Origin of the sequence: Streptomyces sp. NRRL S-646 (assembly GCF_000720765.1) — a bacterium.
Lineage (GTDB): Bacteria > Actinomycetota > Actinomycetes > Streptomycetales > Streptomycetaceae > Streptomyces.
The window spans coordinates 168,740-284,082 of record NZ_JODC01000002.1 but is presented as its reverse complement, the minus strand read 5'-3'; the positions used below and the strand labels follow the sequence as shown (position 1 = coordinate 284,082).

87 protein-coding genes and 3 pseudogenes (2 of these 90 running past the window's edge) are annotated in these 115,343 nt (G+C 70.9%); 34 read left to right on the top strand and 56 right to left on the bottom strand.

Annotated features, from left to right (window positions below):
* Both IH68_RS0103835 and IH68_RS54995 read left to right on the top strand, forming a co-directional pair.
* Positions 1 to 1,800, top strand: the 3' portion of a protein-coding gene (locus IH68_RS0103835) for a serine/threonine-protein kinase (protein ID WP_030928254.1). Its footprint begins 39 nt before the window's first position; only the last 1,800 of its 1,839 coding nucleotides appear in the window; its start codon lies off the left edge, out of view; it ends in the stop codon at positions 1,798 to 1,800.
* A gap of 13 nt (positions 1,801 to 1,813) precedes the next feature.
* Positions 1,814 to 1,984, top strand: coding sequence for a hypothetical protein (locus IH68_RS54995; protein WP_030928253.1), 171 nt, complete (start codon positions 1,814 to 1,816; stop codon positions 1,982 to 1,984).
* Between the two features lie 21 nt (positions 1,985 to 2,005).
* Here the strand turns inward: IH68_RS54995 and IH68_RS0103825 are convergent, their stop codons facing one another.
* The 4 genes from IH68_RS0103825 to IH68_RS0103810 form a co-directional block, all read right to left on the bottom strand.
* Entirely contained in the window at positions 2,006 to 3,220 is a 1,215-nt protein-coding gene (locus IH68_RS0103825; RefSeq protein WP_030928252.1) for a sensor histidine kinase, read from the bottom strand.
* A 121-nt stretch (positions 3,221 to 3,341) separates the two neighbouring features.
* Positions 3,342 to 5,057, bottom strand: a complete 1,716-nt coding sequence (locus IH68_RS0103820; RefSeq protein ID WP_030928250.1) for a cation acetate symporter — start codon at positions 5,055 to 5,057, stop codon at positions 3,342 to 3,344.
* Positions 5,058 to 5,067: 10 nt separating this feature from the next.
* Positions 5,068 to 5,436 (bottom strand): hypothetical protein, encoded by a 369-nt coding sequence (locus IH68_RS0103815; protein ID WP_420718970.1) that lies wholly within the window; start codon positions 5,434 to 5,436, stop codon positions 5,068 to 5,070.
* The gene (locus IH68_RS0103810) at positions 5,433 to 6,185 is read right to left on the bottom strand and encodes a LytR/AlgR family response regulator transcription factor (RefSeq protein ID WP_030928244.1); all 753 of its coding nucleotides are present in this window, start codon (positions 6,183 to 6,185) and stop codon (positions 5,433 to 5,435) included. Before IH68_RS0103810 ends, IH68_RS0103815 begins: the two co-directional genes overlap by 4 nt.
* A gap of 78 nt (positions 6,186 to 6,263) precedes the next feature.
* Here IH68_RS0103810 and IH68_RS0103805 point away from each other — a divergent pair, with 78 nt between their 5' ends.
* From IH68_RS0103805 to IH68_RS0103780, 6 genes are all read left to right on the top strand, one after another.
* Positions 6,264 to 6,749 (top strand): Lrp/AsnC family transcriptional regulator, encoded by a 486-nt coding sequence (locus IH68_RS0103805; protein WP_030928241.1) that lies wholly within the window; start codon positions 6,264 to 6,266, stop codon positions 6,747 to 6,749.
* A gap of 154 nt (positions 6,750 to 6,903) precedes the next feature.
* Positions 6,904 to 7,716, top strand: a complete 813-nt coding sequence (gene ddaH, locus IH68_RS0103800) for a dimethylargininase (protein WP_030928238.1) — start codon at positions 6,904 to 6,906, stop codon at positions 7,714 to 7,716.
* Positions 7,713 to 8,933 (top strand): ornithine--oxo-acid transaminase, encoded by a 1,221-nt coding sequence (gene rocD / locus IH68_RS0103795; protein ID WP_030928236.1) that lies wholly within the window; start codon positions 7,713 to 7,715, stop codon positions 8,931 to 8,933. The genes ddaH and rocD overlap by 4 nt, the downstream gene beginning before the upstream one ends.
* 120 nt (positions 8,934 to 9,053) lie before the next feature.
* Positions 9,054 to 11,516 carry a SpoIIE family protein phosphatase gene (locus IH68_RS0103790; protein WP_030928235.1) on the top strand — a complete coding sequence of 821 codons (2,463 nt, stop codon included), beginning with the start codon at positions 9,054 to 9,056 and terminating at the stop codon, positions 11,514 to 11,516.
* Between the two features lie 69 nt (positions 11,517 to 11,585).
* A complete protein-coding gene (locus tag IH68_RS0103785; protein WP_030928234.1) occupies positions 11,586 to 12,815 on the top strand; it encodes a PP2C family protein-serine/threonine phosphatase in 1,230 nt (409 codons plus the stop codon).
* Between the two features lie 260 nt (positions 12,816 to 13,075).
* Positions 13,076 to 13,807, top strand: a complete 732-nt coding sequence (locus IH68_RS0103780) for a lysophospholipid acyltransferase family protein (protein WP_030928233.1) — start codon at positions 13,076 to 13,078, stop codon at positions 13,805 to 13,807.
* 68 nt (positions 13,808 to 13,875) lie between these two features.
* Here IH68_RS0103780 and IH68_RS0103775 read toward each other — a convergent pair whose 3' ends face one another.
* The 8 genes from IH68_RS0103775 to IH68_RS0103740 form a co-directional block, all read right to left on the bottom strand.
* On the bottom strand, positions 13,876 to 15,471 hold the full coding sequence (locus tag IH68_RS0103775) for an alpha/beta hydrolase (protein WP_107057395.1): 1,596 nt from the start codon (positions 15,469 to 15,471) through the stop codon (positions 13,876 to 13,878).
* A 139-nt stretch (positions 15,472 to 15,610) separates the two neighbouring features.
* Positions 15,611 to 16,378 carry an urease accessory protein UreD gene (locus IH68_RS0103770; RefSeq protein ID WP_030928231.1) on the bottom strand — a complete coding sequence of 256 codons (768 nt, stop codon included), beginning with the start codon at positions 16,376 to 16,378 and terminating at the stop codon, positions 15,611 to 15,613.
* Positions 16,366 to 17,043 (bottom strand): urease accessory protein UreG, encoded by a 678-nt coding sequence (gene ureG / locus IH68_RS0103765; protein WP_030928230.1) that lies wholly within the window; start codon positions 17,041 to 17,043, stop codon positions 16,366 to 16,368. The genes IH68_RS0103770 and ureG overlap by 13 nt, the downstream gene beginning before the upstream one ends.
* A 142-nt stretch (positions 17,044 to 17,185) precedes the next feature.
* The gene (locus IH68_RS0103760) at positions 17,186 to 17,860 is read right to left on the bottom strand and encodes an urease accessory protein UreF (protein WP_030928227.1); all 675 of its coding nucleotides are present in this window, start codon (positions 17,858 to 17,860) and stop codon (positions 17,186 to 17,188) included.
* On the bottom strand, positions 17,860 to 19,581 hold the full coding sequence (locus tag IH68_RS0103755; RefSeq protein ID WP_030928224.1) for an urease subunit alpha: 1,722 nt from the start codon (positions 19,579 to 19,581) through the stop codon (positions 17,860 to 17,862). Before IH68_RS0103755 ends, IH68_RS0103760 begins: the two co-directional genes overlap by 1 nt.
* On the bottom strand, positions 19,574 to 19,885 hold the full coding sequence (locus IH68_RS0103750; RefSeq protein ID WP_030928222.1) for an urease subunit beta: 312 nt from the start codon (positions 19,883 to 19,885) through the stop codon (positions 19,574 to 19,576). Before IH68_RS0103750 ends, IH68_RS0103755 begins: the two co-directional genes overlap by 8 nt.
* A gap of 10 nt (positions 19,886 to 19,895) precedes the next feature.
* On the bottom strand, positions 19,896 to 20,198 hold the full coding sequence (locus tag IH68_RS0103745) for an urease subunit gamma (protein ID WP_010355509.1): 303 nt from the start codon (positions 20,196 to 20,198) through the stop codon (positions 19,896 to 19,898).
* A gap of 87 nt (positions 20,199 to 20,285) precedes the next feature.
* On the bottom strand, positions 20,286 to 20,936 hold the full coding sequence (locus tag IH68_RS0103740) for a TetR/AcrR family transcriptional regulator (RefSeq protein WP_030928219.1): 651 nt from the start codon (positions 20,934 to 20,936) through the stop codon (positions 20,286 to 20,288).
* Between the two features lie 142 nt (positions 20,937 to 21,078).
* Here IH68_RS0103740 and IH68_RS0103735 point away from each other — a divergent pair, with 142 nt between their 5' ends.
* Entirely contained in the window at positions 21,079 to 22,092 is a 1,014-nt protein-coding gene (locus tag IH68_RS0103735) for an ABC transporter permease (RefSeq protein ID WP_030928217.1), read from the top strand.
* Positions 22,093 to 22,160: 68 nt separating this feature from the next.
* Here the strand turns inward: IH68_RS0103735 and IH68_RS0103730 are convergent, their stop codons facing one another.
* Positions 22,161 to 22,448: a type II toxin-antitoxin system Phd/YefM family antitoxin gene (locus IH68_RS0103730; RefSeq protein ID WP_030928215.1), complete on the bottom strand. Its 288-nt coding sequence runs from the start codon at positions 22,446 to 22,448 to the stop codon at positions 22,161 to 22,163.
* A gap of 795 nt (positions 22,449 to 23,243) precedes the next feature.
* Here IH68_RS0103730 and IH68_RS0103720 point away from each other — a divergent pair.
* Positions 23,244 to 24,824 (top strand): alpha/beta fold hydrolase, encoded by a 1,581-nt coding sequence (locus IH68_RS0103720; protein ID WP_234341201.1) that lies wholly within the window; start codon positions 23,244 to 23,246, stop codon positions 24,822 to 24,824.
* Here the strand turns inward: IH68_RS0103720 and IH68_RS0103715 are convergent.
* The 8 genes and pseudogenes from IH68_RS0103715 to IH68_RS0103680 form a co-directional block, all read right to left on the bottom strand.
* Positions 24,790 to 27,465 (bottom strand): non-ribosomal peptide synthetase, encoded by a 2,676-nt coding sequence (locus IH68_RS0103715; protein ID WP_234341194.1) that lies wholly within the window; start codon positions 27,463 to 27,465, stop codon positions 24,790 to 24,792. The genes IH68_RS0103720 and IH68_RS0103715 overlap by 35 nt on opposite strands.
* 51 nt (positions 27,466 to 27,516) lie before the next feature.
* Entirely contained in the window at positions 27,517 to 28,341 is an 825-nt protein-coding gene (locus tag IH68_RS0103710) for an SDR family oxidoreductase (RefSeq protein WP_030928208.1), read from the bottom strand.
* Between the two features lie 48 nt (positions 28,342 to 28,389).
* Positions 28,390 to 29,094: a thioesterase II family protein gene (locus IH68_RS0103705; protein ID WP_030928206.1), complete on the bottom strand. Its 705-nt coding sequence runs from the start codon at positions 29,092 to 29,094 to the stop codon at positions 28,390 to 28,392.
* Between the two features lie 51 nt (positions 29,095 to 29,145).
* A pseudogene (locus IH68_RS56975) lies at positions 29,146 to 29,295 on the bottom strand (MbtH family protein); the annotation flags it as partial.
* Between the two features lie 53 nt (positions 29,296 to 29,348).
* Positions 29,349 to 33,284 (bottom strand): non-ribosomal peptide synthetase, encoded by a 3,936-nt coding sequence (locus tag IH68_RS0103700; RefSeq protein WP_030928203.1) that lies wholly within the window; start codon positions 33,282 to 33,284, stop codon positions 29,349 to 29,351.
* A 162-nt stretch (positions 33,285 to 33,446) separates the two neighbouring features.
* Complete coding sequence (locus IH68_RS49585; RefSeq protein WP_037884511.1) at positions 33,447 to 39,734, bottom strand: non-ribosomal peptide synthetase; 6,288 nt, start codon at positions 39,732 to 39,734, stop codon at positions 33,447 to 33,449.
* Positions 39,735 to 39,739: 5 nt separating this feature from the next.
* Complete coding sequence (locus IH68_RS57775; protein ID WP_234341192.1) at positions 39,740 to 47,803, bottom strand: non-ribosomal peptide synthetase; 8,064 nt, start codon at positions 47,801 to 47,803, stop codon at positions 39,740 to 39,742.
* Positions 47,800 to 49,134, bottom strand: a complete 1,335-nt coding sequence (locus IH68_RS0103680) for a cysteate synthase (protein WP_030928194.1) — start codon at positions 49,132 to 49,134, stop codon at positions 47,800 to 47,802. Before IH68_RS0103680 ends, IH68_RS57775 begins: the two co-directional genes overlap by 4 nt.
* Positions 49,135 to 49,388: 254 nt before the next feature.
* Here IH68_RS0103680 and IH68_RS0103675 point away from each other — a divergent pair, with 254 nt between their 5' ends.
* Entirely contained in the window at positions 49,389 to 50,501 is a 1,113-nt protein-coding gene (locus IH68_RS0103675) for a thiamine pyrophosphate-dependent dehydrogenase E1 component subunit alpha (RefSeq protein ID WP_051833152.1), read from the top strand.
* Position 50,502: 1 nt separating this feature from the next.
* Positions 50,503 to 52,551, top strand: a complete 2,049-nt coding sequence (locus IH68_RS59380; protein WP_037884510.1) for a 2-oxo acid dehydrogenase subunit E2 — start codon at positions 50,503 to 50,505, stop codon at positions 52,549 to 52,551.
* 96 nt (positions 52,552 to 52,647) lie between these two features.
* Here the strand turns inward: IH68_RS59380 and IH68_RS57760 are convergent, their stop codons facing one another.
* Positions 52,648 to 53,040 carry an isocitrate lyase/phosphoenolpyruvate mutase family protein gene (locus IH68_RS57760; RefSeq protein ID WP_420718969.1) on the bottom strand — a complete coding sequence of 131 codons (393 nt, stop codon included), beginning with the start codon at positions 53,038 to 53,040 and terminating at the stop codon, positions 52,648 to 52,650.
* A gap of 1,171 nt (positions 53,041 to 54,211) precedes the next feature.
* Positions 54,212 to 54,475, bottom strand: coding sequence for a hypothetical protein (locus IH68_RS56250; RefSeq protein WP_159403637.1), 264 nt, complete (start codon positions 54,473 to 54,475; stop codon positions 54,212 to 54,214).
* Between the two features lie 1,109 nt (positions 54,476 to 55,584).
* On the opposite strand from IH68_RS56250, the gene IH68_RS49565 reads away from it, so the two are divergent.
* From IH68_RS49565 to IH68_RS0103655, 3 genes are all read left to right on the top strand, one after another.
* Positions 55,585 to 56,469, top strand: coding sequence for an MFS transporter (locus IH68_RS49565; RefSeq protein WP_234341180.1), 885 nt, complete (start codon positions 55,585 to 55,587; stop codon positions 56,467 to 56,469).
* A gap of 14 nt (positions 56,470 to 56,483) precedes the next feature.
* Positions 56,484 to 56,717, top strand: coding sequence for a hypothetical protein (locus IH68_RS57750; RefSeq protein ID WP_234341179.1), 234 nt, complete (start codon positions 56,484 to 56,486; stop codon positions 56,715 to 56,717).
* A gap of 185 nt (positions 56,718 to 56,902) precedes the next feature.
* On the top strand, positions 56,903 to 57,526 hold the full coding sequence (locus tag IH68_RS0103655) for a TetR/AcrR family transcriptional regulator (protein WP_030928186.1): 624 nt from the start codon (positions 56,903 to 56,905) through the stop codon (positions 57,524 to 57,526).
* 113 nt (positions 57,527 to 57,639) lie between these two features.
* On the opposite strand, the gene IH68_RS0103650 is transcribed toward IH68_RS0103655, so the two are convergent.
* Positions 57,640 to 58,989: a ferric reductase-like transmembrane domain-containing protein gene (locus IH68_RS0103650; RefSeq protein ID WP_030928184.1), complete on the bottom strand. Its 1,350-nt coding sequence runs from the start codon at positions 58,987 to 58,989 to the stop codon at positions 57,640 to 57,642.
* 195 nt (positions 58,990 to 59,184) lie between these two features.
* The gene (locus IH68_RS0103645; RefSeq protein WP_030928182.1) at positions 59,185 to 59,529 is read right to left on the bottom strand and encodes a DoxX family protein; all 345 of its coding nucleotides are present in this window, start codon (positions 59,527 to 59,529) and stop codon (positions 59,185 to 59,187) included.
* 263 nt (positions 59,530 to 59,792) lie between these two features.
* On the opposite strand from IH68_RS0103645, the gene IH68_RS0103640 reads away from it, so the two are divergent.
* Positions 59,793 to 60,668, top strand: a complete 876-nt coding sequence (locus IH68_RS0103640) for an alpha/beta hydrolase fold domain-containing protein (RefSeq protein ID WP_030928180.1) — start codon at positions 59,793 to 59,795, stop codon at positions 60,666 to 60,668.
* 62 nt (positions 60,669 to 60,730) lie between these two features.
* Here the strand turns inward: IH68_RS0103640 and IH68_RS0103635 are convergent, their stop codons facing one another.
* From IH68_RS0103635 to IH68_RS0103615, 5 genes are all read right to left on the bottom strand, one after another.
* Positions 60,731 to 61,273: a TetR/AcrR family transcriptional regulator C-terminal domain-containing protein gene (locus tag IH68_RS0103635; protein WP_199931834.1), complete on the bottom strand. Its 543-nt coding sequence runs from the start codon at positions 61,271 to 61,273 to the stop codon at positions 60,731 to 60,733.
* Between the two features lie 137 nt (positions 61,274 to 61,410).
* Positions 61,411 to 62,736: an amidohydrolase family protein gene (locus IH68_RS0103630; RefSeq protein ID WP_030928175.1), complete on the bottom strand. Its 1,326-nt coding sequence runs from the start codon at positions 62,734 to 62,736 to the stop codon at positions 61,411 to 61,413.
* Positions 62,733 to 64,313, bottom strand: a complete 1,581-nt coding sequence (locus tag IH68_RS0103625) for an FAD-dependent oxidoreductase (protein WP_030928172.1) — start codon at positions 64,311 to 64,313, stop codon at positions 62,733 to 62,735. Before IH68_RS0103625 ends, IH68_RS0103630 begins: the two co-directional genes overlap by 4 nt.
* Complete coding sequence (locus tag IH68_RS0103620) at positions 64,310 to 65,215, bottom strand: alpha/beta fold hydrolase (protein ID WP_030928168.1); 906 nt, start codon at positions 65,213 to 65,215, stop codon at positions 64,310 to 64,312. Before IH68_RS0103620 ends, IH68_RS0103625 begins: the two co-directional genes overlap by 4 nt.
* 19 nt (positions 65,216 to 65,234) lie before the next feature.
* Positions 65,235 to 66,068, bottom strand: coding sequence for an alpha/beta fold hydrolase (locus tag IH68_RS0103615; RefSeq protein ID WP_030928165.1), 834 nt, complete (start codon positions 66,066 to 66,068; stop codon positions 65,235 to 65,237).
* Between the two features lie 289 nt (positions 66,069 to 66,357).
* Between IH68_RS0103615 and IH68_RS0103610 the strand changes: the two genes are divergently transcribed.
* The 9 genes and pseudogenes from IH68_RS0103610 to IH68_RS0103565 all read left to right on the top strand — a co-directional run bounded on the left by IH68_RS0103610 (position 66,358) and on the right by IH68_RS0103565 (position 78,927).
* A complete protein-coding gene (locus tag IH68_RS0103610) occupies positions 66,358 to 67,653 on the top strand; it encodes a PucR family transcriptional regulator (RefSeq protein WP_037884541.1) in 1,296 nt (431 codons plus the stop codon).
* Positions 67,654 to 67,834: 181 nt separating this feature from the next.
* Positions 67,835 to 68,788 carry a fumarylacetoacetate hydrolase family protein gene (locus IH68_RS0103605; RefSeq protein ID WP_030928161.1) on the top strand — a complete coding sequence of 318 codons (954 nt, stop codon included), beginning with the start codon at positions 67,835 to 67,837 and terminating at the stop codon, positions 68,786 to 68,788.
* A gap of 11 nt (positions 68,789 to 68,799) precedes the next feature.
* Entirely contained in the window at positions 68,800 to 69,441 is a 642-nt protein-coding gene (locus tag IH68_RS0103600) for a VOC family protein (RefSeq protein WP_051833146.1), read from the top strand.
* A gap of 3 nt (positions 69,442 to 69,444) precedes the next feature.
* Positions 69,445 to 71,268, top strand: coding sequence for an FAD-dependent monooxygenase (locus IH68_RS0103595; RefSeq protein WP_051833144.1), 1,824 nt, complete (start codon positions 69,445 to 69,447; stop codon positions 71,266 to 71,268).
* A gap of 12 nt (positions 71,269 to 71,280) precedes the next feature.
* Positions 71,281 to 73,608, top strand: a pseudogene (locus tag IH68_RS49560) (transketolase-like TK C-terminal-containing protein).
* A 179-nt stretch (positions 73,609 to 73,787) separates the two neighbouring features.
* Positions 73,788 to 75,176 carry an alpha/beta hydrolase gene (locus IH68_RS0103580; RefSeq protein WP_051833142.1) on the top strand — a complete coding sequence of 463 codons (1,389 nt, stop codon included), beginning with the start codon at positions 73,788 to 73,790 and terminating at the stop codon, positions 75,174 to 75,176.
* A complete protein-coding gene (locus IH68_RS0103575; protein WP_030928152.1) occupies positions 75,173 to 76,930 on the top strand; it encodes an FAD-dependent oxidoreductase in 1,758 nt (585 codons plus the stop codon). Before IH68_RS0103580 ends, IH68_RS0103575 begins: the two co-directional genes overlap by 4 nt.
* A 6-nt stretch (positions 76,931 to 76,936) precedes the next feature.
* Positions 76,937 to 77,851, top strand: coding sequence for an intradiol ring-cleavage dioxygenase (locus IH68_RS0103570; protein ID WP_030928147.1), 915 nt, complete (start codon positions 76,937 to 76,939; stop codon positions 77,849 to 77,851).
* Positions 77,852 to 77,889: 38 nt separating this feature from the next.
* Positions 77,890 to 78,927 carry a maleylacetate reductase gene (locus IH68_RS0103565; RefSeq protein ID WP_051833189.1) on the top strand — a complete coding sequence of 346 codons (1,038 nt, stop codon included), beginning with the start codon at positions 77,890 to 77,892 and terminating at the stop codon, positions 78,925 to 78,927.
* A 6-nt stretch (positions 78,928 to 78,933) separates the two neighbouring features.
* Here the strand turns inward: IH68_RS0103565 and IH68_RS51645 are convergent, their stop codons facing one another.
* The gene (locus tag IH68_RS51645; RefSeq protein WP_051833140.1) at positions 78,934 to 79,839 is read right to left on the bottom strand and encodes a LysR family transcriptional regulator; all 906 of its coding nucleotides are present in this window, start codon (positions 79,837 to 79,839) and stop codon (positions 78,934 to 78,936) included.
* Between the two features lie 228 nt (positions 79,840 to 80,067).
* On the opposite strand from IH68_RS51645, the gene IH68_RS0103555 reads away from it, so the two are divergent.
* The 3 genes from IH68_RS0103555 to IH68_RS0103545 are packed head-to-tail and all read left to right on the top strand — an operon-like array spanning position 80,068 to position 83,434.
* On the top strand, positions 80,068 to 81,309 hold the full coding sequence (locus tag IH68_RS0103555; protein ID WP_051833138.1) for an acyl-CoA dehydrogenase family protein: 1,242 nt from the start codon (positions 80,068 to 80,070) through the stop codon (positions 81,307 to 81,309).
* The gene (locus IH68_RS0103550) at positions 81,306 to 81,878 is read left to right on the top strand and encodes a flavin reductase family protein (RefSeq protein WP_030928131.1); all 573 of its coding nucleotides are present in this window, start codon (positions 81,306 to 81,308) and stop codon (positions 81,876 to 81,878) included. The genes IH68_RS0103555 and IH68_RS0103550 overlap by 4 nt, the downstream gene beginning before the upstream one ends.
* Positions 81,879 to 81,904: 26 nt before the next feature.
* Complete coding sequence (locus tag IH68_RS0103545; protein ID WP_030928128.1) at positions 81,905 to 83,434, top strand: acyl-CoA synthetase; 1,530 nt, start codon at positions 81,905 to 81,907, stop codon at positions 83,432 to 83,434.
* A gap of 352 nt (positions 83,435 to 83,786) precedes the next feature.
* On the opposite strand, the gene IH68_RS52670 is transcribed toward IH68_RS0103545, so the two are convergent.
* Positions 83,787 to 84,044 (bottom strand): hypothetical protein, encoded by a 258-nt coding sequence (locus IH68_RS52670; RefSeq protein ID WP_234341174.1) that lies wholly within the window; start codon positions 84,042 to 84,044, stop codon positions 83,787 to 83,789.
* 52 nt (positions 84,045 to 84,096) lie between these two features.
* Here IH68_RS52670 and IH68_RS0103540 point away from each other — a divergent pair, with 52 nt between their 5' ends.
* Positions 84,097 to 84,951, top strand: a complete 855-nt coding sequence (locus IH68_RS0103540; protein WP_324607660.1) for a menaquinone biosynthesis protein — start codon at positions 84,097 to 84,099, stop codon at positions 84,949 to 84,951.
* Between the two features lie 365 nt (positions 84,952 to 85,316).
* Here the strand turns inward: IH68_RS0103540 and IH68_RS0103535 are convergent, their stop codons facing one another.
* From IH68_RS0103535 to IH68_RS0103510, 6 genes are read right to left on the bottom strand one after another with little or no spacing between them, the layout of a single operon-like run.
* Entirely contained in the window at positions 85,317 to 86,231 is a 915-nt protein-coding gene (locus IH68_RS0103535) for an alpha/beta hydrolase (RefSeq protein ID WP_030928122.1), read from the bottom strand.
* A gap of 21 nt (positions 86,232 to 86,252) precedes the next feature.
* Positions 86,253 to 87,281, bottom strand: coding sequence for a 4-hydroxy-2-oxovalerate aldolase (gene dmpG, locus IH68_RS0103530; RefSeq protein WP_030928119.1), 1,029 nt, complete (start codon positions 87,279 to 87,281; stop codon positions 86,253 to 86,255).
* Complete coding sequence (locus tag IH68_RS0103525) at positions 87,278 to 88,252, bottom strand: acetaldehyde dehydrogenase (acetylating) (RefSeq protein ID WP_030928117.1); 975 nt, start codon at positions 88,250 to 88,252, stop codon at positions 87,278 to 87,280. Before IH68_RS0103525 ends, dmpG begins: the two co-directional genes overlap by 4 nt.
* Positions 88,249 to 89,046: a 2-keto-4-pentenoate hydratase gene (locus IH68_RS0103520; protein ID WP_030928114.1), complete on the bottom strand. Its 798-nt coding sequence runs from the start codon at positions 89,044 to 89,046 to the stop codon at positions 88,249 to 88,251. Before IH68_RS0103520 ends, IH68_RS0103525 begins: the two co-directional genes overlap by 4 nt.
* Positions 89,047 to 89,051: 5 nt before the next feature.
* Positions 89,052 to 89,990: a 3-carboxyethylcatechol 2,3-dioxygenase gene (locus IH68_RS0103515; protein WP_030928111.1), complete on the bottom strand. Its 939-nt coding sequence runs from the start codon at positions 89,988 to 89,990 to the stop codon at positions 89,052 to 89,054.
* A gap of 12 nt (positions 89,991 to 90,002) precedes the next feature.
* Entirely contained in the window at positions 90,003 to 90,986 is a 984-nt protein-coding gene (locus IH68_RS0103510; protein WP_030928107.1) for a zinc-binding dehydrogenase, read from the bottom strand.
* Between the two features lie 254 nt (positions 90,987 to 91,240).
* On the opposite strand from IH68_RS0103510, the gene IH68_RS0103505 reads away from it, so the two are divergent.
* A complete protein-coding gene (locus tag IH68_RS0103505; protein WP_078912298.1) occupies positions 91,241 to 93,607 on the top strand; it encodes a SpoIIE family protein phosphatase in 2,367 nt (788 codons plus the stop codon).
* Positions 93,608 to 94,035: 428 nt separating this feature from the next.
* On the opposite strand, the gene IH68_RS59685 is transcribed toward IH68_RS0103505, so the two are convergent.
* The 8 genes from IH68_RS59685 to IH68_RS0103460 all read right to left on the bottom strand — a co-directional run bounded on the left by IH68_RS59685 (position 94,036) and on the right by IH68_RS0103460 (position 102,127).
* Positions 94,036 to 94,461 carry a hypothetical protein gene (locus IH68_RS59685; protein ID WP_159403636.1) on the bottom strand — a complete coding sequence of 142 codons (426 nt, stop codon included), beginning with the start codon at positions 94,459 to 94,461 and terminating at the stop codon, positions 94,036 to 94,038.
* A 149-nt stretch (positions 94,462 to 94,610) separates the two neighbouring features.
* On the bottom strand, positions 94,611 to 95,372 hold the full coding sequence (locus IH68_RS0103490; protein ID WP_159403635.1) for a GntR family transcriptional regulator: 762 nt from the start codon (positions 95,370 to 95,372) through the stop codon (positions 94,611 to 94,613).
* A gap of 112 nt (positions 95,373 to 95,484) precedes the next feature.
* Positions 95,485 to 95,889: a nuclear transport factor 2 family protein gene (locus IH68_RS0103485; RefSeq protein ID WP_030928097.1), complete on the bottom strand. Its 405-nt coding sequence runs from the start codon at positions 95,887 to 95,889 to the stop codon at positions 95,485 to 95,487.
* 67 nt (positions 95,890 to 95,956) lie between these two features.
* Positions 95,957 to 97,237: an amidohydrolase family protein gene (locus IH68_RS0103480; RefSeq protein WP_037884508.1), complete on the bottom strand. Its 1,281-nt coding sequence runs from the start codon at positions 97,235 to 97,237 to the stop codon at positions 95,957 to 95,959.
* Positions 97,234 to 98,166 (bottom strand): alpha/beta hydrolase, encoded by a 933-nt coding sequence (locus IH68_RS49555; RefSeq protein WP_051833135.1) that lies wholly within the window; start codon positions 98,164 to 98,166, stop codon positions 97,234 to 97,236. The genes IH68_RS0103480 and IH68_RS49555 overlap by 4 nt, the downstream gene beginning before the upstream one ends.
* A 2-nt stretch (positions 98,167 to 98,168) precedes the next feature.
* The gene (locus IH68_RS0103470) at positions 98,169 to 99,050 is read right to left on the bottom strand and encodes a fumarylacetoacetate hydrolase family protein (RefSeq protein ID WP_030928091.1); all 882 of its coding nucleotides are present in this window, start codon (positions 99,048 to 99,050) and stop codon (positions 98,169 to 98,171) included.
* Entirely contained in the window at positions 99,037 to 100,698 is a 1,662-nt protein-coding gene (locus IH68_RS0103465) for an MFS transporter (protein WP_063763496.1), read from the bottom strand. Before IH68_RS0103465 ends, IH68_RS0103470 begins: the two co-directional genes overlap by 14 nt.
* Before the next feature lie 148 nt (positions 100,699 to 100,846).
* Entirely contained in the window at positions 100,847 to 102,127 is a 1,281-nt protein-coding gene (locus tag IH68_RS0103460; RefSeq protein WP_078912296.1) for an FAD-dependent oxidoreductase, read from the bottom strand.
* Positions 102,128 to 102,543: 416 nt separating this feature from the next.
* Here IH68_RS0103460 and IH68_RS0103455 point away from each other — a divergent pair, with 416 nt between their 5' ends.
* Together IH68_RS0103455 and IH68_RS49550 are read left to right on the top strand one after the other, a co-directional pair.
* Entirely contained in the window at positions 102,544 to 103,470 is a 927-nt protein-coding gene (locus IH68_RS0103455) for a fumarylacetoacetate hydrolase family protein (protein WP_030928085.1), read from the top strand.
* A 116-nt stretch (positions 103,471 to 103,586) separates the two neighbouring features.
* Positions 103,587 to 104,509 (top strand): annotated as a pseudogene (locus IH68_RS49550) (transposase); the annotation flags it as partial.
* Between the two features lie 9 nt (positions 104,510 to 104,518).
* On the opposite strand, the gene IH68_RS0103445 reads toward IH68_RS49550, so the two are convergent.
* The 9 genes from IH68_RS0103445 to IH68_RS56240 all read right to left on the bottom strand — a co-directional run bounded on the left by IH68_RS0103445 (position 104,519) and on the right by IH68_RS56240 (position 113,006).
* Positions 104,519 to 105,019 (bottom strand): GNAT family N-acetyltransferase, encoded by a 501-nt coding sequence (locus IH68_RS0103445; protein ID WP_030928084.1) that lies wholly within the window; start codon positions 105,017 to 105,019, stop codon positions 104,519 to 104,521.
* Positions 105,020 to 105,026: 7 nt separating this feature from the next.
* The gene (locus IH68_RS0103440) at positions 105,027 to 106,604 is read right to left on the bottom strand and encodes an acyl-CoA synthetase (protein WP_030928082.1); all 1,578 of its coding nucleotides are present in this window, start codon (positions 106,602 to 106,604) and stop codon (positions 105,027 to 105,029) included.
* Positions 106,605 to 106,654: 50 nt separating this feature from the next.
* Positions 106,655 to 107,494 carry a 3-(cis-5,6-dihydroxycyclohexa-1,3-dien-1-yl)propanoate dehydrogenase gene (gene hcaB / locus IH68_RS0103435; RefSeq protein ID WP_030928080.1) on the bottom strand — a complete coding sequence of 280 codons (840 nt, stop codon included), beginning with the start codon at positions 107,492 to 107,494 and terminating at the stop codon, positions 106,655 to 106,657.
* Positions 107,495 to 107,497: 3 nt separating this feature from the next.
* The gene (locus tag IH68_RS0103430) at positions 107,498 to 108,364 is read right to left on the bottom strand and encodes an alpha/beta fold hydrolase (RefSeq protein WP_051833131.1); all 867 of its coding nucleotides are present in this window, start codon (positions 108,362 to 108,364) and stop codon (positions 107,498 to 107,500) included.
* Between the two features lie 24 nt (positions 108,365 to 108,388).
* Positions 108,389 to 108,952, bottom strand: a complete 564-nt coding sequence (locus IH68_RS0103425) for a 3-phenylpropionate/cinnamic acid dioxygenase subunit beta (RefSeq protein WP_030928074.1) — start codon at positions 108,950 to 108,952, stop codon at positions 108,389 to 108,391.
* A gap of 95 nt (positions 108,953 to 109,047) precedes the next feature.
* The gene (locus tag IH68_RS0103420) at positions 109,048 to 110,268 is read right to left on the bottom strand and encodes an NAD(P)/FAD-dependent oxidoreductase (protein ID WP_030928071.1); all 1,221 of its coding nucleotides are present in this window, start codon (positions 110,266 to 110,268) and stop codon (positions 109,048 to 109,050) included.
* The gene (locus tag IH68_RS0103415; protein WP_030928069.1) at positions 110,265 to 110,612 is read right to left on the bottom strand and encodes a bifunctional 3-phenylpropionate/cinnamic acid dioxygenase ferredoxin subunit; all 348 of its coding nucleotides are present in this window, start codon (positions 110,610 to 110,612) and stop codon (positions 110,265 to 110,267) included. Before IH68_RS0103415 ends, IH68_RS0103420 begins: the two co-directional genes overlap by 4 nt.
* Entirely contained in the window at positions 110,609 to 111,982 is a 1,374-nt protein-coding gene (locus IH68_RS0103410; RefSeq protein ID WP_030928066.1) for an aromatic ring-hydroxylating dioxygenase subunit alpha, read from the bottom strand. The genes IH68_RS0103415 and IH68_RS0103410 overlap by 4 nt, the downstream gene beginning before the upstream one ends.
* Before the next feature lie 148 nt (positions 111,983 to 112,130).
* Complete coding sequence (locus IH68_RS56240) at positions 112,131 to 113,006, bottom strand: hypothetical protein (protein WP_159403634.1); 876 nt, start codon at positions 113,004 to 113,006, stop codon at positions 112,131 to 112,133.
* 186 nt (positions 113,007 to 113,192) lie between these two features.
* On the opposite strand from IH68_RS56240, the gene IH68_RS0103400 reads away from it, so the two are divergent.
* A complete protein-coding gene (locus tag IH68_RS0103400) occupies positions 113,193 to 114,038 on the top strand; it encodes an IclR family transcriptional regulator (protein ID WP_030928063.1) in 846 nt (281 codons plus the stop codon).
* Between the two features lie 396 nt (positions 114,039 to 114,434).
* On the opposite strand, the gene IH68_RS0103395 is transcribed toward IH68_RS0103400, so the two are convergent.
* A complete protein-coding gene (locus IH68_RS0103395; RefSeq protein ID WP_030928060.1) occupies positions 114,435 to 115,055 on the bottom strand; it encodes a TetR/AcrR family transcriptional regulator in 621 nt (206 codons plus the stop codon).
* A gap of 169 nt (positions 115,056 to 115,224) precedes the next feature.
* On the opposite strand from IH68_RS0103395, the gene IH68_RS0103390 reads away from it, so the two are divergent.
* Positions 115,225 to 115,343, top strand: partial view of a TetR/AcrR family transcriptional regulator gene (locus tag IH68_RS0103390; RefSeq protein ID WP_078912295.1) — the beginning only. 511 nt of this gene lie beyond the right edge of the window; only the first 119 of its 630 coding nucleotides appear in the window; the start codon lies at positions 115,225 to 115,227; the stop codon falls past the right edge of the window.

Sequence of the window (115,343 nt, the reverse complement as noted above, 5' to 3'; positions counted from 1 at the left end):
ATCGCCGGCCGTTATCTGCTGCTGAACCGGCTCGGCAGCGGTGGCATGGGCCATGTGTGGCTCGCCCACGACCAGAGACTCGTCTGCGAGGTCGCGCTCAAGGAGATCGTGTTCCGGGACCCGGACCCGAGCGGCGACGAGCGGGAGGCCCGGGTCGCACGGGCACGCGCGGAGGCCCGGCACGCGGCGGGACTGCGCGGCCATCCGCATGTGGTGACGGTGCACGACGTGCTGGAGCACGAGGGGCTGCCCTGGATCGTCATGGAGTACGTGACGGGCGCCGTCGACCTCAAGGAGCTGGTCGAGACGCGCGGCCCCCTCGCGCCCGCTGAGTGCGCCCGCATCGGGCTCGCCGTGCTGGACGCGCTGACCGCCGGGCACGAGCGGGGCGTCATGCACCGGGACGTGAAACCGGCGAACATCCTGCTCGCGCCGGACCGCTCCGGGGCGCCGTACGGGCGCATCCTGCTCACCGACTACGGCATCTCGGTGCAGCCGGACGCCGGTGAGACCCGCTACACGCTGGCGTCCGTGCTGGTGGGCACGTCGGGCTATCTGGCGCCCGAGCGCGCCACGGGCGGGCCGCCGACCCCGGCCGCCGACCTGTTCTCGTTGGGCTGCACGCTCTACCACGGCGTCGAGGGCCACGGCCCCTTCGAGCGCGAGTCGCACCTCGCCGAGGTCACCGCGGTGGTCATGGAGGAGCCGCGCCCGGCCGTGCGCGCCGGTGCGCTGGGACCCGTACTGCAGGCGCTGCTGGTGAAGGATCCGGGGCGGCGGCCGTCCGCGACGGAGGCCGAGGCAGAGCTGTCGCGGATCGTCACGCCGCAGGCCGAGGCGTACGCCCGTACGCAGACAGACCTGGGTTCGCAGCCGCCCTCGGCCGGGGTGCCGGCCGCGCCCGCTCCTCCTCCGCCCGGGTTCGGGACGGACGGCTTCGGGCCCGTCGTCGCGTCCTTGTCCGGCCCCGCCCACCGTCGCCGCGAGCTCCCGCGGGCGCTGCGGGCGGTCCTCGCCGCCGCGCTCGGTCTGGTGCTGGCCCTGGGAGGGGTCTGGTACGCCATGGCGCACCAGAAGAGCGGCGGCGACGCGGCCTCGCCGTACGGTTCGGCCGTGGGGCTTTCCGCGCCGCTGGGGGACGGAGAGTGCGTGCTCGCCGACTGGCCGGGCGACCGTTTCCAGGGTGTGCCGCGGCTGACGCCGGATCCGTCCTGCCGGGACAAGGCTCCCGACGGGCAGGTGATGGCGTTCGTGGCGGCCGCGTCCGCGGACGAGGCGCGCAGGCTGGGGCCGGCCCGGTGCGAGGAGCGGACGCAGGAGATCCGGGAGCGGCTGGCGGACGTCCGCAGCGTCGCCGTCGTACCGACCGGGGCGGGGTTCGAGGCCGCGGGACGGCGCACCGCCTGTGTGGTGCTGGGCGCACACGGGCCGGTGTACGGGCCGCTCGGCGATCGGCGCAAGGCCGGCTCGGACTTCACCGACACGGCGAACATGCAGCGCCGTGACTGTCTGCAGACCCGCTCCGACCGGGACGCCCGGCTGGTGTCCTGCAGCGGGCCGCACGACGAGCAGGTGCTCGGTTTCACCCGGCTGGGCGGGGACGTCACGCTCACCGAGGCCCGTACGCAGTCGGATGCGGCCTGTGCGAAGGACGTGCCGCCGCGGGACTACGGCTTCGACCCCTCGGTCTACACCTCGGGCTCCTGGACCAGCCAGGGCGCCTGGAAATCGGGCACGCATTTCGTCGTCTGCACCGTCCGGAAGCAGAACGGGGGCACCATGGAGGGGGACGAATCCTGAGGAGGGTGTTGCGATGCCCGGTTCTACGGACGGTTCTACCAAGGCAATGGGTGCGATCACGGTCGGCGGCCTCGTCGTGGTGACCGCCTACACGGTGGCTCTCGGCTCCAACGGCTGGCTGTGGTTCGGCTGGGTCGTGCTGGGTCTGCTCACCCTCGGGATGGTCGCCTCCCGCAGCACATGAGACTTCCGCACCACACACCGCTCATTCCTCGCTCGGCCGCCCGGCCGAGTGCACCCCCGGCTGGTATTTCGGCAGCCGGGCGGTGATCTTCATGCCCGCTCCCTCGGCGGTCTCGATGACGAGCCCGTAGTCGTCGCCGTAGACCTGGCGCAGCCGGTCGTCGACGTTGGACAGGCCGATGCCGCCCGAGGGGCTGATCTCGCCGGCGAGGATGCGGCGCAGCAGGCCGGGGTCCATTCCGGCGCCGTCGTCCTCGATGACGACCAGGGCCTCGGCACCGGCGTCCTGCGCGGTGATGCTGATGTGGCTCTTGCCGACGGGCGCCGCCTTGCCCTCCAGACCGTGCTTGACGGCGTTCTCGACGAGCGGCTGCAGGCACAGGAAGGGCAGGGTCACCGGGAGGACCTCGGGGGCGATCTGCAGGGTGACGGAGAGGCGGTCGCCGAAGCGTGCCCGCACCAGCGCCAAGTAGTGGTCGATGGCGTGAAGTTCGTCGGCGAGGGTGGTGAAGTCGCCGTGCCTGCGGAACGAGTAGCGGGTGAAGTCGGCGAATTCCAGGAGGAGTTCGCGGGCGCGCTCGGGGTCGGTGCGGACGAAGCTCGCTATCACGGCGAGCGAGTTGAAGATGAAGTGCGGGGAGATCTGGGCCCTGAGCGCCTTGATCTCGGCCTCGATCAGACGGGTGCGGGACTGGTCGAGATCCGCCAGCTCCAGCTGGACGCTCACCCAACGGGCGACCTCCCCGGCGGCCCGGACGAGGACGGCGGACTCGCGGGGCGCGCAGGCCACCAGGGCGCCGTGCACCCGGTCGTCGACGGTGAGCGGGGCGACGACCGCCCAGCGCACCTGGCAGTCCGGGTCGGGGCACTTGAGGCGGAAGGCCTCGCCGCGGCCGGTCTCCAGCGGTCCGGCGAGGCGTTCCATGATCTCGCCGCGGTGGTGGCCGCCCACACCGTCCCAGACCAGGACCTCCTTCTGGTCCGTCAGGCACAGCGCGTCCGTGCCGAGGAGGGTGCGCAGCCGGCGGGCGGACTTGCGGGCGGTCTCCTCCGTCAGGCCGGCCCGCAGCGGGGGCGCGGCCAGGGAGGCGGTGTGCAGGGTCTGGAAGGTGGCGTGCTCGACGGGGGTGCCGAGATCGCCGAGGCTCTCGGGGCGGGCCGTGCGCCGGCCGAGCCAGAACCCGGCGGCCAGCAGCGGCAGGACGGCCACGCACAGCCCCGCGAGGAATCCGCTCATGCTCTCACCTCCGCCGACAGGAAAACCCGGTGCTCCACCGCGCCCGTGAAGGGGCGCGGGGCTGTATCCATTTGCGGCTCCGCCGCGGGGCGCGACAAGCCCCCACCGGCCCGCAGGTTGATCACCGTGCTCTCAGCGGAGCGCTCAGCTCCTCCGGCAGATGGAACCTCGCCAGGATCGCCTCCGTCCCCGTCGGCACCCGGCCCGGGGTGGCCAGGGACACCAGCACCATGGTGAGGAAGCCCAGCGGCACCGACCAGAGGGCGGGCCAGGCCAGTAAAGCGTGCAGCGGGCCCGTGCCCGGGAAGCCCGCCATCGTGGCGGCCACCGCCACGAACGCCGAACCGCCGCCGATCAGCATGCCTGCGGCCGCGCCCGGCGGGGTCAGCCTGCGCCACCAGATGCCGAGGACGAGCAGCGGGCAGAAGGACGACGCGGACACGGCGAAGGCCAGCCCGACGGCGTCGGCGACCGGAAGCCCGCCGACGATGACGCTGGCGGCGAGCGGTACGGCCATGGAGAGCATCGTGCCGAGCCGGAAGTGCCGTACGCCGCGCGTCGGCAGGACGTCCTGGGTCAGCACCCCGGCCACGGCCATGGTCAGTCCGGACGCCGTGGACAGGAACGCGGCGAAGGCGCCGCCCGCCACCAGCGCGCCCAGCAGGTCGCCGCCCACGCCGCCGATCAAGCGGTCGGGCAGCAGCAGGACCGTGGCGTCCGCGTCGCCGGTGAGGGTGAGTTCGGGGGTGTAGAGCCGGCCGAGGGCGCCGTACAGGGGCGGCAGCAGGTAGAAGGCGCCGATCAGGCCGAGCACGGCCACGGTGGTGCGGCGGGCGGCGACGCCGTGCGGACTGGTGTAGAAGCGGACGACGACGTGCGGCAGGCCCATGGTGCCGAGGAAGGTGGCGAGGATCAGCCCGTACGTGGCGTACAGCGGGCGTTCCTCGCGGCTCGCGGCCAGGGAGGTCGACATGCCGCCGTTGGTGCCGCGGTCGGCGGTCGGGACGGTGGTGCCCTTGGCGAAGGTCAGCCGGGTGCCCCGCTCGATGTGGTGGGTGCCGGCGGGGAGTTGGATCCGCCGGCCGTCGTGGGTGCGGCCGTCGACCGTGCCGGTCACGGTGACGGTCAGCGGCCGGTCCAGTTTCAGGTCGAGGCTGTCGTCGACGCGTACGACGCGCTGCTCACGGAAGGTCGCCGGCTCCTCGAAGGCATGGCGAGGCGCGCCGTCACCCTGCCAGGCCAAAACCAGGAACAGGGCGGGCACCAGCAGGGCGGTGAGCTTGAGCCAGTACTGGAAGGCCTGCACGAAGGTGATGCTGCGCATCCCGCCGGCAGCGACCGTGGCGACCACCACGACGGCCACGATCACCCCGCCGAGCGAGTCGGGCGCACCGGTCAGCACCGTCAACGTCAGCCCGGCACCCTGCAGTTGGGGCAGCAGATACAGCCAGCCGACACCGACAACGAACGCCCCGGCCAGCCGCCGTACCGCATACGAGGCCAGCCGGGCCTCGGCGAAGTCGGGCAGCGTATAGGCGCCGGAGCGGCGCAGCGGGGCGGCGACGAACAGCAGCAGGACCAGATAGCCGGCGGTGTAACCGACCGGGTACCACAGCATGTCGGGGCCCTGCACCAGGACCAGGCCCGCGATGCCCAGGAAGGAGGCGGCGGAGAGGTACTCGCCGCTGATGGCGGCCGCGTTGAGGCGGGGGCCGACGGTGCGGGAGGCGACGTAGAAGTCGGAGGTGGTACGGGAGATGCGCAGCCCGAAGGCGCCGACCAGGACGGTTGCCACGACGACGAGGGCGACGGCGGGGACGGCATAGCTGGAGTTCATTGCCGCACCGCTACCGATCTTCCACGAGGCGTACGAAGTCTCGTTCGTTCCGCTCGGCGCGCCGGACGTACCACAGGGCGAGCAGGACCATCGGGGCGTAGAGGCAGAAGCCGAGGATCACCCACTCCAGGCGGCGGGCGTGCGGTGTGGCGGCGAAGACCAGGGGCAGCGGGCCGATCAGCAGGCCGAGGAAGGCGAACACCGCGAGTGCGGCGCGGAGTTGGGTGCGCATGAGGGAGCGGACGTAGGTGTGGCCGAGGGTGGTCTGTTCGTCGATCTCGGTGCGCGGGCGGTAGTAGCCGGAGGCGCGGCGGGTGCGGCGGGGCGGGCCGGTGACGACGACGCGGCGCTCGGCGGGATCCTGGTGGGGCACGGTCACGGCCTCCTCATCAGCAGGTCCCGCAGTTCGCGTGCGTGGCGGCGGCTGACCTGCAGCTCCTCGGCGCCGACCAGGACGCTCACCGTGCCCGCGTCCAGGCGCAGTTCGCCGACGTGGCGCAGGGCGACCAGGTGGCGGCGGTGGATGCGGACGAAGCCGCGGGAGCGCCAGCGTTCCTCCAGGGTGGACAGCGGGATCCGTACGAGGTGGCTGCCCTTGTCGGTGTGCAGGCGGGCGTAGTCCCCCTGGGCCTCGACGTGGGTGATGTCGTCGACGGCGACGAAGCGGGTCACACCGCCGAGTTCGACCGGTATGTGGTCGGGGTCGGGCTCGTGCACGGGGATGCGTGGGGCGGCGGCACCGGTGAGTTCGGCGGCCCGGCGGATGGCCTCCGCGAGGCGTTCCTTGCGGACGGGCTTGAGGACGTAGTCGACGGCCTTGAGGTCGAAGGCCTGCACGGCGAAGTCCTCGTGGGCGGTGACGAACACGACAAGCGGCGGCTGGGCGAAGCCGGTCAGCAGCCGGGCCAGGTCGAGGCCGTCGAGGCCGGGCATGTGGATGTCGAGGAAGACGACGTCGATCGCCTCGGGACCGCCCGGACCGGACTGGAGCGCCCGGTTGATGCGGCGCAACGCCTCGGTCGCGTCGCCTGCGCCGTCCGCGCTGCCGATGCGGGGGTCCGCGTTCAGCAGATACAGCAGTTCCTCCAGCGAGGGGCGTTCGTCGTCGACGGCGAGGGCGCGCAGCATGAACCCGGAGTGTAGGTGGAATCCGTACGCGTGGACATGCGCCGTGGTGTGGACGTTCCTGCTGGATACAGTGCCGACATGAACAGCAGGCCGGCCCCCTTCGACGAGCTCGACCGGAAGATCATCACCGCGTTGATGGCGAACGCCAGGACGAGCTTCGCCGAGATCGGTGCGGCCGTCGGGCTGTCGTCCACGGCGGTCAAGCGGCGGGTGGACCGGCTGCGCGACACGGGCGTGATCACCGGGTTCACTGCCACGGTGCAGCCTGCGGCGCTGGGCTGGCGCACGGAGGCGTACGTCGAGGTGTACTGCGAGGGCGCGGCCCCGCCGCGGCGGCTCGCGGAGGTGGTCCGCAACCATCCGGAGATCACGGCGGCGATGACGGTGACGGGCGGCGCGGACGCGCTGCTGCACGTACGGGCGCGGGATGTGGACCACTTCGAGGAGGTCCTGGAGCGGATCCGCATCGAACCCTTCATCCGCAAGACGATCAGCGTGATGGTGCTGTCCCATCTGCTCCCGGAGAGCCCGGAGGCCGGCGCCACCCAACCTGCCCCCGAATAAACGTCCGAACGCGCAGCAGGACTGCGTAGAACCGGCGCAAGACGCAGCATTCCTGCGCGGACACGCAATTCTTGTTCCTTGTCGCCCGACTCCGTCACTTCCTACCTTGGTGTCAACCCACCCTCGACACCGCAGGAAGCGGAGGAACCCCTCTGTGTCCGATTCCCGTGTGCCGCGCCTACGGCGCTTCCTCGTCTGCGAACCCAGACATTTCGCCGTGCAGTACGCGATCAACCACTGGATGCAACCCGATGTCCGCGTCGACGTGGACCTGGCCCAGGAGCAGTGGCAGTCGCTGATCGGCGCCTATCGGGCCCACGGTCACACCGTCGACACCCTGGAGCCGGCACCCGGTCTCCCGGACATGGTCTTCGCCGCGAACTCGGCGGTCGTCGTGGACGGCCGCGTCTTCGGCGCCCTCTTCCACGCGCCCGAGCGGCGCCCGGAGTCCACGCACTACGACACGTGGTTCAAGGCGGCCGGCTTCGACGTCCACCGCCCCGAGGCCGTCTGCGAGGGCGAGGGCGACCTGGTCTGGACGGGGCGCTACGTCCTGGCCGGCACCGGATTCCGTACGACCCGCGAGGCGCACCGCGAGGTGCAGGAGTTCTTCGGCCACCCGGTGATCAGCCTGACGCTGGTCGACCCGCGTTTCTACCACCTGGACACCGCGCTGTTCGTCCTCGACGACGACAACATCTCCTACTACCCGGAGGCGTTCTCGCCGGGCAGCCGCGAAGTGCTGGCGCGGCTGTATCCGGACGCGGTGCTCGCCACCCTCGACGACGCGCTGGCCTTCGGCCTCAACTCCGTCTCCGACGGCCGCAACGTCTTCATCGCGCCCCAGGCCGAGTCCCTCGCCACCGCTCTCGCCGACCGCGGCTATGTCCCCGTGCCCGTCGACCTGTCCGAGTTCCGCAAGGCAGGCGGCGGCATCAAGTGCTGCACTCAGGAGATCCGTTCATGACCGCTCCCGTGACCACGCGTTCGTCCGCCGAGCTGATCCGCGCCGAGGAACCGGTCCTGGCGCACAACTACCACCCGCTGCCCGTGGTCGTCGCGCGCGCCGAGGGCACCTGGGTGGAGGACGTCGAGGGCCGCCGCTATCTCGACATGCTGGCCGGCTACTCCGCCCTCAACTTCGGCCACCGCCACCCGGCGCTCGTCCAGGCCGCCCACGACCAACTGGACCGCCTCACGCTCACCTCCCGCGCCTTCCACAACGACAGGCTGGCCGAGTTCGCCGAGCGGCTGGCCGAGCTGACCGGCCTGGACATGGTGCTCCCGATGAACACGGGCGCCGAGGCGGTCGAGTCCGGCATCAAGGTGGCCCGCAAGTGGGCGTACGAGGTCAAGGGCGTCCCCGCCGACCGGGCGACGATCGTGGTCGCGGCGGAGAACTTCCACGGCCGTACGACGACGATCGTCAGCTTCTCCACGGACGAGACGGCACGGACCGGCTTCGGCCCCTTCACGCCGGGCTTCCGGATCGTGCCGTACAACGACCTGGCGGCGCTGGAGGCGGCGGTCGACGAGACGACCGCGGCCGTACTCATCGAGCCCATCCAGGGCGAGGCGGGTGTCGTCATCCCCGACGACGGCTATCTGACCGGCGTACGGGAGCTGACCCGCCGCAAGGGCTGTCTGTTCATCGCGGACGAGATCCAGTCGGGCCTCGGCCGCACCGGCCGCACCCTCGCCGTCGAGCACGAGGGCGTCGTCCCGGACGTGCTGCTGCTGGGCAAGGCGCTGGGCGGCGGCATCGTCCCGGTCTCCGCGGTGGTCGCCCGCCGCGACGTGCTCGGCGTGCTGCGTCCGGGTGAGCACGGCTCGACGTTCGGCGGCAACCCGCTGGCGGCCGCGGTCGGCACGGCCGTCGTGGAGCTGCTGGAGACGGGCGAGTACCAGCGCCGGGCCGCCGAGCTGGGCATGGTTCTGCGCGGTGGCCTGTCCGCCCTGGTAGGCAAGGGAGTCGCCGGCTTCCGCGCCCGCGGCCTGTGGGCCGGTGTCGACGTCGACCCGGCCATCGGCACCGGCCGCGAGATCAGCGAACGCCTCCAGCGCGAGGGGGTCCTGGTCAAGGACACCCACGGCTCCACCATCCGGCTGGCGCCGCCGCTGACGATCACCGGCGAGGAGCTGGAGTCCGCGCTCGGGGCACTGGAGAAGGTCCTGGGTTCGTGACCGGAGTGGGGGGCGGTGGGAGTCCGCCCCCCACTTTTCTCTGCGTCCTCACCGGTTGCCCGGAGGGTGAAGATGGGGACAAGAGGTGGTAGACCACTCTCAGCGACAGAGAGGTCGGCCGTGGGCACTGACGAGGAGCAGGCCGCTGCCCGGCAGCGGTTCGACGTGGCCGATGCCGCGCCTCTGCTGCTCGACGCCCAGGGCGTGGTGACCAGCTGGACCCGGGACGCCCGGCGGCTGCTGGACTACACGGCCTCCGAGGTGGTGGGCACCCCGGTCGGCGGACTGCTGGCCGCGGAGGATGCCGCACGGGTGCCCGAGGTCGCCGAACGGTGCCGCCGGGACGGCGGCTGGGCGGGACTGCTGACCGCCCGGCGCAAGGACGGGCACCAGGTCCGGGTGATGGTCCGGATCACTCCTGCGGTGGGGCCCGGCGGCGGGGCGCACTGGCTGGTGCTGCTCTCCGACATGGGCGGGGCGCGCGGCTGGGACATGAGCCGTGCGGTGCTGGAGCAGATGGTGACCGGCTCCCCCGTCGGCATAGCGATCGTGGACGCGAATCTGCGGTGCGTCTGGTCGAACGCGGCCCTGGAGCGGTTCGGCGGCGGCTCCCCCGGAGAGCGGCTGGGGCGGCGGCTGGCGGAGATCCAGCCGGGCATCGACTCCGAGGGCATCGAGACACAGATGCAGCGCGTGCTGGAGACCGGGCGGCCGGTTGTCGGGTACGAGCACGTCGGCCATGTGCGCTCCGCACCGCTCCGGGAGACGGCGCACATGATGTCGTTCACCCGCCTCGACGACGACCACGGCCACCCGATGGGTGTCTACTACACGGTCGTCGACATCACCGAGCGGCACCGCGCCCGGCAGCGGCTGGCCCTGCTCGACCGGGCCGGCGAGCAGATCGGCCGCAGCCTGGACATCGTGCGGACCGCTCAGGAGCTGGCCGACGTGGCCGTGCCGGGCTGCGCCGACTTCGTCTTCGTCGACCTGCTGGAGTGGGTGCTGCGCGGCGCGGAGCCCCCGGCCGGACCGCTCAGCCCCACGGAGGCGGTGCCCCTGCGGCGGGCGGGGCACCAGTCGGTGAACCCCGGCGTTCCCGAAGCCGTCGTGGAGATCGGCGCGGTGGCCACCTATCTGCCCGGATCGCCCCCGATCCGGTGCCTGGCCACCGGCCTGTCCTGGCGTGAGGAGCGGCTCGACCCGCTGGCCAGGGAGTGGGCCACCGACCTGCCCGGCGACCGGACAGCCACGTTTCTGGAACTGGGGCTGCACACCGTGATGATCGTGCCGATCCGCGCGCGGGGCGTCACGCTGGGCGTCACCACGTTCTTCCGGCGCCGGCGTCAGGAGCCCTTCGACGAGGACGACCTGAGCCTGGCCGAGGACCTGGTCTCACGGGCGGCGGTCTGCGTGGACAACGCCCGCCGCTACACCCGCGAACGCAATGCGGCTCTGGTGCTGCAGCGCAGCCTGCTCCCCCGCCGGCTGCCCGATCAGGACGCCGTGCAGGTGGCCGCCTGCTACCGGCCGGCCGACGAGCTCACCGGCCTGGGCGGCGACTGGTACGACCTCATCCCGCTGTCCGGCGCCCGCGTCGCCCTCGTCGTGGGGGAGGTACCGGGCCACGGCATCGACGCCGCCGCGGCCATGGGACGCCTGCGGACCGCCGTACGCACCCTGGCGGCGCTGGACCTGCCGCCCGAGGAGGTGCTCGCGCATCTCGACGACCTGGTCGCGCGCACCGGCTGTGAGGAGGGCGGCGAACCGGACGCTCCGGACGACGTCGACGCACAGGTCGCCGGGGCCGGCTGTGTGTACGTCATCTACGACCCCGTCGACGGGCAGTGCACGATGGCCGCCGCGGGCCACCCCGCGCCCGCCGTCGTCATGCCCGACGGCAGCGTCAGCTTCGTGGACCTGCCGCAGGGGCCGCCGCTCGGCGTCGGCGGGCGGCCCTTCGAGGCCGTGGAGCTGGCCCTCGCCGAGGGCAGCACGCTCGCTCTGCACACCGACGGACTGCTGGCCGGCCCTGACGACGGCCGGCCCGTCGACGCGGACCGGGACCGGCTGCGCCGGGCCCTTGAGCGGCTTGCGCCCTCGCTCGACCTGCGCTGCCGGGCCGTGGTCGACGCACTGATCCCGGACCGCCCGGACGACGACGTGGCGCTGCTGATGGCCCACACCAGGCTCCTCGGTGCCGACCAGGTCGCCGACTGGGACCTGCCCGCCGACCCGGCCGTCGTCGCCGACGCCCGCAAGGAAGCCACCCGGCAGCTGACCGAGTGGGGTCTGGAGGAGCTGGCCTTCACCACGGAACTCGTGGTCAGCGAGCTGGTCACCAACGCCATCCGGCACGCCGAGGGCCCCATCCGGCTGCGCCTGATCAGGGAACGCGCCCTGATCTGCGAGGTCTCCGACGGCGGCGCCACCGCACCCCACCTGCGTCATCCGCGCACCACCGACGAGGGCGGCCGCGGCCTGCTGCTGGTCTCCCAGTTCACCCAGCGATGGGGCACCCGCTTCGTTCCCGAGGGGAAGGTCATCTGGGCCGAGCAGTCCCTGACGGAACCCCCGACCTGACACACCGGTACCGCACATACGTCGCATCACGTGGGAAAATGGCGTGAACCCGGCAGTGAGGCGGTGGCCATGAACGATGGGGCGATCGACTACGCGGCAGTGTTCCAGTGCCTGCCGGGAATGGTGGCGCTGCTGACACCCGAGCTGGTGTACGCGGACGCCAACGAGGAGTACCTGCGGACGGCGGGGCGCACCCGCGAGCAGGTGGTCGGCCGCTATCTGTTCGACGTCTTCCCCGACAACCCGAACGACTCCACCGCCTCAGGGATGCGCAATCTGGCGGCCTCGCTGCAGCGGGTCCTGGAGACCGGCGAACGCGACGCCATGGCCCTGCAGCGCTACGACGTCGAGAGCCCCGACCGGCCCGGTGAGTGGGAGGAGCGCTACTGGAGCCCGGTCAACGCCCCGGTACCCGGCCCGGACGGGAAGACGGTGCTGCTGGTGCACCGCATCGAGGAGGTCACCGAGCTGATCAAGGCCAGGGGCGGCCCACGCGGCAGCCGGGCCCGGGTGCTCGAGGCCGAGCTGTACACCCGGGCCCGCGAACTGCAGGACCTCAACGAGCGGCTGCGGCAGGCCCACGCCCGCGAGCGCGAGGTGGCCATTGCACTGCAGGAGGCGATGCTGCCCGCCCGCCCGCAGGCCGGCCACCGGCACGCCGCCGTGCGCTACCGGCCCGCCGTCGGCTCGCTCAACGTGTGCGGGGACTGGTACGACCTGGTCGACCTGGTGGGCGGCCACCGCATCGGCGTGGCGGTGGGCGACGTGGTCGGGCACGGTCTGGCGGCCGCCGGGGTCATGGGCCAGCTGCGCAGCGCGCTGAGCGCCGCCTCCCGGGTCGCCGAGGGGCCGGGCGAGGCGCTGAACGTCCTGGGCCGGTATGCGAACGTGGTCGACGGCGCCGAATCCGCCACCGCCGTCACCACGTTCATCGACTTCGACGAGCACACCATCACCTACAGCAGCGCCGGGCACCCCCCGCCGATCCTCGTTCATGCCGACGGCCGTATCGAGTTCCTCGACCAGGCCACCGACCCGCCGCTCGACGCCCGCCCCGACCCGATCCCAAGGCCCGAGGCCTGCACGCGGTACGCCGAGGGTGCCACCCTCGTCCTGTACACCGACGGCCTGATCGAACGCAGACGCGAGGACATCGACACCGGCCTGGCCCGCCTCGCCGACTCCCTCGCCCGCCACCGCACGGACGATCCCGAACGGCTGGCGGACGCGGTGCTGCTGGAGCTGCTGCCGCCGGGAGGTGCGACCGACGACACCGCCCTGGTCATCGTGCGACTGTGAGCGCTCAGACGCGGCGACGCGCCGCAAGGGCCGCGCGTCCGCCAGCAGTTGAGCGCGATCGCGCCATGATGTGTCATCAGGTTGCTGTCTACCAGTCGGTAACTGGAGGCTGGTGCGGCAGTTGTCCCCACGCGCGCGACGCGGCGTCCGCCGTGTTCCGGCGAACTGCGCCTGCACATAGACTGGCGATCCCACGACACGCCGGTTGACCTGCTGGAACGCGGCGGCACAGGCGATCCGCCGGAGTGAGGAGCGACCTTTTGTTCTACTACGTGCTCAAATACGTGTTGCTGGGACCTCTGCTGAGACTGGTCTTCCGGCCTCGCATCGAAGGCCTGGAACACGTACCGGCCGAAGGCCCGGCGATCGTCGCCGGCAACCATCTGTCCTTCTCGGACCACTTCCTGATGCCGGCGATCCTCAAGCGCCGCATCACCTTCCTCGCGAAGAAGGAGTACTTCACGGGGCCCGGCATCAAGGGCCGCCTCACCGCGACCTTCTTCCGCAGCGCCGGGCAGATCCCGGTCGACCGCACCGGCAAGGAAGCAGGCCAGGCCGCCATCCGCGAGGGCCTCGGCGTGCTGAGCAAGAACGAACTGCTCGGCATCTACCCCGAGGGCACCCGCTCGCACGACGGCCGCCTCTACAAGGGCAAGGTCGGGGTGGCGGTGATGGCGCTGAGGGCCCAGGTGCCCGTCATCCCCTGCGCGATGATCGGCACCTTCGAGGCACAGCCGCCCGGCAAGGTCATCCCGAACATCCACCCCGTCGTCATCCGCTTCGGCAAGCCCCTCGACTTCTCCCGCTACGCCGGCATGGAGAACGAGAAGGCGATCCTGCGCGCCATCACCGACGAGATCATGTATGCCATCCTGTCGCTGTCCGAGCAGGAGTACGTCGACGAGTACGCGGCCGTCGTCAAGGCACAGCAGACCGAGGCGGCCGGCGCCGCGGAGAAGGAGCGCCGCTTCCCGCGGATGCCGCTGGGCTAGGACGAGCTGAGCACGAGCAAGGGGCGGCCGGAGTGTTCCGGCCGCCCCTCACTTCGTACCGCTGCCGGTTACGGCTTGGGCGTGGCGTGCGGGGTGCAGGTCACGTCCGCGGCGTCCAGCTTGCCGCTCAGGAGGTAGTCGTCCACCTTCTGGTTGATGCACGGGTTGACCAGGCCGGTCACACCGTGCGAGCCCGCGTCCTTCTCGGTGATCAGGCGGGAGCCCTTGAAGCGGTGGTGCAGTTCGACGGCGCCGTCGTACGGGGTGGCGGCGTCATGCGTGGACTGCACGATCATGACCTGCGGCAGACCCTTGTGGGTCTTGACGTTCACGGGGCTCTGCTGCTTGACCGGCCAGGTGGCGCACGGCAGGTTCATCCAGGCGTTGGCCCAGGTCATGAACGGGTAGTTCTTGTTGAGCTCGGTGTTGTCCTTGTCCCACTTCTTCCAGCTGGTGGGCCACTTGGCGTCGGTGCACTCGACGGCCGTGTAGACGGCGTTGCCGTTCTCCGCGGTGATGTTGCCCGCGGTGTCGGACATGTCGGGGGCGGCCGCGTCGACCAGAGCCTTGGTGTCACCGGCGAAGTACTTGCTGAAGGCCGTCGCGACCGGCACCCACGAGGAGTCGTAGTACGGGGCGCTCTGGAAGAAGGAGATCAGCTCGGCCGGGCCGACGACCCCGCCGAGGGGGCTCTTCTTGGCGGTGGCGCGCAGCTCGACCCACTTCGCCTGGACCGCGTCGCGCGTGGTGCCGAGGTGGAAGGTGGCGTCGTTGGCGGCGACCCAGTCCTCCCAGTCCTTCCAGCGGCCCTCGAAGGCGACGTCCTGGTCCAGGTTGGCCTGGTACCAGATCTTCTCCCGCGACGGGTTGACGACGCTGTCCACGATCATGCGGCGCAGATGGCCGGGGAACATGGTGCCGTAGACGGCGCCGATGTAGGTGCCGTAGGAGACGCCCAGGTAGTTGAGCTTCTTCTCACCGAGCGCGGCACGGATCACGTCCAGGTCGCGCACCGTGTTCGGCGTGGTCATCTGTCGGAGCATCGCCTTGCCGCTGCGCTCGGCACAGCCCTTGGCGTACTCGGCGGCCAGCTTGCGCTGGGCCAGCTTGTCGGCCTCGGAGTCCGGCACCGGGTCGGCCTTGGGCGCCTTCACGAACTCCTGCGGGTCGATGCAGGAGATCGGCGCGGAGTGGCCGACACCGCGCGGGTCGAAGCCCACGAAGTCGTACGCCTTGGCCACGTTGGCCCAGATCGGGTTCTTGTTGGTGACCCGCGTCGGGAAGCGCATACCGGACGCGCCGGGGCCGCCCGGGTTGTAGACGAGGGCGCCCTGGCGCTCCTCCTTGGTCCCCGTGTTGCCGATGCGGTCCACGGCGAGCTTGATCTGCTTGCCGTACGGCTTGGCGTAGTCGAGCGGGACGCTGACGTACCCGCACTGGATGGGCTTGGCGAACCCCCAGTCGGCGGGGCAGTCCTGCCAGTCGATCCCGGCCTTCGCCGCCCGCTCGGCCGCGATGGCGGCACCGCGGGCCTCCCGGTCCTGCCCGTGCCGCGAGCCCGCGGTCGCGCTGGCACTCGGCGCCGCGACGGCTCCGGCTATGAGCGTCGCCGCGGCGAGCACTCCGGCCGAGCCGAGCGCGGTGGCCCGCTTATTTCGTCTCATATCCCTCAAGTGGGACCTCCCCCAACGTCATTGCGAATGTCAGGAGGATCCTTTCGGCTGTGTACATGCCGAGAACAGGGGTTGTTGACCTTCTTTACCAATCCGATAAACGGTGACCCTTGTCCCGCTCAGCGGAAACTCACGCGACGGCAGCCAGCGCCTCGTCCAGCACCCGCCGCAGCCGCAGGGCATCGGCCGCCACGGCGCTGACGAGCACGGCGGGACCGGCGAGCGGCATCACCACGGCACCCTCACCCAGCACCCGGGCCGCCACGGGCTGCACCCCGAACTCCGGCCGTACGACGACCAGTTGCCCCACGGCCCGCTGCCCGCCCAGCACGGCCGGGCCGTCCCACCCGCCCGGCGCCCCGGGCCCGCAGGCCAGCTCCTGGTCGAGGAGCACCCGCCCCTCGACACACACCGTAAGACGACTGGTCAGCCGCCCGGGTTGCTCGCCGGCCCGCCCGAGCACCTGTTCCTCGCGCAGCACGAGCCGGGCGGCACCGCCGAGCTCGACCCGCGTCCTGACGTACAGATCACTCCCGTGGGCGGAGATCAACTGCTCGGGCAGCCACTCCAGTTCACCCCCGTCGGCGACGTCGAGCCGCACGTCGTAGCGTGCCTCGCCCTTGGCCTGCCCGGGCAGCGCGATGGTGGCGGCGGCCGATCCGACCCGCAGCCGCGCCCCGTTCCCCACCTCGGCCTCGACGGCGAACTCGTCCCCGCCGAGCGGCCCGCTCATCGCCCCGACGAGCATGACCCGCGCCTCGGCGCCACTGCCCCGCGTCCGCCGCAGCGCCAGCGGCCCTTCTCCCTCCAGCACGGGCAGCGCCGTACCGCCTCGCCCGTCGTCCCGGGCGACGATCCGAGCGGTGGCCCGCACCCCGTTCACGGTCAGGCCGTCCACGCGGCGAGCTGCGCCCGCACCCAGCCGGCGACGTCCGTCACCCCGGCCTCGTTCCTGAGCGACTGGAAGACGACGGGCAGTTCGGCCCGCTGCGCCTTGGCGTCGGCGGCCATGCGCCCGAGATCGGAGCCGACATACGGCGCAAGGTCGGTCTTGTTGACGACGAGCAGATCGGCCGTGGTCACCCCCGGCCCGCCCTTCCGCGGAATGTCATCGCCACCCGCAACATCAATGACGAAGATCTGGGCGTCGACAAGCCCCTTGGAGAAGGTCGCGGTGAGATTGTCCCCACCGGACTCGACCAGGATCAGATCCAGCGGCCCGACCTCGTCCTCAAGATCCTCCACCGCCTCCAGGTTGGCGGAGATGTCGTCCCGGATCGCGGTGTGCGGACAGGCCCCCGTCTCCACGGCAGTGATCCGCTCGGGCGGCAACACGGCTTCCCGGAGCAGGAATTCGGCGTCCTCGCGGGTGTAGATGTCATTGGTCACGACGGCGAGGGAAAGCTCGTCGCGCAAGGCCCGGCACAACGCCGCAACGGTGGCGGTCTTGCCCGACCCCACGGGCCCCCCGAGCCCGATCCGCAGGGCCCGCCGTGAACCGTCGGGACGACGGGCGTCGGCGCTGACGGCGCCGGGGCCGTCGTGGTGGTGTTCCAGATGCATGGCTATGGCTCCAAATTTCAGCCCGTCCGGTGCGACTTCAGCCCGTCCGGTGTTTGAGGACGAGGCCGTTCAGGCCGATACGGGGGTCTGGGGGCAAAGCCCCCAGGTTCGGGAATGGGAAGGGCCGGCGGGGGCGAGACCGCTACGAAGCGAACAGCCGCACAGCCCAGGCGGCATGCACCTCCGCAGAGATTTCCAGCAGGGGCGCAGAAGCCGCAGGCAGGGCATCAACCCCGTCGTCGGCAACACCCCGCGCCGCCTCCACCGCCCGATCTGCGACACGATCCACCTCCGGCGCCAGCCGAGCCAGCACCCCCGTGGCATCAAACGGATCAAGACTCAACAACCGCACCGTCGCACTCGCCGGCCCGCTCACACTCTCGTACGCCGCGCAGTAGGCCGCATCCACGGCCTCCAGTCCCGCCGCCCGAGCGGCAACCCCGAGCACCACCGCCTGATGCGCCCCCTTGGGGAACTCCCGTGCCAGAGCGTCGAGTTCACCCGAGGGCCAGGCAGCCCGGGCCGCCCGCATCAACTGCCGCCCCAGCTTCCGCCCGGCGACCCGCAACGCAGGCGACGGAGTCCGCGCATCCGCGGCCGCATCCAACGCCACGGGTTCCACGCCGAGCACGGCGGCGGCCGCCAGCGCGGCCGAGACCAGCCCCGCCGTGTGCAACCGCCCCCGGCAGAAGGACTCCAGGCTCGCGGCCCCACTGATCCGCCCGGCCTTCACCGCCGCCTCGGCCCCGCCGGAGTGCGCATGCCCTCCGGCGGGAAAGCGCCCGTCGGCCAGTACAAGAAGCGCAGCCCTGGACATCAGAAGAGGAAGTACCGCTGAGCCATGGGCAGTTCGGCGGCAGGAGTGGCTTCAACCAGCTCCCCGTCGATATGCACGGCAAAACTGTCGGGATCGACCTGCACCCGGGGCCGCGCGTCGTTCTCCCGCATGTCGGCCTTGGTGACCCCACGCGTCGAGTCGATCGCGACGAACCGCTTCCCGAGCGAGAGCCGCTCCGGCAGCCCGTCCTCGATGGCGAGCGGCGCCACGAAGTTGAAGGAGTTCGAGGCGGGCGCCCGCCCGATCGCCCCGTACATCGGCCGCGGCAGGATCGGCTGCGGCGTCGGGATGGACGCGTTGGCGTCGCCCATCTGCGCGTAGGCGATCTGCCCGCCCTTGACGACCAGGTGCGGCTTGACCCCGAAGAACGCGGGCTCCCACAGCACGAGGTCGGCCAGCTTGCCGGTCTCCACCGAACCGACTTCACGGGCAAGCCCCTGCGCGAGCGCCGGATTGATCGTGTACTTGGCCACGTACCGCCGCACCCGCCGGTTGTCCGCGCGCCCGTCACCCGGCAGCGCACCCCGCCGCCGCTTCATCACATGCGCCGTCTGCCAGGTCCGCATGATGACCTCGCCGACGCGTCCCATGGCCTGGGCGTCCGACGAGATGATCGAGATGGCGCCCAGGTCGTGCAGGATGTCCTCCGCGCCGATGGTGGACGGCCGGATCCGCGACTCGGCGAAGGCCAGGTCCTCCGGCACCGCCGGGTTGAGGTGGTGGCACACCATCAGCATGTCGAGGTGTTCCTCGGCGGTGTTCACGGTGTACGGCCGCGTCGGGTTCGTCGAACTCGGCAGTACGTGCGGCTCGGAGACGACGGTCATGATGTCCGGCGCGTGCCCGCCGCCCGCGCCCTCCGTGTGGTACGCGTGGATGCCGCGCCCGGCGATCGCGGCGAGCGTGTCGCCCACGAACCCGGCCTCGTTCAGCGTGTCCGTGTGAATGGCGACCTGGACACCCGTCCGGTCGGCCACGGTCAGCGAGGCGTCGATGACGGCGGGCGTCGAGCCCCAGTCCTCGTGCAGCTTGAGCCCCAGCGCCCCGCCGCGGATCTGCGACAGCATCGCCTCCTGCGAGACGGTGTTGCCCTTGCCGAGGAACCCGATGTTGAGCGGGTACTGCTCCATCGCCTCCAGCATCCGCGCGAGATGCCAGGGACCGGGCGTGACCGTGGTCGCCTTGGAGCCCTCGGCCGGACCGGTGCCGCCGCCCACCAGCGTCGTGACACCCGCGGACAGCGCCTCGTCGGCGATCTGCGGGCAGATGAAGTGGACGTGCGCGTCGACGGCGCCGGCGGTCAGGATCCGCCCGTTGCCCGCGATGACCTCGGTCTCGGGGCCGATGACCAGGTCGGGATGGACCCCGTCCATGGTGTCCGGATTGCCGGCCTTGCCGATCCCGGTGATCCGGCCGTCGCGGATGCCGACGTCGGCCTTGACGATCCCCCAGTGGTCGATGATCACCGCACCCGTGATGACCGTGTCCGGGGTGCCCTCTGCGCGCGTGGCACGCGACTGGCCCATGGACTCGCGGATGACCTTGCCGCCACCGAACACGGCCTCCTCACCGGCGAGTCCGGGTCCGCCGGAACGATCCTCCTCGATCTCGACGATCAGATCCGTGTCGGCGAGCCGGATGCGGTCACCGGTGGTGGGGCCGAACAGGTCGGCGTACGCGGCACGCGAGATCTCAGGCATCGAGGGCACCTCCGGTCTCCCCGCGCAGCCCGGGCACCACACGGGCGCCGGCGAGCGGGACGAGTTCGACGTCGACGGGGATCCCGGGCTCGAAGCGCACGGCCGTACCCGCGGCGATGTTGAGCCGCTTGCCGCGGGCGGCGCCGCGGTCGAAGTCCAGGCCGGGGTTGGCCTCGGCGAAGTGGTAGTGGGAGCCGACCTGGACGGGCCGGTCGGCGGCGTTGAGGACGGTCAGGCGGGTGACCTCGCGGCCCTCGTTGTAGGCAACGGGCTCGTCCGCGAACAGGATCTCGCCGGGAATCATCGAGGCCCCCTCAGACGATCGGGTCGTGGACGGTGACGAGCTTGGTGCCGTCCGGGAAGGTCGCCTCGACCTGGACGTCGTGGATCATCTCGGGGATGCCCTCCATGACGTCGTCCCGGGTGAGGAGCTTGCGCCCGGAGGCCATGAGCTCGGCGACCGTACGACCGTCACGGGCACCTTCGAGGATGTGCGACGTGATGAGGGCGACCGCCTCGGGGTGGTTGAGCTTGAGCCCGCGGGCCCGGCGCTTCTCGGCCACGTCGGCCGCCACGTGAATGAGCAGCCTCTCTTGCTCGTGCGGGGTCAGTTGCACGTCCCACCTCACAGTCCTCACCCGGACCGTGCGGGGTCCGGTTGCCGCAGCCACGGGGCAAAGTCCCTGGTGGCGTGGATCGGCAGGCTAGTTGGACCGAGTTTCAAGCAAGTTAACCGAGCCGTGATCCTGCACGCTCATCAACGCCCGTAGACCGTCCCGCAGGATGTCGCTGGAGGCGGGCCCGAACAGGGCCTGCTGCGCGAGGAAGCCCATCGCGGCGGCCATCATCGTGCGGGCCACGTCGTCCGGGGACACGTCCGACCGCATCATCCCGGCTTCCTGGTACGCCTCGACGATCCGCCCCCAGGTCTCCCGCACCGCGCCATAGCCCTCGCGGAGAAGGACAGCGAGCTCGTCATTGCGGAGGGTCTCCGCCCACACCTGGATGACCAGCCCCGCAAAGGCGGGCCGCCCGTCCACGGTCAACGACTCCTTGGTCGCGAGGACGCGGCTGAGCACCGACGACACCAGGAGGTCCGGAGGCGGGGGCGGGCTGCTGCAGGCCTCCTCCTCGAAGCCCTCGTGGACCTGGCCGAGCACTTCCGCGACGATCGCGGCGATGAGCTCCTCCTTGCCGCTGAAGTAGCGGTAGACGGCACCCGCGGAGAGGTCCACCTCCTTCAGCACGTCCTGCATGGACGTGGCGTGGAAGCCGTTGCGTGCGAAGCACAGGGCGGCGCCGTCGAGGATCTGCCGGCGTCGGGCGTCGAGGTGTTCCTGGGATACACGAGCCATGACGCAAACGTAAAACGAACGTTCCTTCTTGACAAGCCATGGTGATGGCGGGACCGTGAGGGCACAACTAAAACGAACGATCCTTCTTTTTTGCGGCTCCCCGTCGCACCCCGCCGCTTCCGTCGATCCCGAGAGGACCGTCATGTCCACCGCATCCGCTACCCCCACGAGGGCACACCGCCGCCGCCTGGTCGCGGTCGTCGTCCTCGCCCCGCTCCTCGCCGCCCTGGCGTTGTGGGCCTTCGCCTGGCCCGCCGCCCGCACCGCGCCCCGCGACCTGCCGCTCGGCGTGGCCGGCCCCACGGCCGCGACGGCCCAGATGGAGAGGCAACTGGAGCAGAAGCAGGGCGCGTTCGAGATCCACCGCTACGCCGACGAGTCCGCCGCGCGGGACGCCATCGAGGACCGGACCGTATACGGCGCCGTCGTCGTGACGCCGCAAGGCCCTGAGCTGCTGACCGCGTCGGCCGCGAGCCCGACGGTCGCACAACTGCTGCAGCAGGCGGTGGGCCGGCAGGCCTCCGCCGAGGGCAGGCAGATCCGGACGGTCGACGTCGTGGCGGCGCCGGAGAACGACCCTCGCGGCGCGGCCCTGAACGCCGGCGTGCTGCCCCTGGCCCTGGCCGGGATCGCTGCGGGCTCGGTGGCAACCATGGCGGGACTGCGCGGTCTGCGCGCCGTGGCCGCGCTGATCGGGGCCGCCGCACTGGTCGGCGCGACCGCGGCCGGCATCGCGCACAGCTGGCTCGGGGTGCTCACCGGCAACTGGTGGGCGGAGGCCGGCGTACTGGGCCTTGCGACCCTGGCCGTGAGCGCCGCGGTCGCCGGACTCGGCGCCCTGTTCGGCCAGGCCGGCATCGGGATCGCCGCGGGCGCCGTGATGCTGTTCGGCAACCCCTTCTCGGGTGCGCCCTCGGCCCCGCAGATGCTGCCCGAGCCGGTCGGCAGGATCGGCCAGTGGCTGCCGCCTGGCGCGGGGACGACCCTGCTCCGCTCGGTGTCGTTCTTCGACGGCGCGGCGGCGACCGGCCCCGCCCTGACGCTCACCTGGTGGGCCTCGCTGGGCCTGGGCGCCGTACTGCTCGGCAAGGCACTCAAGGCGCGCGCGCAGGCCACCGAGCCCGTCACCGAACGAAACCTCGCGCCTGTCGGCTGACCATCCGTCGCACCGAGCCGACCGTGCACCCCTGCTGTAGCGGACGGGGGTGCACGGTCTTTGCGTCTCTACGAGGCGCCGGTCCCCCGATGGTGCGCCGCGATGCCGAAGCGCTGCTGTTCGCGGGGAGCGGACGCCACCTCGCGGACGGTGGAGACCGCGCTGATCACCTGCTCCTCGGCAGGCTCCGGGAGTTCCTGGAGCTCCTCCAGCCGTTCCAGGTCAGCGGCGGAGACCAGGGCGACGAGGGGCTTTCCGTGCCGTGTCACGACGACGCGCTCACCGCCGTACACCACCCGGTTGATCAGGTCGGCGAGCTCAGCCCTGGCTTGCGTCACCGGAATCTCGTAGGCCATGCCCCTAGCTTACGGGGCGTCCGTGGAGTCCGTCAGTTCCACTGGGCGCAAGGAAAGACCAGGTCAGACGCCTCTCGGCTGCCGCCTCACATACAGTCCGTGAGATATGTGTGAGAGGCGGCAGCCGTCTGTCAGCCCTACTCCTCCGCCTTGGCCGGGCATCGCGTCCTGCCGGTCGACGACTGCGTCGTGCCCTTGCCGGTGACGGTGAGCTCACCGCCACACTCGCGGCACCGCCACCTCCGCTGGTCATCCATGTCAACCTCGCAAACGTCCACGTCCACCTCGTGACCGAGTGACGCAAACCACTCCAATCCGGCCTTCGCGCGAATCGCCCACCACTCGGCGTAATCGGCGGTGGGCCTTCGGGAGCCACAGCCCACCGGCGCTTCGCCGAGTGGTCAACGGCCCGGGTATGGGCGAAGGGGCAGCCGTCAAGGCCGCCATCAGAGACCGTGATCCGCGCGATGGCCCGTCGCCTCCCCGTCCGCCTCGGTGACCTTGGCCATCGCGTGGGCGGGCGTCTGCCGAGGATCCTGTCATCCGGAGCGCGAACAAGCGGTACCGCTCCCGCCTCGGTGGAGCGCGGGGTGGTGCTGGCACCACCCGCAAGACGCGTATCAGCATGATGGATCGATCGCCGTCCGGGCCCGAACATCGAATCAGACGCCGCGCGACCCCGCACGGCGGTGAGGGGGTTCGGTGCCCAGATTGTCCATGTCCAGGTTCTCGAGGTGCACGTCTTCGGTGTGCGCGTTCCGCACCGCTCGGTGGCCTGCGGCCGCCGTATCGGGTGTGATCGCCGCGGCCGTCGCGGCGGCGGTGGCGCCGACCGCGGCACAGGCCACGCATCAGCCCGGGCCGGTCGGCGGGCCGCCGTCCGCTGCGGCCCGCTACGCCGGCCAGCGGCTCGACTGGCAGCCGTGCGCCCAGGCACCGACGCTGGAGTGCGCGGTGATGACCGTGCCCCGCGACTGGCATCACCCAGGCATCGGCGCGGACCTCAGCATCGAGGTGTCCCGGCACCGCGCGGCGGATCCCGCCAGGCGGCGCGGGGTGCTGATGATGGCCGCCGGCGGACCGGGCGCCTCGGGGCTGATCCGGCCCGCGGGGTTCGTCAAGGCCTCGCCCGCGATCGGCGCCGCGTATGACGTGGTCAGCTTCGACCAGCGCGGCGTCGGCAGCAGTTCGCACGCCACGTGTCAGACCGACGCCGAGTTCCAGGACTTCTACGCCGGCGACTTCCGCGACCGCTCCCCCGCCGCGCTCCAGGGCGTCGTGAACCGCTCCCGGCAGTTCGCGAAGGACTGCCAGGAGCGCAGCGGCGATCTGGTCAAGTACCTCAACACGGATCAAGCCGTGCACGACATGGACCTGTTCCGTGCCCTGCTCGGAGTGCAGAAGATCTCGTACTACGGCCCCTCGTACGCCACCTGGCTCGGCGCCTACTACGCGACGCAGTTCCCGCAGCACGTCGAGCACGCCGTGCTGGACAGCAACCTGGCGTTCGACGGGACCTGGCAACAGGCGGAGCTCGGCCAGCCGATGAGCTTCCAGCGCCGCTTCGAACAGGACTTCCTGCCGTGGATCGCGACGTACGACTCCGTCTACCACTACGGGAGCACGGCTGCCGAGGCGAAGGCCAGGTGGGAGGCTCGCCGCGCCTCGCTGCACGATCACCCGATCACCGTCGGCTCGCAGACGGTCGGCCCCAACCAACTGGACAACCTCACCCTCCAGGCGCTCTACAACGCCGACCAGGGGTGGCGCCCGCTGGCCTCCGTCCTCGTAGCCCTGGACCACTGGGACACAGCGACAACAGCGGAACGTCAGCTGGTCCAGAAGGCGTTCTCCAACTACCTCTCCCCCGGCTTCAACGCCACGTACTTCCCCGTCACCTGCAACGACACCCCGTGGAACCGCGACCTTGGACACTGGCTGCGGCGGAGCACCGAGGACACGCAGAAGTACCCCCTGGTCGGCGCCCGCGAGCTGGCCTACGCGGCGACATGCGTGTACTGGCCGAAGTCGGACGCCCCGCCCACCAAGGCACGTCAACGGCCCTTGATGAAGCCGGGCCCGGCCCGCGAGCGCCTGCAGAATGCATCGGCAGTCCACCGACAGCACCGACCAGCCAACCACCCACCAGCGACCGCCGTCATCACCCTGCCAAGATCACCAACAGAGTCAAGGACTGGTCGTACTGGAAGTCCCGGCTGTGGCGGCCCGGCATGGTGCTCGCCGGAGGGTGCCGTTCTGCAGGAACGAGGCCTGTTCGGCGGGCCGTTGGAGGAGGAGACGCCGGTGCGGCCGGACGGGCTGGTGGCTTCGGAGGACGGGCTCACATGGGTGGATCCTGCTCGGCGACGGCCCTGAGGCTCGCCACCGTCCCCCGGACCGTCGGGTGACGGTACAGCTCCCGCAGCCGCAGCGACGGCAGGCCGCGGGCGCGCAGGGCGGCACCGATACGGACGGCGAACAGGGAGTTGCCGCCGAGCTCGAAGAAGTCGTCGTCCGGGCCCACGGGCATGCCCAGCACGTCGCTCCAGATCTCCGTCAGGCTTGCGGTGAGGTCGTCGACGGCGGGTGCCTCCGGAGCCGTGTCACGCTTCGGCGGGCGTGCGGCGGCGGGTGCGGGGAGCTGGGCCGCATCGAGTTTGCCGTTGGCCGTCAGCGGGAGTGCGTCCAGCGCGGTGACGGTGGCGGGGAGCATGTACTCGGGCAGGATTCCGGCGGCCCGCTCGCGTACTCCGGCGGGGTCGCCGCCGGGCGTCAGGGTCACGTAGGCGTCGATCCTGGCCGTGGCGGCGCCCGCCGTCTCGTCGCGGCGGACCAGGACGGCCGCGGTGCGCACGTCGGGGTCCTCCAGCAGTACGGAGCGGATCTCGTCGAGCTCGATCCGGAAGCCGCGGATCTTCACCTGGCTGTCGATCCGCCCGAGGTGTTCGAGCCGCCCGTCGGGGCGCAGCCGTCCGAGGTCGCCACTGCGGTACATGGTGCCGCCGGTGCGCGGATCCGGTACGAAGCGCTGTGCGGTCAGCTCCTTCTGGCCCAGGTAGCCGATCGCCACGCCGGCACCGCCGACGCATATCTCGCCCGCCACGCCCGGCGGCAGCAGCCGTCCGGCCGGGTCCACCACGTACAGGTGCCAGCCGGGCAGGGCTGCCCCGACGGAGCGGGTGGCGAGGAGCGCCAGTCTGCGGGTGAGGGTCTGCTCAGTGACATGGACGGTGGTCTCGGTGATGCCGAACATGTTCACCACCCGGCAGGACCGCTCGGGGTGCCGGTCGAACCAGGGCAGCAGCATCCGCGTGTCCAGCGGCTCACCGCCGAAGACGACGAGCCGGACGGACACGTCGGTGTGGTCGACGTCGAGGAGCTGGGCGAAGGCCGACGGGGTCTGGCTGAGCACGGTGACCTTCTCGGCGACGAGCAGGTCGCGGAAGAAGTCCGGTTCACGGGAGACGAAGTACGGCACCACGACCAGCCGCCCACCGGTCAGCAGGCAGCCCCAGATCTCCCACACGGAGAAGTCGAAGGCGCTGGAGTGGAACCAGGTCCACACGTCCGCCTCCGAGAGCCCGTACTCGTCGCGGGTCGCGTCGACCAGGGCGATCACGTTGCGGTGCGGTACGACGACGCCCTTGGGCCGGCCGGTGGAACCGGAGGTGTAGATGACGTAGGCGGCGTCGTCGGGCGAGGGGGGCGTCGGGCTCGTGTTCTCCTGTGGCCACGGCCACCCGGTGCCCGGCGCGTTCAGCAGTTCGTCCGGGGTCACCTGCACACAGTCCGCCACGGCCGGGAACTGAGGGAGCCGGGTGATCACCACGCCCAGACCCGCGTCCCGTGCCGTGTGCGCTAGCCGCTCCGCCGGGTAGGCGGGGTCGACGGGCACGTAGGTGGCGCCGGCCGTCAGCACGGCGAGCAGGGTGACGACAAGTTCGGCGGAACGTTCCAGACACACGCCCACCCGATCGCCTGCGCCCACTCCGCGTGCGCGCAGGCCGGACGCCAACCGGGCTGCCCGCTCGTCGAGTTCGCGGTAGGTCAGGCCGGTGTCGCCGTCGGTCACGGCGATGCGGTCCGGCGCCGCCGCCACGATCCGGGCGAGCGCCGCGGGCAGGCTCACCGGGCTGGTGGTCAGCGCGCGGGGCGGGCGGCCGAGCGCCGCCGTGCGGGCACGCTCCGCCTCGTCGAGGAGCTCGACGTCGTCCGGCGGGGTCTGCGGGCGGTGCAGGACCTGCTGGTGTACGCGCACGAGGTGCCGTACGAACTGGGCGGCGATCTCCGCGGAGAAGTGACTGCTCAGGTGGTCGCAGCGCAGCCGCAGACCGCCCGAGTCCCGGAGGATCGAGACGGTGAGCGGAAACGGGGGCGCGAGGCAGGGTACGTACTCGGTCTCGCCCTCTGCGGGCAGTTCGGTGGCGTCGAAGAGCAGACCTGTCAGCGCAGGGCCGGTCGTGGAGGAGGGCTTCGACTCGCCGAGCGTGGCGGCCGGTTCGACGGTGAAGCTGCCCCGGTCGGTTCCGATGACCGGCGGGGTGTCGGGATCGTAGCGGCGCAGGGTGACGGCGAGTGCCGTGAGCCAGCTTGCCTCGTCGCCGCCATGGTCCAGGGCGAGGACATGGGGGGTGGTGGGGCGGTCGTCGCGGAGCCCCCAGGCGGGCGCGGGCGCGGCGGGGGATGTCTCGGGAGCCGGGGGTGCGTCGTTCGGCGCCACGGGATGCCCGGCTGCCAGCCGGTTGAGGGCTGTGCGGTCCCAGCGCCCGCGCGGGGCGACGACGATCAGGTCACAGAGGCCGTCGGCGTAGCGCAGGAGGACGGTGCGCGGATCGCGGGCGGGCCGGGCGAGTTCGGTGTCGCGTCGGCGCTCTGCAAGGGGGTCCGTCGCTGGTACGGAGATGTCCTCGATCCACAGCCCCGGTCGGGAGGCGGGGTCCGGTGAGTGGCCGGGCCGGACGCGCAGCGCATGGCAGTGGGTCGCGTGGAGGAGGGGGTCGGACAGCAGCGCGGACACGGGCCGTACTCCTTGTTGTTCTCGTGGTTTCCGTTGGCCGGGACGGGGGTCTCAGCGGATGCTGAACCCGCCGTCCACGGTCAGGACCGACCCGGTGATCTGCCGGGACTCGTCCGAGGCGAGGAAGACGATCGCGGCGGCGACGTCCTCGGGTTCGATCAGCGCGTTCATGGGCTGTGCCTCGACGAAGGTCTTCTCATGCTCGTGGACGGGCACCTCCAGCGCCCTGGCGATCTCGGCGAGCATCCTGCCCTCGGCCCACGCGTCGTCGCGAACGGACCCCGGGCAGACCGCGTTCACGCGCACCTTCGTCGGCGCGAAGTCGAGCGCGGCGGCTTTGGTGAGGCCGACGACGGCGTGCTTGGCGGCGACGTAGCCGGCGAAATGGCGGTAGCCGACGAGTCCGGCGGTGGAGGCGACGTTGACGATGCTGCCGGCGCGCCGGGCGCTCATCGCCCCGCCGACCTCGCGGATCACCCGCCAGGCGCCGGAGAGGTCCACGTCGATCATCAGGGACCACTCGTCCTCGTCGATCTCGTGCACCGGTTTGCCGGAGGGGGCGGCAATGCCCGCGTTGTTGATGGCGACGTCGATCCGGCCGAACCGGTCCTCGGCGCGGGTCACTGCCTGCCGTATGCCGTGGGTGTCGCGGATGTCGGCAACCGCGGTGAGGACGGCGGCGCCGGCGTCGCGGCACAGCGCGGCGGTGTGCTCCAACTGCCCCGGGGTGCCCAGCGGGTAGGGCACGCCCGGTAGGTCGGCACAGATGTCCAGCAGGGTGAGGTCGGCGCCCTCGGCCGCACAGGCGACCGCGGCCGCTCTGCCGAGTCCGCGGGCGGCGCCGGTGACGAGGACCGACTTGCCGTGCAGACGCATCGGGTACTCCCTTGAGGTCGTGAAGGGGCGAGGGGGTGAGGCGGGCGGCTAGGCCAGTTTCGAGGCGATCAGGCGGACCAGGGCGGGCGCCGACTCGGTCAGATACATGTGGCCGCCGGGGACCTCCACGTGCTCGAAGTCGCAGCCGGACGCCTTGTTCCAGGACGCGGCCTCGTCGTGGGTGACCAGTGTGTCGTCCTCGCCGCGGATGACCGTGAGGGGCGCGTCCAGCGGAAGGGGGGTGCTCGGTACGTAGGTCTCGTGCATCTCGACGTCGGCGCGCAGGGTGGGCAGGAGCATCTCGCGCATCTCCGGGTCGTCGAGGGCGGGGTGGCTGTAGCCCGCGAACTCGCCGACGCGGGCGAGGAAATCGTCGTCGGACAGGCCGGTGGCCCGCTGTTCACGGCCCTGGCCGGGGTGCGGCGAGCCGCTGACGAACACTCGGACGAGCTCGATGCCGGGCTCGGTCACCAGGCGGTGTGCGAGTTCGTAGGCGAGCACGGCGCCGAGGCTGTGCCCGAACAGTGCCACCTTGTGGTCGCCGCTGCCGAGCCGTTCCCGCAGCTGGGGAAGGAGTGCGTCGGCGGCCTTGTGCACGTCCCGGTAGGGCTCCTCGTCGATCAGCCTTTCCCGGCCCGGCAGTTGGAGCGGCACGATCTCCAGTGCGTTCCCGGCCAGGTCGGCCCAGGGGCGGTAGAACGAGGCGCCCGCTCCGGCATACGGAAGGCACACCAGCTTGGTCGCGTCCCCCATTGCCTTGATCAGGCTGTGGGGACGCATGTCGGTCCAGTGCTCGTCGACGTAGTCCACGCAGGACTGACGGCTCGCACGACCGTGGACGACGGTCCAGCCGGCGGGGACCTCGGCGAAGGCGGGCCACAGGGAGTGCTGGCCCTCGTCGTTCACCAGGACCAGGTGCTCGATGCTGTCGTCGTCGAAGGGGTTGGTGGTCATGACGGTTCTTTCTGTCGTGGGCGGTTGCGGCCGAGGTGTGCGGCGCGTTCGGGCTACTTCCGGAGCCGGCTGTCCAGCACCGGGCCGATGCGGTCCAGTGACGTGGGCCGGGTCATCTCTCCGTGTGTGCAGGGGATGTCGTGGTTGTCGACCCGGCCTTCGATGTACGGCTGCCAGGAGCGGTGTCGGCCCGGCACCGCGTCCGGGTCCTGTGCGGCGGTGAAGAAGAGCAGGTCACCGCGGTAGGGCCCGGGGGCGAACTCGCCCAGCAGACGGCGGTTGTTGGCCGTCACGTCGACCAGGGCCGCAAGTTCGGCGTCGTCGAGGCTGCCGGGCATGTCGGGTACGCGGCGCACCAGCTCCGCGAACCGGCTGTCGGTCAGCGGTTCCGTGTCGTCCTCGGGCACCTGCCGGCCGAGGATGGTGAGGAGGCTGCGCAGCAGCGCCGGGCGGTCCGACAGGGCGGGGGCCTGTCGGATCCAGGCCCCGGGGAAGGAGTCGAGCAGCGCGAGGAGTGCGACCTGTTCCCCGGCCTCCTGGAGGCCGACGGCGACGTCGTAGGCGGCGAGGCCGCCCATGGAGTAGCCGAGGAGGTGGTAGGGGCCGTGCGGCTGTATGTCGCGGATGAGGGCGGTGTGCTCGGCGACCGCCTCGGCCAGGCTGCCGGCCCTGTCCTGGCCCGGGATCAGGCCACGGGACTGCAGGCCGTACAGAGGGCGGCCGGCGTCGATGTGGCGGGCCAGACCGGCGAAGCCCCAGGACAGGCCGGAGGCCGGAGGAAGGCAGAACAGGGGTTCGTGCTCGCCTCGGGTGCGCAGCGGGAGCAGGGGTCCCACGGGGGCCGTACCCGAGCCGCCGGAGTGGCGGGGCCCTGCGGGGCGGGCCGGCTCGGCGGGGTGGTCGGCTTCGGCCCCATGTCGGGCCAGTGCCGCCACGGTCGGTGTGTGGAAGAGGGCGCGCAGGGGCAGTTCCACGCCGAGTTCGGCTCGGATCCGTGCGGTCAGTCGGGGGGCCAGCAGGGAGTGGCCGCCGAGGTCGAGGAAGCTGTCGTGGACGCCGATCCGGTCGGGGGCGAGGCCGAGGACGTCGGCGAAGATTCCGCGGAGGGTCTCCTCCCGCTCGGTACGCGGGGCCGTCTTCGCGGCGAGCGGTGCGTCGGGTGCGGGCAGCGCCTTGCGGTCCAGCTTGCCGCTGGCGGTGTGCGGGAGCGTTTCGAGAACGACGAAGGACGAGGGGATCATGTGGGCGGGGAGGGTGCGGGCGAGATAGTCGCGAAGGCCATCGGCATCGGCTCCCGATGCCGCCCCCTCGGCCGGTACGACGTAGGCGACCAGCTGCTTTTCGCCCCGCTGGTCCTCCCTCACCGTGGCCGCCGCCTCGGCGACGGCCGGGTGTGCGGCGAGTACGGCTTCGATCTCGCCCAGTTCGATCCGGAAGCCGCGGAGCTTCACCTGCTGGTCCGCTCGGCCCAGGAAACGCAGTTGCCCGTCGGAGCCGCGCACCGCCAGGTCGCCCGTGCGGTACATGCGCTCCCCGGGTCCACCGAAGGGGTCGGCGACGAACCTCTCGGCCGTCAGCCCCTGCCTGCCGAGGTAGCCGCGGGCGGGGCCGCCGCCCGCCACGTACACCTCGCCGATGGCCCCGTCGGGTACGGGATGCAGCGCATGGTCGAGGAGGTGGACGAGGTTGCGGGCGAGGGGGCGGCCGATGGGTGGCGCGGTCTTGTCGTACGGGTCGGCGTCGGACTGCCAGGCGGTGGCGTAGATGGTCGCCTCGGTGGGCCCGTAGAAGTTGACGAGCCGTGCCCCGGGGAAGGCGGTCTCGATGCCGGCCCGGAGCTGTTCGGGGATCGGTTCGCCGCCAAGAGCCACCGTGTGAGGTGTAACGGCAGGCCGCTCGGCGAGCACGCTGGCCATGACCGTGGGTACGCCGCTGATGAGACCGACGTCCCGTGGAGTGCGATCGGTGAGTGCGAGGAGGTTCTCGACGATCTCGATACGGCCGCCGCACAGCAACGGCGAGAAGATCTCGAACACCGACACGTCGAAGTTGAGCGAGGTCGAGAACAGCACCTTGGCCAGCCGCTCGGGACCGAACTCCGCATGGGTCCACTCGACGAACTCGACGGCATTGCGGTGCGTGGCCAGAACACCCTTGGGGCGGCCGGTGGAGCCGGAGGTGTAGGTGATGTATGCGAGATGGTCCGGCCTCAAACTCCTTGAATAAGAGTGAGTTTGACGATGTGTCACCTCACCTCCGGGGTTGAGCAGCGGTGTGCCCTGCGGCAGCACCCCGGCCGTCTCCTCGGTGGCGAGGACGACGACCGGGCAGGCGTCGGCGACGATGTACGCCAGGCGGTCGGCCGGGTAGGCCGGGTCGAGCGGCAGATAGGCGGCACCGGACTTCAGTACGGCCAGTACGGCGACGACCAGTTCCGCCGTGCGGGGCAGCGCTATGCCCACGACCCGCTCCGGGCCGGCTCCGAGGGCGGTCAGGCGACCGGCCAACTGCTCGGCCCGGGCATCGAGTTCGCGGTAGGTGAGACGGGTGCCGCGATCCAGGACGGCTTCGGCGTTCGGGGTGGCCGCGACCTGGGCCGACCAGAGGTCGGTCAGGGTGCGGGTCGAGGGCGGCGTGGACAGGGTTCGCCGCGGGAGTTCCTGAGGCGCCAGGAGCCCCAGACGGCCCTGCGGGAGTTCCGGGTCGGCCGCCATGGCTTCGAGGACGCGCACCAGGCGGGCGAGCGTGGCGTCGGCCCAGTCGGCGTCGAAGAGTCCCGGGTGGTAGGCCAGCCGGAAGCGGGGCCGGGGGCCGGGAAGCGCCACGAGGGTCACGGGGTAGTGCGTGGCGTCGCGACCGCTGGAGCCGACGAGGCAAAGCCCGCCGCCGTCGTTGTCGGGTCGGTTGCCTGCCGCCTCCGGATCCACCGGATAGTTCTCGAAGACGACGAGGCTGTCGAAGAGCTCCGGGACGCCCACGGCCCGCTGGATGTCGGCCAGGCCGAGATGGTGGTGGTCGAGAACGCGCACGTAGCCGTCCTGGACCTGGCGGAGCAGGGCGGCCAGGCTCTCCTCGGGCCGCAGCCGGACCCGCGTCGGGATGGTGTTGATGAACAGGCCGACCATCGACTCGACGCCGGAGAGTTCCGGCGGCCGCCCGGAGACGGTGGCGCCGAAGACGACGTCGTCGCGGCCGGTCAGGCGGCCGAGCAGGATCGCCCAGGCGCTCTGGACGAGGGTGTTCACGGTCACGCCGAGGCTCCGGGCGCATGCCGTGAGGGCGGCTCCGCTCTCCGCCGACAGCTCGGTCCGGGCCTGTGCGGGCTCGGTGACGCCCGGCACGGTGGCCGGGGCCAGTCGGGTCGGTTCCGTCACGTCGGCCAGCGCATCCCGCCAGGCGGCCTCGGCGACGTTGCGGTCCCTGCGGTTCAGCCACTCCAGGAAGGTGCGGTACGGCGGGGCGGGCGCGAGCGCGGCCGGGTCGCCGTCGGCTGCGTACAGGGCGAGCAGTTCCCGTAGGAGCACGGAGACCGACCAGCCGTCGAGCAGGATGTGGTGGTGGGTGACGAGCAGCCGGTGGCGGCTCTCGCCGGTACGGACCAGGGTGCAGCGAAGGAGTGGAGGGGTGGCGGGGTCGAAGCCGAGGGCCCGGTCCTCGTCGAGCAGTTCGGTCCACGCCTTCGCGGTGTCGATGCTTGGACCGGTCAGATCGGCTTCCGTCCACGGCAGCGTCGCCCGGTGTGGGACGACCTGCACCGGCTGACCGCCACGGCGCCGCCGGAAGGCCGCCCGCAGGTTGGGGTGGCGGTCCAGCAGTGCCTGAGCGGCCGCGCGCAGGCGTTCGGCGTCCACCGGGCCTTCGAGTTCGAAGACCAGCTGTACGACGTACACGTCGAGGGCGTCCCGTTCGTGCTCGTACAGGGCATGGAAGAGCAGGCCCTCCTGGAGCGGGGTCAGGGGCAGTACGTCGACCGGCCCGGGCTGCGTCATTTCGCCTCGTCTCGCTGTGTTCTGGAGCTGGTGGGTCTTCTCGGAAGGTCGGCTGGGCGGGGCGGGGGCCGTATCCATGTGCGGCTCCGCCGCGTGGGCGCGGCCGGCCGCGACGGCCCGGCACACGAACACCGCCCCATCGCGGACCCTCCCGCGGAGCACTCAGTCGAGGCCCGCTGTCAGCTCGTCCAACTCGTCCCGGGACAGACCCGCGACCGACAGACCGGCCCCGTCGCCGGCCCGGGACACGAGTGCGGTGAGCGCCGTGAACCAGGCCTCCGCCAGCCCCCGTGCCTCGGGTTCGGTCAGCACGCCCTCGGGCCACGCCCAGTCGGCCACCAGCCGCGGTCCGGTGGCCGTGTCGTGGACGACCGCATTGATGTCGAGGGCGTGGACGGCGGCGAGGCCGGGGTCGCAGCCGGTGCCGAGTGCCGACGACTCGGGGGCGAAGGCCCATGGCTCCGTGCCGGTGGTGCCGGGGCCGGTGAACCGGCCGAGGTAGTTGAAGCCGATCGCCGGTGTGGTCGCCTTGGCCAACTCGGGTGCCGTGTCGGGGTTGAGATGGCGCAGCAGGCCGTGTCCCACGCCGTGGTCGGGCAGTTCGCCCAGCCGCTCCGCGACCCGGCCGGCTGCGAGGTCGGCGGCGGGTCCGCCGCGCAGGGCGTCGGCCACGTCCACGCCCTGCAGATCCAGATGGACCGGGAAGAGGGAGGTGAACCAGCCGACGGTGCCTGACGGTTCGAGCCCGGGTGTCAGTTCCTCGCGGCCGTGCCCCTCGACGTCGAGGACGACGTGCGGGGACCCCTGCCGGTCGGCGACGGCCAGCGCGAGGCCGGTGAGCAGGACGTCCTGGACACCGAGGCGGAAGGCGGCCGGGACGCTGGTCAGCAGCGGTCCCGTGGTCCCGGGCGGCAGGGTGAGCCGCAGCGAGCGCGTGGTGGCGGCGGTGTCCCGGTCGGGGTCGAGCGGGCGCCGGCCGAGCGGGGTGCGCGGGGCGTCGGCGATACGGCGCCACAGCTCGGCCTCGGCGACTCGCGACGGAGTGCGCGCCTGCTCGCCCAGCGTCTGGGACCAGCGGCGGAACGGCATGCCCACGGGCGGCAGTTGAGGGCGGCGCCCAGCGGTGATGGCGTCCCAGGCGGCTTTCAGATCGGGTACGAGGATGCGCCAGGACACGCCATCGACCGCCAGGTGATGGACGACCAGCAGCAGCCGCCCCGCCCGGTCCGGTCCGGCGTCGAACCACACGGCCCGGACCATCGCCCCGGCCATCGGATCGAGCAGTGTCACAGCCCGCTCGAACTCCTCGGCCACGCACGTGCGGAGCCCGTCCGAGCCGGATACGTCGGAGACATCCCGCCGGTCGAGCAGGTCCGCGGCGAGGATGCGGCCGACCGGGCCGACGTCGAGCTCCGGAGTCGGGGTGAGCCGGGAGCGCAGCATGTCGTGGTGGTCGAGCACCGCCTGCAGGGCATCGGTCAGCTGCGGCAGACCGGCGTCCGCCGGGACCGTCAGCAGGACGGACTGACTGAACCTCCCGATGGGGCCGCCGCGTTCGAGCAGCCATCGCATGATGGGGGTGAGCGGGACCGGGCCCACTCCGTCGGCAGAGTGGACGCCGGCCGAGCCGTCGACGCCACCGCCGACCGGCCCACGGGCCACCGCCGCCAGTTCCTTCACCGTCTGGTGCTTGAAGACGTCCCGGGCACTGATCACGACTCCGGCCTCGGCTGCCCGGCTCACCAGCCGGATCGAGGTGATGCTGTCACCGCCGAGGGCGAAGAAGTCCTCGTCGAGCGGGACTTCGGGCAGCTTGAGCAGCTCGCCGAAGAGCCCGGCGAGGATGCGCTCGGCCGCGGTCGCCGGTTCCTGTCCCCCACCGGCACCGGGCGCGGCCGGTGCCTCTCGGACGTCCACGGAGGCCGTATTCGCCCGACCGCGCCGCTGCCATTCGTCGTCCTCCGGGAGATCCACGTCCTCCACGCACAGGTCGGGATCGGCGGCGACGGCGGCCAGGAAGCGGACGAGCCGCCGTGTGAGCAGTTGGACCGTGGCCGGGTCGAACAGGTCGGTGCTGTACTCGGCGATGCCGTCGATACCGGCCGGGGTGCCGTCGTCGTGGCGGCGCTCGCTGAGGTAGAGGCAAAGGTCGAAACGGGCCGCTCCGGTCTCGACGGGCTCGCGTACGACGCCCAGGCCGGGCAGGGACAGCGGGACGTCCGAGGTGTGAGCGGTGAAGGCCAGCATCAACTGGAACAGCGGATGGCGGGCGAGGGTGCGCTGCGGGCTGAGGGCATCCACGAGGAGATCGAAGGGCACGTCCTGGTGGGCGTAGGCGGCGAGGTCGAAGTCCCGGACACGGGCCAGGAGTTCACGGAAGGTGGGGTTGCCCGAGGTGTCGGTGCGCAGCGTGAGGCTGTTGACGAAGAAGCCGACCAGGTCGTCCAGCCTGGAGTCGGCGCGTCCGGCGACCGGCGTGCCCATGGTGATGTCGGTGCCGTAACCGACCCCGGTCAGCGTCGCGGCGAGGCCCGCCTGGAGCACCATGAACAGGGTGACCCGGGAGGCGGAGGCGAGGTCGGCGAGTGTCGCGTGCAGCTCCGCGTCGAGGGTCAGTTCGGCGCGGTCGCCGTGTCCGCTGGGCTCGGCTGGCCGGGGGCGGTCGGTGGGGAGCGGCAGCTCCTCGGGGGCACCCGCCAACGCCTCGCGCCAGAAAGCGGTCTGACGTTCCAACAGGCTGGGTGCGCCGTCCGTCGCCGCGCCGAGCAGGTCGCGCTGCCAGTGGGCGAAGTCGGCGTACTGGACGGGCAGGGGCCGCCACTGCGGGGCACGTCCGCAGGTCCGGGCGGCGTACGCGGTCTCCAGGTCGCGCATCAGGGGCGCCATGGACCAGCCGTCGACGGCGATGTGGTGGGCGAGCAGCAGCAAGACGTGCGTGTCGTCGCCGAGGGTGAACAGGGTGGCGCGCAGCGGGGTTTCGGCGGAGAGGTCGAAGCGGTGCCCGGCGGCTTCGGTGAGCAGCGCGGGCAGTTCCGCCTCGGTGACAGGTACGAGGGTGAGGTCCGGGCGTCCCGCCTCCGGGTCCAGGATTTGCTGGTAGGGGATGCCCTGGAAGTCGGGGTGGAGGGTGCGCAGCGGTTCGTGGCGGGTCACGACGTCGGCGATCGCCGCCTGAAGCGCCTCGCGGTCGAGGGGGCCGGTGAGGCGCAGGGCCCAGGGGACGGTGTACGTGTTGCTGCCGTCGAGGCGGCTCAGGAACCACAGTCGCTGCTGGGCGTACGACAGCGGAATCGGAGCGTGCCCGCGTTCCCGCGCCGTGAGTTCGGGACGTCGGGCGCCGCCCTCGCCTTCGCCGATCCGCACGGCCAGTCCGGCGGGAGTCGCCGCCTCGAACACCGCCCGCACGGGCAGCGCGCTGCCCAGTACGCCCCTGATGCGGTCCGTGAGTCGCATGGCGAGCAGGGAGTCGCCGCCGAGGTCGAAGAAGCCGTCGTCCGCACCGACCCGGCGCGGGTCCAGGCCGAGGACGTCGGCGAAGAGCCCGCACAGGATCTCCTCCTGCGGGGTGCGCGGGGTGCGGCCGCCGCTCGACACGGAGGGTGCCGGAAGGGCGGCGCGGTCCAGCTTCCCGTTGGCGGTCAGTGGCAGCCGGTCGAGGACGACCACGGCTGAGGGGACCATGTGATCCGGCAGCATCCGCGCCGCGTGGCGGCGCAGGGCGTCCGCGTCGAGGTCTCCTCCGACGGCGTAGCCCACCAGCCGTCCGTCCCTGACGAAGACGATCGCCTGCGCCACGTCGGGGTGGTCCGCGAGTGCCGCCTCCACCTCGCCGAGTTCGATGCGGAAGCCCCGGATCTTGACCTGGTCGTCCGCGCGGCCCTGGTACTCCAGCTCCCCGTCGGCCGACTGCCGCACCAAGTCGCCCGTGCGGTACATGCGTTCACCGGCAGCCGCGAACGGGTCGGCCACGAAGCGCCCCGCCGTCAGCCCCGGCCGCCCCAGATAGCCGCGCGCCAGGCCCGCACCCGCCACGTACAGTTCGCCTGTCGTACCCGGCGGGACCAGCCGCAGGCCAGCGTCCAGGACGTATGCGCGCAGGTCGGGGATGGTCTGCCCGATGCCACTGGCCTGCGGCCGGTCGCCCGCCGCGGCCTCGGTCAGCGGCAGGCCCGTGACATGGACCGTCGTCTCGGTGATGCCGTACATGTTGACCAGCACGGCCGCGTCCTGCGGGTGCCGGGTGTACCACTCGGCGACCCGCGTGAAGTCGAGCGCCTCACCACCGAAGACCACGTACCGCAGGGCCAGTTCGCGCCCGACTGCGGGCAGGGCGGCGTCCACGCGCAGGAGTTCGCCGAAGGCGGAGGGCGTCTGGTTCAGCACGGTGACGCGCTCGCGCACCAGCAGCCGCAGGAACTCCTCCGGGTCACGGCTCGCCGCGTGCGGGACGACCAGGAGCGTGCCGCCGTGCAACAGCGCGCCCCACAGTTCCCACACCGAGAAGTCGAACGCATAGGAGTGGAACAGCGTCCACACGTCGTCCGGGCCGAAGCCGAACCAGTGTCGGGTGGCCGAGAAGAGCCGTACGACGTTGCGGTGCGGGACCGCGACGCCCTTGGGGCGGCCGGTCGAGCCCGAGGTGTAGATGACGTAGGCGAGGTGGTCGCCGGTCAGGCACGGCGCCTCGGGCGCCGTGGCGGGATATGCCGACGCCTCGTCCGGGGTGACCACGGGGATCTCGCACGGGGGCAGGGCCGCTGACACGTCCGACACCGTGAGCAAAAGCACCGGATCGGCATCGGCCAGCATGAACTCCAGCCGGTCCGCGGGGTACTCCGGGTCCATCGGCAGGTATGCGGCGCCGGTCTTCAGGACCGCCAGCACGGCCACCACCAGCTCCGGCGAACGCGGCAGCGCGAGAGCCACCAGGCGTTCCGGGGCCGCCCCACGGGCCGCCAGCAGGTGCGCCAGGCGGTTGGCCCGCGCGTCCAGTTCGGCATAGGTGAGGCGGGTGCCCTCGTGCAGCACGGCCGTGGCGTCGGGGGTACGGGCCGCCTGGTCCGCGAACAGCTCGGGCAGGGTCGCCGAGGACGGCGCGGCAGGGCCGGCAGCCCCGCCCAGCAGCCGCTGCTGCTCCCCCGGCAGCAGGACCTCGACCTCGCGCACGCGCCGCGCCGGACCGGCCACGAAGGCCTCCAGTACGGCGGCGAACCGGTCCAGGAGCTGCCGGGCGCCGGTCTCGTCGTACAGGTCGGGCCGGTAGGACAGACGCAGCGCGAGGCGGCGGGCGGGCAGGACGGCGAGGGTGAGCGGGTAGTGGGTGGCGTCGCGGCCGGTGAGCCGGGTGACCTTGGAGGCCCCGGAGCCGTTCGTGGCCGGGTGGTTCTCGAAGGCCAGCAGGGTGTCGAAGAGTTCCCCGCTGCTGCCTGCGGAGCGCCGGATGTCGGCGAGTCCGAGGTGCTGGTGCGGGAGCAGGGCCGCCTGCCGTTGGTGGAGCGCGGTGAGGAGGTCCATGACCCTGCCGTCCTCGTCCCAACGGACGCGGGTGGGAACGGTGTTGATGCAGAAGCCCACCATGGAGGCGATGTTGGGCAGTTCGGGCGGGCGCACGGTCACCGTCTGGCCGAAGACGATGTCGGTGCGGCCGGTCAGGCGGCCCAGGAGTACACCCCAGGCGCCCTGGACGAGCGTGTTGAGGGTGATGCCGAGGGAGCGCGCGGTGGTCTCGGCGGCGCCGGTCAGCTGCTCGGGGAGTTCGACGACGAGTTCGCGGGGCAGCACGGCGGTGGTGGCGCCGGTTGCGCCCGGCGCGAGCAGGGTGGGCTCGCCCGCATCCGACAGGGCGTCGCGCCAAACGGTCTCGGCGGCGGTGCGGTCCTGCCGTTCCAGCCAGGCGAGGTAGTCGCGGTAGGCGGGCGCCGGCTTCAGGGCGGTGGGGTGCTCGCCCGCGTGCAGGGCGATGAACTCGCGTACCAGCAGCTGCTTCGACCAGCCGTCCAGCAGGATGTGGTGATTGGTGACGAGCAGGCGGTAGCGGTCCGTGGACCACTTGACCAGCAGGTAGCGCAGGAGCGGGGGCTTGGCGAGGTCGAAGCGGCGGGTGCGTTCCTCGTCCAGCAGCCGTGCCCACTCCTTGTCGCGCTCGCTCTCCCCGAGTGCCGTCAAGTCGGCCTCCGCCCAGGGGAGTTCGACGTCCGTGGGCACGATCTGCAGGGGCCGTCCGGCCTCCCTGCGGCGGAAACAGGCACGCAGGTTGGGGTGCCGGTCGAGCAGGGCCTGTCCGGCGGCGCGCACGGCGGCGGGGTCGACGGGACCCTCCAGCTCAAGGATCTGCTGGGTCGCATAGAGGTCGGGGGACTGCTCGTCGTCGTACAGGGCGTGGAAGAGCAGACCCTCCTGCAACGGCGACAGCGGCAGGATGTCGGCGATTCCGGAACCGGACCGAGTCACCTGGGTTACCTCCACTCATTGCCGAACTCGGCTTCGAGTTCGTCGATCTCTGCTTGGGACAGCGACACCAGGGGCAGGTCGGACGGGGTGTGCCCGCCCGCCGCGCCGGTGCCGCCCTCGGCCTGCGCGGTCAGTTCTGTCAGCCAGCGGTCCGCGAGGGCGTGTACGTCGCGTTCGGACCAGATGCCGGGGGCCCAGGACCAGGTGGTGTCGAGCCGGCCGTCCTCGGTGGTCACGGCGGTGATCTCCAGGCCGTGGGCAACGGGCATGGCGGGGTCGTGCACGGCGCCCAGGTTGCGCAGCGGTTCCGGCGCGAGGGCCCAGTCGCCGCCGGTCGAAGGGGCCGTCCGGCCCAGGTAGTTGAAACCGATCTCCGGCGCCGGAAGGGCCGCGAGGAGCGGCCCGTTCGAGGGGTCGAGATGGCGCAGCAGGCCGTGTCCGATGCCGTGGTCCGGGACGGACCGCAGCTGTTCCTTGACGGTCTTGAGGACCTGGGCCGGATCTGCGAGGTCGACTCCCGTGAGGTCGAGCCGGGCGGGCACGACGCTGGTGAACCAGCCGACCGTCCGTGAGAGGTCCACTGCGTCGGCGATCTCTTCGCGGCCGTGTCGCTCGACGTCCAGGAGCAGGGCCGGGTGGCCGTCTTTGGCGTGCCGCCAGTGCACGAATGCGGCGGTCAGCGCGGCGAGCAGGACGTCGTCGGGGCCGGCGTGGAAGGCGGCGGGCACAGTGGTGAGCAGCGCGTCGGTGGCCTCGGCCGGGAGCTGCCGGGTGAGGTGGCGCATCTCGCCGACGACGTCCCGCTGAGGATCGGGCCGACGGGTGCCCAGCAGAGGGCCGGGGTCCCGCAGCACGTGGCGCCACGTGTCCAGTTCGGCCGTCCGTTCCGAGGCGCGGGCCTCCCGCTCCAGCAGGCGGGCCCAGTGCCGGAAGGAGGTGCCCTGCTCGGGCAGGTTCTCCTCGCGCCAGGCCGCGGCCAGGTCGGAGCACAGGATGCGCCAGGACACTCCGTCCACGGCGAGGTGATGGATCGTCAGCAGGAGCCGTCCGGGACGGTCGAGGCCGGCATCGCACCACACTGCCCGCAGCAACATGCCTCGCTCCGGCGCGAGTCGTGACGCCGACTTGTTCAGCACCTGTGCGAAGTCGGCCGGTTCGGCGATGCGTTCCAGCACCGTGGCCGCGTCGACGGTCCCGGGGGGCGGAATCTCGGCCGCCCGTCCGTCGGACGTCAGACGCATCCGTAGGACGTGGTGGTGGTCGAGCAGGGTCTGCAGCGCGACGGTCAGGCGCTTCTCGTCCGCGCCCGCCGGGGTGACGAGCAGCACCGACTGGCTGAACGCCCCGATGGGGCCGCCGCGTTCACCAAGCCGGTGCATGGCCGGGGTGAGGGGAAGCGTGCCGATCGGTGGGTCCTGCTCCGGGTGCGGGCCGGGCGCCGGACGATCGGCCGCCGCGGCGGCGAGACCGGCGACCGTGCGGTGCTCGAACACGTCCCGCGGGGTCAGCCGCAGCCCCTCGGCCAGCGCGCGGCTCACCAGGTGGATGGAGGTGATGCTGTCGCCGCCCAGGTCGAAGAATCCGTCGTCGACACCGATGGCATCGGCGGGGGCTCCGAGGACCTCGGCGAACAAGTCCCTGAGTGTCTCTTCCTGGGGGGTGCGCGGCGCCCGTCCCGTCGCCGTCTCCCGGGTGGCGGCCGGTGCGGGCAGGGCGGTGCGGTCCAGTTTGCCGTTGGGGGTCATCGGCAGCGCGTCGAGCGCCACGAGCGTCTCGGGGACCATGTGGGCAGGCAGGTGACGGGCGGCGTGCGCGAGGACGGCGGGGCAGTCGACCTCGGTGGCCCCGACGACGTATCCGACCAGGCGGCGCACGCCGGACCGGTCTTCGCGCACCACCACCGCGGCCTGGGCGAGGGCCGGATGGGCGGTGAGCACGCCCTCGACCTCGCCGGGCTCGATCCGCAGTCCGCGGATCTTGAGCTGGCCGTCGGCCCGCCCGCGCAGTTCCAGGGTGCCGTCGGCCCGCCACACGGCCAGATCACCGGTCCGGTACATGCGCCCGCCGGCCGGATCGAAGGGGTCGGCGGCGAACCGCCCGGCGGTCAGACCGGGCCGCCTCCAGTAGCCGCGGGCCACGTGATCGCCGGAGACGTACAACTCGCCCTCGACACCGACCGGTACCGGGTTCAGCCGGGCATCGAGCACATACGCCCGGGTGTTCCACATGGGGCGGCCGATGGGCACCGGCCCGGTCGGCAGTTCGTCGCCGGGCTCGATGCGGTGGTCGGTGCAGCCGACGGTGAGTTCGGTCGGGCCGTAGTGGTTGATCAGGCGTACGTCGGGGTGGTCGCGGCGCCAGGTGCGCAGGGCCTCGCCGACCAGTGCCTCGCCGCCGAGCATGAACTCCTCGGTGGGCGAGAGGTCGTGCGGCAGGGCGGGCAGCAACGGAAGGTGGCTGGGCGTCGCCTTGAGGAAGCTGTAGCCGCCGCTCGCCGGCGCCGCGCCGGCGTCGTGGAAGCCGGCGATGTGCACGCGGCCTCCGGCGGCGAGCGCCCCGTGCAGCGTGGTCACCGTGGCGTCGAAGGACATCGTCGCGTGCAGCAGCGAGGTGCCGCGCAGACTCGGGTAGGTCTCGACACAACGGGCCACATAGGTGGTGAGGTTGCGGTGCTCGACGACGACGCCCTTGGGGCGGCCGGTGGTACCGGAGGTGTAGATCAGGTAGGCGGGATCGGCGGGCCGGGCCTCGGGGAGAGGCGTGTCCGGATCGTCCGGGGCCGCATCGGGATCCACGACCGCACAGCCGACGCCGCAGTCGGCGGGGAGCCGGTCCCGGACGATCAGACACACCGGATCGGCGTCCGCGAGCAGATAGGCGGTGCGCTCGGCCGGATGTTCCGGGTCCAGCGGCAGATACGCGGCGCCCGCCTTGAGGACGGCGAGCACGGCGACCGCGAGGTCGACCGACCGGGGCAGCGAGAACGCGACGATCTGCCCCGGACCGGCTCCCTGCGAGGTGAGGACGCGCGCCAAACGATCGGCTCGCACGTCAAGTTGACGGTACGTCAGCGAGTTGAGGTCGTCCTCGACGGCGACCGTGTCCGGCGCCTCGGCGGCGCGCGCCTGGAAGAGCCGGGGAAAGGTGGTGTCCGGCACGTCGCGTGCCGTGTCGTTGAACTCGGTCAGGAGCCGGCGGCGTTCGCGGTCGTCGAGGATGTCATGGCTGCCGATGGCGCGGTCGGGGTGGCGGACCGCGGCCCGCAGCAGCCGCTCAAGGCGGGCGGCCAGGTCCTCGGCCGTGCGCCGGTCGAAGAGGTCGGCGCTGTACTGGAGGGTGCCCTCGATCCCGTCCGGGGAGCCGTCGGGGGCGCGCTGCTCGCCCAGGTTGAAGGTCAGGTCGATCTTGGTGGCGCCGGTCTCGACGGACAGCGTCCGGGCGTGCAGTCCGGGAAGGTCGAGGCGGGGCCCGGCGATGGGACGGAAGGCGAGCATCACCTGGAAGAGCGGGTGCCGGGCCAGTGAGCGGGGCGGGTTGAGGGCCTCGACCAGGTGCTCGAAGGGCAGCTCCTGGTGGGCATAGGCCGCAAGGTCGGTCTCCCGGACCCGGGCCAGGAGTTCCCGGAAGCTGGGGTCGCCCGAGGTGTCGGTGCGCAGCACGACGGTGTTGACGAAGCAGCCGACGACGTCGTCCAGCGCCTCGTCGGCACGGCCGGCGACCGGCGTGCCCAGCGGGATGTCGGTGCCCGCGCCCAGCCGGGTCAAGAGGGCGGCAAGAGCCGCCTGCACCACCATGAACACCGTCGTGCCGGTCTCGTCGGCCAGGGCCCGCAACCGCCGGTGCAGGTCCACGTCCAGCCGGACGGGGATGTCGCCGCCCCGGTGGGTGGCGCGGGCCGGGCGCGGGCGGTCGGCGGGGAGCGGGAGTTCGTCGGGGAGCCCGGCGAGCGCCTGGCGCCAGTGGTCGAGTTGACGGTCCTGGTCCTCGCCGAGCAGCTCGTGCTGCCAGAGACAGTAGTCGGCGTACTGGACGGGCAGGGGCGCCCAGTCCGGGTCCCGGCCCGCCAGCCGGGCGCGATAGGCGGCTGCCAGGTCCAGCAGAAGGGGGTCCAGGGACCAGCCGTCAGCGGCGATGTGATGCAGGACGAGGAGCAGGACGTGGTCCTGGGGGCCGAGGACGAGCAGGTGCGCGCGGAACGGGACGCGCTCGGAGATGTCGAAACCCTCCCCCGCCAACCGGCCCAGTCTCCGGGGCAGTTCGGCTGCGGTCACCTGTTCGACGGGCAGGTCCGGCAGGTCGGACTCCAGCAGCCGCTGACACGGCAGGCCGTCGGCGTCCGGGTAGACGGTGCGCAGGATCTCGTGCCGGGCGACGAGGTCGGCGAGGGCCCCGCGCAGGGCATCCACGTCGAGGCCGGCACCGGTCAGCCGTACGGCAAGGGGGATGTTGTAGGCCGCGCTGGGGCCCTCCAGCCGATGCAGGAACCACAGCCGCCGCTGGGCGGACGACAGCGGGGCCTCACCGAGGACTGTGCGCGCAGCCGGCCGCAGGGCGGGACGTACGGCCGCCCCGGCTCCTGCCGGCAACCGGGCGAGCCCGGCCGGAGTGGGCGTCTGGAAGACGTCGCGCAGGGTCAGTTCGACGCCGAGGGTTGCCCGGATGCGCCCGACGAGCCGAAGGGCGAGCAGGGAATGCCCGCCGAGCGCGAAGAAGCTGTCGCGGGGGCCGACGTCCGGGAGACCGAGCAAGTCGGCGAAGAGGGCGCACAGGACGTCTTCGTGGGGCGTGCGCGGCGCGTGGGCCTGCGCGGCGGCAGCGGTGGGCGGGGCGGGCAGCGCGACCCGGTCGAGTTTGCCGTTGGGGGTCAGCGGCAGCCGGTCGAGGACGACGACGGCCGAGGGGACCATGAAGTCGGGCAGCCGGGCGGCGAGGTGGTCGCGCAGGGCTTCGGGGGTGGGCACGGCACGGTGGGAGGGCTGGGCGCCGAGGTCGGCCGCCGGAGCCGCAGGGATGAGGGCAGCAGCTTCTGCGGGCGAACCGCCGAGGGTGGCCACGATGTCGCCGGGAGCCGAGACATCAGGGTTCGATACGACGCCCTCGGCCCGGGGAGCCTCCAACCTTGATACGGCACGCGCAGCCCCCGCAACCGGCCCTTCGACAACCGACACGCCCGAAGCCGGCGCGGCGCCCTCACCCCCCTGCTCCCACACCACATCCGCCGCACGCCCGGCCGCGCACACCGAAGAGGCACCTTCAGCTCGCCGGGCACCCGGCGCGGACTCGGCAGCCTTGGGGGACTGGACGGCCGAGGCCGACGTTGCGGCTGCAGCGTCGGCGGGCAGCGGTTCGGCCGTCGTCGGGGCCTTGTCCCCGATACAGACCGCGTACGCGACCAGCCGTCGATCGCCCGGCCGGTCCTCGCGGACCACGGCCACCGCCTGGGTGACCTCGGGGTGGGTGGCGAGAGTCGTCTCGATCTCGGCCGGTTCGATGCGGAAGCCGCGGAGTTTGACCTGGCCGTCGGTGCGGCCGTGGTACTCCAGCTCGCCGTCGGCCGTCACGCGCGCGTGGTCGCCCGTGCGGTACATACGGGAACCGGGCGGCCCGTACGGGTCGGCGGTGAAGCGTTCGGCGGTGGCGCCGGGGCGGCCGAGGTAGCCGCGGGCCACACCCGGCCCCGCGAGGTACAGCTCCCCCACCGTGCCCGGTGGAAGTGGCTGCAGGGCGCCGTCGAGGACGTAGGCGCGCATGCCGTTCAGGGGGCGGCCGATGGGCAGCGGGTCGGGTACGGGGGCTGCCGCCGTGCAGGGGCGGGTGGTGGCGAAGGTGGTCGTCTCGGTGGGGCCGTAGCCGTCGGTGACGGTCAGGCCGGGGCAGGCTGCCAGGACCCGGCGGACCGCCGGCGCGGGCACGGCCTCTCCGCCGGTCCACACCTGGCGCAGCCCCGCGAAGCAGCCCGGGTCCTCCTCGGCGACGAGACGGAACAGCCCGGCGGTGAGCCACAGCGCCGTCAGACCGTGGCGCCGCGTCAGACGTGCGACGCCGGCGGCGTCCACGTCCTCCTCCGGCCCGGCGACCACGGCGGTGCCGCCGTTGAGCAGTGGTACCCACATCTCGTAGGTGGAGGCGTCGAAGGCCGTCGGCGAGTGCACCAGCACGCGCGCGTGCGCGCCGTCCGCGAAGGCCGAGTCGGCGGCCAGGGCGGTGACGTCGCGGTGGGTGACGGCGACGCCCTTGGGGATGCCGGTGGAGCCGGAGGTGTAGCTGACGTAGGCGAGCTGCGCCGGGTGCAGCAGCACGGCGGGGTCCGTGTCCGGTTCGGCGGCGAGCGTCGGGTCCTCGGGAGCGATCGTGGTCAGGCCGTCGTACGGCTCGATGAGCCCGGTGTCGGTCAGCAGGACGTTTGCGCCGGTCTCGGCCAGGATCTGCCGGGTGCGGGCAGCCGGGGCGCGCGGGTCGAGGCCGACGTATGCGGCCCCCGCCTTGAGTACGGCCAGGAGCGCGGCGAGGAGTCCGTCGGAGCGGTCCAGCAGGACCGCCACGCGGTCCTCCGGGCGGACTCCCAAGGTGATCAGCCGGTGTGCCAGCCGGTTGGCACGGGCGTTCACCTGCCGGTAGGTGGTGATGCGTTCGCCCTGGATGACCGCCGTGGCGTCCGGGCCGGCCGCGACCCGGGCCGCGAAGAGTTCCGGCACGGTCGTCGCCGCTCCCGCGGGCGCGGCGGCGCCGGCGAGCCGGGCGTCCGCCCGCTCCTCGGGCAGGGTCGCCTCGACCCGGCCGACCGGGGTGCCGGAGGTGAGGACGGCTTGGGCGAAGTGCTCCACGAAACGGGCGAAGCGCCGGTGATGGGCGGCGAGTTCGGCGTCCGTGTAATGGTCGGGGCCCGCGTCGAGGTCGATGCGGATGCCGTCGCCGTCCGCACGGTCGTACACGTTGACGGCGAGGTCCTCGACGGGCCCCGTGGACAGGTTGTGGCGGGTGGTGGCGTGCCCGGCGAGCCGCAGCTCCGGGCCGAACGCCATGATGTTGACGACCGGCCCGAAGAAGCGCGGGCCGTCCTGCGGCCAGTCCGGCTCCCGGCGCAGGTCCTCCCCGCGGTACCGCTGGTGCGCCAGCAGCTCGCGGGTGGCGGAGGCGGTCCGGCGGACGAGGTCTTCGGCGACGGTGTCGGGCCGTACGGACAGCCGCAGCGGAAGCACGTTGGACGCCATGCTCGGCGTGGCGAGTTCGGTCTCGCTCTCGCGGGCGGTGACGGCGAGGCCCAGGACGATGTCCCGGGCTCCGGTGAGCCGGTGCAGATAGGCGGCGGTCGCCGCGAGCAGGACGCGCGACCAGCGGGTGCCGGCCTGCTCGGCGGCCGCGTGCACCAAGTCCCCTGCTGTCTGCGGGAGATGGCCGGTACGGCGCAGGAAGCGCCCCGCGACATGCGGCCGTCGGGCGGACAGGCTCACCGCGTAGGGGCGGTCGGCGAGCGCGGACGTCCAGAACTCCCGGTCCGGCGCGTGCCGTTGACCGGTGCGGTAGGCCTCGTCCGCGGCGACCAGTGGGGCCAGGGGTGCGGGCGGCGGGGTGTGCGGCGTGCCCGCGACGAGGGCGCTGTAGGCGTCGGCGACCCGGCGCGCAAGGAGGGAGCAGCTGTAGCCGTCGACGGCGATGTGGTGGTAGCGCTGGTACCAGATCCAGCGGGTGGCCGTGAGGTGCAGCAGGGCGTACCGGAAGAGCGGTGACCGGCCGAGGTCGAACGGTGTGGCGAAGTCGGCGGCCATCCAGGCCTCGGCGGCCGACCGGGGGTCGGGTTCGCCCGTGAGGTCGATGACGGGCAGGTCCCAGGCGGGGTCGGGGTCGACGAGCCCGAGGACGGTGTCACCCTCGGCCGTGAACCGGACCCGCAGTGTCTCGGTGGCCGCCACCACCTGCTGGATCGCCGTCCGGAAGCGATCGGGGTCGACAGGGCCGTGGATCTCGGTGTACTCGCCGACGTTGTAGGCCGGCCCGGCGGGATCGAGCCGCTGCCCGAACCACATGGAGCGCTGGGCGGCGGACAGGTCCAGAGCGTGGGGGACGGTCATCGGGCGGCCTCCGTGACCGCCGCAAGACCGGTCAGCTGCCGGGCCACGAGCTCGGCCACGTGCCGCGGGCCCTCGTCGCGTCCCGGCCAGGGCACCCGCAGCCAGGGCTCGGCGGGAATCAGCGTCAGGTCGCGGGACTGTCGGGCCCGGCCGCCTCCGGTGATGTTGAGAAGGACGAGTTCGTCGCGGCGGATGCGGCCGTCCCGTACGGCCTCGGCCAGGGCGGCCAGGGCCACTCCGGCGCCCGGCTCGATGTCGATGCCCTCGACCTCCTCGAAGAGCGCCATGGCCGCGAGGGCTGCGACGTTGTCGGTGCACAGGACGTCGCCGCCGCTCTCGGTGAGCACGTCACGCACGCCGCCGCGGACGGTGAACGGCGGGCGCCTGTTGGTCAGTTCGCGTGCCAGCGGCTCGAGCTCGCGATCGCTGTCGCCGTCCCGGTCCGGGTGCGCGGGGGCCGCGCCGGTACATCGCCAGGCCTCGTACAGCGGCGCGAACGGCGCGTTCTGACACATCAGCAGGCGGGGCAGTGTCTCCCCGTCGGCGCGCAGCCTGCGGGCGGCCTCGTGGGCGCCGATGGCTCCGGTGCCGCTGCCGACGGCCTGCACATAGGTCTCCGGCAGCCGCCCGAGGGCGTCGGCGGCGGCCAGCATGACGGTGCCCAGGCCGTCGCGGCGGCCGACGTTGCGTGCGCCGCCCTCGGCGTGGTGGCCGGGCAGGGCGGACAGCAGGTCGGCGCAGGCGATGGCGTCGCTGTAGGTGGCGGCGCCGTCCAGGACGACAAGGCGGACGCAGGGGTCGAGGGGTGCCGGGAAGCGCATCCGCTCCAGGGCCGGTGCGGGCACGACGAGCAGGCAGGGCACCTGGTGGCGGGTGGCGGCCCAGGCGAAGGCGGCGGCGGTGTTGCCCGCGGAGGGAATCACCAGCACGGGCGGCTCGGCGGGCAGTCGGCCGAGCACCGTGTAGGCCTCGAGGTCCTTGAACGTACAGGTCGGCAGGGCCGCCCCGCATTCGGGCCAGTACCCGTTGAAGGCGACCCACAGCCGGTCGAGGCCGATACGGCGCCCGAGCCGCTCGGCGCGGTGGACGACCGGGCCGGGAACGCCGGGGAAGGTGCGCGCCACCGGCAGCAGCGGGGCGTGCCGGAACAGGCCGCTGCTTTCGCCGACGCGGATTCCGCTTGTGTGGTGGTCGCTGTCGTACTCGGTGCGCAGGAATGCCGGTTCGTGCCGGCGGGAGCAGTCGAGGCGGAGACCATCGTCCTCGTAACGGTTTCCGCAGGAGGAACAGACAACGGTGTAGTGACGTGTTCCCGGGCGTACTCCGGACATCTTCGCTTGCCTTCCGCAGTGCCGCGTCTCGTTGATCAATTGGAACCGGCGCTTCAGGAAGGGCGGGCGACGCATGAATTACCTTTTGGCGACGCCTGGTTGACAGATGGGAAGCGCTTACCATCCTCTCAAGTGGAACGGCGGACTGTTCAGTTCCGCTTCACCCGCCCTTATCTGGCGGGCAGTTGAGAAAGCGCATACCCGTGGAGATCATCCGAAGCACGAAAGCCGTTCGGAAAGGGTGTGGCGGATACATGGGCAACAAGCCGACGGGGCCGCGAGCGGGGAATGAGGCGGAGCCCTCGCACTGGCTTCCCTCCCCGGTTCCGGTTTCCCTTCTGTCCTCGGATGGCGGAACGGCGAGCGTGTCGTACTCCGAGCCTCCGGCCGAGGCGCTGCTGACGGCGTACCGGAAGATGGTCGTCGGGCGCCGCTTCGACGAGCAGGCGACGGCGCTCGCCCGGCAGGGCAGGCTCGCGGTCCATCCCTCCAGCCTCGGCCAGGAGGCCTGCCAGGTGGGTGCCGCGCTCGCCCTGCGTGCCACCGACTGGCTGTTCCCCACCTACCGGGACTGTGTCGCGCTGGTCAGCCGCGGGATCGACCCCGTCGAGGCGCTGACGCTGCTGCGCGGGGACGCGCACTGCGGCTACGACCCGGTGCGGCACCGCACGGCACCGCAGTGCACCCCGCTGGCAACCCACGCCGTGCACGCCACGGGGCTGGCCCACGGCGAGCGGCTCAAGGGGGCGGACACGGTCGCCCTCGCGCTCGTGGGCGACGGCGCCACCAGCGAGGGCGACTTCCACGAAGCCCTCAATCTGGCGGGCGTGCTGAAGGCTCCGGTGGTGTTCCTGGTGCAGAACAACGGGTACGCCATCTCGGTCCCGCTGGCCGAGCAGTGCGCGGCACCGAGCCTGGCGTACAAGGGGGTCGGCTACGGCATCCGGTCGGAACAGGTGGACGGCAACGATGCCGCGGCCCTGCTCGCCGTGCTGACCACGGCGGTCGAGGACGCCCGGGCGGGCGGTGGGCCCTGGCTGGTCGAGGCGCACACCTACCGGATGGCCCCCCACACCAGCGCCGACGATCCCTCCCGGTACCGCACGGCTGCGGAGGCCGACGGCTGGCGGGAACGTGACCCGATCGCCCGGCTGGAGTCGGCGCTGCGCGCGCGGGGCCTGCTGACCGACGAGGGGGTGAAGAGCGCGGCCGCCGAGGCGGAGGGATACGCCACCGACGTTCGCGAACGGCTAGGGGAAGAACCGGAGTTGGACCCAGCAGCTCTCTTCGACCACGTCCTCTCGTTGCCGACCCCGCACATGGCCGATCAACAAGCCCTCCTGCGGGCCGAGTTGGAGAAATGCTGACATGACCGCGGTCGACACTGGGATGGCCCAGGCACTCAACGCCGCCCTGCGGGACGCACTGGGCGCGGACGAACGGGTCGTCGTCTTCGGCGAGGACGTCGGGCGCCTCGGCGGCGTCTTCCGGGTCACCGACGGGCTGCGGGACGCCTTCGGCGACGGCCGCTGCTTCGACACACCCGTCAGCGAGGCCGGTATCGCGGGCCTCGCGGTCGGCATGGCGATGGCGGGCTGGCGGCCGGTGGTGGAGATGCAGTTCGACGCGTTCGCGTACCCGGCGTTCGAACAGATCACCTCCCACATGGCGAAGATGCGCAACCGCACCCGCGGCGCCGTCGCACTGCCTTTGGTCGTCCGGATCCCCTACGGCGGCGGCATCGGCGGCGTGGAGCACCACAGCGACTCCAGCGAGGCGTACTACGCGCACACGGCCGGCCTGAAGGTCGTCACCCCGGCGACGGCGGCGGACGCGTACTCCCTACTACGCGAGGCGATCGACGACCCGGACCCGGTGATCTTCCTGGAGCCGAAGCGCCGCTACTGGACCAAGGAGCCCCTCCAACTCCCGGTCCGTACGGGACCGTTCGGCACCGCCGCCGTGCGCCGCGCCGGAGACGACGTCACGCTCGTCGCCTACGGCCCCTCGGTCGCCGTGGCCCTGGAAGCGGCCCGGCTGGCCGAAGCGGAAGACCTGGACGTCGAGGTGCTGGACCTGCGCACCCTCGTGCCCCTCGACGACGACGCGCTGACCGCGTCGGTGCGGCGGACCGGCCGGTGCCTGGTGGTGCACGAGGCGCAGGGCTTCGCCGGAGTCGGTGCCGAGATCGCGGCGCGGCTGCAGGAGCGGTGCTTCGACGCGCTGCGGGCGCCGGTGCTGCGGGTCACCGGGTTCGACATCCCGTATCCGCCGCCGTTGCTGGAGGACGCCCATCTGCCGGGCGTGCGCCGGGTGCTCGACGGCCTGTACCGCCTGCTGCCCGCCTCCGCGCGCCGGGCCCGGCACACCCTTGCCGCCACCGGCGCCCCCGCGGCCGGCCGTACGTTCCTCCTGCCCGACCTGGGTGAGGGGCTGGCCGAGGCGGAGGTGCTGGAGTGGAAGGTCGGCGTGGGCGATCCCGTCGAGCACGATCAGGTTGTCGCGGAGGTCGAGACGGCCAAGTCCGTGGTGACGCTGCCGAGTCCGTTCGCAGGGACCGTCACCGCCCTGCACTGCGGGGCGGGTGACGTCGTCGAGGTGGGAGCGCCGCTGCTGACCGTGCAGGAGTCGGCAGAGGCGTCCGGTTCGGGCGCCGTCCTGACCGGTTACGGCACGTCGGGCCGATCTGGTCGTCAGCCGTCACCCCGCCCGGCGATCACGACCGGGACGGCCGACGCCGTACACGCGTCGAACGATCCGGCCCGTGCGACGACGTCCGCCATGCGGATCCCGCTGGGACCCTCCGCCGACAAGTTCGTCCGCGGGCACCGCGACACTCCTGCCGTGACCATCTGGGCGGACACCGACGCCGGCAGCCTGCTCGCCGCCCGCACCACCCTCGGTACGGGCCTGATGGCCCTGCTCGCCCGGGCCTGCCTCGACGCGCTGGCCGCGTTCCCGGAGCTCAACTCCCGGGTCGATGCCGACCGTCAGGAACTCGTCCGCCATCCGCAGGTGCATCTCGGCTTCGCCGCACAGACCTCCCACGGCCTGGTCGTCCCCGTGGTCCGGAACGCCGACCGCCTCTCGCTCGACGGCCTGGCCGCCGAACTACGGCGGCTGACCGGCCTCGCCCGACGCGGTGCACTGCCCGCCGAGCACCGCACCGGCGGCACGTTCACCCTCAACAACTACGGCGGCTTCGACGTCGACGGCGCCACCCCGATCCTCAACCACCCCCAGGCGGCGATGATCGGCGTCGGCCGCATCACCGACCGCCCCTGGGTGCAGAACGGCCGCGTCGAGGTCCGCAAAGTCGTCAACGTGTCCCTGACCTTCGACCACCGGGTCTGCGACGGCGGTACGGCGGCCGGCTTCCTGCGGCACGTCGTCGCCGGCCTCGACGGTGCCGCCTGAGCGTCAAGGGCGCGGCCGGAAGAGGCTGGTCCGACTGCGGGATCTGGTTGTCGGCGATGGAGAAGGTGCCCCGGTCGGCTAGCTCCCGGGCGGCGCTCAGCAGCTGGCGGTACATCGCGCGGGCGATGCTGCCGCCAACGTGACCCGCCGTACGCCGAGTTCACGCAGGTGGTCCAGTGACAGCGTGCCGCCGTTCAGGCCCATCACCACCTTGAGCGGGCCGTCGAGTTCGCGCACCAGGATGCCGATGGTCTCGGCATCGGCGGCACCCGGCACGAACACGCAGTCCGTCCCGGCAGCCAGGTACGCGTTGGCCCGCCGGATGCACTCGTTGAGCGTGCCCCCGACCAACAGCGCGTCGGTCCGGCCGACCAGGACGAAGGGCTCGCCGGTCCCACGGCGGCGCGGGCGGACCGGATGCGGTCGGCCGCACAAGCGGCGCAACATGGTGGACAGGTGCTTCAGCCGCTTGAAGCAGTGGCGAGGCATCACCACCCGCCTCTGAGGTTCGATCGCGGGTGCGGTATCTCCGTTCCCCCTGGTCACATCCGCCGGTGCGCAGGAGTTCAGTCAGCCTTTCGCTGGTTTGGGGCCACATTGGCGGCCGCTTCGTACTCACCTCAGTGGTCCGTTGGGCAGGACGGCAAGATCACGTGGGCTGGCACCTTTGCCCGTGCAGCAGTTCATGGGAAACAGCCGCCGCGGGATTGGCCGACCATACGACGCCGGATCGCCGAGCGGCAGTACGAGGCGATCTGGGTCGAGTTGTATTCAGCGGCTCGGCGTACCCCCGTTATTTTTTCCGCGGTCCTGCAAGAGGGCCGCTGGCCTCCGGGCCCGGCATGGCTGGTCCCCCCTGTCGAACGGATGACCTGGGGGGTGATGCCACCGGGCCCGAGAGGCGTCGTTGGAGACGCTGATGAGAGGGCCGACTACCGCCTGGCCTGGCGCAACGCCCGGCCGCTTGCGGGCGGCAGGTCTGCAAAAATGTGTGAGACGAGGTGAGACGAAGAGCTCTCTGGTCGCACTGAATCCTGGCAGGTCTCCGGTGCGGCGGAACGCCCCGCTCCGACCGGCCCTGCGCAGAACTCCGGCCGGGCGGGTGCTTGCCCGTCGACGCACCGGAGGCTGGGCGGATCTCCACCCAGCCTCCATATCGGCAAGCCGTGGTGGACATCATGCGTGCGGCGTGATCCCGGCGGTTCGCCTTGCCCATCGTTTCGGGGGTGGAGCCGGGTGATCGTCACAGTGCTGGCGACCTCGGGGTGCCTGTGCAGGCGGCCTTGGTGCGCCGCCGGGGTCGGCCCACCGAACTCGGCGTCGAAGGCCGCCAGTGGCGCGGACGTCGGAGCCGCGGTGAAGGTCAGGACATCGGGGCGGGACTGGAGCGCTCTCGTCGACCCATTCGCGCAGCACCGAGAAGGGGTCCCCGGTGATGCTGGGCACCAAGTCGTGCGGATCGTGTGTCCATCGCACGGTCCGTGGTGGATCGGCAGGGATCTCCGCGTCCTCGTGCAAGGAAGCGCCGTCCGCGTCCCGTACGGCGAGGTCGGGTTCGGCGAGATGCAGGACCAACTCGCGGGCTACGGGCCGCGGGCGGCGGCCAGTGTTGAACGGCGCTGAAGAGTTCAGTTGCGCACGAAACAGTTCAGTGGTCAGTTCAGTAGCGCGGTGAACTGTTCAACGCCATACCAATCCGCGTGGCCGCCTCCGTCCCCCTCGATCCGCCTCGGCGTCTCCCTGCAGCGCTGTCACCCCCTTCACGCTCCAAGCCGACGAACTCCGCGCGAAACTGAGGCAATACGGTCGGCAATGCGTGCGCGTCGGCATCGTGTACACCTTCCAGGGCGGTGAGCGCGACGTCATGGTCTTCTCCCTCGTCGCCGGTGAAGGTATGCACGACGGTGCGATCGGCTGGGTCCACGGCCGGCTCAACTCCTCTGGAACGTCGCCATCACCCGCGCCTGCAGCCACCTCGTCATGGTCGGCGACATGCACCTGTGACACGACCGGGCCTCGCCTCGAAGACCACGCGGGAGCCAACCTGTTGCAACGCCTCTACCAGGTAATGTCCACACAGTCGGGAACGACAGCGGCGCTCGGCGAGAGCGTCCACGGCCACCCCGTCGACGTCCTGGTACGAACCCAGGACGCTGCCCGTCCACAGGCCGTCCTGCTCGACCGCGGGCCGGACGAAGGCGCTGACGCAGCACGGCACCTGCGCCTGATGCAGAGCGGTGAGGCCGATGCGGTCGTCCGCGACGTCTTGTGTCGTCCGCCGCGTCCGCGTACCGGCCGAGGCCGAGGCGCCGCTGGGCGAGTTGGGCGAGGGCGTGGTCGCGGGTGAGCGTACCGCCCGCGATCTTCGGCCAGCGGTCGAGCGGTGCCGCCTCCAGCAGGGCCTCGGCGGCCCAGCCTCCGTCGCGGGAAGATGGCCTGCATGGGGCGGAGCGGATGACAACGGCTGCAACGTCACCGTTATCCAGGGGTTCACGTCAACACGACGACTCGGTAGCGGCCGCAACCGCACGTCGGCGCCAAGGCGCTTGCCGCGCCCCGACCATTAATGGCAACATCGTATCCGTTAAAGGCTTGGGGTGCTTGACCGGGCCGATCGATCCTGGCCTGTTCCGGGGGAGTGTGCGGGCCGGCCCGGTTGCTGCACTTCTGTATGCCGCCGTCACCACACACCGTGCCGATCATCGGGCGCTGACGCAATGCGGAACTCCCTTGCTCCACGTCGGGCTCGGCAACGTAAGGGGCCGGCCGACCGTGGGAGTCGGGACTGCGTGCCGCGCGGCATGGTCGACACACGCTCTCACAACTGCCTCTGAACTGACGGGAAAGAAGTGACGTGAGAACTCATCCGCCGGCCGGGACAAACTCACCAGGCTGGGGGAACGGCATATGACTGTGTCTGGCTCGTGCGCCCGCCCATCCGAAACTCCCCCACGGGCAGGTGGGTCTCCCCGCCGGTGGACGGTTCCGCGCCGCACTGCGTTCTGGCTGGTCGCCCAGGCGTTTCACATCACGATGCTGGGTACGACCCTGCCGACACCGCTCTACCTGCTCTACCAACGGCAGATGAGTTTCTCGACCCTGACGACCACGGTGATCTTCTCGGTCTACGCTTTCAGCGTTCTCACGGCACTGGTGCTGTTCGGACAGGTCTCGGACAGTGTCGGACGCCGACGAACCCTGCTGGCCGGACTGGCATGCTCGACCCTCAGCGCGGCGGTCTTCCTGAGCGCAAATGATCTGACATTCCTGCTGACAGGACGGCTGCTGTCAGGGCTCTCCGCGGGAATCTTCACCGGCACCGCGACCGCCACGCTGATCGACCTGGCCCCCATGGGCGCGAGCGACTGGGCCACCCTGGTGGCTACCGTGGCGAACATGGGCGGGTTGGGAGCGGGCCCCGTCCTCTCCGGGACACTGGCCCAACTGTCCCCGAATCCAACCCGGTTTCCTTTCCTGGTGCACCTGACCCTGCTGGTCGCCGCGGTGGTGGGTATCTGGCTGATTCCCGAAACCGTGACGACGGTCAGGACTGGCACGCGTCTGAGGGTGACACGGCCTCGGGTACCAGCCGCGATGCGGGGCACCTTCACACGGGCGGCCACGGCCGGGTTCGCCGGATTCGCGGTGCTCGGGCTGTACACCTCCGTCGCGCCGTCCTTTCTGAGCCGACTCCTCGGCCTGTCCGCCCCGGCCCTGGCCGGAGCCGTGTCAGCACCGTGTGTGCGGCCTCGGCGCTCGGACAGATCACCCTCGTACGGCCACTGGGCCGCACCGCCCTGCCCGTGGCGTGTGCCCTACTCATCGTTGGCATGGGCCTGCTCACCGCGGGATTCACTCTGGGATCGCTCACGCTGCTGGTGGTCGCTGGTGCCGTCGCCGGACTTGGGCAAGGCATAGCATTCCGGGCGGCCATGACCATGCTCAACTCAAACACGCCCGACGGCCGGCGTGCCGAGGTCGCCTCCGCTTTCTTCATCGTGATGTACGTAGCGATCTCACTGCCCGTGATCGGTGTTGGACTGGCCGCCGACCTCGCGGGCCTGCGGGCAGCCGGGGTCGGCTTCAGTCTGGCCGTGGCCTTGCTGGCCGCGAGTGCCCTGGTCGCCCTGCGAGGACAAGACGGCAGCAGGGGAAGGTGCCTGTGACCTGCAGCGTTGTGATGTCTGAGCCGCAACCGCGGCGCCCCCGGCAGTCCACACCCAACCGGCGATATCCAAAGCGGATACGGTGTTGCTGTTATGGTGCTGGCCGAGGAGGTGGACGTTCAGTGGCAGCAGCGGGTCCTGTGCGAGCGACCACGGCATCGGGTCGGGGCCCAGGGCGTCCGCCCGTGCCGCTGGAACGCATCGTCGCTACCGCACTGCAGATCGTGGACGATGAAGGGGTCGACGCTCTCTCGATGCGGACGCTGGCCCAGCGCCTGGGCTCGGGCACGGCGACCCTGTACCGGCATTTCGACAACCGGGCAGCGCTGGTCGCCCATGTCGTGGACCGCATGTTCGGCGCCGTGGAACTGAAGGGCGACGAACTCCTCGCGATGGGCTGGCAGCAAGCACTGCGGACGGTCGCGCACACCATGTTCGAGGCCCTGGCCCGGCACCGGAACGCGGCCCGCCTGATGGTCGAGGAGATTCCCCTGGGGCCGAACGCCATGGCGCTGCGGGAGCACTGCGTCGCGGCGCTGCTCGACAGCGGCTTCCCGCCGCGACTGGCCGCGCATGCCTTCGCCACCCTCTCCCGCTACGTCCTCGGATTCGCCATGCAGGTCAACGGTCATGGCGGCGGGCAACTCGACGACGCGCAACTCTCCGCCGTCTTTCAGAGCGTCGATCCAGCCTTGTTCCCGGCAACGGTCACCGTCGCCGAGTCGATGCCCGTTCCGATCGAGGACGAGTTCTCCTTCGGACTCGAACTGCTTCTCAGCGGGCTTGCCCACTTGCGCGACGACGCCTGACCAGCCAGGACGATGCGAACCTGAGGCCGCCCGCATACGGGGTCATCTCGGTCGGCACGTCGTGCGTCGCGCTGCTGGTGCTGAGCGCCTGATCTCGTGTGGTCGGCGGCTCGTCAGCGGAAGGCGAAGTGCTCGGCGTGGAGATGCTGGCGGGGGACGCCCTGGCGATGGAGGGCGCGAGTGAGGTTTTCGATCATGGAGGCGGGGCCGCAGAGGAAGACGTGCGTGTCGGGGGTGATCGGTCCGGCCTGGGCCTGGATCCTTTCGGCGGTCAGACGGCCGTGGCTGCGGCTGAACGTCGGATGGAGCCGGAACTCGGGGCGGTGTGCTGCCGCTGCGGTGAGTTCGGGGAGGAACGGCGCGTCTTCGGCAGTGGGGGCGCAGTAGAAGAGGTCGGTGCGGGGCGGCGCTGCACCGGGGTGGGTGAGCCAGCCGAGGAAGGGCGCGATACCGATGCCCCCGGCGATCCATATCTGCCGGGGTCCGCCGAGGGTGTGGTCGAACATGCCGTAAGGACCCTTGAGGGTTGCCGGGTGTCCTTCACTTAGGTCCGTGTAGAGGCGGCGTGTACCGCGGCCCAGGGCACGGATGGTGAGGCGTACCGAGCCGTCGGCTTGCGTTCCTGCGACGCTGAAGGGGTGTTCGTGCCAGCTGCCGACGCGCAGGTAGACGAACTGGCCCCCTGTCACGGGAAGGGTCGTCTCGCCGGTGGGCGTGAGGGTGAGGTCGAGGATGTCGGATGTCGGCCGCTCGACACGGTGGATGGTGTAGTCCGCCCGGGGTTCCCTGTGCCGTAGCACCAGTTCGTCGTAGGTGTAGGCGGTCATGCCAATGGTGGCCATGCTGACGTAGATCGCCAGGAGGGGCGTGGATCCGTTGATGATGAGATCGAGGAACCAGCCGTGCAACAGCGCCGACAGAAGCAGCAGGCCGGTGAGGCGATGCAGGAACAGCCAGCGCTCGTAGGGCAGTCGGAGGATGCGGCCGACCTGGCCGAGTGAGATGAGGACGAGCAGCAGCAGGCCGATGGCGGAGACGGCACCGAGGAGATGGCCCATCCCTACCGATGCGGCCCGGTGGGCGTAGCCGTACTGGCTCCCGTCGAGACCGGAGAAGAAGTGGAGGAGCAGGTGGGGGGTGAGCAAGAGAATGGACCATACGGCGTACAGCTTGTGCTGACGGTACATGCGGTCCAGGCCGCCGAACCACTGCTCCAACCACATCAGGCGGGTGGCCAGTACCAGGGTGCAGGACATCAGGTAGACGGACAGGACGCCGGCGAACTCGCCAACGAAATAGACAGCGCTGAGGCCCTCGGGCCGGAGCCAGTCCCAGGCCAGATAGAGCATGACCGCCCCGGTCGTGACCGACAGGGGTCCGACGTGGCGCTTCTTCAGGCGCGCATCCAAGGGGGCGCGTGCGATCCGGATGGCGTAGATCGCTATCACGATCAGGACGGGCATCGTCTACCCCTCGGGGGTGGCACTGTGGACGAAGGGGCGCTGGTGAAGGCAGGGCGGACCGTGCGGTCGAGGCTTGAGCGCCCTCGAGCCCAGGCGTTTCCCGCCATCTCTAATATTGGCTACAACGTAGCCGTTTAGCTGGTTTGGGTCCAGTGGTGCAATCGGATGCCCATCAGCCAGCCCATCCACAGCGCTTCAGGCGAACAAGGCCGCGAGGTATGAGACGACAAGCACCGCGCACACGATGGCGGGCGCGAGTCTGGCAACCGGGTCGCCCTTGCGCAGGTGTACGACCACAGCTTCGGCGAGCAGCAGGAGAAGCCCTGCCCCCGCGAGGCCGCCGAGCGGCGGCATGGCGAGGCCGAGCGCCACGCCGGCGACTCCTGCCAGTTGCAGCACGCCGATGCGGCGGTAGGCGGCGACGGAGAAGCCGGTCTCGGCGGCCAGCTCGCGCGCCTTCGGCAATGCGAGTGCATTGAGCACTCCGAGCGCCCCGAAGATCAAGGCGATGGCGCAGGCGAGGGTGATGGCGAGGGTCATGAGGTATCTCCAGGGTGCCGGCGTCGTGGCGGCATGGACGTCCAGGGTGACGGCCTGATGGCGGGCGGGTCGCCGCGAGACCGTTATGGGATGTGACGGGCGCGGTCGATTCGCCGACCAGGTGCATCGCTCGGCGCCCAGACGGACGATTCGGTCGATCGATCGGGGCAGCGGCTCACCCTAGCGCAATAACGGCAACATCGTAACCGTTATGATGGTAGGCGAAGCGGACCGCATCGCGGCGCCAAGAAGGAGAGCCAGACATGAGCAGTCCCCAGATGCACGTAGTCGCCGCGTTCATGCGGTTGGCCCTCAAAGGCAAGGCGGCCCCGGACCCCGTGGCCGCGTCGAAGAAGCCACCTCGTCCGCCCGCCAAACTGGTACAGCGGCACGACGTGAACTCGCGCCGCATCGACGGTTTCGAATGCCACACCGTCAGTCCGCGCGGGCGCCGGGCGGAGCGAACGGTCCTCTATCTGCACGGCGGCGCCTACATCAGGCACCTCTCGCCCCGGCACTGGCAGTTGATCTCGCAGCTCGTGGACGCCGGTGTACGAGTCGAGGTGGCGCACTACGGGCTGGCGCCGAAGTACACCTACCGTGACGCCTATCCCTTCGTCACTGCCGTCTACCGCGACCTGCTCGGCGACCCGGACGCCGGCCAGGTCACGATCATGGGCGACTCCGCCGGCGCGGGCTTGGCTCTGGGCGTGGCGCAGAGCCTGGTCGGCTCGGGTCTGCCCCAGCCGGCCCGGGTAGTACTGATCTCCCCCTGGCTGGATCCGACTCTGACCAACCCTGCGATTCCCGAGGTCGAAGCCCGAGATCCGTTCCTCACCACCAGCAGTCTGCTCGCGGCCGCACGTGGCTGGGCCGGCGGGGACGACCCCGCCCAACCCCGGCTCAGTCCCGTCAATGGCCCGCTTGCCCCCCTGGCGCCCATCGACGTCTACATCGGCACTCGCGACTTGTGCTACCCGGACGTCCGGCGCCTGGAAGAACGGGCTGCGGCGGAAGGGGCGGCCGTGAATGTCATCGTGTGTGACGGGGCTGTCCATGCCTACCCGCTCGTTCCCGCTCCCGAGGGGCATGCCGCGGTCCGCGCCATCGTGCGGTCCGCGGCCTCCCGAGCGGGTTGAGAGGCGATCTTCGTCAGAGGAAGACGGTCGAGCTGGGCGTCTGCCTCTTCTGCTGTGTCGGGTCAGGTACGGGCGGCAAGCCTGGCTTCGACGCCGTCGAGAAGTGACTGCAGTCCGAAGGACACATACGGGCGAGGGGTGGCTGCGAGGGCGGCGCCGATCGTGAACGTGACGACGCTCTGGGCGGCTTGCTCGGCATCCCGCCTGGTGAGGCCGGACGCCTCGCAGACCGCGAGCAGGTGCTCGTCATGGCGGTTTCTGGCCGGGCCGTCGAGAGGCTGGATGGTCATGGCGGCCAGCAGCCAGGGGTGCCTGAGAAGCATCGAACGCAGGTTGTCGGCCATGGCCAGGAGGGCCGGACGCCATTCGAGGCCGTCGAGAGCGGGGAGAGGTGTCTGCCCCCAGACGGTGTCAGCGGCCAGCAGGAGCAGATCGTGTCGGCTTTTGATGTGCCAGTAGAGTGCCGCCGCGGTGATGCCGAGGCGGCTGCCGAGTCTTCGCATGGCGAGACTCTCGATGCCGCCCTCGTCCAGAAGGGCGATGGCCGCCCGGATGATCTGCTCCTGGTGCAGGGCGTCGCGGGGCATGCCCGCGGTAGTCGGCATGGGGCTGCTCACGGCACCTTCTTGCTGTGGGAACGAGGCCGCGGTGTGCGGCTCTTCGGGCGCGTGGCCATCGCGCCGACGCGGACGGGGTGTCATGCGCGTCGGCGCGGTTCATGCGTGGGGGCCGTTGCGGTGTGTCAGCCGGGAGAGCCCGCGGGCCTGATGCTGCGCAGCAGCCGTTCTCCGGACTCGCGCAGCTGGTCCTTGACCTCGTCGAGGCCGGATGCGAGCAGGGCGTGATCGCGTTTGCGCCAGGTGCCGGCGACCATCACGGCTTCGATGTTGGCGATGTCGGCGTGCAGGACCGTGGCGATGGGGTCGTGCGCCGGCCACAGGTTGAGCGCCCGGGCGTCGACGGCGACCAGGTCGGCCTGCATGCCCGCCTCGATCCGGCCCACCTTGTCCGCCAGGCCCAGTGCCTTCGCTCCTTCGACGGTGGCCCAGGCAAGCGCCTGTTTGCTGGTGACGGACGGTGTGTTGGCGTACGTGCCGGTCGTCTGCCGGTGGTGGGCGTGGTCCAGGCTGCGCTGGTGGGCCAGCGCGATCCGGGCCGCGGTGAGGACCGTGCCGGGTACGGCGGTGTCGATGTCGGTGCCCACGGAGGGTGCCGCGTCCAGGCTCAGCAGGGGTCCCGTGATGGGTGTGCCGTGACCTTGGCCCAGTTCGTTCTCCGGGGTGGTGGTGAAGGTGACGCCCGCCTCGACCAGCGTCTTCAGCCAGTCCTCGGGCAGGTCAACTCCGTGCACGACGTTGGTCAGGGGGCTGAACAGCCCGGCGTCGCGTACGGCATCCCAGCCGGGTGAGGGTTCGCCGCCGCTCTGGTGCATCGAGACGACGAGACCGCGTTCCGCGCCGGCCTGGAAGTCGGCCACCGCGGTCTCGACGGAGGAGTATTGCGGCCCCTGGAGGGCCATGCCCAAGGTGAGGAGGGCGTGGTCACGGACGGGGCCGTCGAGCAGCCGGTCGATCTCGGCGAGAGGGTGGGGTGTGTCCGGCGAGCGGTAGGGAGTGCCGTGCAGGAAGACGGCGCGGATCCCGGCCTGGAGCAGTCCCTCGACGGCCGCGTCGGCGTGCTCGGGCGACAGGGCGTTGTGACACCAGTCGCCGAGGGTGGTCGTACCGCAGTTGAGCTGGTTCAGGGCGCCGGCGAGATTGCTGATGTGCATGTCGGCCGGGGTGTAGTGCCCGACGCACTCGCCGTGCAGGTGGGTGAGGTACTCCATCAGCGTCCAGTCGGCGCCCGCGGAGCGCAGCGCGGTCTGCCAGGTGTGCAGATGGGCGTTGACCAGACCGGGGATGATGACGCGGCCGGAGAAGTCGACGACCTCGGCGTCGGGCGCCTCGATGGTTTCGCCGACGGCGGCGATGGTCTCGCCGTCGACGAGGATGTCGGCGTGCTCGGCGTCCGGCCGGTTCGGCATCATCGTGATGACCTGCCCCCCGCGCAGCAGTATGCGGCTCATTCAGTGGCCCCCGAACCGAGGGAGGTGTGGCTCGGCTGGGACATGGTGCGGCTCCTTGCCTGCGGCGTCATTGCCTGCACGGCGGCTTGTGTGGTGGTGAGGAAGTCCCGAGTGGCGATGTGTCCGATGTAGCCGTCGGGACGGATCAGCAGCAGCGTGTCGCCGGTCAGGCCGTAGGCGCTGCGCAGCATGTTCTCGGGGTCGGAGAAGCTCGCGGAGGGCCCGACGGTGAGCCGCTTCAGCCGGGCGCCCGTCGTCGGCCAGTCGAGGAGTTCGAGGTCCCGGGCGGCGCCGGAGCCGTAGGCGATGGCGGTGAAGTGCGGTCCCTGGAAGAGGGTGAACAGGCGGGTCTCGGCGCCGTCGGCGCCGAGCAGTCGGGCGTCCGGGGCGCGGTCGCCCACGTGCAGCGTGCTGGTCTCGCTACTGTGCGCGGGGGCGAGCGGGCCGCCGTAGTAGGTCAGGGCGAGCTGCTGCTCGTCCTTGCCACGCTTCATGCTGGAGGGGTCCAGCTTGGCGATGCCGCCCCACTTCTCCGTGGACAGGCCCAGGACCCCGGCGGCGATCGGCTGCCGCTCGGCCTCGTAGGTGGCAAGGAGGGCCGGGTCGGCTCCGGCGAGGACCTGGCCGAGCTTCCAGCCGAGGTTGTAGCCGTCCTGCATACCGGTGTTCAAGCCCTGGGCACCGGCCGGGGTGTGGACGTGCGCGGCGTCGCCGACGAGGAAGACACGTCCGCGGCCGTAGTGCTGCGCAAGACGGATGTTCGGCCGGAACACGGACTTCCAGTGGATCTCGTGCAGCTGGATGTGCCGGTTGCGGGTGTGGGAGTGGATGCGGTCGATGATGGCGCCGATCTCCTGGGGCGGCTTCTCGTCGGGCGTGAGCCGGATCATCCACTGGAACATGTCGCTGTCGGGGAGCGGGCAGGCACCGATGAGCTTGCCGCCGAGGCCGGGCCACATGTGCCATCGGTTGCGGGCCAGGCCACTGACGGAGGCGTCCACGATCAGCACGCGGTCGGCCTCGTCCGTCGTCCCGGCGAAACCGATGTCGAGCTGCTTGCGCACCGCACTGGAGCCGCCGTCGGCCCCCACGGCATAGCGGGCGACGATCTCCTCGGCCCCGTCCGCGCCCACCACCGTGGCGGTCACCGTGTCCTCGTCCTGCGTCAGCTCGGTCAGTTCCTTGCTGAACTCGACCTCGCGGCCGAGGTCACTGAGCCGGGCGTGCAGGGCGCGGTCCGTGCGGAACTGCGGGATCAGCCAGGTGTTCGGGTACGGGACGTCCGGGGTTGCCTCTTTGCGGGGGAACATCTTCCACGGCACACCGATGGGCCCCGCGTGGATCCCGAGCTTGGGATAGACGTCGCCGCCGGCCAGCACGTCGTCGAGAGCACCGAGGTCTTCGAGGACTTCGAGGCTGCGGGGCTGGATGCCCTTGGCGCGCGAGCCGTCGAAAGCGTGGGGGGACCTGTCGACGATCCGGACGTCGAGTCCGCGGCGTACGAGATCGATCGCCAAGGCGGAGCCCGAGGGGCCGGCACCGATGATCAGTACATCGATGGCCTGCGGACGGTTCATGAGTCGAGCCTTTCGGTGCATGCGGACACGAACGGGACGAGCTGATCGGCGACGTCGCGAGGCCGTTCGAATGGAGCCATATGCCCGCATTTATTGATCACGTGATGTTTCTGAGGTTTCAGCAGGGCGCGTGCCGTGTCGAAGTGCACCAGCGGTGTGACGGCGTCCTCGTCGCCCCACAGCAGCAGCGTCGGAATGCCCAGTGCCCCCGTCCGCCGGAAGAGGTCGTCACGGCCGGTGAAAGGCAGGTGCTGCAGAGTGTCGAAGACTGCGTACAGCGAGCCCTCGAAGCGGAGGGAGCCGAGGACCATCCCGGTCAGCTTCGCGCCGAGCTCGGGGTCCCGGACGTTGTGCCCCAAGTGCCCCTGGAGTATCTGACGGCCACGGCGCCGGGCGACGAAGCCGGCCAGCAGGTCGCTGCGCAGCAGCCGGTCGGGGGAGGTCGACTGCGGTTTCGCGAGACCGGCGGGTCCAACGATGGTGAGAGTGGACACCGACGAGCGGTACTGGGCGGCGTACGTCATGCTGACGAGCGCGCCCATGGAGGTGCCGACCAGGTGCAGGGGCCGCGCCGTCAGGCCGAGCCGGTCCGTCAGCTCGGCCAGCTGCCGCGTGAACAGCGTCTCGTCGTATCGCGCCTGTACCCGGTCGGAGTAGCCGCGGCCGTAGGCGCTGCAGGCCAGCGTGCGCAACCCGTGGGCATGCAGCTCGCTGACGAGACCGTCCCAGTAGAACAGCGGGATGGTCAGACCGCCCGCCATCAGAACCACATCCCCGCCCTCGGGCCCCGTCAACTCGTAGTGGGTGACGCCGTCGGACAGCTCGATGAAACTGCCGCGCAGCGCCTTGCGCGAGTCGGCGGTGAGCTTGCGGTCCTCGCCCGAGGCGACGAAGTACTTCACGGAACGGGCCTCCTTGCCCTCAGTTCGCGGGAGTGTCGGCGCAGGAGCCGAGGAACTTCGCGATCGCGTCCGCGACCCACTGCGGCTCCTCCTCCGGCAGCAGATGTCCGCCGTGGGGGTGAACGAGCTCCTGGGCGCCGGGGATGTCGCGGGCGAAGTGCTGGCCGTCGATGCTCGCGCTGCGCAGCACCAGCGTGGGCACCGTGATGCGAGGGATCTGCGCGCTGCGGTCCGGCTGGCCGGTGTTGCAGAAGTCGACGAAGGCCGAGCGGTTACCGGGGCGGCTCATGAGCTGATGGGCGCGGTCCACCATGGCGTCGTCCACGATCTGCGCATATGGCCCGACGGCGTCGCGCAGGTTGCGTTCGAGTGCCCCGCGCGGCATCACCCGCCTCAGCAGGGGCCGCACCAGCGGGTTGCGGGTCAGGCGCATCCCCGCGGGCACCGTCTTCTCCGGGTAGCCGGTGGCATTGACCAGTACCAGGCCGGTCAGCCGCTCCGGATGATCCAGCGCGAGGTTCCAGGCGATGTTGCCGCCCAGGGAATTGCCGGCCACCGCGTAGCGCGGCACGCCCAGCGCCTCCAGGAAGCCCGCCACCGTCGCGGCGTACGCCGGGATGCGGTAGTCGCGGTCCTCGCGCGGGCCCGTCAGCCCGAACGCCGGCAGGTCGGGACGGATGACATCGAACGAATCCCACAGCAGATCCGCCACGCGGTCGAAGTGCTGCAGGGATGAGGCACTGCCGTGCAGCAGCACGAGTGACGGGCCGTGCCCAGCACGCTTGTAGTGGATCCGCAGACCGTCCACCTCGACAAACCGGGAATCGGGCTGGGGCTCAGACCAGGTACTCATAATGGATACACTGTTACCGATATGACGGTCGTGTCAAGAGGAAGTCCCCGCGACTTACGGCGACGGTGATCTTGAGCGAGGATGTGGATCAGTGGGTACGCCGCGCTGCCGGTCGTCCGCCGGTCCCGCCGGACCGGATCGCGAGATGTAACAAGCCCTCGGGCTTGCCCACTTCTAAGGCCGCACCTGCAATGGATGGTTGTACTTGATGACTGAGGGTGCGCTCGGCGGCACGGACTGGTCGCTGCGCGTCGGTCCCGGACGGAGGTGGCGCGGGCCAGTGGGCAACATGGGCGGATGGATTCGTGAGCTCGCGCCGCGCGGCCGGAATGTGTTGTCCCGGTCGGTGCTGCCCTCGGCCCAGGTCAACCGCCTCGTCGACCGGGTCGGCGCGGGTCCGGTGGGCTGGGCCGTCGAACTTGCCCAGGGCATGACTGATCACGTGACCACGCAGATCCCGCAGCTTGGCGTGGACGGCCTCGTGCAGGAGCTGTGGAAGGGATGTGAGGCCGTCGCGTTGAGCATCGTGGCTGCGCTGGCCGAGAATACCGAGGTCAGGCCGGAGCCTCCGGCGGAAGCGCTCACGGGCGCTGTGGAGGCTGTGGGCCGGGGAGTCGGTATCGAGTACCTGTTGCAAAGCGTCCAGCTCGCTCATGCGTACGCCGTCAGGGAGCTCCTGGCCGAGGCCGAACGACACCTGCCTGCCTACGACCGCTTCGCGGCGGTGGCGCATGTCTCGGAGGTGCTGTTCGCGATCGTCAACCAGCTGTCCGCCGAGATGACTCGCGAGTTCTCCCGGGCGCACGCCGCCTGGGTGACCAGTTCGGCCGCGGTGCGCATGGAACTGGTGCAGGAGGTCCTCGACGGAAAGCCGGTCGTTGCCGATCATGCGCACCTCGTCCTGGGCTACGACCTCACCCGCCGGCACACCGCCTTGGTGGTGTGGGCTGACGACCTCGAACAGGCCGATCCCGGCCGGTTGGCAGGGTGCGCCGAGCAGCTGCTGAGGGCGGGCGGAGCGACGGGCACCTTGATCCTGCCTGTCGGCCGGCAACGGGTGTGGGCGTGGGGGTCCAGTGTCCACGGTGCTTCGGTGGCGCCGCCGACGTCGACGGGCATGCCCCGGTCCGGGATTCGGGTAGCGGCCGGGCTGCCCGAGTCCGGCGTCGAGGGGTTCGCGTTCAGTCACGGTCAGGCCCTCGATGCTGTCCGGGTCGGGATGCTGTCCCGCACCGACCGATGGCTGTTCGACTACGCCGAGCTCGACGTGATCGCCATGCTCAGCACGCATCTCGACGAGGCGCGCCGGTTCGTGCGCCGTGAGCTGGGTGGACTCGCGGGATCCGGGGAGCCTGTCACCACCCTGCGCACCACCCTCAAGTGCTACCTGGACACGGAACGAAGCCTGAACACGACGGCTCAACTGTTGCACGTCGCGCGTAACACGGTTGCGTACCGCATCCAGCGGGCCGAGCAGCTGCGGGGCCGGGAGATCAAGGTCCGGCGGATGCAACTTCAGGTTGCGCTGGCGCTCGCGGAGGAGTTCGGCGACCTCGTGTTGAGCGAACAGGCCACGCCGCGCTGACGACGCTGACGGCCCGAGATTGGACTTCGGTCCAATCGGCGGCGGGCCGGTTTGCACCACGGACCGAGCGCCGCCAAGGCTGTGTCCGCTGCACTGTCGGCATGTACTTCGGCTACTGGACGCGATCGCTCACACCGGCGCCAGCCTCGCTGGTCTCCCGCCGCGCCGCGAAGGAACGCGCATGGTGATCCACCTCGCCCGCTACCGCCTCGACGACGAGATCCGGTGGGCGACCGTCGGCGACGGTGGGCTGTCGCCACTGGCGGGCAGCTACGCCTCGACCTCGGACCTCATCCGTGACGGCGCCGACGACTGGCGGTCGGCTGTTGAGCGGCCTGCCCGAGTGCCAACCGAGTCGGTGGAGCTGCTGTCCCCGGTGACCACGCCCTGCCGCGTCCTGTGCCAGGGCGCCAACTACCGGCAGCACGCGATCGAGTCCGGGATGGATCCCGACGCGCGGCCCTTCAACCTGTTCTTCGACAAGACCGACGCCGCGGTCACCGGTCCCGACACGCCCGTCACCCGGCCGCCCCACGTGCGGCTGCTCGACCACGAGATCGAGCTCGCCCTGGTGCTGCGCAAGCAGGTCACCCAGCCGGAGACCGTCACCGCCGAGAATCTCCACGAGTACGTCTTCGGCATCACCATCGCCAACGACCTCTCCGCCCGCGACGTCCAGCTCCCGCAGGGCCAGTACCTCAAGGGCAAGAGCTACCGCGGCTTCTGCCCGGTCGGGCCCTATCTCGCGGTCCCCGAGCCGGGCGAGTTCCCGCTCCTGGACGACCTGGAACTGCGCCTGGAAGTCAACGGCGAGCTCCGCCAGCACGACAGCACCCGCAACCTGCTCTACCGGCCCGCTGAGACTCTCACCGAGCTGACCACGTTCTGCGACCTCAGTCCGGGAGACCTGCTGCTCACCGGCACCCCCCATGGCTGTAGCGCGACCACCCCGCCGGCGCTGGTCCGCCGCCTGGCCACGGCACTGCTACCCGAGGACAGGCTCTGGCGGATGTTCATCCGATCCAACCTCCGCAAGCCCTACCTCCAGCCCGGTGACCTCGTGACCGCGAGCATTCGCAGCCCCGACGGCTCCGTCGACCTCGGCCGCCAGCACACCACCATCACCACATCCTGAAAGGACCGATCATGGAAGCCGCCAAAGAAGCCGGCACCCACAGGCCCGCGTACGACACCGCGCCGGCCTTCGTCGCGCACTGGGTCGTCAAGACCGCCCGCCGCGACGAGATGATCACGTGGTATCGCGTGGTCTTCGGCGCCCGCGTGGTTCACGAGGGCCGGCAGGTCACCTTCCTCAGCTGGGACCACGAACATCACCGGCTGGCGCTGGTCACGGTGCCGTCTGTCCTGCGATACCTCTTCCCGCTGGCACGGCTGCGGCGCAAGCTTTACGGGATCGACCACCTCGCCGTCCAGTTCACCTCGCTCGAACGCCTGATCACCACCTACGAGCGACTCAAGCGAGCGGGCATCCGTCCGGTCTGGTCCATCAACCACGGGCCGACCACCTCGCTGTACTACGAGGACCCCGACGGTATCCGCCTGGAGTTCCAGGTGGACAACTTCCCCACCGCTGAGGCCACTGCCGCCTTCTTCGCCGGCGAGGAGTTCGCCGCCAACCCGATCGGCACCGAGTTCGACCCGGACTACCTGCTCGAGCGGCTGCGCCGCGGCGACGACCCGGCCGAGCTGCTGCAGCCCGGCGCGGGCACCCCGCCCGGCACCACGCCACGGGCCAACAGGCGGGCGATCACCTGGAAGACTCTCTAGGCCATGCGCAGCGCACCGGTCGTGATCGCGGGCGCAGGCCCGACGGGAAGCACCCTCGCACTACTGCTGGCCCGACACGGTATTCCCAGCACGGTGCTCGAACGCCGCGAGCAGCCCCTGATGCACCCCGCGGCGTTCATCGTCAACGCCCGCTCACTCGAGATCTGGCACCACACGTCACCCCGGCTGGCCACGGAGATCGCCGCGCTGGCGCCGCCCACAGACACGATCAACATCATCCGCTGGTGCTCACGACTCACCGAGTCGCTCGGCGAGATCGACCTGCTGTCGGACCCCGACCGTCTTACCGACCTGCAGGCGCACAGCCCTTTCCTGATCGCCCACATCGGACAGCACCAGCTCATGCCTGTGCTTTGGGCGGCGCTGGAGCGCGAGCCGCTCGTCGACTTCCGCCGCGGCACCGCGGTCAGCGCGATCGAGGCGGGCGCCGACCGGATCGCCGTGCACACCGAGCGCGCCACGCAGGCACTCGATGCCGCCTACCTGGTCGCCGCCGACGGCGCCAACAGCGTGGTCCGGGACAGCGCCGGCATTCCGCTGCGGGGCCCGGTCCTGGCGAACATGGGCAGCGTCTTCTTCCACGCCCCCGCACTGCACCCGCCCGGCACGGTCCGCCCGCTGCTCAGCTGGATCTACCAGCCCGACTTCTGCGGCGTCATGATCGCCCACGCGAACGACGACTACATCCTGATGACCGCCTACCTCCACCCAGAACAGGAAATCGCCAGGGACAGCCGGCGCTACTGGGAACGGACACTCCCGCGGGTGCTGGGCAGCACCGAGGTCACCATCCGGTCCACGGGCACGTGGAAGATGACCTCCCAGACGGCCCGCGCCTTCCGGCAGGGGCGCCTGCTCCTCGCCGGCGACGCGGCGCACCGTTTCCCGCACACTGGCGGTTTCGGCCTCAACAGCGGTGTGCAGGACGCCCACAACCTCGCCTGGAAGATGGCCGCGGTACTCCGCGGAGGCGCCGACGACGCCCTGCTCGACACCTACGAGTCGGAGCGCAGACCCGTCGTCGAACGCTTCGCCGAGCAGAGTGTCGCCAACCACTTCCTCCTCGACGAGGTGACCGCGCCCGTGGGGATCACCAACCGCGCGGTGCGGCAGACCACCGAGGTCCTCGCCCACCCTTTGTTGTCCCGGGTGCCCCCTCGCGCGCTGGGCTGGGCCTGTGACCGCCTCACCCCGCTCCAGCTCAAGCGCACCGGAGTGCTGCTCGCGAGCACCCCCCGCGGCCGGCGAGTCCGGGCACACATCGCCGCCGCCATCCCGGACCAGCTCGAACACTTCGTCTCCACCGGACTCGAGTTCGGCTACACCTACGACGGTCCGCTCATCCACGCCGAAACCCCTCCGCCAGGTGGTGGCGACGTGGTCACCTACCGCCCCACCACCCGTCCCGGCGCCCGCCTCCCACACGCCTTCGTCCAGCACGAGGACACCCCGCGCCCGGTCCACGACCTGCTCCCGCACGATGGACTTGCCCTCGTCACACCGGATCCCGGGGTATGGGAGCGCGCACTGCGGGAGCGACCGGCCGAGAGCCCGCTCCCGGTGCGCGTCGTCGGCCTGGTCGCGGCGTCCCCGGCCGAGGAGGGGACGCTCGTCGAGCTGTTCGAGGTCGGCCGGCACGGCGCGGTTCTGGTGCGGCCGGACGGCCACGTCGCCTGGCGCACCACCGGCACGGCCGGGCAGGCGACGCCGGAGTTGAACCGGTTCCTGCGCGACCACTGGCAGCCGTACTGGAAGCCGACTCGAACAGGCAGCCTTCTGGCTCCTCACCATGCAGATTCGAAGTAGAGGACGGCAACAATGACGAGCCCCCCACTCGGCCAGACCACAACCTGCGAGGACCTCGCCGTACTCCGCGAGGTCGAGAACCGGGTTCTGTGGTTGTCGACCGCAATCATCGACCATGCCAATCGGGTTCGCCCCAACACGTCGGGGCTGAAGGTGGGCGGACACCAGGCGTCGTCGGCCTCGATGGTGTCGCTGATGACCGTCCTGTGGTTCAGGCATCTGCGCGCCGGCGACCGGGTTTCGGTCAAGCCGCACGCCTCGCCCGTCCTGCACGCGATCAACTACCTGCTCGGCGGCCTCGACAGGTCCTACCTCTCTCGGCTGCGCGAGTTCGGCGGGCTGCAGAGCTACCCGAGCCGCGCGAAGGACCCTGACCCGGTGGACTACTCCACCGGCTCCGTGGGCATCGGCGCGACCGCGCCGATATGGGGCGCGGTGACCCGCCGCTATGTGGAGTGTTCCTTCGGCGGAGCCGGCACCGGCCGCCAGTACTCGCTGGTCGGCGACGCCGAACTCGACGAGGGAGCAGTGTGGGAGGCCGTGCTGGACCCTGCCGTCTCCGACCTGGGCGAGATCGTGTGGATTGTCGATCTCAACCGCCAGTCGCTGGACAGGGTCGTCCCGCACCTGGCCGCAGACCGACTCCGTGGGCTCTTCAGCGCTGCCGGCTGGCAGGTGATAGAGCTGAAATAGGGAAAAGTCCTCGAAGAACTCTTCCGGCAGCCGGGCGGAGATGCCCTTCGCCGGCGTATCGACGATATGAGCAACCCGGAATTCCAGCGCCTGCTGCGCTGCGACGCCGACGAGGTACGCCGTCGGCTGCCCGGCACCGGCCCCGATGCGGCCGGTATCACCAAGCTGATCACCAGACTGGACGACGAGAGCTTGGTCAGGGCGCTGGCCAACCTCGGCGGCCATGATCTTGACGGGCTCGACGCGGCATTCGGTGCGATCGACAACACACGGCCCACCGTGATCCTCGCCTACACCGTCAAAGGCTACGGCCTGCCCATGCAGGGCCACCCTCAGAACCACTCCGCGCTGCTCACCGGGAACCAGATCAGTCAGCTGGCGGACCGGGTCGGGGCTGATGTGGACGATCCGTGGAGGCCGCCACCCGCGGGCAGCCTTGCGGCGGAGCTCTGCCGCGAGACCGCACAGCGCCTGCGACGGGAGGAAGTCTCCCTGGTCCCGCCGCAGACTCTGCCGCTCGACCTCGGCCGCACACCCACGTCCACAAAGGCCACCACCCAGGCCGCGCTCGGTCGGACACTGCTCGACCTCAGCCGCCAGGCACCCGATGTCGCGCGGCGCATAGTCACGGTGAGCCCCGACGTCAGCTCATCGACGAATCTCGGTGGGTGGGTCAACAAGGTCGGTGTCTGGTCGGCCACCGAGCGGACCAACTGGTTCGCCGACGACCGCGAAACGATCCTGCACTGGCGGGAAAAGCCCAGCGGACAGCACATCGAGCTGGGCATCGCCGAGGTCAACCTGGTCGGCCTCATCGGTGAGCTCGGCGCGGCCTGGAGCCGGTGGGGCCAGCCCCTGCTGCCGATCGGCGTGCTCTACGACCCGTTCGTCGAACGCGCCCTGGAGCCGTGGTCGTACGGCATCTACGCCGGGGGACAGTCCATTCTGGTCGGCACCCCGTCCGGGGTGACCCTCGCCCCGGAAGGCGGCGCCCACCAATCGATCAAGACTCCCTCGATCGGCATCGAACAGCCCGGCTGCGTGACCTACGAACCGGCCTTCGTCATCGACACCGAATGGACCCTGCTGGCCAGTCTCGGACGCCTTGGGAAGCCGGATGGCACATCGGCCTATCTGCGACTGTCCACCCGCCCGATCGATCAGGGCCTCGCCGCCGTCCCGGTCGATCCTGCCGCCCGGGAAATCCGCCGACGGCAGGTCGTAGCCGGGGCCTACGCTCTGCGGCGCGCAGACGACCCGGCGGTGACCCTCGCCGTCATGGGCGCCCTCGTGCCGGAGGCTCTCGCGGCCGCCGACCGCCTTGACCAGAGCGGCATCCGGGCTGACGTCATCTGCATCACCAGCCCCGACCTCCTCTACCGCGCCGTGCGTGCCCGCCAGGGCCAGGACCCGGCCGACCACTGGATCCTTGACGAGGTGTTTCCCGCCGACAGGGCGACACCCCTGGTCACGATCCTGGACGGTCACCCGCACTCGCTGGCCTTCCTCGCCACGATCAACCAGGTCCCGACCACAGCACTTCGCGTCACCCGCTTCGGGCAGTCCGGCTCCTTGGACGAGGTCTACCGATACCACCACCTTGACACCGAAAGCATCGTCGGGGCCGCACTGGACCTGGTCGATTAGCCCCGCCCCGTTCAACTCAAGCCCGATCGTCAGGGGTGCGGGCGCGGAGCCGGCCGCCGGTGAGATCGAACTGGTACTTGGCGGCGATGGCGCGTACCGCTTCCACTTGCCGGAGGTGCGAGGGCGGGTAGTCCTGCTCCAGGTCTGCCTCTCGCGGCTCGGTCGTGTTGTCTCGCCGAGTGGACGACGTCGCGAGCGATTGGGTCGGCACCGGCAGCTTCCACCTGACCGGCCTCTCCGACCGCGACCCGCAGCACAAACTGCCGGTCGTCGAGCAGCTGGAGGCCGCGCTCTACACCGACGCCCTGGTCACCCTCGCTGCCACGCCCACCTTCCCGGTGAAGTACCCGCCCTCGGGGACGCTGATGAGCGCCATGCATCACGGCGTCCCCAACCGGCATTGGACCGCCCCGGAGCCGGTCACCAATAGTGCTGGGCATGGGCGCAGACGCCGTGACGGAGGTTCGCCGATGACCAGCTCCCCACCACCCGGAACCGCCGAGCCGGCCCGTGCCGCCTCGCCGTTGACGATCAGCGAGCAAGGCGCGTTCTGGGTCGGTGTCGGGCGCAAGCCGACCGAGGCCGGGACCGCCGCCGAGGCCGCGATGTACGTCCAGTACCAGATCCCGGCCGATCTCCGGCATCCGCTGCCCGTGGTGATGGTCCACGGGGGCGGCGGCCAGGGCACGGACTACCTGTCGACGCCGGACGGGCGCCCCGGCTGGGCCACCCGGTTCCTCCAGGCCGGTTACGCCGTGTACGTGGTCGACCGTCCAGGTCACGGGCGCTCCCCGTACCACCCCGATGTCCTCGGGCCCATCGAGGGCGCGGCGCCGACGTACGAGTTCATCCGCTGGCTGTTCTGCGACGGGGCGGAACGACCCGGCAGCCAGTGGCCCGGCAGCGGCGAGGTCGGCGACGACTCCGCGCTGGACCAGTTGATGGCGAGCCAGGGCCCGACGCTGCCCACCTTCGCCGAGAACGAGGAGCAGATGCGGCGCTGCGGGGCCGAGTTGCTGGACCGTATCGGACCGGCCGTGCTGATCACCCACTCCATGGGGGCGCCGTTCGGCTGGCTGGTCGCCGATGCCCGGCCCGGGCTGGTGAAGGCCGTCGTCTCCATCGAGCCGATCGGGCCGCCGTTCATTGAACTGCCCGGCCTCGGAAAGCTGGAGTGGGGGCTCACCGCGGCCCCGATCACTTACGAGCCGCCGGCGCGGACCCCGGAGGAACTGCGCCTCCGGCTGCGCGAGGCCGGGGGCGACGGGCTGCAGGACTGCCTCGTCCAGGACGAACAGGCCGGCCCCGTGCGGTCCCTGCCAGGGCTCCGGGGCTTCCCGATCGCCGTGGTCGCGGCCGACACCTCGCCGTTCGCGCCGTTCCAGCACGGTGTCGCCGACTACCTCGCCCAGGCCGGTGCGGACGCCGAGTTGCTGCGCCTGGCGGACCTGGGGCTCACGGGCAACGGTCACCTGCCCATGGGCGAGAAGAACTCCGACGACGTGGCCGAGGCACTGATGACCTGGCTGAACAAGCGACTGGCCGATGTGGAGGAAACGTCCCGATGACAACCGTGCCGACCGTCGAGACCGATGTGCTCATCGTTGGAAGCGGGCCCGCGGGAGCGAGCGCCGCACTGGCGCTGAGCACCTATGGCGTGCCGAACGTCATGGTCACCCGCTACTCACGCCTCGCGGACACGCCCCGGGCGCACATCACCAACCAGCGCACCATGGAAGTGCTGCGTGACCTGGGTGTCGAAGAGGATGTGATCGCCCAGGCCACCCCGCAGCACCTGATGGGCAACACCGTCTTCTGCACCGCCATCGCGGGCGAGGAGCTCGGCCGGCTGAGGTCCTGGGGCAACGAACCGCTCGTGCAGGCCGCGCACGAGCTGGCGAGCCCCACCCGCATGTGCGACATGCCGCAGCACCTGATGGAACCGGTGCTCGTGAACGCGGCCATAGCGCGCGGAAGCCAACTGCGGTTCGGCACCGAGTATTTGTCGCACGAGCAGGACGCCGACGGCGTGACCGCCACGGTCCGCGACCGGCTGCGCGGCGACACGTACACCATCCGCGCCAAGTACCTGATCGGCGCGGACGGCGGCCGCAGCAAGGTGGCCGAGGACGCCGGACTGCCGATGGGCGGCCAGATGGGCGTGGCCGGCAGCATCAACATCGTCTTCGACGCGGACCTCAGCAAATACGTGGCGCACCGACCGGCCACCCTCTACTGGGTGCTGGCGCCCGGCGCGACCGTGGGCGGCATCGGCGCCGGCCTGGTGCGCTGCGTACGGACGTGGAACGAGTGGCTGATCGTGTGGGGCTACGACGTCGACGCCGGGCCGCCGGACCTCACCGAGGAGTACGCCCTGTCCGTCGTCCGCAAGCTGATCGGCGACGACGAGATCCCGGTGACCATCAAGTCGTCCTCCGCGTGGACGGTCAACGAGATGTACGCCGAGACGTACTCCAACGGCCGGGTGTTCTGCGCGGGCGACGCCTGCCACCGGCACCCACCGTCCAACGGGCTGGGCTCCAACACCTCCATCCAGGACTCCTACAACCTGGCGTGGAAGCTGAAGCTCGTCCTGGACGGCACCGCGTCCCCGTCCCTGCTGGACACCTACAGTGACGAGCGGGCACCGGTCGGCAAGCAGGTCGTCACCCGGGCCAACCAGTCCATCGGTGAGACGGCACCCGTCTTCGAGGCGCTCGGCGGCCTGGCGCCGCAGACTCCCGAGCAGCTGTGGCGGAACATCGCCGCCCGCAAGGACGCCACTGCGGAGGCCGAGGAGCAGCGGGCGCGGCTGCGGGAGGCGATCGCCTTCAAGGCATACGAGTTCAACGCCCACGGCGTGGACCTCAACCAGCGCTACACCTCCTCCGCGATCGTCCCGGACGGCACCGAGGACCCCGGCTTCGCACGCGACCCCGAACTGCACTTCCAGCCGAGCACCCGCCCCGGCGCCAAGCTCCCGCACGCCTGGCTCTCCGCGGGCACCCGCAATCCGTCCACCCTGGACCTGGGCGGCAACGGCCGGTTCACCCTGATCACCGGCATCGGTGGCGAGCCCTGGACGGAGGCCGCCCGCATCCTCGGCAAGGAGTTCGGCCTGGAGATCGCCACGGCGGTCATCGGCCCCGGCCAGGAGTACGAGGACCCGTACGGGGACTGGGCCCGGCTGCGGGAGATCGGCGACTCGGGCGCGCTGCTGGTGCGGCCGGACAACCACGTGGCCTTCCGCCGCCAGGACGCCACCGGTGACTTCACAGCCGCACTGCGGGACGCGCTGCGGCAGATCCTCGGGCGGGGGTGAGCGGCCATGGACCTCACCGCGAAGCCCGCGAAGCCCGCGAAGCCCGCGAAGCCCGCGAAGCCCGCGGAGACCGAGACGACGACGGCGGTGCTGGAAAGCTTCGCCCACACCTCCGACCCCCGACTGCGCGAGGTGCTGGCCTCCCTGACGCGTCACCTGCACGATTTCGTACGGGACATCGAGCCGACCCAGGCCGAGTGGGAGCGGGCGATCGACTTCCTCACCGCGACCGGGCACATGTGCGACGACACCCGGCAGGAGTTCATCCTGCTGTCGGACGTCCTGGGTGTGTCGATGCTCGTCGAGACGATCAACGACCACAAGGCGGCCGCCGCGACCGACTCGACGGTGCTCGGCCCCTTCCACATGACCGAGTCCCCGGTCCGTGAACTCGGGGCGAACATCGATCTGGTCGGCGGCGGCGAGCCGTGTGTGATCAGCGGACGGGTCGTCTCCGTCGACGGCACCCCGCTGCCCGGTGCGACGCTGGACGTGTGGCAGGCCGACGACCAGGGCTTCTACGACGTCCAGCAGCCGGAGAAGCAGCCGCCGGGCAATGGGCGCGGGCTGTTCACCGCGGACGCGGAGGGGCGGTTCTGGTTCCGCTCGTGCGTTCCGAGCCCGTATCCCATTCCGACGGACGGGCCGGTCGGCTCGCTGCTGGAGGCGACCGGACGTCACCCCTACCGTCCGGCCCATGTCCACTTCATCGTGGGCGCCGAGGGGTACAGCCCGGTGACGACGCACATCTTCGTGGCGGGCAGCGACTATCTGGAGTCGGACGCGGTCTTCGCCGTGAAGGAGAGCCTGGTCGAGGAGTTCGTCGAGGTGGACTCCCCCGCGGAGGCAGCGGAGTTGGGCCTGGCCAACCCCTTCCGCCGGGCGCGCTTCGACATCGTGCTGCAACCGGTGATCGCGTGAGGGAGCGCGCCCTGGACTTCACCTATCAGGCCCAGCCGATGCGCGTCCTCTTCCGCTCGGGTGCCGTCCCGGACGCGGTGCCCGACGAGGTCGCGCTTCTCGGCCTGCGCCGCGTCCTCGTGCTGTGCGACGACCATGGCCTCGACACGGCCCGTGCCGTCGCCGCGTCTCTCGGCGACGCCTGCGCCGGGCTGCACGCAGGGGCGGTGACGCACGTCCCGGTGGAGGTCGCCGACCTGGCCGTCGAGGCGGCTCGCGAAGCCCGGGCCGACGGCTGCGTGGCGGTCGGCGGCGGTTCCGTGACCGGCCTGGCCAAGGCCGTCGCGCTCAGGACCGGCCTGCCGATCGTCGCCGTCCCGACGACGTACGCCGGATCGGAGATGACACCCGTCTGGGGCCTGACCGAGGGCGCGGTCAAACGCACCGGGCGCGACCCGAAGGTGTTGCCGCGCAGCGTCGTGTACGACCCGCTGCTCACGCTCACCATGCCGCCCGTGGGGTCCGCGACGAGCGGCATGAACGCGATCGCGCACGCCGTCGAGGCTCTGTATGCCCCGGACTCCACTCCGATCGTCTCCCTCATGGCGGAGGAGGGTGTGCGGGCGCTGGCCGGGGCCCTTCCCGAGATCGTCGCCGACCCCTCGGGGCATGACGCACGCAGCCGCGCGCTGTACGGGGCGTGGCTGTGCGGTGCCTGTCTCGGCGCGACCACCATGGGGCTGCACCACAAGCTCTGCCATGTGCTCGGCGGCACCTTCGACCTGCCGCACGCCGAGACACACGCCGTCGTCCTGCCCCATGTGCTGGCCTTCAACGCGCCGGCGGTTCCCGAGGCACTGGCGGCGCTGCGCCGGGCGCTCGACGTCCCGGATCCGGTACGGGAGTTGCACGAGCTGGGCGAGCGGCTGGGCATCCCGCGATCGCTCGCCGACCTCGGCCTGACCGCCGCCGACGTGGACCGTGCGGTCGACGTCGCTCTCGGGGCGCCGTACGCGAATCCCCGCCCGGCCTCCGCCGACGATCTGCGCGCCGTCCTGCACGCGGCCTGGGCGGGCGAGCCGCCGTACGGCGGCTGACCGCTTCTACCGGGCGAGTTCGGCGTACGGAACGCCGGTCACGCGTCGGGCCACCCGGCGTGCGACCTCGGCGAACGCCGGGGCGGCGGGCGAGTGACCCGCCTCCGGAAAGGCGACCGCGGCCACCGCGCCGAGGGGCTCTTTCGGAGCGACGGCCTCCACTCCCGGGTGTGGCGGGAACATCCGGGCGCCCGACAAGGGCATCAGTCCCACCATGTGCTGGTAGGCGATCTTCGAGGCCATGTCCAGGGCCGAGCGGGCGTGGGAGCCGACCGTCGGGGCGTCGTGGTCCCCGTGGCGTCCCCCCACCCACAAGTCGTCGCCCGGGTGGGGGGTGACCCAGGGCTGGTCGTAGACCTCGGTCATGTCCACCGCGGCGGCCGAGGCCAGCGGGTGCCCCTTCCACAGCGCGAGGGAAACGGGCTCGGTGAAGATCGGTACGCGTGTCAGGCCCGGCATGTCGACGTTCAGACACAACAGCGCCACGTCGCACTCGCCGGCCAGCAGCGGGGCTTGCCCCTGGTGGAAGTCCGCTTCGTGCACCCGGATCGTGGCTCTGGGATACCGCTCGCGGAACGCCTCGATGACCGGATGCGTCAGCTCCGCGAGAGCCACCCCGTAGAGCGCGACCCGCACCTCGTCCCGTCGCCTGGCCCTGATGGCGCCCGCGGCGGCGGCGAGCCGGTCGGCGTCGGCCAGCACCTCGCCCGCCCGTTCGAGCAGTTCCGCGCCGTCGGCGGTGAGCGCCACATGCCGTTTGTCGCGGTCGAACAGCTGGACGCCCAGCTCACGCTCCAGGGCGGCTATCGATCGCGTCAGCGCAGGCTGGGTGAGGTGCAGACGCTCGGCGGCGACCCGGTAATTCAAGGTCTCGGCGAGCGCCGAGAAATGGCGCAGACTCCGGAGTTCCACTCAGCCCTCCAGAAAGGCGAGGTCCACGGCGTTGTGGTCCGCGCCAGGTTACAGCGCGCTTCCCCGCACGTCACCAGGCAGAAATGTGCGGCATTCCCGCCACCCCCTCCGACCTGGTGTGATGCACGGCACTCATCAAGCCCACAGATACCGGCATTGGACCGTCCTTCGCCGCGCTGCCGACACTCCCTTCAGGCCGACCCAGAACAACAGCGGATGGGGTGCGAATTGTCCGAGACAACCGAGGCAGCCGAGAAAATCATCGAGATTCCGCAGCCGGAGCCGGACCTGACACCGGAGGAACTGGTGCGCCGGGCCGCCGGCATGAGGACCTGGCTACGTGATCATCAGGACGAGACCGAACAGCGAACCGGCATCTCCGAGGACACGCACAAGGCGTTCCTGGAGGCGGGTTTCTACCGGTCTCTCCAGCCACGCCGCTTCGGCGGCTACGAGTTCGACTTGCGGACCTACTCCCGGATGGTCACCGAGGTGGCCCGCGGCTGCCCGTCCAGCGGCTGGAACCTGTGTCTGGCCGCCTCTCACAGCCTGGTGGTGGCCGGCCGCTTCCCCGAGAGCACCCAGCGCGAGGTGTTCGGGCCGGACGGTGACTTCCGGGCTCCGCTGCCGATGGCCCCGAGCGCCACCGCGACGAGGACCCCCGACGGGTACCGGGTCAACGGCCGCTGGGACTACTCCTCCGGAGTCAACGTCTCCACGCACTTCCTGGGTGGCGTGCTCATCATCGACGAGGAGGGCGGCATGCCCACGCCGGGCCTGGTGCTCGTGCCCTCCGGCTGGCGGATGCTCGACAACTGGGGCGAGATCCTGGGCTTCCGCGGCAGCGGCTCCAACAGCGTCGTGGCCGAGGACGTCCTCGTACCGTACGAGTACGTGTCCAGGACCTACGTCGCGGCGAACGACGCCACCGACGGGCCGGGGGTGGAACTGCACGGCAACCCGATGTACGCGGGCCGGCTGATGACGTTCTTCAACATCCAGCTGTGTTCGATCGTGGCGGGCACCGCCTGGGCCGCGGTCGACGAGTACCAGCGGATCATCACGACCAAGAAGAGCCCGCTGCCGCCCTTCAAGCCGCGCAGCCACGATCCGGAACACCAGCGCAACCTCGGCCTGGCCACGGCCCTGGCCGACAGCGCGCAGCGGATCATCCTGTCGGTCGCCGACGACTACACCGCCTACGCGGCCCGGGGCCTGGCAGGGGGCGAGCCCTTCTCCTACCTGGACGACCAGGCCCTCTCCCTCACGGCCCGGCAGTCCGGCCAACTCGCCTGCCAGGCCGTCGAGATGCTGGCCTCGGCCAGTGGCTCCAGCGCGCTGGCGAACGGCCAGCGCATGCAGCGGTACCTGCGCGACGTCGCCACGTACAAGACGCACATGAACGCCCAGCACAGTTGGTGGGCCACGGGATACGCCCGCTTGCTGCTCGGCGTGGAGAACCCGGCGTGAACCGGTCGACGTCCGCCTCGACGACGCCCGGCGGCGGCCCGGCGGACGACCCCGGCCGGTTCCGGCACGTGCTCGGCCACTACCCGACGGGTGTCACGGTGGTCACCGCGAAGGAACCCGACGGCACCCCGGTCGGCATGGTCATCGGCTCGTTCACCTCGGTGTCCCTCGACCCCCCGCTCGTCGCGTTCTTCCCCGGCCGCTCCTCCACCACCTGGCCAAGGATCATGTCCGGCGGCGCCTTCTGCGTGAACGTGCTGGCCGCCGGCCAGGAGGGCCTCTGCCGGGATGTCAGCGCCAAGGCCCCCGACGTCTTCGACCGCCACCCGTGGCGCGGCGCGCCCTCGGGCAGCCCCGTCCTGGCGGGCGTCGCCGCCTGGATCGACTGCGACATCGCCGACGTGTGGACCCTCGGCGACCACTACTTCGTCCTCGGCCGCGTACGGGAACTCGGGGTGGAGAAGACCGGCGTCCCGCCGCTGGTCTTCTCCCGGGGGCGGCTCGCCCCGTTGCCGCCCCGCCGGGACCACGACGACTCGGCCGACTACACATGGCCCGACTGGCTCTGAGAGCTCTGAGAGAAGAGAGACGCACCATGCGCGATCAAGGGCTCGGCTCGTGGCCCGCGCGGCGCGCCCGCATGGCACCGGAGGCCACCGCCGTCGTGCACGACGGTGGATCCCTGTCCTACGGTGAGCTGGCCGCGCGCGTGACGCGGCTCGCTCACGCCCTGCGTGCCCTGGGGGTCGGCCATGGCGACCGGGTGGCCTACCTGGGCGCGAACCATCCGGCCCTGGCGGAGACCCTGTTCGCCGCGAACGCGCTGGGCGCCGTCTTCGTACCGCTCAACACCCGCCTCGCGGCACCTGAGTTGGCCTTCATCCTGGGGGACGCGGGGGCGGCGGTACTGCTGTACGGCGCCGAACTCACCGATGTCGTGGACGCGTTGAGGGACGACGCGGAGGTGAAGCACTACGTCGAGGTGGGCAGCGCGTACGAGGAGCTGCTGGCGAACGCACCCGACGACCCCCTGGACGAGACGGTCGGCCTCGACGAGGTGTGCATGATCCAGTACACCTCCGGCACCAGCGGCCGTCCCAAGGGCGTCATGCTGACTCACGCCAACATCGCCTGGAACTGCTTCAACATGCTGCTGGACGGGGACATCGCCTCCGACGACGTCGCTCTGGTGGTGGCACCGATGTTCCACACCGCCGCCCTCAACACCGTCTTCCTGCCGGGCTTCCTCAAGGGAGGGACGTCGGTGCTGATGCGCGGCTTCGACCCGGAACGGGTGCTGGACGTCATCGCCGAGCACCGGGTGACGAGGATGTTCGGCGTGCCCGCGATGTACCAGGCCATGGCCCGGTCGTCGCGGTGGGCGACGGCCGACCTGTCGTCGATCCGGATCCTGCAGTGCGCGGCGGCACCCGTACCCAAGGACCTCATCCACACATACCAGGACCGGGGCCTGACCTTCCTCCAGGCGTACGGCCTGACCGAGACCGCCCCCGCCGCACTGGGCCTGCGCGCACGGGACAGTATCCGCAAGGCCGGCTCGGCCGGCACGGCCTGCTTCTTCACCGACGTACGCGTGGTGCGGCCCGACCTCACCGATGTCGCACCGGGCGAGGTCGGCGAGGTGATCATCGAGGGCCCCAACGTGATGAAGGGCTACTGGCAGTGGCCCGAAGCGACCAAGGACGCCTTCGTGGACGGAAGTTGGTTCCGCTCCGGAGATGCGGCCACCGTCGACGAGGAGGGGTACGTCACGATCGTCGACCGGATCAAGGACATGTACATCTCCGGTGGGGAGAACGTCTATCCGGCCGAGGTCGAGCAACTCCTTCACCAGCATCCCGCGGTCGCCGAATGCGCGGTGATCGGCGTACCCGACGAACGATGGGGCGAGGTCGGCAGAGCGCTGGTCGTGCCCCGCGCGGGCGCCGAGGTGTCGCCCGACGACATCATGGACTCCCTGTCCGGCCGACTCGCCAAGTACAAGCTCCCCAAGTCGGTCGTCCTCGTCGACACCCTGCCCCGCAACGCCACCGGCAAGATCCTCAAGGCCCGCCTGCGCAGCCAGTACGGCTCAATGCCGGCCCGAGGCGTCGAGGAGGCATGAGGCCATGGGACCCGAAAACGCCGGGTGGCGGCTGATGCACTTCGACCTCACGGTGGCGAAAGGGGTGCGGAGGCCGTTCGCCGGCGCGCTTCCTGCCGCCGCGGAACTCTGGACAGTGCAAGCCCCAGCACGGGCGTTCTCGTCCTTCCCAGCACGAATCCAGCACGGTTGAGATGAGCAGGGGTCTGCTACCCCCGGCGTCCGCGCCCTGCGGAACCCCAGCCGTCGCACGGCGAGGGTGCGCATCGTCGCCCTCAGGGCCAGGACCGTCACATGCCCGTCAAGTCACCTGTACGAAAGTCGGGCCGGACCAGCCCCGCCCACCGACTCCGCGGGCTCGCCGGCACCGGCTTCATTGCCACGCTCGCAGCGGTGGTAGCCACCCAGGGCTGCTGCCAAGTCTCGTGATCTTGGATTGTTGCTGATCAGGTGAGGTCCAGCGGGCGCGGAAGGGTTCGTAGGACATCTCGCGGAGGCCGGCCGCGATGTTCGCGTGGCCCTCCGCGCGGAGCCGGTTGATCGCGAAGTTGCGCAGGGTGGCCATGTTCTCCGGTCCGTGGCCGGTGCGGACTTTCCAGGCGCGCCGGAGGCTCTCGGCGGTCTCCAACATGCCCCCGGGGAGGCAGGAAGACGGCCGCGGGGCGTTCAGAGCGGGACTTAAGATGATCTGCATGACGTCCTCCAGCCAGATCCGTCAACCGACGAGGCGACCGCGGGTCGGGCGCAGTGCATTCCTGACATGCACGCCCCTGTACTGGGGCTTGGCGCGGAGCACCGCCCTGTTGGACATCGACCTTGTCCAGGACACACCCGACCGGCTGACGGGACGGTTGCTCTCCGGCGAACTGGACGTCAGCTCGATCTCATTGGTCGAGTATCTGCGGCACAGCGATGACCTCGTGATGCTGCCCGACATCGCCGTCGGAAGTGACGGGCCGATCCAGTCCTGCGCGATCGTCACGAAAGTGCCGCTGAGCGCGCTGGATTGCCGCACGGTCGCACTCGCCACGACCAGTCCAACCTCCGCACAGATGTCCCGGCTGCTGTTGGAGCAGCACTACGGGGTCACTCCGAGGTATGTGACGCGGCCGCCTGATCTTGAGGTCATGCTGGATTCTGCCGATGCCGCCGTTGTGACCGGGGACGCCGCCCTGGCGGCGACGATGAACCGGCCCGTCTCTCCCGGTGTTCGGGCCTACGACCTGGGTGAGCTGTGGAGACGCTGGTCAGGGCTGCCTTTCGTACTGGCCGTGTGGGCGGTACGGAAAGAGACAGCGGCGCGGCAGCCGGACATCGTCGGCATGGTGCACCGCAGTCTGCTGGCCGCGCGCGGCCTCGCGCGGAGTGAGTCCCGCGAGCTTGCCGACCGGGTGGCCTTCTGGGAGCCCTTCACCGCCCCGATGCTGCAGGACTTCTTCACCCGGGGCCTCGCCTTCTCCCTCGGGAAGCGGGAACGGCTGGGGCTCAGCGAATTCGCGCGCCGTTCGGGATATGTCACGGCTGCTCTCCCCTCCTAGCTCAGCCTGAGCCTCGGAAAGCATTCCGAGGGCAGGAGCATCACCTCGGCCCTGCCGCGGCACGGGACGCCGAGGCAGGGCGTCAACTGCTGGAGCGGGTGGTCCCCGGCCCGGTGGACCTGGCTGGTGATCGCCGCCTATGCCCAGCTCCGGCTCGCCCGACCGCTGGCCACCGACCTCCGCAGGCCCCGGGAGAAGCCCACCGAGCCGAACAGACCGACACCCGCCCGCGTCGCCGGGCCACCCGGCATGACGTGGGCGGAGTCCTCGCCACCGGCGAGGCGTCCAGTCGTCCCGCTCACCACAAAGTCGGCACGAAACCGCGTCGAACTGGATAAATGACAAGCTGAGGGTGCGCCGCACCGTCACCGAGCGGCTGGAGCCCCGAGAGTCCGCTTGAGGAAGGCGATCTGGTCGGGAACCACCTGGTCGAAGCCCTCTCCGACGTAGGGGTCCCAATGGCCGCCGCGGTAGGCGAGCAGCTCGCCGTGCGGAGCCGCGGCCGCGAGAGCGGCAGCGGGGCCCGGCGGCGTGAGGTCGTCGTGGTCCATCACCTGGACCAGCAGGGGGCGGGTGAGCCGGGGGGCGGCCGCGACGGCGCGGAAGAAGGGCAGCGACAGGATCACGCGCGCGCTGACCTCGTTGTCGTAGGGCACTTCGGCCGGAAGGAGGCGCAGCATTCCCTCGTAGGCGTCCGCAGTGGCCAGCACGGCGCCCTGCTCACCGCGGCGGCCCACGGTCTTCACGGTGTACGGCTCACGGCCGAGTCGAGCCCCGAGGGCGTCCCGGACGCCCGCCAGGCCCAGGCCCAGCACATGGGTCGCCGACCTCTTCACCATGTGCACCAGCGCGGCCCGGCCGTCGGCGAGGGGCGCCTGCGACACCACTGCGGCGATGCTCGGGTCCTCCGCGGCGACCAGCACCACGGTGCCGCCCGACATGGAGCTGCCCCACACGGCGACACGCCTGGAGTCGACCTCAGGACGGGACCTCGCCGCGGAGACAGCGGCGTGATAGTCGGCGACCAGCCGCTTGATCTCGAGCAGGTTGCGCGGACGCCCGCTGGATTCGCCGAAGGACCGGTAGTCGAAGACCAGGGCGCCGAGCCCCTCGGCGGCGAACCGCTCGGCGTAGGCTGCGAGCCGCATCTCCTTGATGCCGCCGAAACCGTGCGCCAGGACGACGCAGGGGGCGGGTCCGTCGACGCCTTCGGGGGCGTACCACCAGGCGTCCAGTTCGTCTCCGTCGATCGGGATCCGTATGGGCAGACGTTCACCCATGGGCTTTCTCCTTACTGTGTGTCAGTTCACGGACCTGGTAGCCGGGTTGGACATCAAGTCGAGTGCGATGTCCACGATCATGTCCTCCTGGCCTCCGACCAGGCCGCGCCGGCCGACTTCCAGCAGGAGGGTGCGGGCGTCGACGCCGTAGCGCTCGGCGGCGATCTCCGCGTGGCGCAGGAAGGAGGAGTAGACGCCGCCGTAGCCGAGGGTGAGCGTCTCGCGGTCGACTTGTACGGGGCGGTCGCGCAGGGGGCGGACCAGGTCGTCGGCGGCGTCCTGGAGGTCGAACAGGTCGCAGCCGTGCTTCCAGCCCTGGATGTTCGCCACGGCGATGAACGCCTCGATGGGGCAGTTTCCGGCACCCGCTCCTTGTCCGGCCAGGGAGGCGTCGACGCGGGTGACGCCCTCCTCGACGGCGACGACACTGTTGGCGACCGACAGGGAGAGGTTCTCGTGCGCGTGGATGCCGATCTGAGTGCTCTCGTCGAGTACGTCGCGGTAGGCGCGGACCCGTTCGCGTACGCCGTCCAGGGTGAGGCGGCCGCCGGAGTCGGTGACGTAGACGCACTGGGCGCCGTAGGACTCCATGAGCTTTGCCTGCGCGGCGAGTTGGGGCGCCTCGGCCATGTGGCTCATCATCAGGAAGCCCGAGACGTCCATGCCCAGCTCGCGCGCCTTGGCGATGTGCTGGGCCGAGATGTCGGCCTCGGTGCAGTGGGTGGCGATGCGCACCGAGCGGACGCCGAGGGCACAGGCGCGCTCCAGTTCGGCGATGGTGCCGATGCCGGGGAGAAGGAGCGTGGTGAGGACGGCGTTGTCGATCGCGTCCGCCGCGGCCTCGATCCACTCCCAGTCGGTGTGGCTGCCCGGGCCGTAGTTGAGGGAGCCCCCGGCGAGGCCGTCGCCGTGGGCGACCTCGATGGCGTCGACGCCGGCTGCGTCGAGGGCGGCCGCGATGCGGCCCACGTCGGCAGGATCGATGCGGTGCCGGATGGCGTGCATGCCGTCCCGCAGGGTCACGTCCTGGATGTAGAGCTGGTGAGTCATCGGCTGGCCTCCGCGGTGACGGTGGTGCTGTGCCGGGCGATCGACTCGGCGGTGCGCAGAGCGGCCGAGGTCATGATGTCGAGGTTTCCGGCGTAGGCGGGCAGGTAGTGGGCGGCGCCCTCGACTTCGAGGAACACCGAGACACGCGTGGTCACCGGGCCCGCGCCCTCGGGGAGCAGGGTGTGCACGGGCTCGCCTTCCGCGATCGGGGTGAACTGCACCTCCTGCTTGAGGCGGTAGCCCGGCACGTACTGGGCGACCCGCTCGGCCATCTCCTTGACGGAGGCTCGGATGGCGTCGTGGTCCGCGTCCCCGATGAGGCAGAAGACGGTGTCTCGCATGATCAGCGGGGGTTCGGCAGGGTTGAGGACGATGACCGCCTTGCCGCGGGCCGCTCCGCCGACGTTCTCGATGGCGTGGGAGGTGGTCTCGGTGAACTCGTCGATGTTGGCGCGCGTGCCCGGCCCCGCCGACTTGGAGGCGATGGAGGCGACGATCTCCGCATAGTGGACGGCGGTCACCGCGGAGATGGCCGCGACCATGGGGATGGTGGCCTGGCCGCCGCAGGTGACCATGTTGAGGTTGTCCGCGCCGGCCTCCAGGTGTTCGTCGAGGTTGACGGGCGGGACGACGAACGGGCCGATGGCGGCGGGGGTGAGGTCGATGAGCCGCTTTCCGAAGGGCGCGAGCCGGTGGGCGTTGGCCAGGTGGGCCTTGGCCGAGGTCGCGTCGAAGACGATCTCGATGTCGTCGAAGTGCTCCATGGCGATCAGGCCCTCGACGCCCTCGTGGGTCGTCGGGACCTTCAGTCGGGCGGCGCGGGCGAGGCCGTCGGACTCCGGGTCGATGCCCACCATGGCGGCCACCTCGAGGGTGTCCGACAGGCGGAGGATCTTGATCATCAGGTCGGTGCCGATGTTGCCCGACCCGATGATGGCGACCTTGGTCTTCGACGTCTTGGGGGAAGTCATGCGTCCCTCTTCTCGGAGAATGCGGCGGTGACCTCGCCTAGCGAACTGATCTCGGCGCGGATCCGGGTGCCGGGCGGGGCCGGGACCATCGGGCCCAGCGCGCCGGAGAGGACGACCTGTCCGGCCCGCAACGGGTCACCCAGGTCACGGGCCGTCCGGGCGAGCCAGGCCAGCGCGTTCAGGGGGTCGCCGAGGCAGGCGGCGCCGTTGCCCTCGGAGACGAGGACGTCGTCGGCGTACAGCCGCATCACGGTCTCGCGGGGCTCGAACTCGTCCAGCGTGAGGCGGCGTTCCGCCAGCACGAACAGTCCGCTGGAGGCGTTGTCGGCGACCGTGTCGGTGAGGGAGATGTCCCAGTCGGCGATACGGCTGTCGACGATCTCCAGCGCGGCCACGGCGTAGTCGACCGCAGCGCGCACCTGCGCCGGGTCCAGGTCGCCGTCGGCCAGGTCCTCCTTGAGGACGAAGGCGATCTCCGCCTCGGCCTTGGGCTGCAGCAGCCTGCCGGAGGGGACCTCGGCCTCGGCGGAGACGTCCATGTCGGCGAAGAGCACCCCGAAGTCGGGCTGGTCGACGCCGAGTTGGCGCTGGACGGCCGGGGAGGTCAGGCCGATCTTGCGGCCGACGACGACCGCACCGCTGTCCACCCGGCTGCGGGTGAGTTCCTGCTGTACGGCGTACGCGGCGTCGACGTCCTGGGTACCGAGCAGATCGCGTACCGGGGCCACGGGCCGTCCCTCGGCGAAGGCGGCGGCGAGCCGGGCGGCCGCCAGCTCGACGGGTGTGACTGCCATGCCGGTCACCGCCCTTCCGCCGTGGTCACAGCGAATCCGGCGATCCAGGCGGGGATGGCCTCGTAGAAGCGGGACGTCATCTCGTACTTGCCGGTGGCCGCGAGGGAGGCGTACGCCGCGATCCAGGTGCGGACCTCGTGGGCGGAGCCGCCGCCCTGTGCGGCCATGTCATCGACGGTCCAGGAGTCGAACTCCGCGAGGTCGCCGCGCTCCAGCTGGTCGAGGAGGAGGTTGTCCCAGGCGGGGTTGATCGGGATCATCTTCGACGACCCGGCGGCGTAGTCGCGGCCGGCCTGGACGACCCGCTCCTCGCCCTTCGCACGCTGCTCCGGTGTGGGCGGGTTTCCCTCGATGAGCGCGTCGGCGACCCGGGGCGGTGCGCCCTCGAGCACCGGCACCGGCGGGTCGTGGGACAGACCACCGGAGGCGACGAACAGCACCCGCTTGTCCAGGGCGTCCGCGGCCTGACCGACCGCGGTGCCGAGAGCGCGGATACGGCTGACCGGGCCGAGCGGGGTCGCCACGCCGTTGACGAAGACGGGCACCACCGGCACGCGGTCGATACCGCCGAAGAGGACCTCCAGGGGCTGCGCGAAGCCGTGGTCCACGGTCATCCGGGCCGAGACGGTGAGATCGATGCCGCGGTCGAGCACCCCCTTGGCCAGAGTCCTGGCGGCGTCGGTGTCGACCGACAGCGGCCCGCCCTGGGAACCGAAGTCGCCCACCGCGTGGGCCTCGGTGGCCAGGCAGAACGGGGGCATCTCCTTGTAGAAGAAGCCGTTGTAGTGGTCGGGCGCGTAGAGGACGACGAGCTCCGGGTCGAAGCGGCGGACGAAGGCCCTGGCGCTCTCGACGGCCTCGTCGACGCGGGCCAGAACCTCGGGCTCGGGGTCGTTCCTGCCGATCAGGGGCGAGTGCGAGAGCCCGACGACAGCTGCGGTCATGGGAGAGGGTCCTTAACTCTGGGGGGCCGACGGGTGGATGACGAGCTTCCCGGTCAGACCGCCGTCGATCATGAGCTGGAAGCCCTTGTGGATGTCCGTGAGGGGCAGGGTGCGGTCGATCACAGGGCGGACTCCGGTGGCCTCCATCAGCCGGAGCAGCGCGACGAGCTCGCCACGGGTGCAGCCGGTGGAGCCGAGGACTCGTCCCTGGAGGTAGAAGATGCGGGCCAGGTCCGCGGGCGGGTTGGCGCCGCTCGTCGCTCCCGCGATCACGACCGTGCCGCCGCGCCGCAGCGACTTCAGGGAATGGGACCAGGTCGCCTCGCCGACCGTCTCGATCACGACGTCCACCCGCTCGGGCAGCCGCTCACCGGGGGCCAGCGCTGCGCGCACCCCCCAGGTGAGGGCCTCGGCACGCTTGGCCTCGCTGCGGCTGGTGGCGTAGACGACGGCCCCGGCGGCCACCGCGAGCCGGATGGCGGCGGAGGCGACCCCGCCGCCCGCGCCCTGTACGAGCACCCGGTCGCCGGCGGTGATCCGGGCCTGGGTGAAGAGCATGCGGTAGGCGGTGCCCCAGGCGACCGGCAGGCAGGCCGCCTCGTCGAAGGACAGCCACGCGGGCTTCGGCACCAGGTTGCGGGTGGGCACGGTCAGGTACTCGGCGAAGGCCCCGTCGTGCTGTTCGGACAGCAGCGCACGGTTCGGGTCGAGCGTCTCGTCTCCCCCGCCCGCGTCCGGGTCGCCGAGCACCGGATGCACGATGACCTCGTTGCCGTCCTCGTCGTATCCGGCCGCGTCGCAGCCGAGCACGATGGGAAGGCGCTCCGGGGGATGGCCCACGCCACGCAGCGTCCACAGGTCGTGCATGTTCAGGGAAGAGGCCACGACCCGTACCCGGGACCAGCCGGGCTTCGGGCGAGGTACCGGTACGTCGCGCAGCACCAGCCCGGACAGCGGGTCGGCGGCGCTCTGGGAGATGGCGGTTGCTGCAAGCACGCAGCCACGGTCACCCGCACCCGGAGGCAGGACCTAGCCCGTGTGCCACGGTGCAGCACACGTCCGGGCTCCTGCCGGATGGCGGCCCGTGCCCGGCCCCCTGCACTCCCCTCGGACGCCCGGCACGCCGACCAGCGCGCGGCGTGGCCGCTCGGCTTGAAACCTGCCACCCTCAGGGGGATCGTGAACACGGTCAGCAAGTCCGGCAACAAGGCCACTCAGGGCGCGACAACAAGGCCACCAAGGACACGACAATGACGTCCGACGAGTCGCCCTGCCGACTCCCTCCGGCGTCGGCAGGGGCCTTCCTCGGCACGGCTGCGGCCATCGCGGTCACGGACCCGGACGGCCGGGTGACCCATTGGAGCAGCGGCGCCCAGACGCTGTGGGGCTATGCCCCCGAGGAGGTCATCGGCAAGCCTCTGGCCGATCTGTTCACCGCTGACTGGGCAGTGCTGAAGCACCGGGACGGCAGGCTGTCGGATGCTCAGGTGCGCCTCTATCCGCTGCCGTCCGACAAGCGGCCGACCGGGTGCCTGGTGATGGTCGTACCCGGGACGGACTCCCCGGACGAGTGCTCACTCAAGCGATGGATGTTCCAGGAGCAGCCCCTCGCCCTTTCGATCTTTGACCGCGAGGGACGCATACTGTTCGGCAACGAGGTCACGGAGCAGGCGACGGGCCTCTCCGAGCACGACGTCCGCGGCCGGTTCCTGGCCGAGATCCTTCAGGGCCCCGCATACGAGGAAGTCGAGCAGCGGATCCGCCGGGTTGTTCAGACCGGGAAGCCCGAATTCAGCGAGCTCTTCGTGAGGCTTCCGGGCGAGCCGAGGGCGCACCCCTGGGCTCTCGACATCTTCCCGCTCACGGACGAAGCTGGCCAGGTGCATGGGGCGGGTCTGTCGGCCTACGACTACTCCCAGCAGTACGAGTCCCGGGAGCGGCTGGCCCTCGTGAGCGAGGCCCGCACCCGCATCGGCACCAGCCTGGACGTGGTGGGCACCGCACGCGAGCTCACCGAGGTCGCCGTACCCCGCTTCGCCGACCTCGTCAGCGTGGACCTGCTCGACCCCGTCTTCCAGGGCGATGTGCCCGCACCTGTCCTGTCCGGTCCCGTCCCGCTGCGCCGGGCGGCATACAGGGTGGCGTCCGCGACGTCGGTAGAGCATCCGGCCCCGGACGAGATCAGCAACCATGTGGCTTCTTCGCCGATCGCCCGATGTCTGGCCAGCGGCCGGGCGCAACGGCACCACGTCAACGACTCCCAGGTCGTCCGCTGGTTCGCCGACGACCCTGTCCAGGCGGCGCAGGCCCGCGCGTGCGGAGTGCGTTCGCTGATCGCGGTACCCATCCGCGCCCGTGGCACCACCCTCGGGGCAGTCATGTTCGTCAGATGCTCGTCTCGCGAGCCGTTCGGCCCTGACGATCTGGCCGTCACCGAGGACCTGGTCGCGCGGGCGGCGGTCTGCCTGGACAACGCCCGCCGGTTCACCCGCGAACGCGGCATCTCGCTGGCGCTGCAACGCGACCTGCTGCCGCACGGCCCGACCACGCTTCCTGCCGTGGAGACGGCTTCCCGTTATCTCCCTGCGGGCGGCGGCGTGCAGGCGGGCGGCGACTGGTACGACGTGATCCCGCTGCCCGGCGGCCGCGTCGGTCTGGTCGTCGGCGATGTCGTCGGCCACGGCATCAACGCCTCAGCCACCATGGGCCGCCTGCGTACGGCGGTGCGCACCCTCGCCGACATCGACCTCCCGCCCGATGAGCTCCTCACCCACCTCGACGACATCGTCACCCACACCGAGGACGACACCGTCGCCACCGGCGAGATCCCCGGCGCCATCGGAGCCAGTTGCCTGTACGCGGTCTACGACCCCCTCTCCGGCATCTGCTCCCTTGCCCGGGCCGGCCATCCCCCGCCGATCCTGGTCCACCCGGACGGCACCAGCACGGTCATCGACCTGCCCGCCGGCCCGCCTCTGGGGCTGGGCAGCCTGCCCTTCGAGGCGGCCGAGGTCACCGTGCCCGAAGGAAGTCTGCTCGCCCTGTTCACCGACGGCCTCCTCTCGGCCGGCGATCGCAACCTCGACGAGGGACTCGACGCCCTGCGCCACACTCTGGCCCGGCCCGCATCCTCGCTTGCAGCGCTGTGCGACACCGTCCTGGGTACCCTGAGCCCCGAAGCGCGCACCGACGACATCGCCCTGCTCCTGGTCCGCACCCGTCTCTTCGACGAGGACCGCGTCGCCTCCTGGGACGTTCCCGTCGATCCCGCGGTCGTCGCCGAGACCCGCCGCCGCGCCTGCGACCGGTTGGCCGCATGGGGCCTGGAGGAAACCGCGTTCGTCACGGAACTGGTCATCAGCGAGCTGGTGACGAACGCCATCCGGTACGCCAGCGGCCCGATCCGCCTCAGGCTGATCAAGGACGAGGCACTGATCTGCGAAGTCTCCGACGGCAGCAGCACCAGTCCGCACCTCCGCCGCGCCCGGGTGTTCGACGAGGGCGGCCGCGGCCTGTTCATGGTCGCCGAGCTCACCCGAAGGTGGGGTACGCGCTACACCCGCACCGGCAAGACCATCTGGGCCGAGCTTGCTCCTCTCCATCTCTCCACGCGGTGAGGCGGTGGTCAGTGCCTGTTCCTGAGGCCGACATGACATGTCGGTTGGTCGTGACGTGTCAGCGAACGGCTCGCTGGCCCGTTATGGACACGGTGGTCGAGCGGTTGCGGGGCGAAGCTCGTGCGGACGTACGGACGGTGCGATCACGCCCTGGGGTCTCATCAGAAATCCGATCCCGAGCGGTGTGTGCCGCACTTCCCGCCGAAGGCATGCAAGGTGAGGAGCGGGTGTGCCTGCATCCTGTTCCTCCCGGCCGACGAGGTCTGCGACCCGAAGGTCAGCGGGTGTGAGTAGTTGAGATACAGGGAATCCCCGCGAGAACGATCATGGGCAGGCCTCGGCGTCACTGCCGATCCCTCGGCATGCCAGGGTTCACCCGTCCGACTTTCGTCTCGCACCACGTTTGATGCCACGCCAGGTCGGCCTGGCTAGGAGAGTCGGCGCCCCCCAAGCTGGCCTTTTGCCCGTCGGGTCAATGCGCCAACTATGACGGCACCGAGACAGTCCGCAGAACGCGCGTGCGTACCGCCTCGGCAAGCTGAACTTCGGCCTCCTGAGTCAGGACACTCGGGTTGGTGACCTCCGGGCAGCCGGTCGACGATCTCGCGGGCGGCAGGACTGAGTTCGGGGTCGAGGGTGAGGCGTTGTCCGTTGACGTCGATCGTGGCGGAGCGGGCGACGCGTAGGGTTTGGACGAGCTTCTTGATCGTGACGCCGGTGCGGTTCTGCAACAGGCGGCTGACGGCCAGGGCGGCGAACACGACGGTCACGTGGGTTTCGATCGAGTCGCGCTGGTGGTGGAAGACCGGCCGGGCGCGCAGGTCGGACCAGTACCGCGATCTGCGCGACGCCATACGAGCGACCTCACGCCGAACCCAGCCGGAGCAGACATAGACCCACACAAGCGGAGCGCACCTTCGCGGATCAGAAAGGTACGCCCGCCTGCAGGCAACTCCATAGAGGCTCCATAGAGGATCGTGTCAGGAGGTTCGGTGGTCCTCGGTTACGAACCTTGCCATGACCCGACCATCTGCAAGGCGGTCCGCGTGCAGATCGCGTCCGCCTCAGGCGCGAAGTCGGCTGTCAGCACGAGGGCGGTGCGGGCCAGGTGCCGGGCCAGGCACCCGGCTGCGGCCGCCGGATCCCGCGCCACCATCGCTTCGGCGATCTTCTCGTGCTCGGAGTTCCGCGATGCCCACTCGCGAGGCTGCGAGGACAGCACGGACACCCGCCGGTAGCGCTCGGCGCGGTCCATCAGGCTCGCGATCATCTGCGCCTGCGACGGGCTCGTGAGTGCCACGATCCGACGGTGGAACTCGACGTGGGCGGCATCCCAGGCCGGCAGGTCGTCGTTCTCGACTGCCGCTGCCAGCCTGGCCACGTTGTCCGCCAGGGCCGCATGATCCGCACTCGTCATGCGCTGGGTCGTCACGGCAACCGCCGTGGATTCCAGAAGCACCCGGCTGCTGTAGACCGCGTCAAGATCCTCAATCTCGAGCGGCGGGACACGCGCACGGCGATTGCGCTCGGTTATCAGCAGCCCCTCGGCCTCGAGTAGCCGGATCGCTTCCCGGACGGGCGTGGTACTGACGCCCAGCTGCCGGGCCAGCGCGACCTGAGACAGCACCGAGCCGGGCTCAAGCGCACCCTCCAGGATCATCGTGCGGAGCCGGTTCCCGACTTCCGCGGTGGCCTGCGAGACGTTTGCGCCCGTATGCACCGGGCCGCCGGATGGCGACTGGCGCACCGCGGTCGGCTCGGCCACGTCATCCGCCTCGCCCTGTAAAGCCCTCATGTCCAATCCTGCCTATTGCGTTGACGGCCCCTGGCACCGAGGCGGCGGAATCGGCCGGCGCTAGCGCTCATGGTGACTCCGCTCACGGTACGGTGACGAACGGCGCGCGGTCGATGAACACCTGAAGACTGCTGATGACGTGCGCGTCGTGCCGGATGACCGCCATTGTGGGCACGGTCTCGACCCGGCCGTCCGGGAATGTGAACCGCTCCTGGAATTGGATCATGACGTGGCCGTGCGCATCCCAGACGTTGCGGAAGGGGTGCTGCATCGCGTGCGTCTCGTGCGCGGTCCGCAGCGCCTGGACCGCGGCCGCCTTACCGTGCAGCGGCGGAAGCGCACCGAACGTCAGGGTGAGGTCGTCGGCGAAGTCCTTGCTGTACCCCTCGAGATCGCCGGCGTCGACCAAGGCATAGTGGTCGACGAGCCAGCCGGGCACCTCGGGGCGCAGGGTCAGGATCTCGGCGACATCGGTGGTTGCGGTCATGAACTTCTCCGGGCACCTTTCCACTCTAATGCCAGCAACATCAGGAATTTCGCCGGTGGATCCATGCTCAGGCATGAACGCTCTGGTGTTCCAGAGCGAGCAGGGATTCGAGTTCCTCGCGCCGAGGGCGCTTGTGGAAACGGCCGCCCTGCATGATGTGCGTGATCCTGTCGCGGTCACGCAGGATACCGATGTCCTGCAGCGGATCGCCGTCCACCAGCAGCAGGTCGGCGAGGTAGCCTTCGCGGACCAGCCCGAGTTCGTCGCCCATGCCCATCAGCTGGCCGCCGTACATCGTGGCTGCCCGCAGGGCTTCGGCAGGGCTGAAGCCGTACAGTTCCACGAAATACTGCAGGTCGCGGGCGTTGGCTCCGTTCGGGTTCCACGGAAAACCGTAGTCGCCGCCGGGCAGTACCCGGATACCGCGGCGCCGCATCTCGGGGATGACCGTACTCCACCGTTCGAGCGTTTCCAGCATGCCCTTCTCGGCAACGACCGTGGCGTCCATGCCGAACTGCGCTGCCTCATAAGCGCCGGTGTAGACCACTCCCACCGCCGGTGCGACGAAGACGCGGTCCTTGGCTTCTTCGAGCAGGTCCAGGGCCTCCTCGTCGGCGTGCGTGCAGTGGTAGATGGCGCGGAAGCCGTTCTGCACCGCCTGCTTGACCGACGCGGCGGCGTGCGCGTGACAGGCCAGCCAGACCCCGGACTCGCGGGCCTGCTCTCCGGCCGCTTTCACCTCCTCGTCGGTGTATAGCAGTTGATGGGAGCCGCCGGGCACGAATGCGTCGTCGCTGGACAGCAGGAACTTGATCGTATCGACACCGTTGGCCGCCCATTTGCGGACGTATGCCCGTACCGCCTCCGGCCCGCGGCCGTGGTCGTCCGGATCGTGTACGTCGGGCACGGCGACGTCACCTTCCGGTGCGCGCTCGATACATGACGCGCGCAGCCGCGGACCGGGCAGCCAGCCGCCGTTGATCTCCGCGCGCAGCGCGATCTCGAACCTGCCGCCGAGCGATCCGGCCGAGTACGCGCTGGTGAACCCGGCATCCAGCAGAGTCTTGGCGTTGTGGGCGGTGACCAGCAGGTGTTCTTCCGCCGGGAGTTCCATGGTGGGGATCAGCCGGTCCACCGACGACGGCCACGACAGGTGGGCGTGCGCCTCGATGAGACCGGGCAGCAGGGTCTTTCCCGCAGCGTCGACGACCTCGGCGCCCTCCCGGTTCACCTGGCCCGAACCGGCGGCGACCTGTGTGACCCGGTCGCCCTCCACGCGCACCTCCCCGGCGAAAGGCTCGCCGCCGGTGCCGTCGAAGATCCTCGCGTTGATAAAGACAGTTGTCATTTTCCCTGCTCCTCAATTGCTCGGTCCGCAGTGCGGCACCGGGAAGCGCCGAGGCGCTTTTCTGCGAAATTCCGCACGGACGCGACGAGCGGTGCGGTGTCGTCCATGCCGAGCCATCCGTGCTCGGCGCCGGGCACGGTGATCAGCTCGACCTCGGCTCCTGCCCGGGTCAGTGCCGCGGCCAGCGCCTGGCTCTGCGTGAGGGGTACCAGCGAGTCCGCGGTGCCGTGCATGATCAGGAACGGCGGCGCGTCCGGCCCGACGTGGCTGACCGGGCTCGCCGCGCGCGCCTCGGCCAGGCGCTCGCCGATCGGGCCGCCGATCAGCTGAGCCTCGCGCAGGTGCGGGTCGGCCGGGTCGCACATCGCCGGAAGGTCGGCCGGCCCGAACCAGTCCACGACGCCCGCGACCGCCGGCCGCGGTTGCGTGGCCGCGGCATGCGGTTCCCCGGCAGCATCCCGAGCGCCAAGGCCGGCCAGCGCGGCGAGATGGGCCCCGGCCGACTCACCCCAGAGCAGCACGCTGGAGGTGTCCAGGCCAAGCTCGCTGCCCCGGGCGGCCAGCCAGCTCAGGGCGGCGTAGACGTCCCTCAGCTGGGCGGGGAAGATCGCCTCGGCGCTGAGCCGGTAGTCGATGCACGCCAGCGCCAGGCCGGCCTCGGTGAACGTGGAGACGGCGAACGGGAAGCGCCGCCGCGACCCTCTCATCCAGCCGCCCCCGTGCACGTAGACGACAAGGCCGGCCGGGCCCGCTGCCGCGGGAAGGTGCACGTCCATCAGAAGGGGCCGATAGCCCTCCCACGCCGCGAACTCGATGTCGCTGTAGGAGCGGGTACCCGGATGCCGTAGCTGTGGTGCCGGAAGGGGCTGGCTGGCCGGATCCGGCTGGACCGCCTGCCGCAGCTGTGCGATCAGCGCTGGACTGAGCATGGTCAGTTCCTCCCCGGCTGCGTGCCGTGTTCCCGCGCCGCGGTCGCGGCACCGGTCATGTCGTGGAGCATCTCCCCCAGGCCCTCGATCCGGCTGGCGAGCCGGTCGCCCGCACGTAGGTAGCGCTGCGGCGTGCGACCGATTGCCACCCCCGCCGGCGTTCCGGTGAAGATGATGTCCCCCTCCAGCAGCGGGAGGATCCGCGACAGCCTGGCCATGATCTCCCCGACGCTGAAAAGCATCGACGCCGTCCGGTCCCGCTGCATCACCTCGCCGTTGACCGAGCACTCGATCGCCAGGTCGTCCGGGTCGGGAACCTCGCGGACGTCCGCCACATACGGCCCGATCGGGCTGAACCCGGGAGAGGACTTGCTCAGGCTGAACTGCGGCTGGGAGCCCGCGAACTGGCGCGCGCGGTCAGACAGGTCCTGTCCGATCATGAGCCCGGCCACGTACTTCCAGCCGTCTTCGGCCTCGATCTGCCAGGCGGCCCGGCCGATGACAACGACGAGCTCCACCTCCCAGTCCACCGCGGCGGACGGCAGCGCGACAGTGCCCCGGGGACCGGTGAGACTGGTGAAGAACTTGGTGAAGACCATCGGCTCACGCGGAGGCTCCACCCTGGCTTCGGCCGCATGCTCAAGGTAATTGAGACCGACGGCGAAGATCTGCCGCGGCCGCGGCACGGGCGGCAGCAGTTCGCTTGCCCGGTAAGGCCGGCCGTTGCCAAGGCTGCTTCCCGCGGCCCAGTCCGAGATCTCCTGCCACCGGCCGAAGACCGCCTGGGGGTCAGCTGGGAAACGGCCATCGCTCGCCTGTGCGATATCGAAGTAGAGGCCGCCCTCGACCAGGTGCGCGCGGTGATCAATATTAGCGACCTTCACTCGCCACGTCCCTTTCCCGTGAACCGGTGGCTCCCGCCTCCTGCCCGGCTGGCGTCTCGGCAGGCGACGGGATGTCCACTGAACCGGTGGCTCCCGCCTCCCGCCTGGTCGGCCCGACCGCCGTCTCGGCGGGCGACGGGATGTCCGCGCCCGCCACCCGACTCGCACCGCGCAGTGTCACCACGGCGAACAGGGCGGCGATCACGGCCGCCACGCCGCACACCGCGAAGCCGAGGGAGTAGCCGGAACCGAGCGCTGCCATGGCGATGGGTGCGGCCTGGCCGGGGGGACTGTTCGGCGGCACCGAATTCACGGCAAGCGGACCGCCGGCCTGGGCGACCGCTCCGGCGGCGGCCTTGAGCCCGGGAGGCAGAGCGGAATCCTCCAGGTGCCTGCCGAACAGCGAAGACGCGCGGCTGAGCGCGACCGCGCCGACGATCGCCGGTCCCAGCGTGAGACCGAGGTCTCGCAGCATGCTGATCGCCCCGCTGGCCATGCCCGCCAGGTGTGCCGGCACGCTGTTCACCGCGACCGCGCTGATCGAGGCGATCAACAGCGCAGCGCCGACGCCCACGATGATCTGTGGCGCCAAGACCGCAACCACCGACCGGTTGGTGATACTCAGGGCCGCCATCCAGAACGCCCCGACGGCGATGAGAAGCGCACCGCCGCAAAGAACGACGCGCGGCTTGGCTCGCTCCAGCAAGCGCGCGGTGACCGGGGCTTGCACGACCATGACGCCGTTGGCTGCCAGGAACGGAACGGCCAGGAGGATCGGGCTGAGGTGCTGGATCACACCCAGGCGGAAGCTCGTTGCGTACGCGAAGCCGAGGAAGGAGAACATGCCGACTACCCCGACGACCGACACCGCCGCGAAGTCGCGGTTACGGAAAAGCCCGAGCTGGAGCAACGGCGACCGCACCCTGGACTCGGCGAACAGGAAGAGCACCAGGAACACGGCTGCCGTCACGAATGCGGTGACCACTCGAGGTGAGGACCAGCCGTCGCTCGGGCCCTGGATAACGCCGTAGAGCAACGCGGACAGCCCGATCACGATGGTGACCTGGCCGGCCCAGTCGAGCGAGCGTCCCTGCGGCGCGTTCGAGTCCTGGGCGAAGCGAGAGATGATCATGCCGATCACCGCGAGCGCCGCCACGGAGTAGAACGACAACGGCAGCGACCCGTAGGTCGCGGTGAGCCCGCCGAGAAGAGGAGCGAGGCCGCCGCCGATGGCCATGGCCGCGCCCCAAACCGCGATCCCTCGCGCGCGCTCTCGCAGGGTGCTCGTTCCGGCTGCCACCATGGCGAGCGTGCTGGGGAAGATCGCGGCCGCGGCGATGCCCGACAGAAGCTGCCCGGCCAGCAGCGGGGCGGAATCGTGGGCGAGCGCCGAGATCAACTCGCCGACCGCCAGCAGAGCGGCGCCGCCCGTCAGCAGGCGCTTGCGGCCGAACAGGTCGCCGAGCACGCCGAAGGTCAGCTCGAGCACCGTGATCGGAAGCAGCAAGACGTCGGTGACCCAGGTGACCTGGGATCCCGTCAAGTGGAGGTTCTGCTGCAATGCTCCGCTCAAGGTGGCGGGCATGGCGATGGCGAGCTGGGCCAGGCACACGCCGACGCAAACCGCGATGAGCGTGGCTGTGCGCATCCCTCCGGCCGAAGCCGGGGCTGCGCTCCTATCAGGGACGGACATGCTTGACTCCATTGTCAGGGTATGCAGATTCGAAAGGGGAAAGTCCTCTTGCTTCGCTTCGGACACAGTCAGTCCGGGTAGTCGCCCGCGGGGCGCTGTCGCGTCACTGAAGGTCGGGCAGGAACTCCGGCACGGTGCTGGCCCGGGGATCGGACGCCGCCCTGAGGATGGGGAACACCTCGGCGCGCATTTCCGCTTCGTACGCGCCGATCGCCTCCAGCAGCGGCACCTGTCCGCGAGCCGCCTGGGTCAGGGCCCGGGCCAGGGACGCGGCATCCCGCAACGCGAGGTTGCCACCGGTACCGTAGGCGGGCGGCATGGCGTGGATGGCGTCGCCGAGCAGGGTGACCCGCGAGGCCGGCCACGGCTCGGCCTGCTCCAGGTGACGTACCGTCACCGGAATGATCGTCGCCGGATCGGCCCGCTCCACCAGCCCTGACATGACCGGATGCCAGTCGTCGACGACCGCCCGCATGACGTTGTGCCGTGCATCCGCGGTCGCGCTCCAGAGCTCCGCGCCCCCGGGGAACACATCGCTGCCGGGCGGGGTGAACAAGCCGGTCATGAGATAGGGGCCGACCGGGTCGATCTCGGCGTCGGGCGCGAGATCGGCGACCGCCTCGGCGATCGGCCGCCGGGGCCGGTACGCGCCGCAGACCAGCAGGGTTCCCTTCGGGTCGGAGATCATGGCGAACCCGTCAAAGAGACCGGCAGGCAAGGTCGCCACCATCTCGTCGGTCAACGGCGCGAGCGCATAGAGGCCGCGGAGCCCGCTGTCCACAACCGGCACGCCAGGCAGAAGCTGTCGTCGGATGACGGAGTTGATGCCGTCCGCGGCGACGAGGACATCCCCGGTCGCGGACGAACCGTCTGCGAGCAGCAGTCGCACGCCGTCGCCATCGGCCATGAACCCGGTAGCGGTGCGGCCGAGGTGCAGAACGTCCTTCAGGCCGACCATCATGATCTGCCGCAGAGTGCGCCGGTTGACCGCTGTGTGGGGGCGAACGGGGTCATTGGGCGGATCCAGGTGAGGGCGCGTGCCCACTTCGTTGCCCAGGTGGTCGAAGTGAACCATGAGCGCTCGCCGCGGGGTGGCCGTCGAGGTCTGCGCGTACAGCTCATACAAGGGCTCAGGCAGGCACTGCTGCAGGGCCCGGCCGCCGTCGCTGTTCATGTGCAGGCGGTAGCCGCTGCGCACGACCTCCGGCGCGCTCTCGTAGACGGCGCAGCTGACGCCGCTTTTGCGCAGACCCTGCGCCAGGCCGAGCCCTCCGATGCCGCCGCCGACGATCAGCACGTGGAATGACTTGGCCGCGTAATCCGCGGTTCCCTTCCCGGGTGCAGAGCTCACGTCCACCTCCTCGTAGTACGTGAGGTGGATCATATAGCCTTAGAAACCAAAGTCCATAGAGTTTGGCCATCGATTACGTACGCAAGGCAACAACGGGGAGGGGACTTCGATGCTGCACCCGACCGCCTCGCTCGACCGTGACGGCGCATCCGGTAGGGAGCTGAGGGTGGCCTCACCGCGAGCCGCGACCGCCTTGCCCGGAGATCGGCCACACTGCTTTCTGCGCCAAGAGTTACTCAGTTGACCTGGCTTCCGCAGGCGGCCGGGCTGGCGGGCACGCCGGAAGAGCTGCACGGGTACGCGCGCGCCGTCCTCCCGGCGGTCCTCGCCGACGGCGGCCCGGCTCCCCCGCTGAAGGCGCCGACCCCGAGGGCGCCCTCCATGGAACTCTATAGACTTTCCCTCGCCGTGTTCGCTTTCCCTGTCGTTGTTCACATTGGAGGCACCACATGACGATCCCTCGCTACGTGCTGGCCAGCATGGAATCTGGGGGCGGCCCCGAGGCAGCCGTCGTATACGACGACACCGTGTACGGACTTCCCGGCGGTCCCTCGATGCGGACGGTGCTGGACGACTGGCCCGGGTGGACGGGACAGATCGAGTCCGCCATCGGGGCGGGCCGCCTGGGCCGGGGCGTTCCGGTGCGGGATGTGCAGCTCACAGCCCCGCTTCCGGAGCCCCGCAACCTCTACATGTGCGGCGCCAACTATGCCGATCACGCCCGCGAGATGCGCGGGCTTGCCCGCGACGCCCCGATCGCGCGCCCGCTCCACGGCCCGTTCTTCTTCCTCAAGCCGACCTCAACCGTCGTGGGTCCGGACAGCGCCGTCGCGCTGCCGCACGGCATCGAGCGCCTGGACTGGGAAGTGGAGCTCGCCGCGGTCATCGGCACCCCGGCGCGTAACCTGTCCGAGCAGCACGCCCTCGACTGCCTGGCCGGCTACACAGTGATCAACGACGTGTCCGTACGCGACCGGTTCAAGCGCGAGCCGGCTCCCGAGCCGCCGATGGCGTTCGACTGGTTCACTCAGAAGGGTTGGGCCACTACCTGCCCGATGGGGCCATGGCTCGTGCCGTCGAAGTTCTGCGCCAACCCTGGCGACCTCAAGATGACACTGATGGTCAACGGCCTCGTCAAGCAGAACTCCACGACAGCCGAGATGATCTTCGACCTGAAGGCGCAGATCGCGTTTCTCAGCCGGATCGTCCAGCTTCTGCCGGGTGACGTCATCGCGACGGGAACCCCCGCCGGCGTAGGCGCCGGCGACAAGAACTCCCGCTATCTGCAGCCCGGGGACGAGATGGTGGCCGAGGTCGAGGGCATCGGAACCTTGCGCAACCGGATCGAACCGGAACAGTTGAACGCCGCCGGCTGAGTATTCTCTCGGACGCGTTCGTGTACGGCGCGCTGCCCGAGCGCGCCGTAACGGACGTCCGCGCGAAAACGCGGCCTGCGCTCACGCCGGCTTACTGCCCGACCTCCAGGATCACCCAACTGCGCAATGTCGTCGAGCGGCTGACGCAAGCCGGGTCTGGCGGCCGGGCGACCCGGAGATCCTCATCGTGATGGACGCCGGCTACGACGTCGCCTACCTCACCCACGCCCTGGCCGACCTGCCGGTGATGCTGCTCGGGCGCCTGCGCTCGGACCGGGTCATGCTCCGCGACCCGGGCCCGGCCCGTTCCGGCCCCAAGGGCGGGCGGCCCCGCCGGCACGGCGGAGTCCTCACCTTCGCCAAGCCCGACAGCCGGCACCAGCCCGACCTCGCCACAGCCACGCACACCACCCGCTACGGCACGGCCGAGGCGACGGCCTGGGACCGCATGCACCCCAGGCCCACCCACCGAGGCCCCTGGCTGGACCACGCCAAAGAAGAACCGCCCATCCTGCACGGCACATTGATCCGCCTCCCGGTCGAGCGCCTGCCGGGCGACCGCGACCCGAAACCGGTCAGGCTGTGGTGCTCCGCCACCGCCGCAACACCGGTGGACGTGGACCGCTGGTGGCAGTCCTTCCTCCGCAGATTCGACCTGGAGCACACCTTGAGGCTCCTGAAGCAGACGCTCGGCTGGACGGCATCGAAGATCCGCCACGCCGACAGCGCCGATCTGTGGACCTGGCTCATCATCGCCGCCCACACCCAGCTCCGCCTCGCCCGCCCCCTCGCCGAGGACCTGCGCCGTCTTTGGGAGCGACCCGCCGCACCCCGCCGCCTCACCCCCGCCCGCGTCCGCCGGGGGTTTCGCAACATCCGCGCGACGGCGGCCCGTCCGTCGGCCGCACCGAAACCGTCCAAGCCGGGCCCGGGACGACCTCCCGGCTCGAAGAACAGGCAGCGCGCCACACGTCACGACGTCGGCAAAACGGCCAAACCTGCCGAATCGATCAAGGAATACCAAGCCCGCCGAGGATAAACGCCAAGCTCAGTGGGGCATGTCGTCGAGGGCAGTGGACATGTCGGCGAGGTCCGGCGGTTCGGCGGCGAACAGGACCACGCTGGCGTCGGGCAGGTCGGCCTCGGTGACCCGGAGGAGTCCGCCCGCCTCAAGGGCGGCCTGGGTGACGGTGTCGCTCTCGTCCGGTGCGGCGACGATGCGGCGGCAGCGGGGGTCGGCGAGGAAGAGTGCGGGGACGAGGGCGCATAGCAGTTTCGCGGCAAGCGCCGGGCCGGACGGCCCGTGGTCGGGGAGGACCAGGCCCAGGGCAAGGTCGTGGGTGCCGTACGGATAGCAGCTGTGCAGCGGGTGGTGCGCGACGCGGTGGACGCGCAGGAGCAGCGTCGGACCGCCCTGGGCCTCGGTGACGGCATACGTGCGCGCCGTCTGCGGAGTTACCGTGGCGGGCTCGTCGAGCTTGCGCAGCGTCCAGTCGGTACCCAGGACGGGTTCGGGCGGTGCCGGTACGACGGCGGTGTGGATGCTCATGGCCGGCTCACGGTGTCTCGGCGGACCGCTGGGTCTCGACCCAGCTCCGCAGTGCGGACTTGACCAGCTTGCCGCTGCCGTTGCGGGGCAGCTGTTCGGCGATCAGCACCTGGGTGGGCAGCTTGTAGCGGGCCAGGTGCCCGCCGGTGAAGGCGCGCACCTCCTCCAGTGTGGGCGTGGTCCCGGGCTCGCAGGTCAGCACGGCGAGCACGGTCTCGCCCCACTTCGGATGCGGGACGCCGATGACGGCCGCCTCCACGACACCCGGGTACGCGGCGAGAACGCGCTCGACCTCGGCCGGGTACACGTTCTCCCCGCCGCTGATGATCATGTCCTTGAGGCGGTCGACGATGTAGTAGAAGCCGTCCTTGTCCCGGTGCGCGATGTCGCCGCTGTGGAACCAGCCCGCGTCGTCGAAGGCGGCACGGGTGGCCTCGGGGTTGTTCCAGTAGCCGGGCGTGACGTTCGGGCCGCGCACGCAGATCTCCCCGCGCGTGTCCGCGTCCCGCACGCCGGCCCCGGTGACCGGGTCGACGATGCGGATCTCCGTGTACGGCATGGGTGCGCCGGCCGATCCGGCCTTCTCCGCCGTGAGCCCGGCCGGGAGGTAGCTGGCGAAGGGCGCGGTCTCGGTCAGCCCCCACGCCTGCTGGAGCAGGATGCCGCGTTCTTCGTAGTTCCTGATCAGCTGGGGCGGGACGGGGGCGCCCGCGACGATCGCGGATCGCAGGGCGGAGAGGTCGGCCGCGGCGAAGCCGGGCACGCGGGTCAGGGCGCTGTACATCGCGGGGACCGCGAACAGGGTCGTCACGCGGTGCTGGACGAGGTCCTCCAGGCACTGGGCGGGGTCGAAGCCGCGGCGCACGACGACGGTGCCGCCGCGCACGAGGGTGCGCAGGGTGAGGGCGTTGAGGCCGCCGATGTGGAAGAGCGGGGCGACGGCGAGGTTCACGTCGTCCGGGCGGGTGTCCACGACACTTTCGACGTTGACCGCGTTCCACCAGAGGTTGCCGTGGGTGAGCATGACACCCTTGGGTCGGCCGGTCGTGCCGGACGTGTACATGAGCGCCGCCAGGTCGTCGTCGTACAGCGCTACCGGCTCCGTGCCACGTCGGTCGGCTGCGAGCAGCTCCGAGAGCGGTGTCCAGACGGCGGCGGGCGCCGTCGCCGCGGGGCACCGCGGATCTGTGTCGACCAGCACGTGGATGCGGGCGGGTATGTCGCTCATCACCGACTCGACGAGTGCGCGATGGCCCTCCTCGACGACCAGGGTGTGCGCACCGCTGTCGCTGAGGATGTGGCGCACCTCCTCGGCCGCGAGCCGGAAGTTGACCGGCACGAAGACCGCCCCGAGGTGTGCCGCGGCCAGCAGCGTCTCGAAGAAGGTCACGCTGTTGAGGCCGAGGTAGGCGACCCGGTCGCCGCGCCGCAGTCCACGTTCGGCCAGCCCGGCGGCCAACTCGGCTGTCCTGCGGCTGAGTTGGGCGGCAGAGATCTCATGGCCCTCGTAGACGAGTGCGCAGGCGGTGGGGTACTGGGCTCTGCGGTGCAGTGCCGCGGCGGGGCTGATGTCGACGGCGGCCATGCGGCGGCTCCTTCGATGGCTGTCGTGCGGAAGTGAGAAGGGGAGACGGTTCAGAGGCCGGCGCCACCGGCCGGGGAACGGAATCCGCGGACGGCGATGCCGCCGTCGGCGGGGATCACGGCGCCGGTGACGGTGCCGCTGTTGGCGCGGGAGGCGAGCAGGACGTACGGGCCGGTGAAGTCCTCCGGCTCGACGCTGGAGTCGTACAGCGGGATGAGCGGTTGCTGTTCCTGTCCGGACGCCTCGTTCTTGGCGAAGGAGGCTTCGAGCGTGCGGTTCTGCAGGCCCAGGCTCTGCGGGCCGCGCAGCTTGGTGCGCATGCCGCCGACGGCGACGCCGTTGACGCGGACGCGCGGCGCCAGCTCGTAGGCGAACTGCCGGAGCAGGCCGAGGCAGGCGTGCTTGCTGGCGGTGTACAGGGGGCCGCCACCGTCGGTGTGGAAGGAGGCGTTGGACAGGGTCATCACGATGCTGCCGCGCGTGGCGACGAGTTCCCGCCAGGCCGCCTCGACGGCGAGGCCGTAGCCCTTGACGTTGATGCCGAAGATTTCGTCGAACGCCTCGGACAGCTCCTTGCCGTCGAGCTTGGTGACGCTGCGGTGGTAGTCCCAGATCCCGGCGTTGGGGACGAGGATGTCCAGCTTGCCGAACCTCTCGACGGTCGCGTCCACCGCCCGGTGCAGATCGTCCGGGGAGCGTACGTCGCCGGTGAGGGGCAGCACCCGGTCGGAGAGGTCGCCCGCCGCGGCGACGACCTCCTCCAACTGCGCGGCCCCACGGCCGAGGACGGCGACGCTCGCGCCTTCGGCGAGGTAGCGCAGGGCGACAGCGCGACCGATGCCGGAGCCCCCGCCGGTGATCAGGGCGACCTCGCCCTCCAGCCATCCCATGATTCAGTGCTCCCCGAGGAAGTCGGTGACCAGGCGCTCGAACTCGGCCTGCCGCTCCAGCTGGACCCAGTGGCCGCAGCCGCCGAAGACGTGCAGCTGGACGTCGCGGATCTGCTTGAGCATGAGCTGGGCGCCGTCGAGGGTGATGGTGCGGTCGTCGCGGCCCCACAGCAGGAGGGTGGGCGCCTTGATCTTGTGAACGCGCTGCCACAGCGGGTCCATGCCGTGCCGCTTGGCGAAAGCGGCGTTGTAGGCGTGGTAGAAGGCGATGTGGGACGCGTCGAGGGACGCCTCGTAGCGGGCCTGCGCGGTGTCGGCCCAGCGCTTGGGCTCGGCGGTCATGACGCCAATGAAGTCCCGCATCTTCTTCAGGGTGGGGCCCTCGCCGTTGTAGTAGCGGAACATGGCCTTCTGGCCCTCGGTCGGGGTGGGCCCGAAAGGCAGCCACCCGCCGCCGGGAGCCATCAGAATCAACTTCTCGACCCGACCCGGGGCTTCGAGTGCGGTGGCGATGGCGGCGGCCCCACCGAGGCTGTTGCCGAGCAGGTGGAAGCGGTCGATGCCGAGGGCGTCCAGGGTCTGCAGCAGGGCGTCGACGGTGATCTCGGTGATGCTGCGGGCGTCGAGGTCGGCCTCGGTGGGGCGGTAACTGCCGCCGAAGCCGGGCTGGTCGGGCAGGATCACGCGGAAGTGCTCGGTGAGCGCGGGGAGGTTCTGGCGGTAGTTGGCCACCGCGCTCGCGCCGGGGCCGCCGCCGTGCAGCATCACCAGCACCGGGCCCTCGCCGGCCTCGCTGACCGCGACGGTGCCGAGCGTGGTCTGCACGGTGTGCTCGACGAGCTTCACCTCTGTGGTCTGTTCAGTGGTCACGAGCGGGCTCCGGTTCACAAGGGCTTACAGGAAGGTGCTGATGTTCTTGGCGAGCAGGACGTTCTGGTCGATCAGGATGGTGCGGCGCGCGATCAGCAGCCGTCCGTCGTCCGGGTCGCGGCGCAGCTGGTCGGTGCGGCCGCCGGCGTAGAGGTCGACCTCACGTTCCAGGCGGTTGCGGTAGCAGAGGAAGGCGGACTCGGCGACGTACTCGCCGGGCTCGTCGGCCGGCCAGACCAGGATGTTGGTGATCAGATGCCGGGTCCGCGACGGCGGGTCCTCGGCCCAGGCCATGCCCGAGTCGAACCGGCGGATGCGCCAGGCCAGGCTCGCCTTGGTCTCGTCGAAGATGGCGACCTCGCCGGGCGAGCCGTCGGCCAGGGCCTGCTGGCGCCGCAGGCGGTTGGTGCGTACCGGCGCCCAGTAGTGCAGGTCGTCGGTGAACAGCTCCAGCCAGTCGGCGTAGCGGTGCTGGTCGAGCAGCTGTGCCTCGACGGCGTACAGGCGCTGTACCTCGAAGTGGAGCCGCATGTCCTCGTCGACGGCGGGTGCGGTCGTCCGGGGGGTCTCCGGGGGGTGGATGCTCATCGGGGGTCCTCCTGCGGGCCGCGCCGGGTGGTGCCATTCCAGCGCGGAGGGGGCGGTTCGGGGAGCGCGTGTGCCACAAGGCGGCACGTGGCGGTTCAGCGCTTCAGCAGCGTGCGCAGATCCGCACTCTCGTCGGACAGGACGGCCGCGTCGACAGCGACACCGCGATCGATGATCCGCCGGGCGGCCTGGATGTCGCGTGGTCGGTCGATGGCGGCCGCGGCCACCAGCCGGTCGCCCAGCAGTCCGAAGACGGTGAAGGCGCCGTCGCCCGGAGCCCCGCGCAGCACGGTGCGCTCGGCGTCCGCCATCGTGCCGACCGCCTCCAGCCGGGAGCCGTGCCGGTCGGACCAGAACCAGGAAGCGCCGAAGGACGGCAGGGGGCGGCCGAGGATGCCGTGGGCGGCGGCCTCGCCGTCGCGCTGGGCGGCCTCCCAGTGCTCATGACGGACCTTGTGCCCCTCGGGGCGGGCGACGTCGCCGACGGCGAGGACATTGGGGTGGGAGGTGCGCTGACCGGGGTGGACGACCACACCGTTGTCGACGTGCAGCCCCGCGGCCTCGGCCAGTTCCGTGGCCGGACGCATGCCGATGCCGACCACCACGGTGTCGGCGAGCACGGGTGCCCCGTAGCCGGTGAGGTGCAGCAGGACTCCGAGGTTGCCTGGACGACGCTCGATGCATTCGACGCCGGCGGTCAGGACGCCGATGCCTTCGGCGGAGTGCCTCCGATGCAGTGCGTTCGCGATGTCGTCCCCGACCGCTGCGGTCAGTGGCACCGCTAGCGGGTCGATGAGGGTGACGCGGCAGCCCAGGGCGTGGGCGACGGCCGCGGTCTCCGCGCCGATCAGCCCGGCACCGATCACCGCCACCCGGGCGCCGGGTAGCAGCCGCTCCCGCAGCCGTTCGGCATCCTCCCAGGTGCGCAGCAGGTGTACGGCCGGGTCGTCACCGCCCGGCACCGGCAGGGGGCGCGCGGTGCCGCCGGTGGCCAGCACGATCCGGTCGGCTGCAGCAAGCTCGCCGTCGGCCAGCTCCAGTCCGCCCTCGTGTGGGCGGATCGCCCGGACCGGGGCACCGTCGCGGAGTTCGATGCCCTGCTCGTCGTACCACTGCTCGGGCCGCAGCAGGATGTTCTCGCGGCGGGACTTGCCGAGCAGGACGTCCTTGCTGAGTGGCGGGCGGTCGTAGGGCAGCCCGCGCTCGGCGGAGTACAGGACGAGCTCGCCGTCGTAGCCCTGGGCGCGCAGCGCGTCGCAGGTCGAGACGGCGGCCAGGCCCGCGCCGACGACGGCGATACGCCGTGGCGCGCTCATGCGTCGGCCTCCTCGCCGGGGTGCAGCCAGACCTCATCCTCGCGCACCTCGACCCGGTGGGTGCGCTGGGCGAGGGTGGCAGGCATGCACTGCGGTTCGCCGGACTTGAGGCAGAAGCGGGCGCTGTGCAGCGGGCACTCGACCTCGCCGTTCTCGATCCAGCCGTCGGCGAGCGATGCCTGGCCGTGGGTGCAGGTGTCGTCGAGGGCGTAGTAGGCGCCGGCCTCGTGGAAGACGGCGATGGCGTCGGTGTGGCCGGTGGTCTCGGCGGGCACCTTCAGCGCCTCGCCCTCCTCGATGTCGCCGACGGCGGCGACCCGGATGCCGGTGCCGGTGGTGCTCATGGGGTGTCCTCGGGGTTCTTCTCGGTGTTCTTCTCGTGCCAGGCGGGCGTGTTCATCAGGTCGCGCCAGCGGGTGTAGAAGCCGCGGGCGGCGCCGTCGCTGTAGAGGCGGCCGGTGGTGCCGGGATGGACGCCGTCCTCGGACTGAAGCCCCAGTCCCATCTGGTAGTTGAGCGTCATGGAGCCGGCCACGAAGCCGTGCGCGGTGGCCTGCACCTCGCTCCAGTTCTCGCCGTCGTCCTGCTCGAAGATGCCGCTCGGCCCGAACGTGCGCAGGTTGTAGATGCGTTGGGCGTCCTTGACCTCGTCCGGCATCGACTTGTCGACGATGGTCCAGGCCCAGACCTCCATCTTGTCCGGGCCCTTGGGGTGCCACACACGGATGGAGCCGTTGACCGGCAGGTAGGAGAAGTTCGGGAAGACGGTGCCGTGCCCGGTGGTCATCGGTCCCTCGACCCGGGCGTCACCGAGCCGTTCGCGCAGCGCCTCGTAGTCGGTCCACTCGTGTACGACACGGTCGTCGAAACGACTCTTGGGGTGGGTCGGAAAGCCGTGCCCGTGCCCCAGCGAGTCGGTGTACTGCCGGCCCGGCGTCTGCACGATGTCCGTCTTGGGGCCTTTGCCGGTGGGTGACATGACCATCAGCGCGGAGGCGTGCGAGATGTTGACGTGGTACCAGTCGGAGGCGAACTGCTCGGCGGCGAGCTTCCAGTTGCCCTCCAGCACCCACTTGTGCACCCCGCCGACGGCCTCGGTGCCCTCCGGGTCGTGGTCGAGCATCGCGTCCAGGTACCAGGCCAGTCCGCCGAGCGCCTCCACCAGGGGCGGGGCCTCGGGGTTCCAGGTCGCGAAGACGAGTCCCTTGTACGTGTCGAGTTGCGCGACCTCGATCAGTCCCCACTGGTCCTGCTCGAAGTGGGCGGGGTAGTCCCCTCCGTTGGGGACGTTGATCAGCTTTCCGGAGGTGTCGTAGGACCAGCCGTGGTAGCTGCACGTGAACGCCTTCGTCGCCCCCGCGTCGGCGCGGCACACCCGCATGCCGCGGTGGCGGCAGGCGTTGAGGAAGGCACGCAGTTTCCGGTCCTTGCCCATAGTGACGATGACCGGGTCCTCGCCCATGTAGCTGGTGAAGAAGTCACCGGGCTTCGTGAACTGGCTCTCGTGCGCGAGGAACAGCCAGCTGGGCGCGAAAATGCGGCGCAGCTCCTGCCGGTAGACGGACTGGTCGCTGAAGATCGTGCGGTCGACCAGACCGCGGTCGAGGTCGAAGTAAGGGCTGACGTCGACGGCCGGCTCGGGTACGCGAGCCAGGCGGTCCTCCCCCACCCTTCGGGCGGGAGGTGCCCCCAGCCGGGCGGGCGTGGTTGTCATCGCTGGGCCTCCTCGGGCCGGATCGGGCGCGCGCTGCGCCGCCCTCGTGGGCTGGTGGTTCGGCGTGCGTTCAGGTGCACACCCGAAGGGTCGGAGCGCTCCGGTTCACGCGGTGGCATGGCGGCTCCCCCGCTTCCTTGCTGGTGGTTCATCGGACGGTGACGGTCAGTTCGGGCAGGTGGCCGGTGCCGGACCGCACGGCGAGCGAAGGGCCCGGTGTCAGTGGGACGCCGGCGTGCGCAGACCCGGTGAAGCAGCAGCTCGCCCGGGTGGAGAGCGCTGCCGTGCGCGTGGAGCGTCCGGGCCGGCCAGACCACGGCCCGAAGCGGATCGCCGAGGACGTCGGCCCCCGGGCCAGGCGCGACGCGCTCCCGGTCGGCGTACAGCCCGACGCACTCGCGCCGGAGCCCCGTGCGCAGGTCGTCCGTGGCGTCGGCGGGACGGCCGACGGCGACGCGCGTCGAGGAGGCGTTGTCGGCGACGGTGTCGGCCTGGGAGACGCGCCGGTCGGCGATGCGGCTGTCGATGATCTCCACGGCCGGCGACGGCTGGGAGACGGCCGCCCGGACCTCCGCGCCCGCACGCGGGGTCCGGACAGCCGCCGGCCGAGGATCAGACCGACCTCTGCCTCGGCCCGCGGGGTGATGAGCTCCCGCGTGTCGATGGTGCCGCCGTCCGGGGTCACGATCGACTGGAACAGGGTCCCGAAGCTCGCTTCGGGTAGGCCGAGTTGCTCGCACATCGGCAAGGACGTGAGGCCCGCCTTGCGTCCGACGAGGTGCTCACCCGCCGCGAGACGGATCCGTACGTCGGCCTCCTGCACGGCGTAGGCGCCGGCCTGGTCCAGGTCCTGGTACTCCTCGGTGACTGGTGCGACGGGAATCCTCCCCCAGCCTTCGGCCGGGAGGTGCCCCCAGGCCTCGGCACGCCGCAGCACCGCCGCCGGCTCCTCGACGAGCTGTGCGTCGGGGGTAGCCGGGGCGGCGAGGACGGCGGTCGTGGCCACTGTGGCGTGTCGCTGCATGGCCACAGCAGACGCTGCTCCCGGCCGCCGTGCCCAGCCACCGTGCCGAGATACGGCACGGGGTGACGATCGGATCCGTCACTCAGAGGCAAGCGGGGGCCCCGGTGTTTTACAAGGCCGAAACGATCAATTAAGCTGGACGCACGTCCATTTTAATGGCCACCCTGGATCCCCACGGAGCCCGCCATGCAACTCCCCTCCTCGCCTTCCGCGCAGCCCTCAGCCGCGGCGACCGGCGAGCCCGACCAGCAGACCGCGGTCGACAAGGCGCTCTTCCTCCTGAAGTCCCTCGCCGAACTGGACGGGGAAATCGGCGTGAGCGAGCTGGCCCGGCGGACACGGCTGACCAAGTCGACCACCTTCCGACTGCTGGGCATCCTCCACCGCAACGACCTCGTGGAACGTGTCGGCAGCAACTACCGGCTGGGATCCCAGCTCTTCGACATCGGCGTACGGGTCTACGGCCCCAATCCCCCGCTCCTGCAGGAATGCCTGATGCCGCATCTGGCGGACCTGTACGAGATGACCCACGAGACCGTGCACCTGGCCGTACTGCACGACACCGACATCGTGTACGTCAACAAGATCCAGGGCCACCGGGCGACCCGCTCCCCCTCTCGGATCGGCGCCCGCCTGCCCGCCTACTGCACCGGCGTCGGCAAGGCCCTCCTCGCCTTCGACCACGACGCCATCGAGGCCGCGATCGCCGACGGACTCGCGGCCCGCACTGAGTACACATGCAGCGATCCCGACCGTTTCCGGTCCGAGCTGCGCCGCGTCCGCCGGGAGGGCGTCGCCTACGACCGCCAGGAAGCTGTTCCCGGCCTCACCTGCGTCGCCGTACCGATCATGGGTTCGGCCGGGCGACCCGTGGCCGCCTTCTCCGTCGCGAGCGCCGACCGCCGCTTCGAGCCCGCCCGGTTCGCGCCGGCTCTGCGACGGGTGGCCTACGAGGCGGCACGCGCGGTCAACGCGGCCACAGCAAGCCGGCAGGCGGCCCCCTCGCGGCTCGACAATCTAGCTGCGGCTTGACCCTGGCACGAGAGCCCACAGGCCACCCACCTGGACGGCGACCCCGGTGTGCGGCACCGAGGTCGCCTCACGGACGGGCCGGGCCCAGCGGAGTGGCCTGATCCCGTCCAAGTTCACCGCTGTCCTTGCCAGGAGTGGTCAGCGGTGATGTCGCCTCCGACGTCCACCGGCGGCTGACGCCAGCATTCCGGGTCGGCGCCTACCGCGGCGAGAACACGTGCCGGAAGACGGCACAGCGCATCCTGATCAGCGCCGGACGCCGCCCCGCCCCGTTACCGGTAACGGCCCGTCAGGGCTGGAAGCGCGTGCGGGACGGCTAGGGCTCAGTAGGTCGAACTCACGCACGGAGCACGACGCCCAAGGGCGATCAGGCGGTCATCCCGCGGAGGGGAGCGGTCAGCCTGATCCGGCGTCTCCGACTGCGCGCAGCCCATGAAGGAACAGGTCGAGGAACCGGTCACGGACTGCGTGCGTGTTCATGCCGCGGAGGCGGGCGATGTGCGTGCTGAACCCGCCGATCGACGCCGCGAAGGTCTCCGCGGCCACGGAGCGGTCGATGTCGCTGCGGAGTTCGCCGCGCACCTGGGCGTCGCGGAGGACGTCCTCGATGACGGCCAGCGGCTGGTCGATGCAGTCGCGCTGGAACGTCGCGTAGAGCTCGGGGTGGTCGGGGAATTCGAAGCTGCAGCGAGCTCCGATCAGCCAGCGGGGGCTGTCGAGATGCTCGGCCATGGCGTCGTAGAGAAGCCGTATGTCCTCTTCGAGGCTGCCCGTACACGGCGGGTCGAGCCGCACGGACAAGGTGGCCAGGCCGGCCAGGATGAGATCGTCGCGCTCGGGCCAGCGCGAGTAGAGGGTTCGTTTGGCGACCTTGGCACGCGCGGCGATGGAGTTGATACGGAAGCCTGCGATGCCGACCTCGGCGAGTTCGTCCACGACCGCCTGGAGTATGCGCTCATCCGCGCCCGGGTCGCGGGGCCGTCCGGGCTTCGCCGCGGCCGGTGACGTGCTTGCCATGCATGTCCCTTCCAGGTCTGCTCGCGGTCCAGTTTCTCAGGTGGCCCAGATCGATCGTCAGTGCCGGACTTCGCCCGTGTCCCTTTTCACTACCGAAACGGTTTCGTATTCATGCTTCCTCGGGATAGATTTTCCTCGCACGGAACGGTTCCGTTCGAGGGAGTCGCTGATGTTGACGGAGGCCGAGCGCAAGACGTCAGCAGCCTCGGAGGGGCCGGACCGCGCGAGGCCGCGTAGCCGGATAACGCCCGAGCGCGAGGCAGAGATATGCGAGGTCGTGCTCGATGT

What these genes read in the sequence shown, in the direction of transcription:
- IH68_RS0103635 (WP_199931834.1), bottom strand. Translation starts at nt 61,273, where the DNA reads ATGCCGACTACCGCGGGCATGCCCCGCGACGCCCTGCACCAGGAGCAG.
- IH68_RS0103595 (WP_051833144.1), top strand. Translation starts at nt 69,445, where the DNA reads ATGCGCAGCGCACCGGTCGTGATCGCGGGCGCAGGCCCGACGGGAAGC.
- IH68_RS59380 (WP_037884510.1), top strand. Translation starts at nt 50,503, where the DNA reads ATGACCGCGGTCGACACTGGGATGGCCCAGGCACTCAACGCCGCCCTG.
- IH68_RS0103410 (WP_030928066.1), bottom strand. Translation starts at nt 111,982, where the DNA reads ATGACAACCACGCCCGCCCGGCTGGGGGCACCTCCCGCCCGAAGGGTG.
- IH68_RS0103540 (WP_324607660.1), top strand. Translation starts at nt 84,097, where the DNA reads ATGATCTGCATGACGTCCTCCAGCCAGATCCGTCAACCGACGAGGCGA.
- IH68_RS49555 (WP_051833135.1), bottom strand. Translation starts at nt 98,166, where the DNA reads ATGCTCAGTCCAGCGCTGATCGCACAGCTGCGGCAGGCGGTCCAGCCG.
- IH68_RS0103735 (WP_030928217.1), top strand. Translation starts at nt 21,079, where the DNA reads ATGTCCACCGCATCCGCTACCCCCACGAGGGCACACCGCCGCCGCCTG.
- IH68_RS0103805 (WP_030928241.1), top strand. Translation starts at nt 6,264, where the DNA reads ATGAACAGCAGGCCGGCCCCCTTCGACGAGCTCGACCGGAAGATCATC.
- IH68_RS0103600 (WP_051833146.1), top strand. Translation starts at nt 68,800, where the DNA reads ATGGAAGCCGCCAAAGAAGCCGGCACCCACAGGCCCGCGTACGACACC.
- IH68_RS0103480 (WP_037884508.1), bottom strand. Translation starts at nt 97,237, where the DNA reads ATGACAACTGTCTTTATCAACGCGAGGATCTTCGACGGCACCGGCGGC.
- IH68_RS0103710 (WP_030928208.1), bottom strand. Translation starts at nt 28,341, where the DNA reads ATGCGTCTGCACGGCAAGTCGGTCCTCGTCACCGGCGCCGCCCGCGGA.
- IH68_RS0103415 (WP_030928069.1), bottom strand. Translation starts at nt 110,612, where the DNA reads ATGAGCACCACCGGCACCGGCATCCGGGTCGCCGCCGTCGGCGACATC.
- IH68_RS0103810 (WP_030928244.1), bottom strand. Translation starts at nt 6,185, where the DNA reads ATGCTGCGCGCCCTCGCCGTCGACGACGAACGCCCCTCGCTGGAGGAA.
- IH68_RS0103425 (WP_030928074.1), bottom strand. Translation starts at nt 108,952, where the DNA reads ATGAGCATCCACCCCCCGGAGACCCCCCGGACGACCGCACCCGCCGTC.
- IH68_RS0103775 (WP_107057395.1), bottom strand. Translation starts at nt 15,471, where the DNA reads ATGAGACGAAATAAGCGGGCCACCGCGCTCGGCTCGGCCGGAGTGCTC.
- dmpG (WP_030928119.1), bottom strand. Translation starts at nt 87,281, where the DNA reads ATGACTCACCAGCTCTACATCCAGGACGTGACCCTGCGGGACGGCATG.
- IH68_RS0103625 (WP_030928172.1), bottom strand. Translation starts at nt 64,313, where the DNA reads ATGAACCGTCCGCAGGCCATCGATGTACTGATCATCGGTGCCGGCCCC.
- IH68_RS49565 (WP_234341180.1), top strand. Translation starts at nt 55,585, where the DNA reads ATGCTGGGTACGACCCTGCCGACACCGCTCTACCTGCTCTACCAACGG.
- rocD (WP_030928236.1), top strand. Translation starts at nt 7,713, where the DNA reads ATGACCGCTCCCGTGACCACGCGTTCGTCCGCCGAGCTGATCCGCGCC.
- IH68_RS0103545 (WP_030928128.1), top strand. Translation starts at nt 81,905, where the DNA reads ATGCGCGATCAAGGGCTCGGCTCGTGGCCCGCGCGGCGCGCCCGCATG.
- IH68_RS0103680 (WP_030928194.1), bottom strand. Translation starts at nt 49,134, where the DNA reads ATGTCCGGAGTACGCCCGGGAACACGTCACTACACCGTTGTCTGTTCC.
- IH68_RS54995 (WP_030928253.1), top strand. Translation starts at nt 1,814, where the DNA reads ATGCCCGGTTCTACGGACGGTTCTACCAAGGCAATGGGTGCGATCACG.
- IH68_RS0103640 (WP_030928180.1), top strand. Translation starts at nt 59,793, where the DNA reads ATGAGCAGTCCCCAGATGCACGTAGTCGCCGCGTTCATGCGGTTGGCC.
- IH68_RS0103760 (WP_030928227.1), bottom strand. Translation starts at nt 17,860, where the DNA reads ATGTCCAGGGCTGCGCTTCTTGTACTGGCCGACGGGCGCTTTCCCGCC.
- IH68_RS0103420 (WP_030928071.1), bottom strand. Translation starts at nt 110,268, where the DNA reads ATGAGCGCGCCACGGCGTATCGCCGTCGTCGGCGCGGGCCTGGCCGCC.
- IH68_RS0103570 (WP_030928147.1), top strand. Translation starts at nt 76,937, where the DNA reads ATGGACCTCACCGCGAAGCCCGCGAAGCCCGCGAAGCCCGCGAAGCCC.
- IH68_RS0103535 (WP_030928122.1), bottom strand. Translation starts at nt 86,231, where the DNA reads ATGGGTGAACGTCTGCCCATACGGATCCCGATCGACGGAGACGAACTG.
- IH68_RS0103750 (WP_030928222.1), bottom strand. Translation starts at nt 19,885, where the DNA reads ATGATTCCCGGCGAGATCCTGTTCGCGGACGAGCCCGTTGCCTACAAC.
- IH68_RS0103575 (WP_030928152.1), top strand. Translation starts at nt 75,173, where the DNA reads ATGACAACCGTGCCGACCGTCGAGACCGATGTGCTCATCGTTGGAAGC.
- IH68_RS0103520 (WP_030928114.1), bottom strand. Translation starts at nt 89,046, where the DNA reads ATGGCAGTCACACCCGTCGAGCTGGCGGCCGCCCGGCTCGCCGCCGCC.
- IH68_RS0103700 (WP_030928203.1), bottom strand. Translation starts at nt 33,284, where the DNA reads ATGACGCAGCCCGGGCCGGTCGACGTACTGCCCCTGACCCCGCTCCAG.
- IH68_RS57760 (WP_420718969.1), bottom strand. Translation starts at nt 53,040, where the DNA reads ATGCCTCGCCACTGCTTCAAGCGGCTGAAGCACCTGTCCACCATGTTG.
- ureG (WP_030928230.1), bottom strand. Translation starts at nt 17,043, where the DNA reads ATGCATCTGGAACACCACCACGACGGCCCCGGCGCCGTCAGCGCCGAC.
- IH68_RS0103755 (WP_030928224.1), bottom strand. Translation starts at nt 19,581, where the DNA reads ATGCCTGAGATCTCGCGTGCCGCGTACGCCGACCTGTTCGGCCCCACC.
- IH68_RS0103820 (WP_030928250.1), bottom strand. Translation starts at nt 5,057, where the DNA reads ATGAACTCCAGCTATGCCGTCCCCGCCGTCGCCCTCGTCGTCGTGGCA.
- IH68_RS0103645 (WP_030928182.1), bottom strand. Translation starts at nt 59,529, where the DNA reads ATGACCCTCGCCATCACCCTCGCCTGCGCCATCGCCTTGATCTTCGGG.
- IH68_RS0103400 (WP_030928063.1), top strand. Translation starts at nt 113,193, where the DNA reads ATGCAACTCCCCTCCTCGCCTTCCGCGCAGCCCTCAGCCGCGGCGACC.
- IH68_RS0103515 (WP_030928111.1), bottom strand. Translation starts at nt 89,990, where the DNA reads ATGACCGCAGCTGTCGTCGGGCTCTCGCACTCGCCCCTGATCGGCAGG.
- IH68_RS0103630 (WP_030928175.1), bottom strand. Translation starts at nt 62,736, where the DNA reads ATGAGCCGCATACTGCTGCGCGGGGGGCAGGTCATCACGATGATGCCG.
- IH68_RS0103505 (WP_078912298.1), top strand. Translation starts at nt 91,241, where the DNA reads ATGACGTCCGACGAGTCGCCCTGCCGACTCCCTCCGGCGTCGGCAGGG.
- IH68_RS0103465 (WP_063763496.1), bottom strand. Translation starts at nt 100,698, where the DNA reads ATGCGCACAGCCACGCTCATCGCGGTTTGCGTCGGCGTGTGCCTGGCC.
- IH68_RS57750 (WP_234341179.1), top strand. Translation starts at nt 56,484, where the DNA reads ATGACCATGCTCAACTCAAACACGCCCGACGGCCGGCGTGCCGAGGTC.
- IH68_RS0103740 (WP_030928219.1), bottom strand. Translation starts at nt 20,936, where the DNA reads ATGGCTCGTGTATCCCAGGAACACCTCGACGCCCGACGCCGGCAGATC.
- hcaB (WP_030928080.1), bottom strand. Translation starts at nt 107,494, where the DNA reads ATGGGATGGCTGGAGGGCGAGGTCGCCCTGATCACCGGCGGGGGCTCC.
- IH68_RS0103615 (WP_030928165.1), bottom strand. Translation starts at nt 66,068, where the DNA reads ATGAGTACCTGGTCTGAGCCCCAGCCCGATTCCCGGTTTGTCGAGGTG.
- IH68_RS0103730 (WP_030928215.1), bottom strand. Translation starts at nt 22,448, where the DNA reads ATGGCCTACGAGATTCCGGTGACGCAAGCCAGGGCTGAGCTCGCCGAC.
- IH68_RS0103785 (WP_030928234.1), top strand. Translation starts at nt 11,586, where the DNA reads ATGAACGATGGGGCGATCGACTACGCGGCAGTGTTCCAGTGCCTGCCG.
- IH68_RS0103485 (WP_030928097.1), bottom strand. Translation starts at nt 95,889, where the DNA reads ATGACCGCAACCACCGATGTCGCCGAGATCCTGACCCTGCGCCCCGAG.
- IH68_RS0103825 (WP_030928252.1), bottom strand. Translation starts at nt 3,220, where the DNA reads ATGAGCGGATTCCTCGCGGGGCTGTGCGTGGCCGTCCTGCCGCTGCTG.
- IH68_RS0103675 (WP_051833152.1), top strand. Translation starts at nt 49,389, where the DNA reads ATGGGCAACAAGCCGACGGGGCCGCGAGCGGGGAATGAGGCGGAGCCC.
- IH68_RS0103650 (WP_030928184.1), bottom strand. Translation starts at nt 58,989, where the DNA reads ATGCCCGTCCTGATCGTGATAGCGATCTACGCCATCCGGATCGCACGC.
- IH68_RS0103610 (WP_037884541.1), top strand. Translation starts at nt 66,358, where the DNA reads ATGGGCGGATGGATTCGTGAGCTCGCGCCGCGCGGCCGGAATGTGTTG.
- IH68_RS52670 (WP_234341174.1), bottom strand. Translation starts at nt 84,044, where the DNA reads ATGTTGGAGACCGCCGAGAGCCTCCGGCGCGCCTGGAAAGTCCGCACC.
- IH68_RS0103605 (WP_030928161.1), top strand. Translation starts at nt 67,835, where the DNA reads ATGGTGATCCACCTCGCCCGCTACCGCCTCGACGACGAGATCCGGTGG.
- IH68_RS0103395 (WP_030928060.1), bottom strand. Translation starts at nt 115,055, where the DNA reads ATGGCAAGCACGTCACCGGCCGCGGCGAAGCCCGGACGGCCCCGCGAC.
- IH68_RS0103705 (WP_030928206.1), bottom strand. Translation starts at nt 29,094, where the DNA reads ATGGGGGACGCGACCAAGCTGGTGTGCCTTCCGTATGCCGGAGCGGGC.
- IH68_RS59685 (WP_159403636.1), bottom strand. Translation starts at nt 94,461, where the DNA reads ATGGCGTCGCGCAGATCGCGGTACTGGTCCGACCTGCGCGCCCGGCCG.
- IH68_RS0103460 (WP_078912296.1), bottom strand. Translation starts at nt 102,127, where the DNA reads ATGATCCACCTCACGTACTACGAGGAGGTGGACGTGAGCTCTGCACCC.
- IH68_RS0103440 (WP_030928082.1), bottom strand. Translation starts at nt 106,604, where the DNA reads ATGGCCGCCGTCGACATCAGCCCCGCCGCGGCACTGCACCGCAGAGCC.
- IH68_RS0103525 (WP_030928117.1), bottom strand. Translation starts at nt 88,252, where the DNA reads ATGACTTCCCCCAAGACGTCGAAGACCAAGGTCGCCATCATCGGGTCG.
- IH68_RS57775 (WP_234341192.1), bottom strand. Translation starts at nt 47,803, where the DNA reads ATGACCGTCCCCCACGCTCTGGACCTGTCCGCCGCCCAGCGCTCCATG.
- IH68_RS0103445 (WP_030928084.1), bottom strand. Translation starts at nt 105,019, where the DNA reads ATGAGCATCCACACCGCCGTCGTACCGGCACCGCCCGAACCCGTCCTG.
- IH68_RS0103455 (WP_030928085.1), top strand. Translation starts at nt 102,544, where the DNA reads ATGACGATCCCTCGCTACGTGCTGGCCAGCATGGAATCTGGGGGCGGC.
- IH68_RS56240 (WP_159403634.1), bottom strand. Translation starts at nt 113,006, where the DNA reads ATGCAGCGACACGCCACAGTGGCCACGACCGCCGTCCTCGCCGCCCCG.
- IH68_RS0103565 (WP_051833189.1), top strand. Translation starts at nt 77,890, where the DNA reads ATGCGCGTCCTCTTCCGCTCGGGTGCCGTCCCGGACGCGGTGCCCGAC.